81 protein-coding genes (1 of these 81 only partly in view) are annotated in these 98,003 nt (G+C 61.8%); 39 read left to right on the top strand and 42 right to left on the bottom strand.

All coding sequences use genetic code 11. The features are described from left to right. Window positions 1-31: 31 nt before the first annotated feature. Window positions 32-1,258 carry a hypothetical protein gene (locus HY896_10555; GenBank protein MBI5576787.1) on the top strand — a complete coding sequence of 409 codons (1,227 nt, stop codon included), beginning with the start codon at window positions 32-34 and terminating at the stop codon, window positions 1,256-1,258. A gap of 108 nt (window positions 1,259-1,366) precedes the next feature. Here the strand turns inward: HY896_10555 and HY896_10550 are convergent, their stop codons facing one another. Next, window positions 1,367-1,858, bottom strand: coding sequence for an SHOCT domain-containing protein (locus tag HY896_10550; GenBank protein MBI5576786.1), 492 nt, complete (start codon window positions 1,856-1,858; stop codon window positions 1,367-1,369). A gap of 717 nt (window positions 1,859-2,575) precedes the next feature. Between HY896_10550 and HY896_10545 the strand changes: the two genes are divergently transcribed. The 16 genes from HY896_10545 to gspD all read left to right on the top strand — a co-directional run bounded on the left by HY896_10545 (window position 2,576) and on the right by gspD (window position 25,002). Then, complete coding sequence (locus tag HY896_10545) at window positions 2,576-7,864, top strand: right-handed parallel beta-helix repeat-containing protein (GenBank protein ID MBI5576785.1); 5,289 nt, start codon at window positions 2,576-2,578, stop codon at window positions 7,862-7,864. A 66-nt stretch (window positions 7,865-7,930) separates the two neighbouring features. After that, window positions 7,931-9,265: a multicopper oxidase domain-containing protein gene (locus HY896_10540; protein ID MBI5576784.1), complete on the top strand. Its 1,335-nt coding sequence runs from the start codon at window positions 7,931-7,933 to the stop codon at window positions 9,263-9,265. A gap of 26 nt (window positions 9,266-9,291) precedes the next feature. Continuing rightward, the gene (locus HY896_10535) at window positions 9,292-10,644 is read left to right on the top strand and encodes a multicopper oxidase domain-containing protein (protein MBI5576783.1); all 1,353 of its coding nucleotides are present in this window, start codon (window positions 9,292-9,294) and stop codon (window positions 10,642-10,644) included. A gap of 18 nt (window positions 10,645-10,662) precedes the next feature. Next, window positions 10,663-12,339 carry a multicopper oxidase domain-containing protein gene (locus HY896_10530; protein MBI5576782.1) on the top strand — a complete coding sequence of 559 codons (1,677 nt, stop codon included), beginning with the start codon at window positions 10,663-10,665 and terminating at the stop codon, window positions 12,337-12,339. A gap of 16 nt (window positions 12,340-12,355) precedes the next feature. Beyond that, window positions 12,356-12,805: a hypothetical protein gene (locus HY896_10525; GenBank protein ID MBI5576781.1), complete on the top strand. Its 450-nt coding sequence runs from the start codon at window positions 12,356-12,358 to the stop codon at window positions 12,803-12,805. 16 nt (window positions 12,806-12,821) lie between these two features. Then, on the top strand, window positions 12,822-14,105 hold the full coding sequence (locus HY896_10520) for a hypothetical protein (protein MBI5576780.1): 1,284 nt from the start codon (window positions 12,822-12,824) through the stop codon (window positions 14,103-14,105). A gap of 165 nt (window positions 14,106-14,270) precedes the next feature. After that, window positions 14,271-15,962, top strand: a complete 1,692-nt coding sequence (gspE, locus tag HY896_10515) for a type II secretion system ATPase GspE (protein MBI5576779.1) — start codon at window positions 14,271-14,273, stop codon at window positions 15,960-15,962. Then, window positions 15,959-17,224: a type II secretion system F family protein gene (locus HY896_10510; GenBank protein ID MBI5576778.1), complete on the top strand. Its 1,266-nt coding sequence runs from the start codon at window positions 15,959-15,961 to the stop codon at window positions 17,222-17,224. Before gspE ends, HY896_10510 begins: the two co-directional genes overlap by 4 nt. Continuing rightward, window positions 17,221-17,682, top strand: coding sequence for a prepilin-type N-terminal cleavage/methylation domain-containing protein (locus HY896_10505; GenBank protein ID MBI5576777.1), 462 nt, complete (start codon window positions 17,221-17,223; stop codon window positions 17,680-17,682). The genes HY896_10510 and HY896_10505 overlap by 4 nt, the downstream gene beginning before the upstream one ends. Then, window positions 17,679-18,164 (top strand): prepilin-type N-terminal cleavage/methylation domain-containing protein, encoded by a 486-nt coding sequence (locus HY896_10500; protein ID MBI5576776.1) that lies wholly within the window; start codon window positions 17,679-17,681, stop codon window positions 18,162-18,164. Before HY896_10505 ends, HY896_10500 begins: the two co-directional genes overlap by 4 nt. Beyond that, entirely contained in the window at window positions 18,157-18,801 is a 645-nt protein-coding gene (locus HY896_10495) for a prepilin-type N-terminal cleavage/methylation domain-containing protein (GenBank protein MBI5576775.1), read from the top strand. The genes HY896_10500 and HY896_10495 overlap by 8 nt, the downstream gene beginning before the upstream one ends. Further along, window positions 18,798-19,712, top strand: a complete 915-nt coding sequence (locus HY896_10490) for a general secretion pathway protein GspK (GenBank protein MBI5576774.1) — start codon at window positions 18,798-18,800, stop codon at window positions 19,710-19,712. The genes HY896_10495 and HY896_10490 overlap by 4 nt, the downstream gene beginning before the upstream one ends. Before the next feature lie 3 nt (window positions 19,713-19,715). Beyond that, the gene (locus HY896_10485) at window positions 19,716-21,170 is read left to right on the top strand and encodes a PilN domain-containing protein (GenBank protein ID MBI5576773.1); all 1,455 of its coding nucleotides are present in this window, start codon (window positions 19,716-19,718) and stop codon (window positions 21,168-21,170) included. Beyond that, complete coding sequence (locus tag HY896_10480; GenBank protein ID MBI5576772.1) at window positions 21,167-21,796, top strand: hypothetical protein; 630 nt, start codon at window positions 21,167-21,169, stop codon at window positions 21,794-21,796. The genes HY896_10485 and HY896_10480 overlap by 4 nt, the downstream gene beginning before the upstream one ends. Continuing rightward, the gene (locus HY896_10475) at window positions 21,793-22,554 is read left to right on the top strand and encodes a hypothetical protein (protein MBI5576771.1); all 762 of its coding nucleotides are present in this window, start codon (window positions 21,793-21,795) and stop codon (window positions 22,552-22,554) included. The genes HY896_10480 and HY896_10475 overlap by 4 nt, the downstream gene beginning before the upstream one ends. 21 nt (window positions 22,555-22,575) lie before the next feature. Continuing rightward, a complete protein-coding gene (gene gspD / locus HY896_10470; protein ID MBI5576770.1) occupies window positions 22,576-25,002 on the top strand; it encodes a type II secretion system secretin GspD in 2,427 nt (808 codons plus the stop codon). Between the two features lie 247 nt (window positions 25,003-25,249). On the opposite strand, the gene HY896_10465 is transcribed toward gspD, so the two are convergent. The 11 genes from HY896_10465 to HY896_10415 form a co-directional block, all read right to left on the bottom strand. Continuing rightward, entirely contained in the window at window positions 25,250-26,719 is a 1,470-nt protein-coding gene (locus tag HY896_10465) for a TolC family protein (protein MBI5576769.1), read from the bottom strand. A gap of 172 nt (window positions 26,720-26,891) precedes the next feature. Continuing rightward, window positions 26,892-28,178: a cytochrome c gene (locus HY896_10460; GenBank protein ID MBI5576768.1), complete on the bottom strand. Its 1,287-nt coding sequence runs from the start codon at window positions 28,176-28,178 to the stop codon at window positions 26,892-26,894. A 456-nt stretch (window positions 28,179-28,634) separates the two neighbouring features. Beyond that, complete coding sequence (locus HY896_10455; protein ID MBI5576767.1) at window positions 28,635-29,030, bottom strand: Ig-like domain-containing protein; 396 nt, start codon at window positions 29,028-29,030, stop codon at window positions 28,635-28,637. A 29-nt stretch (window positions 29,031-29,059) separates the two neighbouring features. After that, window positions 29,060-31,336, bottom strand: a complete 2,277-nt coding sequence (locus tag HY896_10450) for a cadherin-like domain-containing protein (GenBank protein ID MBI5576766.1) — start codon at window positions 31,334-31,336, stop codon at window positions 29,060-29,062. An 18-nt stretch (window positions 31,337-31,354) separates the two neighbouring features. Next, a complete protein-coding gene (locus tag HY896_10445) occupies window positions 31,355-32,752 on the bottom strand; it encodes a multicopper oxidase domain-containing protein (protein MBI5576765.1) in 1,398 nt (465 codons plus the stop codon). Window positions 32,753-32,767: 15 nt separating this feature from the next. Beyond that, on the bottom strand, window positions 32,768-33,931 hold the full coding sequence (locus tag HY896_10440) for a multicopper oxidase domain-containing protein (GenBank protein MBI5576764.1): 1,164 nt from the start codon (window positions 33,929-33,931) through the stop codon (window positions 32,768-32,770). 18 nt (window positions 33,932-33,949) lie between these two features. Next, window positions 33,950-39,283 (bottom strand): hypothetical protein, encoded by a 5,334-nt coding sequence (locus HY896_10435; GenBank protein ID MBI5576763.1) that lies wholly within the window; start codon window positions 39,281-39,283, stop codon window positions 33,950-33,952. Next, window positions 39,280-39,714, bottom strand: coding sequence for a response regulator (locus tag HY896_10430; GenBank protein MBI5576762.1), 435 nt, complete (start codon window positions 39,712-39,714; stop codon window positions 39,280-39,282). The genes HY896_10435 and HY896_10430 overlap by 4 nt, the downstream gene beginning before the upstream one ends. 211 nt (window positions 39,715-39,925) lie before the next feature. Further along, a complete protein-coding gene (locus HY896_10425) occupies window positions 39,926-41,377 on the bottom strand; it encodes a sigma-54-dependent Fis family transcriptional regulator (protein MBI5576761.1) in 1,452 nt (483 codons plus the stop codon). Beyond that, a complete protein-coding gene (locus HY896_10420; GenBank protein MBI5576760.1) occupies window positions 41,377-42,864 on the bottom strand; it encodes a PAS domain S-box protein in 1,488 nt (495 codons plus the stop codon). Before HY896_10420 ends, HY896_10425 begins: the two co-directional genes overlap by 1 nt. Before the next feature lie 304 nt (window positions 42,865-43,168). After that, the gene (locus HY896_10415; GenBank protein MBI5576759.1) at window positions 43,169-43,540 is read right to left on the bottom strand and encodes a nitroreductase; all 372 of its coding nucleotides are present in this window, start codon (window positions 43,538-43,540) and stop codon (window positions 43,169-43,171) included. A 156-nt stretch (window positions 43,541-43,696) separates the two neighbouring features. On the opposite strand from HY896_10415, the gene HY896_10410 reads away from it, so the two are divergent. From HY896_10410 to HY896_10395, 4 genes are all read left to right on the top strand, one after another. Continuing rightward, the gene (locus HY896_10410; protein ID MBI5576758.1) at window positions 43,697-44,032 is read left to right on the top strand and encodes a helix-turn-helix transcriptional regulator; all 336 of its coding nucleotides are present in this window, start codon (window positions 43,697-43,699) and stop codon (window positions 44,030-44,032) included. A gap of 18 nt (window positions 44,033-44,050) precedes the next feature. Next, window positions 44,051-45,196 (top strand): chromate efflux transporter, encoded by a 1,146-nt coding sequence (gene chrA / locus HY896_10405; GenBank protein ID MBI5576757.1) that lies wholly within the window; start codon window positions 44,051-44,053, stop codon window positions 45,194-45,196. A 558-nt stretch (window positions 45,197-45,754) separates the two neighbouring features. Beyond that, window positions 45,755-45,979, top strand: coding sequence for a type II toxin-antitoxin system Phd/YefM family antitoxin (locus tag HY896_10400; GenBank protein ID MBI5576756.1), 225 nt, complete (start codon window positions 45,755-45,757; stop codon window positions 45,977-45,979). Next, a complete protein-coding gene (locus tag HY896_10395) occupies window positions 45,966-46,391 on the top strand; it encodes a type II toxin-antitoxin system VapC family toxin (protein ID MBI5576755.1) in 426 nt (141 codons plus the stop codon). The genes HY896_10400 and HY896_10395 overlap by 14 nt, the downstream gene beginning before the upstream one ends. Window positions 46,392-46,456: 65 nt before the next feature. Here HY896_10395 and nifA read toward each other — a convergent pair whose 3' ends face one another. Genes nifA through HY896_10380 form a run of 3 tightly spaced genes read right to left on the bottom strand, consistent with a single transcriptional unit; the run spans window position 46,457 to window position 49,838 of the window. Further along, entirely contained in the window at window positions 46,457-48,112 is a 1,656-nt protein-coding gene (gene nifA / locus HY896_10390) for a nif-specific transcriptional activator NifA (GenBank protein MBI5576754.1), read from the bottom strand. Then, window positions 48,109-49,044 carry an ADP-ribosyl-[dinitrogen reductase] hydrolase gene (gene draG, locus HY896_10385; protein MBI5576753.1) on the bottom strand — a complete coding sequence of 312 codons (936 nt, stop codon included), beginning with the start codon at window positions 49,042-49,044 and terminating at the stop codon, window positions 48,109-48,111. Before draG ends, nifA begins: the two co-directional genes overlap by 4 nt. Next, the gene (locus HY896_10380; GenBank protein ID MBI5576752.1) at window positions 49,041-49,838 is read right to left on the bottom strand and encodes an NAD(+)--dinitrogen-reductase ADP-D-ribosyltransferase; all 798 of its coding nucleotides are present in this window, start codon (window positions 49,836-49,838) and stop codon (window positions 49,041-49,043) included. Before HY896_10380 ends, draG begins: the two co-directional genes overlap by 4 nt. 278 nt (window positions 49,839-50,116) lie before the next feature. Here HY896_10380 and nifH point away from each other — a divergent pair, with 278 nt between their 5' ends. The 10 genes from nifH (at window position 50,117) to HY896_10330 (ending at window position 61,960) form a co-directional block, all read left to right on the top strand. Beyond that, window positions 50,117-50,986, top strand: a complete 870-nt coding sequence (nifH, locus tag HY896_10375) for a nitrogenase iron protein (protein MBI5576751.1) — start codon at window positions 50,117-50,119, stop codon at window positions 50,984-50,986. Between the two features lie 58 nt (window positions 50,987-51,044). Continuing rightward, the gene (gene nifD, locus HY896_10370; GenBank protein ID MBI5576750.1) at window positions 51,045-52,490 is read left to right on the top strand and encodes a nitrogenase molybdenum-iron protein alpha chain; all 1,446 of its coding nucleotides are present in this window, start codon (window positions 51,045-51,047) and stop codon (window positions 52,488-52,490) included. 15 nt (window positions 52,491-52,505) lie between these two features. After that, complete coding sequence (gene nifK / locus HY896_10365; GenBank protein MBI5576749.1) at window positions 52,506-53,975, top strand: nitrogenase molybdenum-iron protein subunit beta; 1,470 nt, start codon at window positions 52,506-52,508, stop codon at window positions 53,973-53,975. A 33-nt stretch (window positions 53,976-54,008) separates the two neighbouring features. Further along, window positions 54,009-56,768 carry a bifunctional nitrogenase iron-molybdenum cofactor biosynthesis protein NifEN gene (locus HY896_10360; GenBank protein MBI5576748.1) on the top strand — a complete coding sequence of 920 codons (2,760 nt, stop codon included), beginning with the start codon at window positions 54,009-54,011 and terminating at the stop codon, window positions 56,766-56,768. Window positions 56,769-56,786: 18 nt separating this feature from the next. Continuing rightward, window positions 56,787-57,173: a nitrogen fixation protein NifX gene (nifX, locus tag HY896_10355; protein ID MBI5576747.1), complete on the top strand. Its 387-nt coding sequence runs from the start codon at window positions 56,787-56,789 to the stop codon at window positions 57,171-57,173. Window positions 57,174-57,218: 45 nt separating this feature from the next. Then, window positions 57,219-57,482 carry a ferredoxin III, nif-specific gene (gene fdxB, locus HY896_10350; protein ID MBI5576746.1) on the top strand — a complete coding sequence of 88 codons (264 nt, stop codon included), beginning with the start codon at window positions 57,219-57,221 and terminating at the stop codon, window positions 57,480-57,482. Next, window positions 57,479-58,744, top strand: coding sequence for a radical SAM protein (locus HY896_10345; protein MBI5576745.1), 1,266 nt, complete (start codon window positions 57,479-57,481; stop codon window positions 58,742-58,744). Before fdxB ends, HY896_10345 begins: the two co-directional genes overlap by 4 nt. Next, window positions 58,741-59,943, top strand: coding sequence for a hypothetical protein (locus HY896_10340; protein MBI5576744.1), 1,203 nt, complete (start codon window positions 58,741-58,743; stop codon window positions 59,941-59,943). Before HY896_10345 ends, HY896_10340 begins: the two co-directional genes overlap by 4 nt. Beyond that, window positions 59,924-61,066 carry a homocitrate synthase gene (gene nifV / locus HY896_10335; protein MBI5576743.1) on the top strand — a complete coding sequence of 381 codons (1,143 nt, stop codon included), beginning with the start codon at window positions 59,924-59,926 and terminating at the stop codon, window positions 61,064-61,066. The genes HY896_10340 and nifV overlap by 20 nt, the downstream gene beginning before the upstream one ends. 282 nt (window positions 61,067-61,348) lie before the next feature. Beyond that, entirely contained in the window at window positions 61,349-61,960 is a 612-nt protein-coding gene (locus HY896_10330; protein MBI5576742.1) for a glycine cleavage system protein H, read from the top strand. 35 nt (window positions 61,961-61,995) lie between these two features. Here HY896_10330 and HY896_10325 read toward each other — a convergent pair whose 3' ends face one another. The 8 genes from HY896_10325 to HY896_10290 all read right to left on the bottom strand — a co-directional run bounded on the left by HY896_10325 (window position 61,996) and on the right by HY896_10290 (window position 71,424). Beyond that, window positions 61,996-62,718, bottom strand: coding sequence for an ABC transporter ATP-binding protein (locus HY896_10325; protein MBI5576741.1), 723 nt, complete (start codon window positions 62,716-62,718; stop codon window positions 61,996-61,998). Next, window positions 62,715-63,485, bottom strand: coding sequence for an ABC transporter ATP-binding protein (locus HY896_10320; GenBank protein ID MBI5576740.1), 771 nt, complete (start codon window positions 63,483-63,485; stop codon window positions 62,715-62,717). Before HY896_10320 ends, HY896_10325 begins: the two co-directional genes overlap by 4 nt. Further along, window positions 63,466-64,353 (bottom strand): branched-chain amino acid ABC transporter permease, encoded by an 888-nt coding sequence (locus HY896_10315; protein ID MBI5576739.1) that lies wholly within the window; start codon window positions 64,351-64,353, stop codon window positions 63,466-63,468. The genes HY896_10320 and HY896_10315 overlap by 20 nt, the downstream gene beginning before the upstream one ends. Before the next feature lie 158 nt (window positions 64,354-64,511). Beyond that, window positions 64,512-65,387 carry a branched-chain amino acid ABC transporter permease gene (locus HY896_10310; GenBank protein ID MBI5576738.1) on the bottom strand — a complete coding sequence of 292 codons (876 nt, stop codon included), beginning with the start codon at window positions 65,385-65,387 and terminating at the stop codon, window positions 64,512-64,514. Between the two features lie 79 nt (window positions 65,388-65,466). Next, a complete protein-coding gene (locus HY896_10305; GenBank protein MBI5576737.1) occupies window positions 65,467-66,633 on the bottom strand; it encodes an ABC transporter substrate-binding protein in 1,167 nt (388 codons plus the stop codon). A 161-nt stretch (window positions 66,634-66,794) separates the two neighbouring features. Beyond that, entirely contained in the window at window positions 66,795-67,328 is a 534-nt protein-coding gene (locus HY896_10300) for a hypothetical protein (GenBank protein MBI5576736.1), read from the bottom strand. Between the two features lie 454 nt (window positions 67,329-67,782). Then, window positions 67,783-70,410 carry a response regulator gene (locus HY896_10295; protein ID MBI5576735.1) on the bottom strand — a complete coding sequence of 876 codons (2,628 nt, stop codon included), beginning with the start codon at window positions 70,408-70,410 and terminating at the stop codon, window positions 67,783-67,785. Between the two features lie 9 nt (window positions 70,411-70,419). Then, complete coding sequence (locus HY896_10290) at window positions 70,420-71,424, bottom strand: ABC transporter substrate-binding protein (protein MBI5576734.1); 1,005 nt, start codon at window positions 71,422-71,424, stop codon at window positions 70,420-70,422. Window positions 71,425-71,900: 476 nt separating this feature from the next. Here HY896_10290 and HY896_10285 point away from each other — a divergent pair, with 476 nt between their 5' ends. The 3 genes from HY896_10285 (at window position 71,901) to HY896_10275 (ending at window position 75,465) form a co-directional block, all read left to right on the top strand. After that, on the top strand, window positions 71,901-72,386 hold the full coding sequence (locus tag HY896_10285) for a DoxX family protein (GenBank protein ID MBI5576733.1): 486 nt from the start codon (window positions 71,901-71,903) through the stop codon (window positions 72,384-72,386). A 164-nt stretch (window positions 72,387-72,550) separates the two neighbouring features. After that, window positions 72,551-74,863, top strand: coding sequence for a PAS domain-containing protein (locus HY896_10280; protein MBI5576732.1), 2,313 nt, complete (start codon window positions 72,551-72,553; stop codon window positions 74,861-74,863). A 125-nt stretch (window positions 74,864-74,988) separates the two neighbouring features. Further along, window positions 74,989-75,465, top strand: a complete 477-nt coding sequence (locus HY896_10275; GenBank protein MBI5576731.1) for a hypothetical protein — start codon at window positions 74,989-74,991, stop codon at window positions 75,463-75,465. A gap of 34 nt (window positions 75,466-75,499) precedes the next feature. Here HY896_10275 and HY896_10270 read toward each other — a convergent pair whose 3' ends face one another. The 4 genes from HY896_10270 to HY896_10255 all read right to left on the bottom strand — a co-directional run bounded on the left by HY896_10270 (window position 75,500) and on the right by HY896_10255 (window position 78,752). Next, the gene (locus tag HY896_10270; protein ID MBI5576730.1) at window positions 75,500-76,624 is read right to left on the bottom strand and encodes a hypothetical protein; all 1,125 of its coding nucleotides are present in this window, start codon (window positions 76,622-76,624) and stop codon (window positions 75,500-75,502) included. Between the two features lie 10 nt (window positions 76,625-76,634). Beyond that, a complete protein-coding gene (locus tag HY896_10265; GenBank protein ID MBI5576729.1) occupies window positions 76,635-77,090 on the bottom strand; it encodes a TlpA family protein disulfide reductase in 456 nt (151 codons plus the stop codon). A 22-nt stretch (window positions 77,091-77,112) separates the two neighbouring features. After that, complete coding sequence (locus HY896_10260; protein MBI5576728.1) at window positions 77,113-77,820, bottom strand: sulfite exporter TauE/SafE family protein; 708 nt, start codon at window positions 77,818-77,820, stop codon at window positions 77,113-77,115. A gap of 98 nt (window positions 77,821-77,918) precedes the next feature. Further along, the gene (locus HY896_10255) at window positions 77,919-78,752 is read right to left on the bottom strand and encodes a DsbC family protein (GenBank protein MBI5576727.1); all 834 of its coding nucleotides are present in this window, start codon (window positions 78,750-78,752) and stop codon (window positions 77,919-77,921) included. Window positions 78,753-78,979: 227 nt separating this feature from the next. On the opposite strand from HY896_10255, the gene HY896_10250 reads away from it, so the two are divergent. From HY896_10250 to HY896_10240, 3 genes are all read left to right on the top strand, one after another. Beyond that, on the top strand, window positions 78,980-80,242 hold the full coding sequence (locus HY896_10250) for a hypothetical protein (GenBank protein MBI5576726.1): 1,263 nt from the start codon (window positions 78,980-78,982) through the stop codon (window positions 80,240-80,242). Next, window positions 80,242-80,712, top strand: coding sequence for a cytochrome C (locus tag HY896_10245; GenBank protein ID MBI5576725.1), 471 nt, complete (start codon window positions 80,242-80,244; stop codon window positions 80,710-80,712). The genes HY896_10250 and HY896_10245 overlap by 1 nt, the downstream gene beginning before the upstream one ends. A 61-nt stretch (window positions 80,713-80,773) precedes the next feature. Further along, on the top strand, window positions 80,774-81,367 hold the full coding sequence (locus HY896_10240; GenBank protein ID MBI5576724.1) for a hypothetical protein: 594 nt from the start codon (window positions 80,774-80,776) through the stop codon (window positions 81,365-81,367). 245 nt (window positions 81,368-81,612) lie between these two features. Here HY896_10240 and HY896_10235 read toward each other — a convergent pair whose 3' ends face one another. Together HY896_10235 and HY896_10230 are read right to left on the bottom strand one after the other, a co-directional pair. Further along, the gene (locus HY896_10235; GenBank protein MBI5576723.1) at window positions 81,613-82,920 is read right to left on the bottom strand and encodes a pyridoxal phosphate-dependent aminotransferase; all 1,308 of its coding nucleotides are present in this window, start codon (window positions 82,918-82,920) and stop codon (window positions 81,613-81,615) included. An 813-nt stretch (window positions 82,921-83,733) separates the two neighbouring features. Beyond that, entirely contained in the window at window positions 83,734-84,873 is a 1,140-nt protein-coding gene (locus HY896_10230) for a metallophosphoesterase (protein MBI5576722.1), read from the bottom strand. A 73-nt stretch (window positions 84,874-84,946) separates the two neighbouring features. On the opposite strand from HY896_10230, the gene HY896_10225 reads away from it, so the two are divergent. Continuing rightward, window positions 84,947-85,228: a zinc ribbon domain-containing protein gene (locus HY896_10225; protein ID MBI5576721.1), complete on the top strand. Its 282-nt coding sequence runs from the start codon at window positions 84,947-84,949 to the stop codon at window positions 85,226-85,228. Between the two features lie 43 nt (window positions 85,229-85,271). Here HY896_10225 and HY896_10220 read toward each other — a convergent pair whose 3' ends face one another. The 13 genes from HY896_10220 to HY896_10160 form a co-directional block, all read right to left on the bottom strand. Then, on the bottom strand, window positions 85,272-86,321 hold the full coding sequence (locus HY896_10220) for an aminotransferase class I/II-fold pyridoxal phosphate-dependent enzyme (GenBank protein MBI5576720.1): 1,050 nt from the start codon (window positions 86,319-86,321) through the stop codon (window positions 85,272-85,274). A 7-nt stretch (window positions 86,322-86,328) separates the two neighbouring features. Next, a complete protein-coding gene (locus tag HY896_10215) occupies window positions 86,329-87,060 on the bottom strand; it encodes a class II glutamine amidotransferase (protein MBI5576719.1) in 732 nt (243 codons plus the stop codon). A 101-nt stretch (window positions 87,061-87,161) separates the two neighbouring features. Further along, the gene (locus tag HY896_10210) at window positions 87,162-87,674 is read right to left on the bottom strand and encodes a cytochrome c (protein ID MBI5576718.1); all 513 of its coding nucleotides are present in this window, start codon (window positions 87,672-87,674) and stop codon (window positions 87,162-87,164) included. Beyond that, entirely contained in the window at window positions 87,674-88,207 is a 534-nt protein-coding gene (locus tag HY896_10205; protein MBI5576717.1) for a DUF3341 domain-containing protein, read from the bottom strand. The genes HY896_10210 and HY896_10205 overlap by 1 nt, the downstream gene beginning before the upstream one ends. Further along, window positions 88,204-89,589, bottom strand: a complete 1,386-nt coding sequence (gene nrfD / locus HY896_10200; protein ID MBI5576716.1) for a polysulfide reductase NrfD — start codon at window positions 89,587-89,589, stop codon at window positions 88,204-88,206. Before nrfD ends, HY896_10205 begins: the two co-directional genes overlap by 4 nt. Then, complete coding sequence (locus tag HY896_10195) at window positions 89,586-90,287, bottom strand: 4Fe-4S dicluster domain-containing protein (GenBank protein ID MBI5576715.1); 702 nt, start codon at window positions 90,285-90,287, stop codon at window positions 89,586-89,588. The genes nrfD and HY896_10195 overlap by 4 nt, the downstream gene beginning before the upstream one ends. A gap of 22 nt (window positions 90,288-90,309) precedes the next feature. Next, the gene (locus HY896_10190; GenBank protein ID MBI5576714.1) at window positions 90,310-92,499 is read right to left on the bottom strand and encodes a molybdopterin-dependent oxidoreductase; all 2,190 of its coding nucleotides are present in this window, start codon (window positions 92,497-92,499) and stop codon (window positions 90,310-90,312) included. Further along, entirely contained in the window at window positions 92,496-92,993 is a 498-nt protein-coding gene (locus tag HY896_10185; protein MBI5576713.1) for a cytochrome c3 family protein, read from the bottom strand. The genes HY896_10190 and HY896_10185 overlap by 4 nt, the downstream gene beginning before the upstream one ends. 381 nt (window positions 92,994-93,374) lie before the next feature. Further along, on the bottom strand, window positions 93,375-93,728 hold the full coding sequence (locus HY896_10180) for a cupin domain-containing protein (protein MBI5576712.1): 354 nt from the start codon (window positions 93,726-93,728) through the stop codon (window positions 93,375-93,377). 9 nt (window positions 93,729-93,737) lie between these two features. Beyond that, window positions 93,738-94,130 carry a hypothetical protein gene (locus tag HY896_10175; protein ID MBI5576711.1) on the bottom strand — a complete coding sequence of 131 codons (393 nt, stop codon included), beginning with the start codon at window positions 94,128-94,130 and terminating at the stop codon, window positions 93,738-93,740. A gap of 16 nt (window positions 94,131-94,146) precedes the next feature. Beyond that, complete coding sequence (locus HY896_10170) at window positions 94,147-95,091, bottom strand: DUF1858 domain-containing protein (protein ID MBI5576710.1); 945 nt, start codon at window positions 95,089-95,091, stop codon at window positions 94,147-94,149. 91 nt (window positions 95,092-95,182) lie between these two features. Then, complete coding sequence (locus tag HY896_10165; protein MBI5576709.1) at window positions 95,183-96,505, bottom strand: cbb3-type cytochrome c oxidase subunit I; 1,323 nt, start codon at window positions 96,503-96,505, stop codon at window positions 95,183-95,185. A gap of 10 nt (window positions 96,506-96,515) precedes the next feature. After that, entirely contained in the window at window positions 96,516-97,217 is a 702-nt protein-coding gene (locus HY896_10160) for a cytochrome c (protein MBI5576708.1), read from the bottom strand. 251 nt (window positions 97,218-97,468) lie between these two features. On the opposite strand from HY896_10160, the gene HY896_10155 reads away from it, so the two are divergent. Continuing rightward, window positions 97,469-98,003 carry the 5' portion of a carbonic anhydrase gene (locus HY896_10155; protein ID MBI5576707.1) on the top strand. It continues 119 nt past the right edge of the window, so 535 of the gene's 654 nt are visible here — the first part of the coding sequence; the start codon lies at window positions 97,469-97,471; its stop codon lies off the right edge, out of view.

The following is a 98,003-nucleotide window of genomic DNA, read 5'->3' as shown; positions in this document are numbered from 1 at the left end:
GAAAATGCCCGGTTCCATGCGCTCGAGGAGTATGCTTTTCGCAGGTTTTCTGTGTGCTTTCCTGCTCGCCGCCATCGCGGCTGTCCCGCAGGAAGCCGGTGCGACCCCCGCATTCGCAAGGCAGACGGGAATGGCATGCACTGCCTGCCACTTCCAGCACTATCCGGCGATCAACGCGTTCGGCCGCGCCTTCAAGGCGGGGGCGTTCACGATGAAAGGGGGGCAGGGGTTGATCGAAGGCGAGGCCCTTTCGCTCCCTGTCGTGCTGAACGCGTCGCTTGTCACGAAGATCCGGTACCAGAAGTCAAACGGGGATACGTCGGATACCGATTTCGGCCAGCTCCAGTTCCCGGATGAGGCGGCGCTTCTTATCGGCGGCCGCGCGGGCGAACATATCGGGTTCAACCTGGAAATGTCGACATTCGGCGAGGCGGACACGACAACGGGGGAATTCTCCCTGTTCAGCTCCTACAAGGCGCACTTCAACTGGAAGGTGGGCGAAGTGAACGCCGGCGCGGTGCTGTTCTCCACCGATGCTTTGGGTGTCGGGTACGGATTCGAGCTGCTTAACACGGGGCTGATGCGTGCACAGCGGATCGCGGAGGAGCGCAACGCCACTTCGGCGCCGCAGTTCGTCGGGCTCGGAGCGACCGCGGCTGAAGGCATAGCGCTGGTGGTGTCGCATCCGAAGTGGTTCGTAAACTACTCGCTCTGGACGCCGGACCACGGAAACGTGGCGATCAACGGATTCGCCAACTACCTGCGCGCCGCCGTCACGCCGCAGGTCATGGGCTGGGATTGCGGATTCGGGGGGGCTATATTCTTCGGCGAGGCATCGAAGAAGACAGGCGACCAGGACACCAAGGGATGGGTGCTCGACGCCCAGGCGCAGGGGATGGTGATTGGAAGGCCGCTCGGGATCTACCTGGCATACGCCAAGGCGGAACCCTCGGACACGAACATTTTCAATGCCAGCTCGGCATCCAACGCAAAGGACAAGGAAGCCTGGTCTATCCTGGCTGAATTCGGCATCATCCCCAACAAGTGGACCGTGTTCGCCGGTTTCCTGGACGGGGACCGCGGCGGCACGGCGGCGAAGACCGAGGACAGGGCGGTCACCGTCGGGACGACCTTCATGGTGGCGCAGAACGTGGAGTTGCAGCTTTCGAACGTCTCCTTCAGCGGAGACCGGTACGATCCGAAGCCCGCTTCGGGCGGCGACAACCGGACCACGCTCATGCTTTTCGCGGGATTCTAAAAAAGCGGGATTCAAAAGAACGGGATCATCGGGCTTCGGGAAGAACCCGCTCCTTCGGGAGCGGGTTCTTTTTTTAAAGGCCCATGGATCGCGGGGCGCTCGCGCGCTTCAGAGTTCGCCGAGGATCTTCGCGCGTATCTCCTTGTATTCATCTGCGGTGATCAATCCCTGGTCGCGCAGCTCGTTCAGCCGAAGAAGCCTCTCCCGTATCGCCGGCGGCGGCGCCGCCGGAGCGCCTGCGCGAGGTTTCACCAATTCAGACTGCCCGCAGTCGAGCTTCGCGTTGACGCCCTTCCGGATCACCTCGTTGGTCACACGCACCGTGTGATCCTTGCAACCTTCCTTCGATATGACAAGCGTCCCGTACGCATCCTGATTCTCCGGGGGGAACACCACGGGGAATACGTCCTGCTGCCGGATTACGAGGGGCGTCACGCCGATACGCTTCCCCGCTGCGGTTACCGCGGCTCCCGACGGGTCGGATGCCACGGAAATTTCGTTGGCGCGGTTCAAGACGGCGGTCCCGCCGCACCCCGCTGCGGCTGTGAAGGACAGGAAGAGCGCGCACCAAGCAATCCGTACGTACATTCTTCTCTCCATCTTCCGTTCTCCTGAAGAGGAATCTGCGTTTCCCCGCAAGTATACGCGAAAACGTACTGTGAAGTGATATTGCCGTATTCGGGAGCCGACAGGCAAAGTGGAAAAAATTCCAGGTTGAAAATTTTTCAGGACGAAAAATGGTTTTTTACGCGAAATTTTTTTCCCCTCGGGAAAATTTTCACGGCATGAAACATTCCTCCCGCGAGCATCATCTTGATCGGCATCATGAGTACGACAAGTTTCGACATGGGAGTGCCAAGGCACGGGCGATCGTTGACCGCAGGGAGCCGTCCGCCGATCGGCGACGGCGGGGACCCTCCGCGTCATGGGAAACCGGCGAGCGAAAGTTCATCGGGTAAGTCATCCCGTATCTCCCAACCATTCGGTCGCCCGCTTTTCCCTCGGGGAGGATTCATCACCTGGTTCCCCCCCCCGTTTAATCGCAAATTTTCCAGGCTTTCGGTTTTCGAAAAGATGCAAAGCGTATTAAAACGAGTCTTGAAACTGCTTTGACGCAAGTTGCATCGAAGTATAAAAAATGAGAGGGATTCATTAGCAGGTAATTAAACAATTATTTTCGCATCTGCGAATTCGATCCTTTAAGGCAGATTATCCAAAGATCCAGGGGAGAGGCCGTATCCAATGACGCTACAGGTGCATTTAAATCACTGTTTTAATATCTTGCATCAACTGCGGACCATTGTGAGGAGGTCGGAGATGATATCTAAGGCATGCATTCCCGGAAAAGTGCGCATCGGAATCTTCGCCGCGCTGCTTTCGGTGGCATTTCTGGCGCTTCTCCAGGCAACCGCACTGGGGTTCACGTTGAACGTCGTGGACGGAAACGGGACGCCGATTACGGTCGGATACCGGTGGCTGCTTGAGGATGACCCGACCCAGCCAGTGACGCCGGGAGTCGTTGACGACAATGCGGTCTCCGTGAACATCTATAACGGCTATGCCCCGGTGGTGGCCAAAGGCACTTCCGCCGACACATCTCCTCTCGGCAATCCGAACATTGTCGACCCGTCGAAGCGGTATGTCATCTCGGTCCTCCCGGATAATACATATTCCAATGGAGGGGCGAATGTTGCGGCGGGGGCGGGCACGGTCCGGGTCATCTGCCAGGCGCTTCCCCTTCCCACGGCCCAGATCTCGGTCCAGGTCTTCGAGGACAACGCTCCCTTGAACGGTGCCCCGGATCCGCCGGCGGAACGCGGACTGGAAGGGTTCAAGATCATCGTTTTCGAATACGCCGGGCAGGTGACCGTCGACGCCTTCGGCAACAACCTGGGGACGACGTACCAGTTCACGGACCTGAACGGAAACGGCGTCCACGATAACGGCGAGCCCTTTGTCCTCGACGCCGACGGAAACCCCATCGTCAACGTACAGGGCTCCGGAGTCTTCACCGACAACACCGGGAACGCCATCGTAAAGTACCTCGCTCCGGGAAAATACGGCGTCCGCGCCGTTCCCCCGGAACCCCTGAACACCCCTCCGCTGAACGAAGAATTATGGATCGGAACCTCGACGCTCGAAGGGACGCCCACGATCGACGCCTGGGTCAAGCCGAACGAGGAGCGCCTCTTCAACGAGGCAGGCTTCTTCTCCACGCACGTTTTCTATGGGTTCGTCCACCCCACCGACAATCTTGCATGGCGGCCTCTGGGCATGTACATGCCTTTCTTCCCGATAGACAACACGTTGTTTCCGGAACAGTACGGGACGATTTCGGGAAAGGTCGTGTCATTCCACACTACACGTCCGCCGATCATCCCGGACACCGCTCCGGGAGTCCCCATCCAGGAAGGCTGGATCGGAGTTACCAACCTGAACCGGGCGGACGAGCTTATTTACGCACAGCCGCTGGTAACGGACCCGTTGACGGGCGACTCCACGTTCACGCTTACGAACGTTCCCCCCGGGGCCTACCAGCTCGCTTTCTGGGACGCCCCGCGGGACGTGATCATCTCCTTCCGGACGGTCGTCGTCCCCCCGGCCACGCCGCTCGGGCCGGGAGGGGGGCCGAGTACGGTTGCGTTGGACAATGTCCCTGTCCCGATGTGGTTCGGAACGCTCAAGGGAAGCATATTCACCGACCTTAACCGGAACGGATACAGGGACGCGGGAGAAACGGGCATTGCGGGGTTGGCCATCAATCTCAGGTTCCGGGACGGGTCTATCTACCAGTCCACGGTCACGGACGACGCCGGGAATTACGAGCTCAAGGAAATTTTCCCCTTCTTCAAGTGGCTCGTGGTCGAGGTCGATTTCGCCGTTCTCGAGGCAACCGGCGCAACCGTGTACGTCGACCTCGGAGGGGAACTTCCCCGGGATCCCGCCCGTCCGAACACCTTCGAGCTGACTCCCCAGCCCCAGGCGGAGCCGTGCGCCGATGGTTCCACGGATTGCCGGACCGAACTCTCCACCTACACCGCACCGATACTGCTCGAAGCCATGATGGTCTACGCGGGGCAGGCGAACGTTATCGACTGGGGGAAAACGGACTATCCGCCGGGTAAAAACGGCGGGATCACCGGCGTCGTATTCTATTCGACGACCCGTGCCGAGGACGACGCGGCCCTGGGTGTAGGCGATCCCTGGGAGCCCGGCATCCCCCGGATCGTGCTCAACCTTTACGCCGACGCCAATGCGGACGGGGTGATCGACGATGTCAACGGCGACGGGGTCATAACCCGCGCGGACTCTGACAACTACCCCTTCGGCAATTTCCCCGGACCCGAAGACATCGATCGGAACGGCAACGGCATATTGGATTACGGCGACGCGATCAGCACCGTCACGGCGGACAGCTGGGACGACAATCCCATAACAGGATGCATCGCCGACAACGCGGCCCAAACATTCTTCCAACCGTACGGCGGGCGCTACAAGGATTGCGCCGAAATCTTCCCCTACTGGAACCAGGTGCGCCCCGGCGCCCTCTTCGACGGCGGATACGGATTCTTCTCCTACTTCCCAGGCGGGATCGATTCCGGAAGCACGGAAGTGGAAGGGCTTCCTGCGAGCACATACATAGTCGAGGTGGTGCCGCCTCCCGGCCAGTATGATCTCGTGAAAGAGGAAGACAAGAACGTCGATTTCGGCGATTCGATGACGCCGAGCACTCGCGCGCCGGAGCCTCCCAACCCGAGCACCGTTCCTCCATGCGTGGGCGAGCTTCACACCGTCCCCGCGGAACTGACCCTCTTCCCGGGAGTTCCCGCGCACTTCGCAGGCACAGATCGCCCCCTGTGCGATCTGAAGCAGGTTCGGCTGGCGGAAAGGACGAATGCCGCAGCGGACTTCCACCTCTTCACGGAAGTTCCCAAGTCCGGACGGTTCGTAGGCCTCGTGACGAACGACATCACGAACACCTTCGACCCGGCGAGCCCCCGGTTCGGCGACAAGCTCGCGCCGATGTTCCTCCCTGTCGGCCTGGAGGACTACCAGGGGAACGAGATCGCCCGTACCTACACCGACCAGTTTGGCGGGTTCAGCGTGTCGCTCCCGTCGACTTACCGGATAAACGCTCCTCTTCCGTCCGGGGTCTCGCCGAGCATGGTGACCGTTGCTCTCAACAGCCCCGGTCCGATCGAGTCTCCCCCCGGATCCGGGAATTTCATCAGGGATCCTTTCTATAACCCCGGCTACTCGGTCTTCCGGCTGACATTCGACATAATGCCGGGGAAGACGACTCACCTCGACACTCCCGTTCTTCCCATAGGAGCTTTCACGGCGAATACCGGTGTGCTCGACTGCGAGTTCCCCTCCGGCACCCCTGTTATTTCCCAGGTGGACGGGCCTGGCGGGGGGTCGTACGTCGACCGGGCCGGGCGTATTATCCGGCTGATTTCCGTACAGGACGTCTCCGTGGCCGGTAACGTGCGTGATTTCGGATTCGGCGACAACACGGGGATCGTTACCGTGACTCCGCCAGGCGGCTTCCCCATCCCGCTTGAAATCATCGCCTGGACCGACACGGTCATCACTGCGAGGGTGCCGGGCGGCATCTCTACGGGCCAGCTCATGGTGACCCGCGGAGACAACGGCAACTCCACGATCATGGGGATAACCCTCCATGTCGGAGGGAATGTCAGGCGCGTCTACCCCGGCCAGTCTATCCAGAAGGCGCTCGACGCCGCGGCGGCTGGAGACATCATCCTGGTCACCCCGGGAACGTACGATGAAAACCTCATCATGTGGAAACCCGTGAAGCTCCAGGGGTCCGGGGCATGGTCGACGGCGATCAACGGACAGAGCTTCGATCTCGACAAGCGGGCGGCCTGGGATGCCAAGGTCCAGAACCTCATCGACTCAGGCGCGATAGATCACATCGACACGCTTCCCAACGACCCGACCCAGGTCTTCAATTATCTCCAGGACCACGGCGCTGTGGTTTCCGTCTTCGCCAAGGACGGGGCGTTCACGGCGGCCGATCCGGCGAGGATCGACGGATTGCTTATCACCGGGGCGGCGGGGGAACAGGGCGGCGGCGGCGGGATCTTCGCCAACGCGTACGCGCATCACCTCCAGATCAGCAATAACAAGGTCCAGAGCAATCAGGGACAGAAGATCGGCGGCATCCGCATCGGCCACCCGTCGATTCCCGATCCGGCGGGCAATACGCCTCAAGGGCCCAATTACGTGAGCTACCGCAACGACAACGTCGTAATTCACCATAACCACGTCGACCAGAACGGCGGCGTCTTCGAGCCGGCGGCGGGAGGCGGTATCGGCCTGTTCAACGGCAGCGACGAATACAGGATCACGGAGAACTGGATCTGCGGGAACTTCTCGCTGGTCTACGGAGCAGGGATCTCCCACTTCGGGCTCAGCAACAACGGTCTCATCGAAAACAACAGGATCCTGTTCAACGAGGCGTTCGACGAGGGCGGCGGGATCATCGTCTCGGGCGAGCTCGTTCCAGTCGGAGCCGACCCGAACAGGCTGACTCCGGGATCCGGAAACGTCACGATAAACCGGAACCTCATCCAGGGGAACCTGGCGCAGGACGACGGCGCGGGCATCCGGCTCCTGCTCGTCAACGGCCAGGATGTGCTGAGAAACCCTGCCGACAACACGGCCTGGTACCGTGTGGACATTCTGAATAACATCATCGTCAATAACCTTTCCGGAGATTCGGGCGCCGGAATCTCGCTCGACGATGCGGCGAACGTGGCCATCGTCAACAACACGATCGCCTACAACGACTCGACGAGCACCTTCGAGGACGCCTTCGGCGCGGCATGTCTTCCCTTCCCGGCGGCGGCAGGGCTTTGCACACCGGGCGCAACGGGCGGCGGGCTTAACATCACTACGCCGCAGGCGGCGGGCATCAGCGCACTGGCGCACAGCTCACAGCTCCAGGCGGCTTTCGACCCCTCGCAGGCCCAGACGTTCGCGAACCCGATCCTTTACAACAACATCCTCTGGCATAACCGCTCCTTCTATTGGGATGCGACGCTCAACAACGGCTCCGGCGGGCTCCTCCCGGCCGTGGACAATGCGGGACTCGGCGGCTTCTACTGGAACGTCGGGGTGTTCGGCGGCATTGGCACCGAAAAGCTGGACGCCCGCAACTGCATCCTCGACGGGAACAGCGGCCCGACGGTGCTCAACCCGGCAGCGAACATGATCGTCTCCAGCGACAACAACGCGGCCTTCCCGCGCTTCGCGGACCCGTACTTCAACACCCCGTTCCCGTTGCCCGGGACTTTCGGATTCGTCACGGTCACCTTTACGCAGCCTGGTCAGACCAGCCTGGGATTGAAGGGCGACTACCATATAAATGGCCCGAATCCGCCGACCGACAACACGTACTCGCAGGCGATCGATGCGGGCGCGGCTTTGGGAACAATCCCGGCGGGAGCCCAGACGATCACGAACCTTGGAGTCGACATCGACGGCGAGGCGCGGCCGTTCGACGAACCGCTGGCGGCGGACAGCCCGTCGCCCGTGGACATCGGCGCGGACGAGTTCCGGCGGATCGTCCTGCCGTAAACGAATAAATCCCGGGGCGGCCTGTCCGCCCCGGCGCATACGGAAAACGCGGAAGGAGTGCTTACGATGAAACGGCGGAGATGGCAGGTTCCTCTCGGAATGGCCCTGGTCCTCCTCCTGGGGGCGATGCCGGCGCACGCGGTGGTGCGGTTCCAGTGTCCGGCAAACCTGTTGACGGACGGCGCGGGGCCGGGCGGCGTGCGGCTCGATCCGGCCACCGGGTTCCCGACCGGCGAGACGGACGATCCGAACGTCCTCTGCATCCACCTGACCGCGGGGGATGGGTGGGTCACCATGGCCGACAAGGTCAAGTACCCGAATCCCGACCCGGTCAACCTGCCTGCGGGCTCGGGCGGGTGGCCACAATACATCTTCGGATTTGCCAGCGCGACCGGTATCCCGGACAACGATGTAATGATGGCCGGAATGCTTGCGGACGTCTGGTCGGCGCCCACGCTCAAGGTGAGGGAGGGTCAGGACCTCTACCTGACGCTTACCAACGTCGGCATGATTCTGCGGCCGGACCTGTTCGACCCCCATTCGGTCCATTACCACGGCTTCCCGAACGCGGCCCCGATCTTCGACGGCGTGCCGGACGCATCGACCGTGGCCGTTCCCGGGGCAAGCTTCACCTACTTCTATCACCAGGTGGGTCCGCCTGACGGCGACAGCGCCGGCACGTACATGTGGCACTGCCACGTGGAGGCGACCGAGCACATGCAGATGGGGATGCTCGGAAACCTCTACGTCCTCCCGGCGCAGGACGGCAGCACAGTCGGGGGATGCGCTTCGCAGAAATACGTCTTCACGGATGGCGACGGATCGACGTGCTACGACGTCGATTACCCGCTCCAGATCGTTGGATTCGACCAGAACTTCCACGACAAACACATAGCCGTACAGCCGCTCCCGTTCGCCAGTATGAAGGACACCTACTCTATGTTCAACGGGCGCGGTTACCCGGACACGACGCTTGGCAGGGATGCGATTCCCGCCCCCGTCGACAGGGACGGAGTTCCCCTGAACCCGGACCCGTTCAACCCGGACGGAAAGCCTTCGCAGAGGATGAGCGCGCTGATCGAGGCGACGGCCGGGCAGAAGGTCCTTCTCCGGATCTCGAGCCTCTCTTCGACGTCTTTCCATAACATCGAGGTCCTGGGGATCCCGATGACCGTGGTCGGCAAGGACGCCAAGATCCTTCGGAGTTCCACGGGGACGAACATGTTCTATCAGACGAACTCGGTGAGCCTCGGAGGCGGGCAGACGGCCGACGCCATCCTGGACACGACGGGCATCGCTCCGGGCACCTACTTCATCTACGCACGTGAACTTGGCCACCTGAACAATTTCGAGGAGCGGTTCGGCGGAATGATGACCGAGATCCGCATATCCGCTCCATGAAGACCTTCGGCACGGGGAGGAACGCCATGCGCTGGACGCCAAGCAGGAAAATCGGGATGGGGGTTCTCTGTGTCCTTGCCTCGGCCCTCTTTTTCGCCGTCCCGGCCGGAGCGGAGATCCCGGGATTGACGGGGACCTCCTTCTCACTGGTCGCCGCGAGCGACTACATACAGAACGGCGACGGCAACAACCTGTTCTTCTGGGGCTACGCCGACGGAAACCCGCCCTCGGGGACCGTTTCGGTCCAGTACCCCGGCCCCACCCTGATCGTCAATGAGGGGGACACCGTCACCGTTACGCTCAGGAACTGGCTCCCCGATCCGGTTTCGCTTCTCTTCCCCGGGATGGACAGCGTTACCGCCACGCCCTCGGACAACAACGGTATCCGCGGGATCTTCACCTGGGAGGCGCCGCCGGGAGGACAGAGCACCGTCACCTACACCTTCGTGGCAGGCAGGCCGGGGACCTTCTACTACCAGAGCGGGACGAACATGGACAAGCAGTTAGAAATGGGGCTCTTCGGGGCGATCATCGTCCGGCCGGCGGTCTTCAACCCCGCCGCCCCGACGGCATACGGCGAATCCTCTTCCGCTTACACCGCGGGCCGGGAGTTCCTGTTCATCCTGAGCGAGATGGACGACCGGTACCACAACCAGGTGGAGAGGGGGGAAGAAATCGACACGACCACATTCTTCCCCGTCTACTGGTTCATCAACGGGCGCAACTCGCCCGATACCATGGGGGCGGCGGGCGCGTCCTATCTCCCCCACCAGCCGTATAATGCGCTGCCCATGATGCACCCGGGCGAGAAGTCTCTCATACGCCTCATATCGATGGGAAGGGACCAGCACCCCTTCCACCCGCATTCCAACCATACTCGCGTCATCGCATGGGACGCGATGCCCCTGACCAGCGATCCCGCCGATTTCGCCAACGTGGGCGCCGATCTCGGTGAGTTGGCCTTTACCGTGACGACGGTCCCGGGCCGGACGTCGGACTCGACATTCGAATGGACGGGCAAGGCCCTGGGCTGGGACGTCTACGGCGACCCGAACGATCCCTTGACGGCGCACGACTGCGCGCCGAACGCACAAGGGTTCGATCCGGTCACTTCCGAGTGGTGTGCGGACCACGGCAAGCCGTTTCCGGTCGGGATACCGGAACAGGATGACCTCTCGGCGGGAGATTTCTTCAGCGGCAGCCCGTTCCTGGGTCAGTTGGGCGCACTCCCGCCCGGGTTCGGGAAATTCAACACGAACGGCGCCTTCTTCCAGATCTGGCATTCGCACTCCGAGAAGGAAATGACCAACAACGACGTTTTCCCCGGCGGGATCATGACCTTCATGGTCATCATACCCCCCGGGGTGGACATCCCGTAGGAAGAGGAGGACGAATCGATGCGTACTCATGCGCTCAGAAAAATCGGGGTGGTCCTCCTGGCTGCGGCGTTCCTTGCGGCCACGGCGGGAGTCGCTTCCTCGGTGACCTATACCCTGCGGGTGGCGGCGGATAACGCCGTAATGCCGGACAATGCGGTCATCCCCGTCTGGAAGATCGCCAATGCGGGCACGGACAACGTCCTCGGGTTCCCCGGCCCCACGCTCGTCGGGACCGTGGGAGACGACCTGGTTGTCACTCTGATCAACGAGTTGCCTTCCGACAACACAGTCATCGGGACAGGGAACGGGATTTCTCTGGTCATCCCCGGACTCGGAATGCCGGTCGTGGAGAACCCTCCGGGAACGCCCCTTGCCCAGCAGGGGCCGGTTTTCGTCACCCCGGTCGTGGACAACGTCTCCCTGCCGCCGCGGGTCGTCTCCTTCACGCAGATGACGCCCGCCGACAACGGCACGCGTACTTACCGGTTCACGCTGTCGAAATCGGGGACGTTCCTCTATCAAAGCGGCGCCGACCCCTCCGTCCAGGTCCAGATGGGGATCTACGGCGCACTGATCGTGCGCCCTGCGGATCCGGCGCAGGCTTATCCGCCGACTGCCACGAACCCGAACACGACTTTCGATAACGAACTCGTGCTCCTCTACAGCGCGATCGACCCGTTCCTTCACAACGCGGTAGTCGATAATACTTACGGCACCGATGTCCTCCCCACCACGTTCGAATACGAGCCGAAGTATTTCCTTGTCAACGGGAAGCCGTATCAAAACCAGGTGGATCCTCTTGTCAATCATCATGACCCGCTGCCGATCGGACCTCCGGGCGGCAACGGGACCCTCCTCCGATTCCTGAACGCGGACCTGAATGCGCACGCTCCGTCTTTCATGAATACCTATGTATCGGTCATCGGCGAGGACGGAAACCTTCTCCCCTACCCGGGGAGGCACCATACCGTATTCCTTCCCCCGGGTAAGACCAAGGACGTCCTTTTGGTGCCTTCGGCCCCGGCGAAGAAAGTCCCGGTCGTCGACCGGCGGCTCTACGTGAACAATAACGGGGCATATCCCGGCGGCTATCTCACGTTCCTGGGGGTGCAGGGGGCCGACGTGACGGGACCGGTCACCGCGCCTGCTTCGTTCGATCCTTCCTCGGGTATATCCCCTGTTGTTCTCGCCGCGACGGCGGACGACAGCGCCACCGGCAACAGCAACGTCGTGGCGGCCGAGTGGATTTCGGATAAAACCGTTCGGGAGGGATATGGAAACCCGATGACGGGGACGTTCGGAACTGCCGCGGTAAGCGATCTTGCGGCGTACGTCCCGACCTCGGCGATCCCCGCCGACAACACCATCTGGATCCGCAGCCAGGATTCCGAGGGGAACTGGTCGCCCCCTGTTCCCGTTACATCGGCGGTGGTGGGCGCAACCACTCCTCTGGCGATCGTCAGCACCGACTTCGTCGGAGGAGAGCGCCTGATCGTGCGGGCGACCTCCGGCGCCGCCGCGGGCACGGACAGCATGACCGTCACGTGGCCTGGCGCCTCCGCACCCGTGCCGCTGGTCTATCGCTCGGGGCTCGACCTTTACGAGGCGGAAGTTATGCGGCTTCCGGCGAAGCCCGACACGGTGACGGTGACGGGCGCAGGCGGGTCCGCCACGGCCCCGGTTCCATTTCCGTAAGGAGGGGACACTGGAGATGTCATGGAAATATCGCATACACATCGCCGCAGCGGCGATAACCGCCGTCCTGGCCGTGGGTTGCGCGACTGCGCCGAAAGCTCCACCGGCCGCCGCGAAGGAAGCCCCGGCGCTCCGTGTAGAGGACCGGTCGGGAGTGGAACCCGTCAGTCTGCGGAGGACGGTTGCGGGACGGATGCTCGATTTCCGGTATCGGGTAATCGACCCGGAGAAGGCGGCTCCCTTGCTGTTGCGCGGTACGCCCGCCTACCTGGTTCACCATGCCACGGGAGCGAAACTGAACGTTCCGGAGACGAGAGTGGGCAGATTGCGGCAGAACACGCTGAGGCCGGAAACGGGCCGCACCTATTTCATATTGTTCAACGCCGCCGGGTACGAGGTTTCCCCGGGGGACAAGGTTACGGTGGTGATCGGAGAGCATCGGTTCGAGAATCTGACCGTCCAGTAAGGGAGAGGAGATAACCATGAGACGAGAAAGCATTGGCAAATGGAGCTGGTTTCTGGCGGCGGTCGTAATCTCCGCACTCGGCCTGGCCGGCTGCGGCGGCGGAGGAGGGGGCGGCGGCGGGACGTCCTTCTTCAGCGGCGTCACCAGGGTCGGCGGCAACAACAACAGCGGCGACCTCGGGATCGCTATGAGCCAGACCGGCCGCTTCGTCGCATTCTCGTCCCTTGCCTCCGACCTTACCGGCGCGGGGAACGACAACAATTCGAGTTACGACATCTTCGTCTACGACCGGCAGACGGCGGACATAACGGTCGCCAGCCGGATCAACGGGACCTTCAGCCTGAAGGTCTCGAACGCCGACGACTCGAGCTTCTTCCCCTCCATCAGTTCGAGCGGTCGCTTCGTCGCGTTCGAATCGAGGGCGGAGAACCTGGTGGGGGCGGGTGTCGACACAAACCTGAAATCCGACATCTTCGTCCAGGACAGGGACTTCAACACGACGACGCGCGTCAGCGTGGCCGCCTTGGGTCTGCCCACGCAGCCGGACGGAGACAGCAACAAGCCTTCCATCAGCGGAGACGGGAACTTCGTCGCGTTCCAGTCGCTGGCAACGAACCTCGTGGCGGGGGACACCAACGGGATCGCGGACGTGTTTCTGTATAACAGGGCTGCCGGCACGACGACACGCATCAGCGGCGCGGCCGGCGGCGCCCTCTTCGGCCACTGCGTAAGCGATAACGGGACGCGGGTGGCTTTCGAGTCTCCTCCCGGCGGTGCGCTGAGACAGATCTTCGTCTGGACTTCCCCCGGGCCCGCCGTGGCGATAACCGCGGGCAACGGTGACAGCCGGATCTCAGGGATCAGCGGAAACGGCCGGTTCGTAGTGTTCGATTCGGACGCCACGGACCTGGTGGCGGGTGATAACAATGCGGTAAGCGACGTCTTCGTTTACGACATGCTGACGGGAACGGCCGAGCGGGTTAGCGTGGCTACGGGCGGCGCGCAATCGAACGGGGCTTCCTTCGCCCTGGGGCACAAGGCGATAAGCGACGACGGCAACCGTATCATCTTCGAATCCGACGCGACGAACCTCGGCGGGACGGGCTCGCCCGGCTATTTCGTGCGCAACCGCGCGGCGGGCACGACGACCTTCCTTGCAGGCATTGCCGCCACCATGCAGTCCGCCGGGGCGGATATCAGCGGTGACGGCCTCGTCGCGGCTTTCGGCACCGACGATCCCGCCATCGCATCGGGGGACACCGGAGGCTTCTTCGACGTGTTCATCATTCCCGTTCCTTGAACGGGATCGGCACGGACAGGACAGGACGGGGCGGGGGGCCTTGGCTTCCCGCCCCGTTTTGCTGCCAGGGATGGCCGGGAGCGACGAGTCAGGTATAAACGGTCCCTGTTTTCCGGGGAGAAGCGGTACGGATTGGGATAAGATAAATGCGTGGCGGTGAAAAGGATGAATCGACGTTCCTTCCAGGAAATGCTCGTTTCCTCCCTTACCGTCCCGGAGGGGGAGCGGGAAACGCTGCTCGACCTTGCGCGGACGGCGGGCGCCGCTTTCCCGAAAGCTCTCCTGGCCCGGGGAATCCTCAACCCCGAGGCGCTTCGGCGCGCCTATGAAACCATCTGCGGCATCCCTCCTTTCCTCCGTGATGTCGATGGGATGCGGCAGGTTCCGCCGGACCTCCTGCCCCTGCCGTTCCTTCGCGCGAAACTGATCGTCCCGGTATCTCTCTCCGACGGAACGCTTACCGTGGCAATGTCGGACCCGCTGGACGTCGACACCCGGGAGGCGGTCGCCAAGGCAACGGGCCGCCGCGTCGAGGTCCAGGCCGGAACGGAGGAGGAGATCCGCGAGGCGATCGAGAAATTGTGCGGAGAGAGCGCCTCTTCGATGGAGCGGCTGGTCGAGCAGGTGGGAGAGGAGGGAGAGGAGCGCGCCGGCGGCGACGAGCGGGTCGAGCGGCTGATCGGCGCAGCCTCCGAGGCACCCATCATCCGCCTTGTGAACTTCATCCTCGCGCGGGGGATCGAGCGGGGAGCGAGCGATATCCACCTTGAGCCGTACGAAAAAACGTTGCGAGTCCGGTACCGCATCGACGGGATGCTGGAAGACGTCGAGGCGCCGCCCAAGCGGCTCCAGACGGCGATCCTGTCGCGGATAAAGATCATGGCACGGCTGAACATCGCCGAGAGCCGCCTGCCGCAGGACGGACGGGTGAAGCTCCGTATCGGCGGGCAGGAGATCGACTTCCGCGTGTCCACAGTCCCCACACTGTTCGGCGAGAGCGTCGTAATCCGGATCCTGGACCAGTCCTCCGTCCCGCTGAACCTGGGCCGCCTGGGATTCCCGGAGGATACGCTTGAACGCTTCAGGCGTATGGCGGGCGTTCCGCACGGGATGATCCTGGTGACCGGTCCCACGGGAAGCGGAAAGACGACGACGCTTTACGGCGCCCTGCAGGAGATCAAGAGCGCCGCGCGGAAGATCATCACCATCGAGGACCCGGTCGAGTACCAGATCTCCGGCGTGAACCAGATCCAGGTAAAGCCCCAGATCGGGCTGACGTTCGCCTCGGGCCTTCGGTCCATCGTCCGGCAGGACCCCGACGTGATCCTGGTGGGGGAGATCCGCGACCGGGAGACCGCCGAGATCGCCATCCACTCCGCGCTCACCGGGCATCTTGTGCTTTCCACCCTGCATACGAATGACGCAGCCGGCGCCGTAACGCGCCTGCTGGAGATGGGCGTGGAGGAGTACCTGCTTCCTTCATCGCTCGTCGGGGTGCTTGCCCAACGGCTCGTTCGGACGATCTGCGAACGGTGTTCATCGCCGAGAGCGATCTCGGCCGCGTTCCGCGAGGAGGTCCTGCGGGAGACGGGATTCGCGCCCGACGGCGACCTGCGCATCGGTGCGGGATGCGACGCCTGCGGCGGCACCGGCTATCGCGGACGGATGGGGATCTTCGAGCTGCTACCCTTCGACGAGGAGATAAAGGACCTGATCCTGGCCCGTGCCGACGCCGGAGCGATCCGGGAACGCGCAGTCGCGCGCGGGATGACGCTTCTCAGGGAAGACGGCTGGGAGAAAACCCGGCGCGGGATCACCACGATCGAGGAAGTGCTCCGGGTGACGCGCGGCGGTTGATCCGGCGCGGGTCCGCGGGAATAACGGGGGTCATCAAGATGGCGGTGTTCGGATACCGGGCTGCCGACCGCACGGGTCGCGTCTCCGAAGGGATGGTCGAGGCGGCCGAAGAACGGGTTGCCGCGGAACAGCTTCGGGAAAAGGGTTTCCAGCCGATCCGGGTGTGGCCCGCTACGCCTGCTGCCGCGAAATCATCGGCGGAGGCCCCGGCAGCGATCCGGTGGAGAGGAGGGAAACGCGACCTCCTTCCGTTCCTCCAGGGCTTGCGGACGCTGCTGGTCGCCGGTGTCCCGGTGGACAGGGCGTTGGAAATGCTCTCGGACCTGTATCGCGGCAGGCCGATGGGAGCGGCGGCGGCGGAGATCCTCAGGGATGTCCGCGCGGGAAGTTCCCTGGCCGACGCGATGAGGCGGGCGCCCGGCGCTCCCTTCGACCGCTTCACGGTCCAGATGGTCAACGCCGGGGCGGCCACGGGACGCATGGAAGAAGCGCTGGACCAGGTCTGCCTCTTCCTTGCGAGGTCCAGGGAATTCCGGTCCAACCTGATCGGATCGCTTCTTTACCCGTCCATCCTTCTCGGCGCTTCGGTCCTCTCCGTCATTCTTCTCCTGATATTCGTCGTTCCCCGATTCGTCGCGGTCTTTGCGGCCTCCCGTGTGGCTCTCCCCATGCCGACGCAAATCCTTCTTTCCACGAGCACGTTCCTGAAAGAGCAGGGACTGCTGCTTCTTATCGCGGGCGCGTTCGCCTGGTTCCTGGTTTCCGCGGCATTGCGCCGCCCCGAGGTCCGGCGGGACTGGGACCGGGCGAAGCTGCGCCTGCCGGGAATGGGAGGGATCCTCACGGCGATGGAAACTTCGCGGATCATGCGTTCGCTTTCTTCCCTGCTCACGGGGGGCGTTCCCATCCTCTCCGCCTTCCTGATAGCGAAGGAAGTAAGTGGCAATACCGCAGTCCGAGACGGGATGGAAGCCGCGCGTCTCCGCGTGCAGGGAGGCGCGAAGGTCGCCCGTTCGCTTTCGGAGACGACCCCGATACCGGAAATGGCTCTCCAGATGATCGCCGTCGGGGAGGAAACCGGACGGCTCGAGGAGATGCTCGCATCCGTCGCCGACGCCTTCGAGGACACCGCGAAACGGGGGCTCCAGCGGTTTCTCGTCCTTCTCGAGCCCGCGGTGATCCTCGGAATGGGGATCCTTGTGGGATTCATCGTCTTCTCCATGTTTCTTGCGATATTCCGGCTGAACGAGGTTCCGTTTTGACGGCACGGGGAAAATACATCGGAAGGGGAGGATTTTCCCTACTCGAGCTGATCCTCGTGATCGCGATCATGGGAATGCTCGCGGCCCTGGTTCTCCCGTCCCTGCCGGGGGCCGTCGAATCCGCCCGGCTTCGGGGGAGCGCGGGAGAAGTGCGCGCCGCGCTCAACCTTGCGCGGACGCAGGCGGTATCGGAGGCCCGGGGGCGTTCCGTGGCCCTGGACCTGGGGAAAGGCGAGTACGGCATCGACGGAGACGAGCGGAGATGGACGCTGCCGGAAGGCATCCGGCTGGCGACCGTCCGGTTCGGGGACGCGATTGCGGAACGCGGAGTCGTCCGCGTACGTTTCCGCCCTGACGGAAGCGCCGACGAGGCGGAGGTGGCGGTCTCCTCCCCGGGCGGAGGAATAGTGCGCATTCTGGTGGACCCCCTGACCGGGATGGTCGGGGAGGGCACATGATCGCGAAGCGCGAACCGGGGCTTGCCCTCCGAAGCGCGAAGCGCGACTGGGGGCCTGCCCTCCGAAGCGCGAAGCGCGGCTGGGAGCCTGCCCTCCGAAGCGCGAAGCGCGAAGGAGGGTTTACGCTCCTTGAAGTGATCGTAGCCCTTGCGATTCTTGCCGCGGGACTGCTGGGGCTGATCGAGTTGCTGTCGGGCTCCTTGCGCCTGGCGGGGGGCGCGAGGGACTCGAATGCCGCATCGCTGTACGCCTCCCAGCGGCTGGAGGAGGCGATGCTCGCTCCTTCGCCCGCGGAGGGTGAGGAAACCGGGCTCTTCGGGGAAAAGTACCGCTGGACCGCCCGAACGTCCTTCCTGCCGGAGGAGGAGGGACGCCCGTACCGGCCGGTGCATGTCCAGGTGACGGTACGATGGGACGATGGAGGCAGGGATCGCGCGGTCAGCGTCTCCGCCACCAGGTGGGAAAGGAAACGCGATGGATAGCGGCGCGAAGCGCGTAGGAGGGTTCACCCTCCTTGAGATGGTCGTGTCCCTGTCGATCATTGCCGCGATCGCGGCTTTCCTTGCCGTTGCGTTTCGGCTGGCGGGGCATTCGATTTCGCGCGGAGGGGAGGAGGCCGCCGCAATGGCGAGACTGCGCGCTGGAACGGAGGTATTGGAGCGGGCGGTACGGTCCGCGGATCCGTTGGCGGTTCTCCCCTCGGAGGGTATCTCCGTATCCTATTTCCGGGGGGAAAGGGGAAAAATCCGGTTTCTCTCCGCGGCGGCTCCTTCATCCATTTCCGGCGGCGGTTTCCGGCTGCTCTGTTTTTTTGGAAGAGATTCCTCGCGAAATGCATCCGGATTGATGTTATCCGAGGGATCGCCTTTGCGGGCGGAGGGTGTTGAGCCATGGGAAGGGAACGAACGGCCGCGTGTTCTGCTCTCCGAAGCCTCCGAAATTGCCTTCGGGTACTCGCCTGGACCTACGGAAGAAGGCAAGTGGGAATGGGTGGAAACGTGGGACAGCAAGGAGAAAAAGGTCCTGCCGGCAGCCGTCAGGGTGGAATTCGTCACCCCGTCGGAGAGCGGTCCCCGGAAAACCGCGCTGGTCATCCCCCTCCCGGCGGGAGGTGCATGATGCGCGGCTCGCGTGGAATCGCGCAGCTCGTCGTCCTGTGGGCCATGCTTCTGCTGGGGATAATGGCGATGTCCTTCTCGTTCGCGATGCGGACCGAGGCTCTTGCCGCACGCAACGGTGTCGATTCCGCACGGGCCTACTACCAGGCTCGCACCGGGGTAAATCGCGCGATCTTCCAACTCTCCGTTTCTCCCATCGACAACGCCCTCAGGGAACCGCTGAAAGGAGAGGAGGATGACGCCTCCTACGAAACGCGCATCGCCTCCGAAAGCGGAAAGATCGACGTCAATTTCGTTACCGAGACGGTGTTGAAAGATGTCTTGAGAAACGGTGGGCTGTCCACGGAAGACGCGGAACGGGTAGGAGATTCAATCCTGGACTGGAGAGATGCGGACGATATGCCGCGTCCGAACGGAGCGGAGGATGCCCATTATGCGTCCCTGCCCGCACCCGTCAAGATCCGCAACGGCAAATTCGTGAGCGTGGACGAGCTTCTTTCGGTCAACGGCGTGACGCCGGATCTTTTCGTCCGGCTTCTGTCGAAAGCGTTCACCGTTCACGGCGCTTCCCCGTCGGTTGATATCAACTCGGCGCCCGCCGCGCTGCTGCGGGTGCTCCCGGGCTTCACTCGCCGTGCGGCCGATGCCGTCGTGTCGAGGCGCGAGGAGAATCCCTTCCGGTCTCCGGCGGAGGTGGCGGAATATCTTGCGGATGCGGGAGTGCCGCCCGCGGCGGCTGCGATATTTACAACTTCTCCGCAGGGACGGGTATATACGATCACTTCCGTGGGGAAGGCCGGCGGAAAGACCGCAAGAGGCGTGGAGTGCCGGGTGGAAGTCTCCGGGGCGGGAACGAAAACCGTGAAAATACTCCGGTGGATGGACTTCCTCTCGCTGGAAGAGGTGGTGTGACCGATGAACCTCTTCCGAACGGTCGTGGGCATCGACCCCTCGGGGAAGCGCCTGGCGTTGTCGGCAGTCCGGTATGGAGTCGGCCGTCCCTCGGTGGCCGTCCCTCCTGTGGCTGTCGAACTTCGCGGCGACAGGGAGCAGATCCGGATGGCGGAAGCCGAGAGCGTCCTTGCCGATTTCGTGGCGCGCAACGGCCTCGCCGGTTGCGAGGCCAGGCTGGCCATCCCTGCCGAAAAGGTTTTCCTCGCCAGGATTCCCTTCCCGCCATTGAAGAGCAAAGACCTTCGCCCTGCGCTCTCTCTGGAGTTGGACAGGATCTTCCCGGTCCCCGCATCCCGGCTGAAATTCAACTGGCGCCGCCTGGACGGCGCCGCGGGCCGAAAGGATGTCCGGCTGGTCCTCGTCGCGGCCTCTTCGGAGTATATCGAACGATGGGAGGAGCTTGTTTCCCGTGCGGGGCTTTCCCTCGGCGCGGCCGTTCCGTCGGGATGGGCGATGTCGGAAACCTGCCGATGGGCCGGGGAGCAGGCGGTGAGCGACGGGAAACTTTGCGCGGTCCTGAGGGAAATGGACGGAGGCGTTGAATGCACGGCGATTGCCGGCGGAGAGCCGTTCTTCTCCGCGGTGAGAGCCTGTCCTCCGGAGGGTTCCCCCGTGGAAGCGTTGAACCTGCTCTCCGAGTCGCTGATAGATGCGCCCGATTCGGTCACCGAGGCGGAAGCGAGCGTGTACGCGCCATCCTGGTGGATTCGCGAAGGTCGTTTTCCGCAGGCAGGAACGGAACGCGCAAATCCGGTCGAGGGTTTCGAGAACAGGATGTCAGCGGCGATGGCGTTGCCGGGGGAGGACGCGGCGGATCCGGCGCGTTTCTGGCGGGTGCTGGGCGCTTTGGGCGCTGCGCTTTGCGAAAAGGGCCCGGATCTTCTTTCCCCGGATAAGGAAGGCGAAAGGCTTCGCACGACGGCCCGTACCGCCACGATCGCGCTCGCCGCGGCCGCCCTTCTCCTGGCGCTTTCCTGGCCTGCATCCGTTGCCGTGCGCACGAAGCAGGCAGTCGACCGGCTCGACGCCGAAATAGCATCCCTTCGTCCCGAAGTGGCGCGGGTGGAGGAGACGCTTGCCATCCTCGGCGACCTGGAGGGGCGGATCGCATACCTCAAGGAGGCGAGAGCGGGCCGAGAGGAGCAGATCCTCGTCCTGCGGCAATTGACGGAACGCCTGCCTCAGGGCACATGGCTGACCGGCCTGCGCATGGAGGACCTGAAGGTCGAGCTTGACGGGCTTTCCCCTTCCGCGAACGAAATCTTTCCGGCTCTCGCACGGGACGGGCAGTTCCGAAAGGTGGAATTCGCATCGCCGATCACCCGGCAGGCGGACAACCTCGAACGGTTCCAGATCCGGGCGGAATTCTCGCCCGTCCCGCCGGAAACTCCGGCCGAAGCAAGGAAAAAACCGTGAGCGCCGTCGCGCGTATCAAGGCGAGGATTCGCGCCCTCTCCCAGAGAGAGCGGCTCCTCCTGCTCCTTGGAGTCGGGTTCGTCCTCGTATTCGCAGTGATCCGGATCGGAGTGTATCCGGCGGTCGATTCCTACAAAAGAGCCAGGTCAGCCGTTCCGCAGCGCATGGGGACTCTCGCTCGTTACCGCCTCGCGGCGGCGGGAGAGGGGACGATCGACCTTGCGTTGGCCGATGCGGCCGTGCGGCTCGAGGAACTCGAGGAGGGGCTTTTGCCGGGAGACAGCCCCGCCGCTTCCGCTTCCGCGCTCCAGGGTATGATCAAACCCTGGCTGGAACGCCCCGACACGCGCGTCACTTCCGTACGTACGCTCGCCCCCGTGCAGCGGGGATCATACGCCGAAGTGGCGGTCCAGATCGATTTCCAGACGACGACGGAGGGGCTGGCGCGTATGCTTGCCGAAGCGGCGCGGCATCCCAAGATCCTTCGCGTGAAGAAATTATCCGTCCATTCAGGATACTACGGCGCAACCACGGCGAACCGGAAGGAAAACCTGGTTACTTCGGTCGTTGTGGCCGGAATCGCAGGCTCCGATGCCGAAGCGAAAGCGGAAAGGCCGGGAGAATGAAGCGGCCGGGATTCCTCATGATCGCGCTGGCGCTTGCCGCGCTCTTCTTCGGCTGGCGGACATACCGCGCCTGGACCGGGCCGGCTTACGGGATTCCGCCGCCGCCCTCAGCCCCCGCCGTTCCCCCGATCGGCATATCCCCGGAGGATCCCCCGCAGGCGGTGGAACTGTCCGCTCCCGTGGCGTACATCACGGCAAGGCCGGTCTTCCGGCCGGACCGGCGGCCGTTCCAGGAAAACGCCTCGATCGTTCCCGCGCGCAACTACGATCAAGAACTATCCCGATTCACGCTCCTGGGAGTTCTTCTTCTCGGGGACATGAAGAAGGCCGTGGTTACCGGCAAGTCTCCCGGACGGCCTGAGCGGTACGAACTCAGCCCCGGGGAAACGCTGCCCGGATTCGTGGTGAAGGAGATCCAGCAGGACGGAGTGCTTCTGGAGGCCGACGGGAAGGAGTTCCTGCTGCCCCTGTACGCCGGAGCCCCGAAGGTCCAGGGAACGGGCGGCCTTCGGACCGATCTCCCGTCGACGCAGGCGTCTCCCGCCTCCGCAGGGCAGACGCGCCCGCCGCCGGCTCCAATCAGGGCGGACTCGGTATCTGCGCCCGCTCGCACGGGGTCGGCCGGTGCGGTCCCGGCAAAGACGCAGGCTCCCGCATCCGTTGCGCCGCCCGGCCTTACGGGGAGCCCGGCCGAGGCATTTCAGCAAAGACCGTACAGGGGCAGGGTCCGGCCGACTTACGTGCCCGGGCAGCGATAACTTCTTGTGGGGGAGAACGGCATGATACCTCGTATCCTTGCGATTCTTGCTTTGCTGGCTATTGCCGTGTCCGTGGGGGCGGTAGAGATCGGTCCCCTTCCCCACCGGACGCTCGACCTGATCGAGCAGAAGCCGCCCGTTCCGCCGCCGCCTCCTTCCAACGGCAATGAGGCGGGAAAAACGGCAACGAACGGAACGCCGGCGCCTCCGGCCGACGCGGCGGCGCCCCCGCCCGCGGCGGAAGGGCTGCCCGCGGTTTCCACAACTTCGCCCCCTCCCGCCGGATCGACGCTCGTCGAGGAACCGGTTGTTCCTTCCGAAACCGCCGAGCAGGCTCCGCCGGAGGAAACACCCGCTCCTGCGGCTCCGAAAACGGCCGAACCCGCGCCGCCGGAAGAGACCCCGGCTCCGGCCGAACCAAGGACCGCCGAGCCTGCCCCGGCAGCGCCTGCGCCCGCGGCGGAAGCCCCCGTCGCTCCCCCTCGTGTCCCGGCTCGACCCATGCCGGTTCCGCGCCCGCTCGCCTTGCCGCAGCGGCCTGTTCCCGCGGCCGCGGGCGGAGGGTTCCTGGTCAAGTTCAACAACGCCGACGTCTACGAAGTGATCCATACGCTCGGACGGATTGCGGGGATCAACTACATCATCGACCCCAGGGTACGTGGCGTCGTCAACGTACACACGCAGGGGACGGTGAAGAAGGACGACGCTCTCGAGATCCTGTTCTCCATTTTGCGCGTAAACGGCGCCACGGCGGTCAGGGAGGGGAACGTCTACCACATCGTCCCGATGAACGAAGCGAAAATGGAACCGCTGATCGAAGGCGCGAAGGAGGATCCGTTTTCTCCCAACCGGCCCACGATGCGGGCCTTCCCGCTGCAATACATCGCCGCGGCGGAAATGGCGAAGGTGATCCGCCCGTTCCTGTCCGCGGGGGGTGACGCCACGGAAGTGCCGCGGGCGAACATGCTGCTTGTGACCGACACGGCCGGCAACATGGACAAGCATGTCAGGCTCGTGGAACTGTTCGACGCGGACGCGTTCAAGTCCGCGGGAGTCAGGATGTTTCCTCTTAAATTCCTGGACCCCGACGAAATGGCAAAAAGCCTGGATGCCATCTTCGGCGCCCTCGATTTCGGTGCGAAGGGCGGACGCCCGTCCGGGATAAACTTCGTTCCGCTTGTGCGCCTGAACTCCCTGCTCGTGGTGAGCGCCTCGCCCAGGACGATGGACGAGGTGGAGCGCTGGATCAAGGAGCTCGACCGTGAACCGTCCAGCACATCACGCGCGGTGCACCTGTACCGGGTCCGGCACGGCAAGGTAAAGGACATCGTGGCCATCCTGGAGAAGCTCTACCCGTCGCGCGCGACGGGGCTTCCGTCGAAGCCCACGGAATTCAAGCCGCAGTTCGCCGAACCGGTCAAGCCGACGATCCTGACCGCCCCGCCTCCCGCGCAGCAGGCCGCGGCGCCGAAACCCGCCGCGCACACCCCCGAAAAGAAGGAGGGAGAAGGGTACGACATCATCGCGGACGAGACGACCAACTCGCTCATAATCCGCGGTAGCGCTTCGGAGTACGCCGCCATACTCGAGACCTTGAAGGCGATCGACGTCTACCCGCGCCAGGTTCTTCTCGAAGTGCTGATTGGGGAGGTGCAGCTCGACGACACCCTCAAGCTGGGTGTCGACTGGACGTATATCCGCCAGTTCGGCGATTACAGGCACAACGTCTCCATGGCGACATCGGCGGCGGCATTCACGTCGGGCCTGCGATACATGGTGGACAGGACCGACCGCCTGACGGCCGCCTTCCGGTCGCTGGCCAACGACGGCAAGGTTTCCATCCTTTCCTCCCCGAGCGTGATCGCCGCCAACGGCAGGAAATCGAAGATCCAGGTCGCGGACTCAGTCCCCGTCACAACGGCGTCGATCGTCGCCAACTCCAATCCCCCGGTCACCACGCAGACCGTGGAGTATCGTGACGTCGGCGTCATCCTGTCTTTTACCCCGTACATCAACGACCAGGGGATCGTTACGCTCGAGATCGAGCAGGAGGTAAGCGAAGTCAGCAGCACGGAGTCCACCGGAACGACGAACCCAAGCTTCTTCAAGCGGAACATCCAGACGACGCTCGTCGCCACGCAGGACCGGAGCATCGTCCTCGGCGGACTGGTCAAGGAGCGGCAGGCGCGGAACCGGGAGGGTCTCCCGTTCTTCTACAAAATCCCGATCATCGGCTGGATATTCGGCGCCCGCTCGGACACGATGACCCGGAACGAACTGCTCGTCTTCATTACCCCGCGGGTCATCTCCAGCGTGGAGGAAGGGACGCAGCTCAGCCGCGACTTCGAGGAGCGCGTCCTGGAGCTCAAGCAGCGTTTCGGCGAGACGAAGGGAATCCGCTACGAGCGCAAGGAACCGCCGAAGGAGCCCCCCGCGGAGAAAAAATAATCCGCGTTAAGAATAAGTAGACCGAATCATAATTTCAGGGGTGCAATGCAAGCGGGCGAGCCGCCGAGACGGGGTGCCCCTCGCGGGGGCGTCGAGCGACGAAGCGGGAGCCAGGGATGGCGGAGCAAGGAGCTCGCGAGCTGCAGCCTGGCCATGGAGGGCCGGGCAAAGCGTCCCCTGCGAGGGGTACCCCGCGAGGCGTGCCGAGCCCGCTTGGAGCATCCAACTCCGGCTACCCGTCTCGTCCTTATCGCGCGACGTCGACGTGCACTCCCAGCCGATCGAGCAGCACGCCCGTATCGCGCCACATTTTAGCGACCCCGTTGGCGAATCCCTCGGCGGCTTCCAACTGGGCCGTCTCGGCCAACGCGAGATCGTTTTCGGCGTTGATCAGTTCCTGGACCGTCGACGCGCGGGCACGCACGTTCTTTCTGTATTCCTCCCTTCGCAGTTCGCCGGTTTGCCGTGCCTTGTCCGTAACCTGCATCTGCAATCGCGCCGAAATGAGCGCCCGCAGGTCCGTCTCCACTTCATTCCGGATCTTGAGCGCAAGCGCCTCGATCTGGTTTCGCACCTGCATCGTCCTTATCCTGCTCTTTATGTAATCGTTTTTCGCCGCATCGTTGCCGATGGGGTAAACGAACTGAAGCCCCGCCGACCACCAGGTTCCCGGGTGGTCTCCGATCCGTTCGTAGCTGTTTCCCAGGCTGTCCCCGGTCCCGTTCAGCCCGCCTCCGCCGGTCAGATTCAGTTCCGGCAGCTTCTGGCGCCTCGATACGCGCTCTTCGAGCTCGCTCGCCTTCAACGTCAGCCGTAGTTGCTTCAGGTCGGGGCGGTTCTCGAGCGCCGCCTTCACCGCCTGGTCCTCCGTTTCCGGCGGCTCGGCCCTGGAGGGAGGGTCGATGGGGATTATCCGGATGTTCGGTTCCATGCCGATCAGGTACCGCAAGCCTGCCTCCGTGTCCCTTGAATTCCGCTCCGCGTCCACGAGTTCCTTGCGTCTTTGTGCGACCGCGTATTCCGCGTTTGCGATTTCCACCCTGTGGAGGGGCCCCGGCTTCGGCCTCTTGCTCAACTCGTCCAGCAGATCCTGGGCCGATTTCAAGGCCGCCGTTTTCGATTCCACTATTCGGCGAAGCGTATACAAATGGTTGTACGAGGAATAAGCCGCGAGGACCGTATCGGCGGCGGCAAGGCGGAACCGTTCAAGGTTTTCCCGGTACGTGTTGGATGCGAGGGTGATATTCAGCTCGAATGTATCCTTGCCCGCGTTTTTCAGGAGCGGCTGGGTAAGCGTGAGCCCCACCGTAGACTGCCAGTCGTTCGATATCGTCCCGGGTATATCGGTGCCGATGGACGTATAGCCCGCCTGGGTCGATGCGGCGATGTTTCCTCCCGTGGGAAGGTTCTGCGACAGGCTGGCGACGGCAGTCCCGTACCTGGAGTCGAAGAAGGGATCTCCAGTACTGGACAGAACTCCTCCTGTGCCCGAAACGCTGAAGACGGGGTTGTAGACCCCGCGGCTCCGCGCGACGTCCGTCCTGGCCATCGAGATGGTATGGGATTCGATTTGCAGGTCGAGGTTTTTCAGGATCGCCATCCTTATCGCGTTGTCCATGGTTATAGCCGCATCCTGCGGGGCATCCTGGCCGTAGATGCTCACCGCGGTAAGAAAGGTGATGCCGAAAGCCAGAGCCCGGAACGTCATTGTTTTCATGATTGGGATACAAAGCCTCCCTTCGATTTCCGTAATCCCCCGGCTTCGATGCCGCGAAGCGCCATTTTGTCTTATGGAATTTAAGAACAAAAAACCCCCGCCCTGGAAAGGCGGGGGTTTAAGGTGGAACGGAGCCCTCCCCGGGGGGAGGGCTCACTGGTCGGAATTGGTATTAGTACAGTGAAATGGCGGTGATTTGGGCGCTGGTGAGATTGCTCAGGAAGCCCATCCCGCCGGTGTTGTTGTTGATGGCGTTCTGGGTGGACGTGGCCGACTTCCCGCGCTTCGAGGTGCCATGGCAACTGGAGCAGTACTGGGTGTACAGCGCGCCTCCGTCAATGGTCGACGTTGCGGAGTTGACTACGGTTACCGCCACGGAGGCAGTCCTGGTGACACCGCCGTAGCTGTAGCTGGCGCCGATGGTGGCCGCCTGGTTCGCTGTCACCTGCGGTGCGGAGAAGACGCCCGAGGTGCTGATAGCGCCAAGGTTCGCGCTCCAGGCCGGAGAAACGGAGGTCTTCGTCCCGTCGCTCCAGGAAGCCGTGGCCATGTACGCCGCCGTGGCGCCCTCGTTCACCGAGGAAGATCCGCTGATCGTAATGCCGCTGAGCGTTTTCGTAACGACAACCGAACCATTGACGACGGTTACCGACACAGAGGCCGTCTTGGTAACTCCGCCGACGCTGTAGCTGGCGCCGATGGTCGCCGTTTGGTTCGCTGTCACCTGCGGGGCGGAGAAAACGCCCGAGGTGCTGATAGAGCCGAGGTTCGCGCTCCAGGTCGGAGAAACGGAGGTCTTCGTCCCGTCGCTCCAGGAAGCCGTGGCCGTGTACGCCGCCGTGGCGCCCTCGTTCACCGAGGAAGATCCGCTGACCGTGATGCCGCTGAGCGTTTTCGTAACGACGACCGAACCGTTGACGACGGTGACCGACACGGAGGCCGTCTTTGTCACCCCGCCGGAGCTGTAGCTTGCGTTGATTGTCGCCGTCTGGTTCGCGGACACCTGCGGTGCTGAGAAGAATCCCGATGCGCTGATCGTCCCCATGTTCGCGCTCCATGTAGGAGAAACGGAGGTCTTCGTCCCGTTGCTCCATGAAGCAGCCGCCGTGAATGTCGCCGTCGCGCCCTCGTTCACCGAGGAAGAACCGCTGATCGTGATTCCGCTAAGCGTCACGATCGGGGTCGGTGCAGGTCCCGGTGCGGGAGTGGTCCCAGGGCCAGGTTTACCGGACCCCTGATGCGCCTTCTGCTTTTCTCTTTCAAGACGCGCCCTTTCTCTCTCTCTTTCCCTGCGGGCCCGTTCCTTCTCCTTTTCCCTTTCCCTGCGTTCCTTCTCCCTCTGCTGCTCCATCTTCTGCTGAATGGATGAGCCGTTTTCGGCGTTAACTACAGGAACCGCCGGTGTCTGTGCAATGCCGAGCGCAAGCAATATAGCTGCAATTTTCAAAGTTTTCTTCATTACTGATACTCCCTTTTCTTTTTTTGAATCCGTTACTTCCTGTTCTTGTACGATCGAACTTCCACTTCCATTTTCGGACACCATGGTGACCGACGTTACCTCCTTTCGCTTTGCTCTAGATCCTTGCCGCCTGAAGCACCCAAGGATTCCCATAATCCGTTTAATGAGAAAAACCGTATGGTTTTTCCTTGTTCCGTAATTTACGAATTATGTGGTTGAGAATCTGTAGGTGTAACCATTATCAGCAAGCCCCATGCCAACAGGGCGGGCGTCGTAACTTGCTGATTTGGCGGAATGTGAATATTCAGCCGGACAGGAGAGGATTTCGATAATGAATTCTTAATATCAATTATGAAATTTAAATTCCCGGGGGGAGAAGTTTGGAAAATGCGGAAAGTGCGAATTCTGCAATCGGATCTAGACGGAACCGGTAAATACGCCTCGCCGCCGCACGCATTACTTGACGGTTATCGTCACTTTTGCGGGCGCGGAAACCGCTCCTTCACCGTCCTTCACGGTGTAGCGGAAGAAGTCCATGCCCCGAAATTTCCTCTTCGGGGCGTATGTAACCACGCCCGTCTCGCTGACTGCCACCCTCCCGCCGGCGATCGGCCTTGAAACGATCGTAACCGTTGCCCGGTCGAGTTTGCCGGCCGGGGTCGTGCCGGGATCGGGGTCGTAATCGTTGGCGAGCACATCGATGGCGATCGAAGTGTTGCGGCGCACCGTAGCCGAATCGGGTACGGCCACAGGGGGGTTGTTCGGCTCGGCCAGGGCTGTGGGGCAAAACGAAGGCGCAATAGCAGTAAGGCAGAGCAGAATGAAGAAGCCGGGCACCTTCCTGTTTACCATGGAAGATGCCCGGCATTTCATCGTACGGTTCACGGACCTATGTAATTCAATCGCCGCGACACGAAATCGTCGAAGTACACGGTCCCTCTCGTGCCCGTGTCGATTCCCGACAGCGGTCCGAGCCGCGCGGACTCGATTCTCAGCGTATCGCTGTCGATGCCCGTCGAAGAGGTCTTTTGCACGCCGTCGATCCAGAAAGTCAGGTAGCCGTTGTTCGCTCCCGCGGCCGTTGACGCCGCCCAGTCGAACTCGAAGACGACGGGGGAATCCGGGACGGTCTGCCATGCGCCGTTTTTGTACCCCCCGGCGTCGGTCCGCGATACGGCGCGAACATGATAGATGCCGGCGAACCTGGCGAACTCGATCCGCACCACGTCGACTCCCGTGTTGTTATTGCCGCTGCGGGCGGTCATGATGAAGAAAGCGTTGCCGTTGGTCATCGGGACGCTGTTGGGATCGAACCGGAAACGCGCCCTGTAGCGCGTCTCGTTGGCCGGCGTGTTGCTCATAACCCACATGCCGGTATTGTCGTCGATAGTGGCCGCCATGCCGAACCCGCCGGTCAGCGCCGCTGCGGCGGTCACGTTAAGGTCGTTCTGGCCGCCCGGATCCTGCTCCGCGTTCCAGGCCGAGAAGTTGCCGGACTCGAAACCGTCGGCAAAGATCAGGTCCGATGCCGGCTCCGGGTTCACGGTGATCGTAAAGATCTGCGGCGCGCTGGTGTCCACTCCGCCGTTCGCCGTGCCGCCGTTGTCCTGCGCCTGCGCAGTAACCGTGGCGGATCCGCTTGCGCCGGCGGCGGGCGTGTAGGTAAGCGTCCCCGCCGGAGAGACCGCAGGCTGCGCCGAGAACAGCGCGTTATTGTTGTTGGATACGAGGAAACTCACCGTCTGGGCCGATTCGTTGGCCGGGCCGGAAGAAATGCCTGTGGCCCAGTTGGGAACCGACTGCGCTCCCGCGGGCTGGGTCACCGCCTGGTTCGGACCCGCGGTGAAGCCCGGCGCATCGTTGACTGAGTTCACGGTTATGGAAACCGTCGCTTCGTTGGATGTGCTTTGTCCATCGTTGACCGTGAACCGGAAACTGTCCGGCCCGAAGTAATTCGCGTTCGGCGTGTAGGAGAGATTCGGCGCCGCGCCGGACAGCGTGCCGTTTGCAGGGCCTGAACCCGCCACAAGCGCATAGGTGAGGGGGTTTCCGTCACCGTCGGAGCCGGTCAGCGTTATGGGAGTGGCCGTATCTTCATTCGTATTGACGATCTGGCTGTTCGCCGCGGGAGGGGTATTGGATGATGCGGCCCCCGCCTGGAGGTAGGCGAGCATGACGGATCCGGGAATCCCGTCCGTCGCCTGGCGGGTGCTGTCGAACAACGGGAAAGCGCCGTCGGCGGGAGGGTTCCAGAGGGCGTCGACGGTCTTCCCGGCCGGGAGCAGCACGGAGTACTGCTCTTTCGGATACGGGTAGAGGTTGCCGTCTTCGGCGATCAACTTCATGTATCCGCCGTTGTGGAGTGTGGGTATATGCGTCCTGAGGCCGGCGTTCAGGAACCGCAAGAGTGTAGTCTGGCCGGAACTCCCGGCGTTCAGCGCCGCCTGGCCTTCCTGGAACGGCAGGCCGTCGATCAGGAAGTAGTTGGCCTTATAGTCGATGGTGCTGGTCATCGTGCAGGGAGGATTGGAACAACTGCTTCCGTACTTGCCGCCTGCCACGGCTTCATGCAGCGCCTTGTCGATCTCGCTGTAGAGCAGGACCACCTCGTTGTCGAATGGCACGCCCGGATATGCGAGACCAACGGCCGGGTAGACATTCAAGGCGCCGTAGAGACCCATCTGGACCTGGATCTGCGGCTGGGTTCCGCTTTCGTATAGATGCGTCCCCGGCTTGAGGCCGGTCCATGTGTACTGGCTGGTGCCTCCACTGGGTCCTGCCGTGCCGGTGAACGAAGTCGCCCTCTGTCTTCCCTGCGCGTCAGGCGGCGCAAATACCGGGGCAAGGACAGCCTTTTGGCCTGCGATGACGATCGAGGCAGGCTCGTCGAGGCAGTTCCGCAGGTTTACGGTCAGGGTATCCGGCAGGGTTACGGACAGCGCCGGCCCTGGAACCCAGCCGGCCGTTTCGTCGCAGGCCTGCCCCGTATCCGCGGCGAACCCCCACATGTTGACGACCGCTCCGTCCGGCATGGCCGTGGTGAACTTCTTCGCGACCAGGTCGACCGTCACCGCAAAGGAGGGGGCCGCCAGCAGGAGAACCGCGATCCCTGCGAGAATCGATATCCCTCTTCTCTTTTCAACGTTCGCTGAAATCATCGCGCATCCCTCCTTTCACTAATCCAGCGGAACGGATTGGGGCAGGATCGCCATCATGGTCAACATGCCGCCGGGGAAAACTCCGTAGTTGAGAAGCTCTTTTTCATTGTGGCTGTGCCACATGAAGATATATGCTCCGTATCCGTTGAAATTCTGCTGGCCGACCGGAAGCGCCAGGGGATCTTCCGTCCTCCCGAGGTACGGGCTCGCGCTGAAGAACGGCCCCATGGTCAGATCCAGGGAGTTCGGCAGCGTGACGGGGATCTCATTGCCGTGGTCGGCGCACCATTCCTTCGTTGCCGGATCCTGCGAACCGAAGTAGGCATCGTTCGGGTTGCTTGCGCGCAGCGCTTGAGCCTGCGCGACCGTCATGCCGTTGCACGGGTGCTCGTGGCCGGCGTCGGCGCCGTAGATGTCCCATCCCATCCCCTTCCCGGTCCATTCGAAGATGGAATCCGTAGTCTGGCCGGGAGAGGACAGTATCGTAAAGATTTCGGTGCTCAGGTCCGGTCCGGCCCCCGGAGCGCTCTCCAGCATGCGGCCGTCCTTCGCGATCACCCGTGCATGGTTCCCGTGAAGATGGAACGGATGGGAGCCCCGTCCGATCCCGACGACCCGCAGAAGCACCCTGTCCCCGGGGTGCATCACCGCCATGGCTCCGTATGGCTGCGTCGGGTACAGCCCGGTCCCCGGGGAGTTGCTCATAGACATGGTGTCGACCGCGGTCCGGCCGTTGATGAAATAGTAGTTGGGGTAAGGACTTGAAAGGAAATCGAACCATCCCAGCGCGTCGGGGCCCAGGAACTCGACCACGTCGTGGATCCGGGAATCCATCTCGCTCAGGATGAAAAGATACTCCCGGTCATAGGCGGAGTCCGCATGGCCGTAAGCGGTAGGCGCGGCGGGGTTGAAACCGGCGGGCCGGACGATGATCGCTCCGGCCATCCCCATCTCCTCCTGGATTTCGGTCAGGGTGCCGCTGTGGTACAGGAAGGTCCCGGGTCTCGCCGGGGTGAAGGTGTACATTACGGTTCCGCCGGGTACGGCTTCGCGGGTCAAACGGCCGGCCGTCCCCCCGCTTGACGACACCTGCTGGCCCGGAATAACGATGGAGGCGTTTCCGGCCGATGCCGGCAGCGCGTTCGTCAACGTTATCGTCACCGCGACACCCTGGTCGACTATCAATGTCGGGCCCGGGTACTGGGCCCTGCCGGAGCCGTCGTCATAACCCCAGATCAGGACGGAGCCCCCGTCCGCCGTGCTGATGAAGTCCTCCCTGGCCGTCAGGTTGAACGCCGTTCCGGTGATGCCGTCTACGACGGCTTCGGCGCCGGGCCCGTTCACGGACAGCAATACAATCGCAATGGCGATCGACAGGAAGGATTTCATCCTGCGCATATTCGCTGTTCTTCTCATGCCGCGCCTCCTTCTTCAGTTGATCCGGATTTCGGTCATCATCCCGCCGAAATCCTCCTGGTCGTTGCTCAGGAAATTCAGGTTGGTCGTATAAAGGAAATATCTCGTTCCCGGCGCGGTGTCCGGCGGGATATCGAGGATCGCGTCCGCCGTCTCTCCGGAGCCGAGCAGTATCGAATTGGTGACGTAGGAAAGGTCCTTGCCGTCCGGCCCGCGCAGCAGCCTTGCGTCGCGGCCGACGATCCTCATCGGGATGCCGAGAGCGGCCAGGGTGAAGTCATGGTGCACGCTCAGGCTGGAGAGGCGAAGGAGCACCTTTTGCCCGGGCGAGGCGTTTATAAGGGAACTCACCCGCTGGGACTCCTTTCCCCCGTTTTCCGCGGGGGGAGGAAGCGGATTCGGGTTGACGGTGTCCGGATAGCCTCTTCCGTTCATCACCGGATAAGTGACGCGCAACGTGTGGAACGGAAGGGGTTGAACGGCGATATGCTGCTCATGGAAATACCCGTCGAACCCGCTTACCTGGATAGGATATTCCACGTCGTAGCCCGTGGAGCCGTCGCCGTCGTTGTAAGCGAACATCGTGCAGGGCGCCCCCCCGTCGCAAGTGCCGAGCGGCGTGCCGTTCTGCCTCGGGCGCACGTAAAGGTTCGACAGCATGCCCATTTCCATATGCTCGGTCGCCTCCACGTGGCAGTGGTACATGTAGGTGCCGGGCTCGACGACGTTGTAGAAATAGGTCAGGGTGGACCCCATGTTGATTCCTATGGTGCCATGGGGCTCTCCATCGAAGATGTTCGAGGCATTCGGGAATCCGTGCCAGTGGAGCGAATGCGGGTCGAAAAGGTCCGGGCGCATCATCATGCCGACGTTCGTAAGGTTGAGGAAAAACCGGTCCCCTTCGTCCAAGGAAATCGTCGGCCCGGTGAATTCCGCTGCCAGCATGCCGTCGATGAGCGGATCGGCGCTGGCGGTGATGTCGCCGAACCCGAACGTGTACAGGACCTTGCCGTCCGCCATCGTGACGAACCCGTCGCCCGAGGACAGGTGCATGCATTTGTCTTTCGGGTTGCCCGGGTCGCCGCACTGGACGAGGACCGCGGCTCCTGAATTTCCTCCTCCAGCCAGGAGAAGGAACCCTGCAAGGAAAGGAGCTATGCGCATTCCGATCTTCTTCATTTCGTCACCTCCTTGGGCCTATGGCAATATGCTTCCCTGAGCCGCAACCGGGGGCACTTCATCCGCGCCCCTGTCCGGACCCGACACGGAGGGACGGTTGCCTCCGTCGAAATCCTTCCCGAGCTCGGGATACATGTTCCAGAGAAGCGTCTGCGTCCCCGGGACATACCGGGTTCCGGGGACATGCGACGCCGGACTCGATGGATTGATGTGGTAGTTTCCGTAGGGAGTCGTGCCGTTCGTATTCATCAGGGTATGCGGCCCGAAGGAAACCCGGAGGAAGTTCCCGCCCTCGTCGAATATGGCGGGCAGTTCGCCCAGGCCGATATTGAAGTACGACAGGAGGAAATTCGGGTTTGCACCCGGCCCGCCGAGGTTGTTCGGACTGTAGCCGTTGAGGGTCGTAAGAATCCCGTACATCGGATTCAACAGGTCGGCGGCTCCCGTATCGAGCACACCCAGGTCCTGGTAGTTCCAGGGGGCGGTTGCCGGCTGGAGGGACCAGTCGAGGGTGGCCGGATTCTGAACGGCCGTGAATGACCGGTTCTGCCAGAGAATGTTGTTCAACAACTGCGGGTTGGAGAAAAGCCCCGCCTGCGCCGAAGCGGACGCCAGCACGTTGCTGTGTGCGCGCGACGCGATGCCGGCCGGCTGCGGAGTGGATGCGGCGGGCGGCGGGGCGGTGAAGGCCGCACGCGCGGTCGCGGTGCTGTCGTTTCTGGCGACCGTGTTGTTGATGATGTTGCTCCTGGCCGCGTCCTGAAGCGATATGGCGCCTGCCAGGCCCGTGACGTTGTTCACGACCATGTTGTTGAAGATATTGAGGGTGTGCCAGCCGTCCGGAGTGCCGGGGGCATCGGCAACGTCTTTTCCGTTGACCTGGTAGGCGGCGATTCCGGCGCCGTCGCCGGCGCCCGCCCCGTTGCCGAGGATCAGGTTGGAGTCGACCGTCACCGTTCCCGAGCCGTCGGTCAGGACGGCGGGCGCGAGCGCGGTAAGGCCGCCGACGAAGATGCCGCCGCCTCGCCCTTCCGCCTGGTTGCTCCACGCTTCGTTGAATATGATCGCGTTGCGGGCGATCAGGCCGTCTTCGCTCAGGCCGTGGTGCCCGATGCCGCCGCCGCCGTCGCCGAGGGTGATGTTTCCGCAGATCCAGTTCTCGGTCACCTTGTAGCCGTCTGAACCGGAGCCGAGCATCACTCCGCCCGCACCCAGGTTCGTGCCGCCGTTCCGCGCCACCTGGTTGTGGTGGATGCGTATTCCGTCATTGAACGCTCCCTGGTAGCGGCGCGTCGGGTCCGTGGGGTCGGTGCAGGGGGGGGTGTCGCAGGAAACGAGATCGACGTGCCCGATCCTGATTCCGCCGCTGCTGACTCCCATATTGTTGGAGATCCTGTTGTTGCCGATCGAAAGATTGTGGGCGTATCCGTTGACGATGATGCCGCCGCCGTTGACGGAGCCGATGATGTTGAATCCGTCGATCCGGGAGGATCCCGGGATGAATCCGTTAGACGGGGAGCCGGGTTGGGTGTCGTCTTTCGCAAGCACCATGACGCCCGGACTTTCAAGAAGCACATTGGCGCCGAGGGCGCCCATCCCGAGGACGGGAAGGATACCCGGAGAGCCGGCTTCCTGGCTGGGGAGCAGGCTGAATTCGCCGGCGTCCAGCAGGGCCTTTACCTTCTCACGCCAGATCTGCACTTTTTCTATGGGGAACATGATTGCGTTGATGGTCGTGGACCCGGCGCCCCATCCCTGGAGCCGTACCGGTTTCCACATAGCCACCATCTCCATGTAATTCCCCGGTCCCACGAGTATCAATTCGCCGGGAGAGGCGGCGTCGACAGCCGACTGGATCGTCGGATAAGCAGCCGTGGGAACGCGCATCGGTTGCCCGGCGCCGAGCGCCACCGTCAGGGTCACGCCGTTCTCCGTCGATTTTCCGTTGCTGCGCGAAACCGCAAGCTGGTACTCGCCCGACGGCACGTCGTTCGGAAGCCTGGCCCTTATCACCCTGTTGGTCCACTGGGTAATGGTGAGGTTCAGGATGGTACCGTTGACGTCGATGGTCGCCTTGCCCGCCGCCGTCCCGAAACCGTGGTCCCTGTTTATCGTTTTGTTCAGGTTGGTGGGCGAGCAATTCGACTCGGGTCCCGGGCAGTAGAACGGATTGGGAACTGCCACCGTGCCGTCAGATACGATGAGGATTTCCTGCTTGTCCTGGCTGTTCGCCGGGTTCGCCGTTACATAAGGCCCGCCTCCGGCGCCCGGAACGTTGACGGCGTGGATCGTCGGGGTCTGGTTGGGAAGATCGCAGTCAAGAGGGGCCTGGGTAGGTCCCACATAGGCGGCCGTGGGGAGCACCGGCAGGTCCAGGTACGTCGTGGATCCCGGCATGAACTGGAATGTGTAGCAGAACTGGCCGTAAGACTTGTTGAAACTGGGATCCAGGATGAATTCGTCCTCTTCGCCCCCCGGGACGTACGCCGGATTCGGCATCATCGCGTCGTTCATGCACGTCGTGATCATCTGCGGCGTCATGCCGCTCGGCAAGGGGGTGTTCGCCGTATAGGTCGAGGGGAGAAGGCCGTTGAACTTGCCGAACTCGTCGGCGTAGATGCGCGAGAGCTCCCTGCCCGTCCAATCCCGGATGGAAATCGGAATCCATGGCGGGGAGTACTTTTCCCCGGCGTTAGGCGACGATGCACGTGAGTCGTTCGTGATGTCGTCGGTGGTCAACCCGGTGAACTGTCCCGCGATCGGAGCCTTCGTGAACAGGAAGAAATTGGCGGCCGCATTCTCACCGTCCTGGAGAACCACGTATTTCCTGTCGCACAGCTTTCGGGCCTGTCCGGAGAAAGCCGTTGGAACGCCGGGAAACAGGCTCAATTGTTCCGGCACGAAATGGCGGTCCCCCACGCACTGCGGAGCCCCGAGGGGGACGAACGGATTGAAGGGCGGCGGCGGCGCGCCAGTGTCCGCGAGCGGAGGAATGAAGTCGGCGGCGGGCTGCGGCATGTAGTTGTCGCCGAAGTCGACGTTCTTGTCTTCTTCTTTCACTATCTCATAGCCCGGAGGAGGGACCGCTTCGACGATATAAACGCCGCTGGGAAGGGATTTGGGATCGCCGGTGACAGCGGTGCCGAAAGCGTACCCACCGTCGAAGAGCCCGGGCCGGACCTGGTTCCAGTTTCTCAAGCCGTCGAAGCAGTCGGAGGGGTTGCCCTGGAAGGAGAACGACGGACCCCTGCATTCGGTGGGGATGTTCTCGTCCCAGCTATCGGTCCAGGTCGCCTGTACGGCATCGCCGAGATCGAAAACGCCGTTGCCGTTGCGATCCACATCCTCCGGACCCGGCACACCCGTGTAGCCGGGGTATGCCGTGTCACCCTTGCCCGTCCACTGGAACGGGTAATTGTCGATGTCGGCAAGGTCGATGGTTCCGTTGCCGTTCGAGTCTACGATGGTCCCGGCAAGGAAATTTCCCGTGTAAAGGTTGACCTGAACGCCTGCGATGCCCGGCTCCCAGGGTTCCCCGAAGCCGTACACCGGGTCGTCCTCGGCGCGCGTGACCGAATAGTGGACGATCCCGGTGATTCCGCCGTTCTCGTCCGTCCCGTAGGGGCTCTTACCCCATTCGAATACGCTTGTGGAACCAACAAACCCCTGGAAGGCTTCGAGGAGCACAGGCCCGGTTTCGATGCGGGTCTTTCCGCCGTCGGCCTGGATCTGCGGGGTTACCTGTCCGCCCCAGGACCATGGCTCCAAGGGGTCGATCGGTCCGCCGTCGTCCACGGTTACCCGGACGCCGGTAGCTTTGTACCTGAGAAAATCCACCTCGGAAACTTGCCAGTTGAAGAAGGGGAAGATCTCGTTGAAGGAAGCAAAACCCATCTCATCGGTCAAAAACGACTGATACATCGTACCGTCACGCCAGCGGAGGTTGACGGCCTGCTCCAGCATGCCCATCGTCTCCTCGGGATCCCGGACGCCGTTGCCGTTTTCGTCGAGATACACGTAGTGCTCCTGCCGCGTGAACCAGTGGATGACGGGGATCTTGCCGAGATTCACGTCGGCGTTTCCTACGACCACCGTCGAGAAGTTGATGATGATGTCCAGGAAGTCGTCCCAGACCACGAGCTGGTACGTGCCGGGCTTTATCGCAGGCACGGTAAAGGTCCCGTCTTCGTTGGTGCGCGCGACGTAGATCCCCTTCCCGGTAGCGGAGTCGTTCAGCCCGATCCAGGGGGTCGTATGCTTGAACGGCGCGCCCGGGTTGGAGGAAATCCCCGGAGGCCGCCCCAGGTGGTCGTTGACGATCTGCCCCGTGACGGTTTGCATTCCGGCATATGCCGGGTCGAGGGGCGTCTGCTTCGCGAAACTCATGATGATATGAGGCGTCGGGGGGCCGAACTCAAGAAGGTAGGGAGGCTCGTTCGGCTTGACCCAGGCGTCGATCACCCTCGAACCTTCGATCGTGGTCGTCTGGATGTACGGAGCGGGCGGCACCGCGACAATGCTGTATTTTCCCGGCGCAATGTACTTGAAGCTGGCCATCCCGTTGGAATCGGAGAGAACGAACCCCAACCCTTCCGCCACGACGTTGGGGACGCCGTCCCCGTCGCTGTCGACGAGCTGCCCGTTCGCATCGAGCTCATAGGTCGTCCCCAGCGCCATTCCGAAGGCGTCCGTGAGCATCGGTCCGCCGGAGATGCCGTAGCGGCCGCCCGTGTCCACCAGGTAGAAGGCGACGTTAGGGAAGGGATTCTCCGCCGGGACATCCGGGAATCCGTTGATCGGGTAGTTGTCCTCGGTGGCGAAGATGTTGACCTGCGCCATGGGGAAGGGGAGCTTGTTAACATAAACCTTCACGCTTGCCTGGCCAGGAGCAATGGACGTCCCGCTGTTGCTGAAGCTTCCGGCTTCAAGCGGGAGCACCGAAACGTAGTACCGCTTGGCGGGGTCCAGCACCACCGATTCCAGCCCGCTGCCGGCCTTGCATTGCGGGTTGCTCGGCCCTGCGGCAGGGTCGACGCATCCCGAGGCGATCACCGGCATGTAGCTTTTATGGAAGCTGACCGCCAATTGGTTGGTCGAGCTGTCCCCGGGACGGACCGGATACGTCGCGTCCTCCTGCAGGGTCCAGTAATACCTGCCGACGGATGTAGGGGGAGGAGGCGGCGTTCCCGCAGGAGATCCCGCCGGGTTGCGGTTTACCCCTACCACTTCCAAAGTCGCCGCCCCGGAGGGAGAGATATGCAGGACGATCATTCCGACAAGCAGGACGGGCAATATCGCCCCTATCCATGCCGCCCGTTTTTCCCGAATGCAGCTACGCTTCACGGTTCTCATAGTTCAACCTCCTTTTCCGTTTGCTGGAGAAACCTCCCGACGAGTCCGATCAGGTCCGGCGGTTGGAACGGTTTTTGGATATACCCCATACACCCGTCATTTCCGAATTCCGAAATCAGGACGGTGTCGCTCACGCCTGTCACGACAAGCACGGGAATTTCGATCTCCCGGCGTTTCATTTCTGCGATCAGATCCAGCCCCGACATTCCCGGCATCACTATGTCCGTGAGAAGAAGCGAATACCGCCTGCCTCCGTTGTGAGCGTCGATCATCATTTTCAACGCATCAGCTCCGCTTCCCGCGACGGTTACGTCGTAGCCCGCCCCACGCAAGGCCACGGTCGCGGAGTACAGGAAATCCGGTTCGTCGTCCACCAGCAGGATGTGTTTCCGGCGCTCCGGGCACTTTTCTTCTCCGTTCGGCTCCCTCATGGAGAACCCCTTGGTATCAAGAGTAGTGCCAATTCGTCGCGGAGTAATTTTCGGACGGAATATCAGGTACTTCCGTGAAATTACCGGGAGATTGCGGTCGCAGGAGGGCTGCGACGGTTCGCCGGACGGGCGGTTCGCCGAATCGATAGAATGTTTTAGTTATTCAAGCTTTGGAGGGCAAAAAGGAATCGTCCGGGGTGCGACGGAAGTTTCACCCCTTGTGCCTTGAACCTTCTGATCTTTCCATTCTCACAAGCCGTTTGTTCAACGCCTGGCGGGAAATTCCAAGAAGCGACGCAGCGACCCCCTGGTTGTTCCCGGATCTTTCGAGGGCTTCCGCGATAAGGTATCGCTCCGTGTCCTTCAATGTGGGAAAACGCTCCGGGATCGGAAAAGGCACGTTACCGTTTCCCGGCACCGGTAACGGGCTGGAACCGGCGTGCGCCCGCTCCTCCTCTATTTTTTTACGGAAGCTTTCGATCGAAAGGACGCCTGTCGTGTGCTGCGCCACGGCGTTGGCGACCATCGTTTTCAGCTCGCGGACGTTTCCGGGGAACGAATAGGTAGACAGCAGAAGGAAAAGTTCCTGCGGAATCGAGGGCGCCCTTTTCCGCATCGTCGAAGCGGAATCCTTGAGAAAAAGGCCGACAAGGAGGGGAAGGTCTTCGGGCCGTTCGCGCAGCGTCGGGATGTGAATGTGATGGGCGGCCAGGCGATAGTAAAGGTCCTTGCGGTACGTACCCTCCACCATGCGCGCCTTCAGATCCTTGTCGGTGGCGCAGATGATCCTGGCATCGGACCGCTTCTGGACGTCCGATCCGAGCGGATAGTAGGTTCTCTGCTCGAGGAGACGAAGGAGCTTGACCTGCGAGGAGACTTTCATGTCGCCCACTTCGTCGAGGAACAGCGTTCCGCCCGCTGCGCAGGCGATCAGCCCTTCCCTCGCCTGATCGGCGCCGGTGTAGGCGCCTTTCTTGTGGCCGAACAGGGTGTCCGAAAACATCGTGTCGTCGAGTCCGGCAGCGTTGACCGGGACGAACGCACCCTTGCAGCCGCTCCGGTCGTGTACCGCCTTGGCGATCAGCTCCTTTCCCACCCCCGTTTCGCCGGTAACGAGCACGGGCTGGCCGGACGGAGCGATGGCTTCGACGTACCGGAAGATCGCCCGCATCTTACCGCTTCGCGTGAGGATTTCAGCAAATGCCGCCTCATCCTCCAACCGGGAGGAAAGAAGGCTTTTTTTCAGCGAAGAGACCTCCTGCCTGAGACCATGAAGCTCGAGCGCCCGGGAAACGCTCGAGACAAACCGGCTGCTTTCCATCGGCTTGACCAGGTAATCGAAGGCGCCGCCCTTCATGCAGGTTACCGCCACATCGACCTCGCACTGGGCGGTCGACACGATAACGGGAATGTGCGGGAACTCCGCCTTGATTTTTTCGAGGATCTCCGTTCCGCCGATATGCGGCATGGTGAGATCGAGCACGACGATGGATGCTTCCCGTTCCGACAGGAAAGGGAGAACGTGCCTGCTGTCGTTGATCGTTTCGACAGGTGAGATCCCGGATGAACGGAGCGTCACCTGGGAGGAAAGCAGAAACGCCGGGTCGTCGTCCACGAGCAGGACGGGTCGGCAAAGTGAACTCCGCGTGTCATCCGGTTCCATCATCTGAGAATCCGCACCTCCGACTTCCGGCATTGGTGTTCGAGCGATTCCGGCGCAGCCGGGAGGATAATGCGGGCGGCGGTCCCCTTGCCCGCCTCGGAACGGTATTCGATGGTTCCGCCGTGCTCCTTGATGATGGAAAAGGATATGGAGAGGCCCAAACCCAGGCCCCCTTCCTCCGACCTCGTGGAGAAGAACGGCTCGGAAAGACGCTTTATCACATCTTCGGACATCCCTTCACCTTCGTCCTCGACGCAGATCCCGGTTTTCCCCTCGCGGCGGTCGAAGGAGGTCGAGATGCGTATCGCGCGGTTTTTGTCCCGCAACGCCTGCAGCGAGTTCATGATCAGGTTGACGACGACCTGTTCCAGCTGCTGGGAGCATCCCTGGACCGCCGGATCGGACTCGTCGTAAGAGACGCGGAAATTCCGGCACTTTTTCGTTATTTCGTGGTTCAGTATCGCGGCGGCGTTTTTCACGACGTCGTTTGCGCTGACCCGGCAATCCTGTTTCCGGGTATCCTGTCGCGCGAACTCCTTCAGCGTCCCCACGATGTTGCGGATCCTTGCGGACCCGCCCGAGATTCCGTCGACCAGCTTGGGAACGATCTCCCTCATTTCGGAAAAGGGGAGACCGCCCAGGAGGAAATCGCCGTTTTCCTGGTGGAACTTCTCGAGGACAGGCTCGGCGTCCCGCCAGGCCTTGCCTATCATGGGCGCGTTGAACATTATCAGGTTGTTCGGATTGTTGATCTCGTGCGCCACGCCTGAGACGATTGTTCCGAGCGCCGCCATCCTGCTGGCGTGAATCAACTGCGCCTGTCGAGTGATGGCCTCGTTTTCCATCCGGATTCTCTCCGTGACGTCGCGGAACGTGCAGTAGCTGATGCTGCCGCCCTCCAGCAGTCGGATGGACTTCCCGCGGACCGACACGATGATATTTTCCCCGTCCCTGCGGATGTGCCGGACCCTGTCAAGGACGAGCCGCCGATGTTCGTCTATGCCCGATATCCGTTTCTCTAATTCCGGCAGCTCGACCGGTACGACGAACAGGGAGGGTCCCTTCACTGTCATTTCCTGCCGGGTATATCCATATAGAGCTTCAGCAGCGGGATTTGCATCCTGGATTCGGGCGGTCCCCGGCTCGAAAAGCAGGATGGGTTCTTCATTCTGCTCGAACATCTGCCTGAAGTGTTCCACGATGCGGATGCGTTCCCGGATCGATCCAAGCTCGATTTCCTGCCGCCGGATGACGCCCACCCAGTATTCGCTGATTTTATAAAGCAGCAAGGCGGATGCGAGGAGGTAAAGGATGTCCTTGAGCGCTGCAAGACCGCCGAGCAGGTAATGTTCGCACAGGAGCCATGTCACCCCGACAACGGCGTATACGAGAGCGATCTTCCAGGGAACGCTTCGGCTCCTGAGGAGCGCCGATATATTTTCGGATATCCGTCTCACGAATGTCCGGATGCGGAGTGCGGTCTCCATCGAGCGCGTTTTCCTCTAAAAACGGTTCTGCATGTTCTTTAATCGCTCCTCACGCGGCGGATACGGCCATGTCTACTGCGTTGCCCTCGGTCGCGGCGCCCTGTAGCCATACCCGTCTCCACCGCCTCGCTACGAACCCTGGTGAGAAATGCGGGTTAAGGACTCTCGGGCAGGTTTTGCCTGCATTACCGGTGACACGAAATTGTTAACAGCATATATTCCTGATTAACGGGAAATGCAAATTTCAATTGTTATGATTCACGGTTCCTGAAAACGTTTCAGGGGCTTTTGGCGGGAAAAGGCGCTATTCCGGGGGATGCGTGGCTTCGCGCGCCAAGCGTTTGGCTTCCGCGATTTCTTCCTCGGTTACGATGGAATCACGGATACGATTGAACATCGGGTTTATGAGGTCGTTCACCCGCCGCGCAACGTACGATTTCTCCTTCAGCGATTCCTTCATGAAGCGAATGCACCCGTAACAGCTTTCGGTTCGAACCCGAAAGTTTCGCGGGTCGATCCGGTGCCACCGTGACAAAACCCGCATCCCAAGCAGCAGCGGTTCACGCAACACGCGAAACCACCGGACACGCTCGTAGCACAACGCGACGAGCATGATCGTGCACGTGTTGCAGACCGCGTACTGCCGGTCGTTCGACGCGGGGGCTGGGCCGGTCATTCGATCCCTTTCCTTGATCGATCGAAATCGTCTCATAGGTATTTCCGTAGAACCTGGTATTTCCGCGCATTACCAGCCATATCTAATGGTTGGTCCGGCAAATCATTATATCTCGTCGGATTGACGATATTACGATAATCGTCTACGATATTCATCATGAAGCAGGAAATGAAGACGATCACGCGGGAAATATTATTCAGCTTCTGGAAAGTTCACATCCTGCATCACGCCGGGAAGGAACCGGTCGTAGGGCAGTGGATGCTACAGGAGTTGCGCCGGCATGGCTACGAGGTCAGCCCGGGGACAATGTACCCGATGCTTCGCCGGATGGAACGCAACGGCTGGCTGCGTTGCGTGACGGCCGCCAAGGGGGGCCTCCACGCCCGGAAAAGCTACTACCTGACCGACAAGGGGCGTGATGTCCTCGATATCATCCTGTCGCAGCTCGAGGAACTTCGAGGCGAAGTCTCGCGCGGGAAAAGGAAAAGATGAAAAAGGGGGGGCAGTCCTTTGGCAGCCCGTTTCCCGCCGGGAAGACTGGCGGAAGTGGCCGGATACTTCCTGCGGCTCGGCATCACCGCCTTCGGCGGTCCCGCGGCGCACATATCCATGATGCATGCGGAGGTCGTCAATCGAAGGAAATGGCTGGATAACCAGCGCTTCCTCGACCTGCTCGGCGCCACGAACCTCATCCCGGGGCCGAATTCCACGGAAATGGCGATTCATCTCGGCTTCCTGCGCGCGGGATGGGCGGGCCTGATACTCGGAGGCCTCTGCTTCATTCTGCCCGCTGTTCTCGTCGTGACGGCACTTGCATGGGCTTATGTACGCTTCGGTTCCATTCCCGAAATCGGTTCGGCCCTGTACGGCATAAAGCCCGTCATCATCGCCATAATTGCAAAGGCGCTTTGGGACCTTGGGCGAAAAGCGGTCAAAGGCCCGCTGACGGCTGCAGTCGGGATTGCCGTACTTGTGCTCTATTTCCTCGGTGCCAACGAGATCGTCTTGCTGTTCGCCGGAGGGTTCGCCGTACTGTTCGCCGCGAGCATCCGCCGGATGGGAAAGGGTGACGTAGCGGGTTTCTTTGCGCTTTTCGCCGGATCGGGTTTGCCCGCTCTCGGTGTCGTGCCGTTCAGCCTGCCGGTGTTGTTCCTTGTGTTTCTGAAAATAGGGGCCGTTTTGTACGGCAGCGGCTACGTCCTGCTCGCTTTCCTGCGCGCCGATTTCGTCGTCCGCCTCGGTTGGCTCACCGACCGGCAGTTACTCGACGCAGTTGCCATCGGCCAGGTGACGCCCGGACCTGTCTTCACGACGGCAACGTTCATCGGTTACCTGCTCGGAGGCATGCCGGGGGCGCTGCTTGCGACCCTCGGCATCTTTCTGCCTTCCTTTATTTTCGTCGCCGCTTCTTTTCCTTTCGTTCAACGGTTGCGGGGGTCGGCCACGGCGGGGCGGTTTCTGGACGGCGTCAACGTCGCCTCGCTGGGCCTCATGGCCGCGGTGACCTGGCAGTTGGGCCGCGCCTCGTTTGTGGACCCGCAGTCAGTCGCGATCGGGCTCGTTTCGGCGGTCCTTCTCATCCGGTACGAAGTCAATGCGACATGGCTGGTGCTCGGTGGGGCGGCCGCCGGTCTTGTCCATATGCTCCTGCAATAACCCGCTTCAACTCTTACCAGCGTCCGTACCCACGCCAATGCCGGTGGCCATACTGATCATGGTGCCTGTAATAATGCCTGTCGTAATTCCGGTAATGATGTCCGCCCCAGCCTGAACGATAATGGTGGCGATCGCCCGACCAATGGCCGTATGGGGCGTGGCCGTCCCGCCACCCGTACGTCGCCCGGAAATCGTATGGGTAGTAGTAAGGAACGCTGTAACTTAAGCTGAAACCGAAGCTGCTCCCGGCGGACGCGTCCGCGGCCGAAAAAACCGACAGAATGACCGCAAACACTGGCGCCGCTATCAACTGCTTGATATTAGGCATATATTTTGTTCCTCCGTACTTTTCTTCCGTCGCCTGTTAGGCAGTGATGCTATGGCGACATATTATTAAACCCGTATCCCCGCGCAGTGTTCCCTCCACGCCTCGCGATGATCTCCGGTTGAAAATGCCGGCCGGGGGCGGGGCCGGCAAAAGGCCGAAGCCGGATTGACGCGTCGATTCCTGGATGGTAATATGACCATGGTTATGTGACCATTCATGAGGGATATTCGATGAAGATCTCCGCGGGACAATTCAAGGCGAAGTGCCTGAAGCTGATGGACGAGGTAAAGTCCCGTCACGGGGAAGTTGTAATAACCAAGCGGGGAAAGCCGGTCGCGAGGCTCGTTCCTTACGAGGAGACGCCGGTTGAAATCCACGGTTTCATGAAGAACACGATCACGATAGTCGGAGACGTCATCTCACCCTTGGGCGAGAAGTGGGATGCCGAAAACTGAACGTGTCCTGCTCCTCGATACTCACGTGTGGCTCTGGCTCATGAGCGGGGAAGGGGACATGAAGCCTTCCGGCGTCAGGGTCATGGAAGAAGCGGCATCTCAAGGACTTGTACGAATATCCGCCATCTCGGTGTGGGAAGTGGCGATGCTCGAAGCGAAGGGCCGGATCCGCCTGTCCAAAGACTGCATGGCGTGGGTCAATGAGGCGTTGGGCGCGCCGGGAATCGCATTGGTCCCCCTGGCGCCGGAAATCGCCGTGGAGAGCAGTCGTCTGCCGGGGACATTCCACGGCGATCCGGCCGACCGTATTATCGTCGCCACCGCCCGCCGGGAAGGGGCGATCCTGCTGACCCGGGACAAGAGGATACTTGCCTACGGGAAGGCGAAGCACCTGTCGGTAATGGCGGTCTGACGGTCGATTTCACGCCGGGCCACCGACGACCCGGTGTAATGTCTGTTCCGTGATTTCCGCCCCCATTACCGTGCCTGTTCCAACCCGTACTTCCTTATCTTGTAACCGATCTGTCTGGCTGTGATCCCCAGGAGCGTGGCGGCGCGGGCATGGATGCCTCCGCATTTCCGCAGCGCATCGGCGATTAGCTGGCGCTCGGCCTCCGCGATGCTGGAGCGGTTCCGGATACTCCGCGGGAAAGAAGATATTTGCGGAGCCAGTCCCTCGCGAGGAAGCGGGTCCGGCGTAAAATACGGGGTCGATGACAAGGATTGGGGAGCAAGCGCGGAGAAGGATACGGCGGCATGCCCGTTGCGCAGGGAGAGGGGAAGGTCCTCCGTCGATGCCTCGTCGCTCCGGGCCATGACCACGATGTGCTCTATGGTGTGCTGTAGTTCCCGAATGTTTCCGGGCCATGCGTGGGAGAGCAGCGTGTTGACCACCTTGCGGCCGAGCCGCACCTGTTTCTTGTTCTCGGCGTTGAATCTGCCGAGGAAGAACTCGATCAACGGAGGGATGTCCTCCTTTCGCTCCCTCAGCGCCGGGAGGAACAGGGGGATTACGTTCAGGCGGTAATAGAGGTCCTCGCGGAACGTCCCCTTGCGCACCGCTTCCTCCAGGTCCCTGTTCGTGGCGCCGATGAGGCGCACGTCCACCGTGATCGTCTCCGTCCCGCCGATCCGCTCGAACTGCCGTTCCTGCAATACCCGCAGGAGTTTCATCTGGAACGTTAACGGTATGTCGCCGACCTCGTCGAGGAAGAGCGTCCCGCTGTCCGCCAGTTCGAACCGCCCCTTCTTCTCGCCGGTCGCGCCGGTGAAGGCCCCTTTTTCGTGGCCGAACAGTTCCGATTCGAGGAGCGTCTCCGGCAGCGCCGCGCAGTTGAGCTTTATGAAAGGACCGCGGCTGCGGGGACTATTGTAATGGATCGCCCGCGCGATCAGCTCCTTCCCCGTTCCGCTCTCTCCCCGCAGGAGCACGGTGGCGGTGCTCCTGCTCACGCGGTCGACCTGGCCGAAGATCTCCTGCATGCGGTCGCTGGTGCCGATGATGTTGTCGAACTGGTACCTTCCTTTGAGTTCGGCCTTGAGATCGGCGTTTTCGTCGAGAAGGCGCTGCTTCTCATCGCGCACCATTTCGCTGATCCGCACCGCCTGCGCGAGGCTGCCGGCGACGATTGTCAGAAAGCGGACGTCGTTGTCGAACGAGAGCCGGTCGGGGAATACCCTGTCAACGCTCAAGACCCCGACCACCTCGCCCCGCACCTTGACGGGAACGCAGATGAAGGCGATCTCCTGCCGCTCCAGCAGCCGCGTGCGCGACCCGGTCCGGTTCAGGAACAGCGGTTCGCTTCCGAGGCTCGGGACGACGACAGGGCTCCCGGTGGAAAACACGCTCCCCACGATTCCTTCGCCGACACGGTATTTCCCCCGCTGGATTTCTTCGGGAGTCATGCCGTGGGCCGCGACTATCGACGACCCTTTTTTACCCGGGTCGCGCATGAGGAACGTTCCGCGTTCCATGCCGAGGATCTGGGAAAGGAGCTTCAGCACCCGCGCGCAGGTGACCTTCAGGTCCAGCGACTCGGTGAGGACCTTGCTGATTTCGTACAGGGCGGTAAGCTCCAGCACCTGCTGCCGCAGGTCGCGGGGAAAAAGCGAGGCGGATCCTTTCTCGTTCATGCCGGCAACCTCCCTTCTTGATGTTCGTCGGGGAATCTTTCGGATCGCGTCCATGAGGGGGAGAGCCGGACCAGCCATTCCGCCAGCCCCTCCACCTCCGCGCGGACGGCGCTGTCGAGCCTCCTGCGCCATGCGGCCGGGATGGCATCGGGCCCGTAATAAGCCCCGGCGATGGACCCTGCAATCGCTCCCGTCGTATCGGCGTCTCCTCCACGGTTGACCACCCGCACAAGGCACTCCTCGAAACCGTCGGCCGCGAAGAAGTCGTGAAAAACGGTCTGAAGGGTGTGGGCCACGTATCCCGAGGCTTCCCCGCGGTAGGGCTCGAAAGCGAACGCGGTATGGGACAGTGCGAGTTCCTCGGCGATCGCCCGGAGGCGTTGAAGCGGGGCGCCAAGTACCGCCTCCTGGATCATTCGCCCGACCGCGATGCAGGCGGCGTCCGAAAGAGGATGGTTATGGGTTATGCGCGCCTGCTCCACGGCGCAACGGGCGAGCGTTTCTCCGTCCCCCAGCGTGAGGAGGGCCACCGGGGTCATTCGCATGACGGCCCCGTTTCCGGCGTCCCACTCGTTGCAAGGCGCCGATAGACGTCCTTTAAGCATGTAATCGCGTATCCCGCGCCGGCAGGCGGCTCCCACGTCCACAGGTTTGCTCCTCAACCACATGGCGAAATTGTCGGCGATCCCTCTTAAGTCCCATCCGCCGGCGCGAACCAAAGCCCGCGCGATGCATAGCGACATCTCCGTGTCGTCCGTCACCATTCCGGGCTTGAGTCTGAGCCAGCCGCCGCCGACGATCGTCCGGTGCACGCCGTACCGGTCCCGTATCTCTCCCGGGACCATGAACTCGGTGGTTGCCCCCAGGGCGTCCCCGACCGCCAGGCCGAGGAACGCCGCCCTTCCGCGCTTAAGGAGATCGCCGTGCGTCATGACGTACGCACCCGAACTTCGTATTCCCCGCCGATGACGATGACTTCCTCTTCCCCTTTAAGCCGCAGCAGGGGCAGCAGGTCCGCGCGGAAGAAAATCTTTTGCGCGGGGACAATCGCTTCGAGAACCCGGCTTCCGAATTCCCAGGCGCGTTCGAAATCGCGCGTGAACGAGTTGAGGTTGTTGAGGAGCAAAATGCACCGGTCCTTCGAGAGATTTTCAAGGACGCGGTGTTCGGAAAAATCGTGCACGCCGCGAAAAAGGGTGAACGAAAAGGAATCCGGGTTCCGGCGCGCAAGCTCGTACTGCGTAAACTCATAAAGGACATCGAGCTGGGCCTGTATCGAATTCGTTCGCGCCATACCGTTCATCCGATCGATCGTGTAGCGGGAATACGCATCCGAGTGGATGTCGTCGATCGGCTCCCTGTGGAACGTCGGCGGGATGCCGAAACGGCTCTCCACCCACCCTTTAAGCACCGCTCCCTCCATGGAATTGGCGTCGAACATCCAGCCGCGAAGGAACCGGAGGTAGCTGTTCCTCAGGCTCCTTCGTCCCAGCTCCGATTCCTCCCCCTTCCACTGGTGAAGCTGGAACGCCACGTCCATGTAGTCGTGAAATGCCGCTCCTCGCAGCGCGGGATCTTCCTGCGCGTCGAGGCGCAGGAAGAGCTGCCGGTGCGCCCCACGCACTCCCTGGATCACGATCGGCCGCGGGTTTTCGTTGAAGCCCCGCGATGCGATCGCCCAGGAAGGCAGATTGCAAAGGTTCATCGTCAGCCGCGGACGTTTCATGGGTTCATCAGGACAGCAAAAGCCGGACCGGATCGGAAAATGCCCGCAGGACCGCGAGATTCGGGCACAGGGGAGGGGCCACGGCATTCCGCGGCGCGCTGTTTCCGACAATATTGTCGACCCCGGAGACCTTATCGTCGCCGTTTTTGTTGCGGTCCCGCCCCGGGCGGGAGGGCGGAAATCTTTTTCTCCGGTGAAAACATGGGGTTGAAAATTTCTCCCGCGGCTGGCACCGCGTTTGCCATGCATGCTGGCCAGATCAATCGGAGGTGCGCACCATGAGACAGATCGCGATTTACGGGAAAGGCGGCATCGGCAAGTCGACGACAACCCAGAACACAGTGGCCGGGCTCGCCGCACTGGGAAAGAAGTGCATGATCGTCGGCTGCGACCCGAAGGCCGACTCCACGCGCCTCATCCTTCATGCGAAGGCCCAGCAGACGGTCATGGACCTCGTGCGCGAACGCGGGACCGTGGAAGACCTCGAACTGGACGACGTCCTGAAGATCGGGTACGGCGGCATCCGGTGCGTGGAGTCCGGCGGCCCCGAGCCCGGCGTCGGCTGCGCCGGCCGCGGCGTCATCACCGCAATCAACTTCCTGGAGGAAAACGGAGCGTACGTCCCCGGGCTCGATTTCGTTTTCTACGACGTTCTCGGCGACGTCGTCTGCGGCGGGTTCGCCATGCCCATCCGCGAGAACAAGGCGGAAGAGATCTACATAGTCGTCTCCGGCGAAATGATGGCCATGTACGCGGCCAACAATATCGCCAAGGGGATACTCAAGTATTCGATGTCCGGAAAGGTCCGCCTGGGGGGACTCATCTGCAACTCCCGCAACACGGACCGCGAGGCCGACCTGATCGAGGCGCTGTCAAGGCGCCTGGGCACTCAGATGATCCATTTCGTTCCGCGGGACAACCAGGTGCAGCGCGCGGAGCTGCGGAGAATGACGGTGATCGAATACTCATCGAGCCATGGGCAGGCCGACGAGTACCGGGAGCTCGCCCGCAAAATAGACGAAAACAGGAACCTGGTCGTCCCCACGCCGCTGCAGATGGAGGAGCTGGAGGACCTGCTGATGGAATTCGGCGTTATCGAGGACGACGACGAGTCGATCATCGGCGTCGCAGAAGGGACCGCGACCTGAGCCGACCCGCGGGCCAGGGACATGTATGTCGTCCCCAATCTCTTGAAGGAGTCCACCGATGACGCACCCCGTCAAGAAAGTGGAAGGCATAACGAGGGAATCGACCCTTGAGATGATCGACCGGGCGCTTGTGGCCTATCCCGAGAAGGGGAGGAAGAAGCGCGCTCCGCACCTGGCGCCCAACGACCCGTCCTCGTGCGGCGCCTGCGTGAAATCGAACCGGAAGACCGTCCCGGGCGTAATGAGCGCGCGCGGCTGCGCCTACGCCGGCGCCAAGGGAGTGGTCTGGGGGCCGATCCGCGACATGCTCCACGTATCGCACGGACCGGTGGGCTGCGGATGGTACTCCTGGGGGACCCGCCGCAACCTCATGAGCGGCAGGAACGGCGTCACCAACTTCGCCATGCAGTTCACCTCGGATTTCCAGGAGAAGGACATCGTGTACGGAGGGGACAAGAAGCTGGCGGTGCTTCTGCGGGAAGCCCGCGAGCTCTTCCCGCTCGCCAAGGGGATCTCGGTCCTTTCCGAGTGCCCGGTCGGACTGATCGGCGACGACATCAACTCGGTCGCCAGGATAATGAGCAAGGAACTGGATCTCCCCGTCATCCCGTGCAACTGCGAAGGCTTCCGTGGGGTTTCACAGTCCCTCGGCCACCACATCTCCAACGACACCATACGGGACTTCGTCATAGAGACGCGCGAGTTCACCGAGCCGCAGACCCCTTACGACGTGGCGCTGATCGGCGACTACAACATCGGCGGAGACGTCTGGTCGGTGAAACCGCTGCTCGAAGAAATCGGCCTGAACGTAAAGGCCACCTGGACCGGCGACGGCGAAATCGAGCGGATCGCCGCCACGCACAGGGTGAAACTCAACATCATCCACTGTTACCGCTCGATGAACTACATGAGCCGTGTCATGGAGGAGAAGTACGGCATCCCGTGGATCGAGCTGAATTTCTTCGGGCCGACGAAGATCCGGGAAAGCCTGCGCAAGCTGGCGGAGCGTTTCGACGACAGGATCAAGGAGAACGTGGAGACGGCGATCGCGAAGTACGATCCGCAGATGCAGGCGGTGATCGACGAATACCGGCCGCGGCTCGAAGGCAGGAAGGTGATGCTGTACGTGGGGGGCTTGCGCCCCCGCCACACGGTGGGCGCATACGAGGACCTGGGGATGATCGTCGTCGGTTCCGGGTACGAGTTCGCCCACTCCGACGATTACGAGCGGACCTCCCCGGAGATGCCCGACGCCACGGTCATCTACGACGACGCCTCCGAATACGAGCTCGAACGGTTCGTCGACGAGCTGAAACCGGACCTGGTGGCAAGCGGCATAAAGGAGAAGTACGTCTTCCAGAAAATGGGGCTCCCTTTCCGGCAGATGCACAGCTGGGACTATTCGGGCCCGTATCACGCTTACAAGGGTTTCCCGATCTTCGCGCGGGACATCGACATGGCGATCAACAGCCCGACCTGGGGCTTTGTCAAGTCGCCGTTCTGAGGAAGGAGCGAAAGCATGGCGAACAATCTCGGACTGGAAGTGAAGCCGGTTACCCCGATCCCGGCGGAAGAGGAGCTACGGGTCTCCGAATGGATAAATACGGAAGAGTACCGGGAGAAGAACTTCGCCCGCCAGGCGCTGGTGATCAATCCCGCCCACACCTGCCAGCCGCTGGGAGCGGAGCTGGCGGCCCACGGGTTCGCGGGATGCCTCCCCTTCGTGCACGGATCCCAGGGGTGCGCCTCCTACTACCGCTCGACGCTCAACCGCCACTTCCGCGAGCCCGCCCCGGCCGTCTGCAGCGCCATGAGCGAGGACGGAGCGGTGTTCGGCGGGCAGAACAACCTCCACGAGGGGCTGGAGAATGCCTTCGCGCTATACAAGCCGAAGATGATCGCCGTGTTCACTTCCTGCATGCCGGAGATCATCGGCGACGACCTGACCGCGTTCATCAGGAACGCGAGGCAAAAGGGGCACATCCCCCAGGATTTTCCCGTAGCCTACGCCAACACGCCGAGCTTCAACGGATCCCATATCCACGGCTACGACGCGATGCTTCTTTCCATCCTCCAGAACCTGACCGCCGGAAAGGCGGTGGAGGGGCGCTGCACGGGGAAGATCAACTTCATCGCCGGCTTCGACGCCAATACCGGGAACTACCGTGAGTACAAACGGATCTTCCAGGCAATGGGGATCCCGTGCGCTTTCCTTGCGGACATATCCGAGACCTTCGACTCTCCGCTCGACGGCACTTATCGGCTATACCCCGGCGGGACCGGGCTGGAGGAGGCGGGCGACTCGATCAACGGAAAGGCGACTTTGACCGTCGCTCCGTACGCCACCGCGAAGACGTTTGCCTGGATCAGGGAAAATTACCCGGGAAGCCACGCCGCATTGCCGATGCCGATGGGGATCGCAAGGACAGACGCGCTCCTGATGAAGCTCTCCGAGCTGTTCGGCAGGCCGGTCCCCGATTCGCTCAAGGCGGAGCGGGGCCGCGCGGTGGACGCGATGACCGACTCCCACCAGTACATCCACGGGAAGAAGTTCGCTCTTTACGGAGACCCGGACCATCTCACCGGATACGTTTCCTTCCTGCTGGAGATGGGGGCGGTGCCGTACCACATCCTGTGCAGCAAGGGATCGAAGAAGCTGGGGAAGGAGATACAGGCGCTCCTTGACGCTTCGCCGTACGGCAAGGCGGGAAAGATCTACATGAACAGGGACCTGTGGCACCTGCGGAGTCTCCTTATGACCGATCCGGTCGATGCCCTGATCGGCGACACCCACGGAAAGTTCGCCGCCCGGGACGCGGGGATCCCTTTGTTCCGGTTCGGCTTCCCGATTTTCGACCGGGTGAACCGGCACCGGTTTCCGCTGATCGGCTACCAGGGGGTCATCAACATGGTCACCGAGATCTGCAACAAGTTCATCGATATTACGGACGAGACCTGCGACGAGCGTCATTTCGAAATGATGCGGTAACGCGAAGAAAAAAAGGGGACGAGGGAAGATACCGTGGCGCGGCCCGACTATTACGACCCGAAGGAGTGCGCGGAACTTGAAAAGGGCGCACCCAGGTTCTGCAGGAAATCGGAACCGGGGGAGGGGACGGAACGGAGCTGCGCCTACGACGGGGCGAGAGTGGTCCTGATGCCGATCACGGATGCGATTCACCTGGTCCACGGCCCGATCGCCTGCGCGGGCAATTCCTGGGACAACCGGGGGGCGCGCTCGTCGGGCTCCCGGCTCTACAGGCGCGGCTTCACCACCGAGATGCTCGAAAACGACGTCGTCTTCGGCGGGGAGAAAAAGCTTCACCGGGCGATCCTCGACCTGGCAGCGCGGTACCGCGGACAGGCGAAGGCGATCTTCGTTTACGCGACCTGCGTCACCGCCATGACCGGGGACGACGTGGAAGCGGTCTGCAAGGCGGCGTCGGAGAAGATCCCTGTTCCCGTGATCCCGGTCAACACTCCGGGGTTTATCGGCGACAAGAACATAGGGAACCGGCTCGCGGGAGAGATCCTTCTCAAATACGTAATAGGGACGGCGGAGCCTCCGGCGACCACCGGCTACGACATCAACCTGATCGGCGAGTACAACATCGCGGGCGACCTCTGGGGGATCCAGCCCCTTTTCCAAAGGCTCGGAATCAACATACTCTCCTGCTTCAGCGGCGATGCGAAGTTCGAGGATCTTCGCTACGCCCACCGTGCGAGGCTCAACGTGGTCGTCTGCTCCAAGAGCCTCACCAACCTGGCCAGGAAAATGAAGCAACGGTACGGAATGCCGTACCTCGAGGAGTCTTTCTACGGCACGACCGATACTGCCAAGGCGATGAGGGAAATCGCACGGGAGCTGGACAACGCCGCAGGAAGCCCCGGCTCGATGCTTCTGCAGGAGAGGGCGGAGCGGCTCATCCGGCAGGAAGAGGCTCTCTGCCGCTTGCGGATCGCCCCCTTCCGCGCCCGTCTCGCAGGGAAGCGCGCGGTGCTCTTCACCGGCGGCGTGAAGACCTGGTCCATGGTCAACGCCCTGCGGGAGTTGGGTGTGGAGGTCCTCGCAGCCGGAACGCAGAACTCGACGCTCGACGACTTCCGCCGGATGAAGGACTTGATGCACAAGGACGCCCGGATCATTGACGATACGTCCACGGCGGGACTCCTGGCGATCATGCGGGAGAAGATGCCCGACCTGATCGTAGCGGGCGGCAAGACCAAGTTTCTGGCGCTAAAGACCAGGACCCCGTTCCTCGACATCAATCACGGAAGGGCCTGGCCGTACGCCGGATACGAAGGCATGGTCACCTTCGCGAAGCAGCTCGACCTGACGGTCAACAATCCGATCTGGCCGGTCCTTTCGGCAGGGGCGCCGTGGGAAAAAGGCGGCGGCCGGGTGGAGACCGATGCATCGAAGGCGGCCGGTCATGCCCGTGCGCTGCTTGCAGAGGACCTGTCCGCATCGCGGGTCACGATCCCGGCCAAGGCTGCGACGGTCAATCCCCAGAAAAATTCGCCGGCCCTGGGAGCGACCCTGGCGTACCTGGGGATAGACGGGATGCTCGGGCTCCTGCACGGTGCGCAGGGGTGCTCCACTTTCATCCGCCTTCAGCTCTCGCGCCACTTCAAGGAATCGATCGCCCTCAACTCGACCGCGATGAGTGAAGACACCGCCATTTTCGGGGGCTGGGAGAACCTGAAAAAAGGGCTTCGCCGGGCGATCGAGAAATTCCATCCGGCAGTGGTGGGCGTGATGACCTCGGGGCTTACCGAGACGATGGGGGACGACGTGCGGAGCGCCATCGTCCACTTCCGCCGCGAGAACCCTGAAATCGCATCGATCCCGATCGTCTGTGCCCGCACGCCGGACTACTGCGGCTCGATGCAGGAAGGTTTTGCGGCGGCTGTCGAGTCCATCGTCGGCACCCTCGCGAAGGGGGGGGAGCCGGTCCGGGGGCAGGTGACCCTGCTGCCGGGGGGCCATCTGACTCCGGCGGACGTCGAGGAGATCAAGGAGCTGATCGAGTCCTTCGGGCTGACCGTCCTGGCCGTGCCGGACATCTCCCGCTCCCTCGACGGCCACATCGATGACGAAGCGTCGCCCCTTTCAACCGGCGGCATTTCCGTGGATGGGATAGGGATGGCCGGGCGCAGCGTCGCCACGCTGTTCGTGGGCGATTCCCTTGCCCAGGCGGCTCTGATGCTTGGAAAAAACTTCGGCATTCCGGCGTACGGGTTCACTTCCGTGACGGGTATTGCCGAGACGGACCGCCTCATGTCCGTACTGTCGGCCATAAGCGGTCGGCCTGTTCCGGAGAAGCAGCGCCGCTGGCGCAGCCGCCTCATGGACGCGATGGCGGACAGCCATTATCAGTTCGGGGCGAAGAAGGCTGTCATCGCGCTCGAAGCCGACGCGCTGAAGGGGATGGTCCGTTTCCTCGCCGGAATGGGATGCGAAATCCGGGCGGCGATATCCGCCACCCGTACCCGGGGGCTCGACGACCTTCCTTGCGACAGGGTATTCGTCGGCGACCTCGAGGACCTGGAGGAAGCGGGCGGTGGGACGGACCTGCTTGTGGCGAACTCGAACGGCAGGCAGGCGGCGGAAAAGCTGGGAATCAAGGCGCACCTGCGGGCCGGTTTGCCGGTTTTCGACCGGCTCGGCGCCCATATGAAGATGTGGACGGGATACCGGGGGACGATGAACCTTCTATTCGAGGCGGCGAACCTGCTCCAGGCAAACGCGGCCGAGGCGCTGAAACTGGCGCACAACTGAAATGGTGAGGTGAACGCCATGAGAGTTGCATTCACGAGCACAACCGGCGAACGGATCGACGAGCACTTCGGAGCGGCGCGGTCGTTCCACGTGTGGGAAGTGGGGCCCGATGAGGCGAAGTTCCTCGAGGAGGTGAGTCCGGGCGGCGGCGGCGACGAGGAGGACAGGATCGCGGCCCGCGCCGACGCGATCGCCGGATGCGCCATCGTCTATACATTGCAGATCGGAGGTCCGGCGGCGGCCAGGCTCGTCGCCCGCAGGATACACCCGATGAAAACCGGGGGTGCGCTGCCCGTCGCGGAAGCGGTCGCGAGGCTCCAGGAGGTGCTGAAAGGGAGCCCGCCGCCGTGGCTCAGGAAGGCCATGAACGCGGTGAATGCACAAAAGTTTGCGGAAGAAGAATGAACGAGGCGGCGCCCGGCGAACAGAATAAAAGACGGAGGGATAAAGATGGCTTACATCACCGGATTGACTCGGGACAAGCGGGAATGGACACCGCACTTCATCAAGTCCATCGATGAAGAGATGTGCATCGGCTGCGGCCGGTGCTTCAAGATCTGCGCTTACGGCGTCCTGGGATGCAAGGAAGCGGACGAGGACGATTCGGCCAAAATGTTCATGACGGTCGAAAACCCGGGCAACTGCATCGGCTGCCGGGCCTGCGGCCGGACCTGCTCCAAGAAAGCGTTCTCGTTCGAACCGGTGCCGATGTGACCGACCTCGCTTCCGCGGAGCACCCCTGCTTTTCCGCCGGCGCAGCGCACCGGTTCAGCCGCCTCCATCTCCCGGTGGCGCCGAAGTGCAACATCCGGTGCGCCTATTGCAACCGGAAGTATGACTGCGTGAACGAGAGCCGGCCGGGGGTGACAAGCGCCGTCCTCACGCCCGAAGAGGCGCTGGAACGGTTCCGCAGAATGAAAGCGGCATTCCCGAACCTGCGCGTCGTCGGGATCGCCGGTCCGGGCGATGCCCTGGCGAACCCGGAGGAAACCTTCGGGACGCTGGGACTCATAAGGAAAGAGGACCGCGATATCGAGTTCTGCCTTTCCACAAACGGCGTCGGGATTCCCCGGCATCTATCCGGGATGCTCGAAGCGGGGCTTCGATATGTAACGGTCACGATCAACTCCCGCCGCGCGGAAACGGCGCGGATGCTCTATTCATGGGCGGACGACGGAGAGATCAGGCATTCGGGCATCGACGCGGCGCTGTTCGTCCTGGCCCGGCAGGAGGAGGCGCTCGATGCGCTCCGGGGGACGGGAATACACGTAAAGGTCAACATCGTCTACATCCCCGGCGTGAACGACGCGGAGGCAGGGGGTATCGTCCGGTTCGCGAGGGAAAAGGGAGCGGAGATCGCCAACATCATGCCGTTCATCCCGACGCCCGGCACCTTTTTCGGGAATTTCCCCATGGTGAGCCGCGAGGCGCTGTCGATCGTTCGGGAGAAAATGTCCGGGATACTTCCCCAGATGCGACATTGCGCCCAGTGCCGCGCCGACGCCGTGGGGAACGTTCTCGACGAACGCCCCCTCTTCGTGGAAAACGGAACGGTGCGGGAGCTCCCTCACCGCGCAGTCGCATCCGGCGGGGAGCGGGATAGCCGGGGCGAGTCCCTGCGGTTCGCGGTCGCTTCCCGAAGCGGCTTTCTCGTGGACCTCCACTTCGGTCACGCGGACGAGTTCCTGATCTACGACGCCGAGGGGTCCGCGATCCGCTTCATGGAGCGCCGGAAAGTGGACAAGTACTGCGCGTCAAGGTTTGCCTGCGACGACCCCGGGGAACGGATGGAACGGGTTCTCGCGAGCCTTTCCGGGTGCCACGCCGTCCTTTCCGTGCGGATCGGGGACGAGCCGCGCAGGGTGCTGGCTTCATACGGAATCCATGCGGCGATGACGTGCAACAGGATCGAGGACGCCGTCCGGGAAAATTACGAGACGCTGCTGCGGCGTCGCAGCGAAGGCGCAGTCGTATGAAAGACGCTTTACGCCGCAACGTCCAGGAATTTTCGGGCTCGCTTGGCGACCTCGGGACGTTTCTGCCCCTGGCGGTCTCCCTGATTGCCGTTTGCGGGCTCGATGCGGCGCCGGTATTTTTTTCGGCGGGGCTGTTCTACGTCGCCGCGAGCCTGTCCTTCAGGCTTCCCATGCCTGTTCAGCCGCTGAAGGCCACTTCCGCCGTCGCTATCGCCATCGGCGCCGCTCCGCAGGAAATCGCCGCCACTGCCCTCTTCATGGGCGCGATCTTCATTTCCATCGCTGTGTTCCGGCTCGACCGACCGCTGAAAGCGCTCTTCCCGCGTCCGGTAGTCCGTGGGATCCAGCTCGGTTTGGGCATACTGCTGGTCAAGGGCGGATGGAATCTCCTTGGGAAGGACCTTTGGACTCCTTCATTCGAGGCAGCAGGATTGACGATCCCGGCGGGCGCGATCGTCGCAGCCGTCACGGCGGTCCTTCTTCTCCTTTCGGCGCGGGATCGCAGGTTCCCGTCTGCGCTGGCGGCTGTCCTGCTCGGGGTTCTGTGCGGCTTGTGGTGGGCTGCACCGGGGACGTTGTCTTCCCTTTCGGCCGGTTTCTCGCTGCCCGGATTTTCGATCCCGTCATCGGCGGACCTGGACACCGTGCTTTTCACGCTCCTCCTGCCTCAGATTCCCCTGACCTTCGCCAACTCGATCGTCGCTACGGCCGCTACCTGCCGCACCTGCTTCGGAAAATCGGCCGAAAAGGTCACGGAGCGGCGCCTCTCGGCGTCCCTGGGAGCCGCGAACCTGTTCTCGGGGCTTGCGGGAGGGCTTCCCATGTGCCACGGCTCCGGCGGCGTGACGGCCCATTACCGTTTCGGCGCGCGCACCGGCCGGGCGGGGCTTTTCATCGGTTCGATCCTGCTGCTGCTCGGAGCGTTCTTCGGGAACTCCATATCGTCCCTGTGCTCGCTGGTTCCGGCGGCGGTCCTCGGCATGTTTCTGCTCTACGTGGGGATAGAGCATGGCAGGCTCATCCGGGACATCCTCCATCTGCCGCGCGAGACGGGTGTCGCCGTTTCCATCGGCTTGATAACCCTGGCGACCGGCAATTTAAGCATCGCTTTCGGCGCAGGGATCGCTCTGGAATTCGGCTTGCGGACGCTGTGGCCCGCACCGGGGGAAGAGGAATTGCATGTACAAGGTAATTGTTAACGACGCCACGCTCCGCGACGGGGAACAGGCGGCCGGGGTAGCCTTCTCACGGGCTGAGAAGGTGCGGATCGCCCGGATGCTGGATGAAATGGGCGTGCCGGAGATCGAGGCGGGATCCCCCGCTTCCGGAGAGGAGGAAAGGCAGGCGATCAGGGAGATCGCGTCTTCAGGGCTTTCCGCCAGGATCTCGGTTTGGTGCCGTGCCCTTCCACAGGATATCGAAGCAGCCGCAACGTGCGGTGTATCTTTCGTGTTCGTTTCCCTTCCGGTATCCGACCTTCACCTTCGCATGAAGCTCCGGATAAACGGGGATGAGGCGCTGAAACGGGCCGCCGAAGCGGTCCGTTACGCAAGAAGGGCCGGCCTTGCCGTGGCGGCCGGGGCCGAGGACGCCTCGCGGGCCGATTTCGGTTTCCTCGTCCGGTTCGCCGAGACGGTCCGCAAGGCGGGCGCCGAACGGCTGCGATATTGCGACACCGTGGGGGTGCTGGATCCGTTTCGCACGTGCGACGCGGTGCGCAGGCTTAAGGAGGCCACGGGGATGGAGATAGAGATACATACCCACGACGACCTCGGGATGGCGACCGCGAACGCCCTTGCGGGCATCCGGGGAGGGGCGCGATACGTCACCGTGACCGCGAACGGCCTTGGGGAGCGGGCGGGGAACGCGTCGCTCGAAGAAGTGGTGATGGCATTGAAAAAAGTGGAGGGGATCGATGCGGGTATCCGCACCGAACTGTTCTTCGATCTGTGCCGCTACGTGGCCCGCGCCTCCGGCAGGGCGGTTCCCGCGGGGAAGGCAATAGTGGGGGAGAACGCTTTCCGCCACGAGTCGGGGATCCACGTCGACGGTGTGATCAAGGATCCTTCCACCTATGAGCCTTTCCCGCCGGAGGAGGTGGGCGCCACGAGGCGCCTCGTGCTCGGCAAGCACTCCGGCACCGCTGCAGTCCGCTTCCGGTTGCATGAGCTGGGCATCGACATCGGCCTGGACGAAGCGCGTAAAATACTTCCTTTGATTCGGCGCAGGGTACTTTCGACCCGTCGCCCCGTCGCGGAGGGGGAACTACGGGATATATTCCAGGGTTGCATGGAACGAAAAATTCCAGTCGTTATTTCATGATGGCGCAGGTTTTTTTTATGGAGAAAAACAAGTGTTGAAAAATTCATCTTGCCGGTGAATTTCTCAACACCCTATCCCATCAAAAACCTGTAGAAAAATTAAAAAGCCGGATACCGTGTAGATATATTCAACAGTTTGAGCGTCTAACCGATTCCCGCGATCCATTCCTGATAGCCAACATTCCCCATTTATTTCAATGATATTAATGTCGCCGCCGGGGCGGATCCACCGTTGGCACGAACGATGCTCCAATGGAAGTCAGCAAAACAAGGAGGTGACGTCATGACAATCCTGCTCATGATCCTTGGCATCGCTGCGTTCCTGGTCATCGACCTGGCGCTTGAAGGCAAAAGGAAGCGGGAAGCGGCCGAAAACGCACTTTTCCACCGCGGCCATACCTGGGCGTACCTGGAGGACACGGGCCTGGCGCGGGTCGGGATCGATGACTTCGCCCGCCAGTTCATGGGGACGATCGACCGGATCGAGCTGCCCGAACTCCACAGGGAGGTCCGGCAGGGAGATACGCTGTTCACCGTAGTTTCCGGAGATCGAAAGGTAGATTTCATCTCTCCGATCGACGGAGAGGTGGCCGATGTCCGGCGCGATGCGGCGCGGGCGGCCATGACCAGGGACAACCCTTACAGGAAGGGATACCTCGTCACAATGTATCCCACCGCCATGGCGAGCAACATGGACGAACTTAAGAACGCGGCCGAGGCGCCTTCCTGGATCGAGCGCGAGCTTGCGCGCCTGTACGAGTTCGTCGGCGCGTACCTGGCCCGCCCGGTCGGCGTCGGCGGCACCCTTCCCGACGGCGGCGCATACGTCCCCGGCATCGCGGCGAAGGTCGAGAAACCGGTATTCAAGGAAATCGTGCGGAACTTCCTGAGGTAGGGACGCCGACGCTTACCGCAGGTATGCAGAGTGGGCTATCCCGTCCCGCCGAGGTATGCTTCACGGACCTTCGGGTTGCCGAGCAGCTCCCTGCCGGTTCCCTCCAGGGTGACGGCGCCCGTTTCGAGAAGGTAGCCCCGCGCGGCCGTCTGGAGCGCCATGTTGGCGTTCTGCTCGACCAGCAGGATCGTCGTTCCTCCCCGGTTGATCTCCACGAGCGTGTCGAAGATGTCGCGCACCAGCATCGGCGAAAGCCCCATCGAAGGCTCGTCCAGCAGCAGGAGCCGTCCACGGGTCATCAGCGCCCGCGCAACGGCAAGCATCTGCTGCTCGCCTCCGGAGAGCGTCCCGCCAAGCTGCCGCCTGCGCGCTGCGAGGCGCGGGAACCGGGAGAAGATCCGCTCGAAATCCCGCGCGACCTCCTCCCTGTCCTTCCGCTGCCACGTAGCAAGCACAAGGTTTTCCATCACGGTCAGGTTGCCGAAGATCCCGCGCCCCTCGGGGACCTGGACGATCCCACGTGCGACGATCCCCTGGGCGGATACGCCGCGAAGGTCTTCCCCATCGAAGAAGACGCCCCCTTCGTACCGGACTATCCCGGAAAGCGCCCGCAGCGTGGAAGACTTGCCCGCTCCGTTCCCTCCGATCAGCGTGACGATTTCCCGCTCGTGGACATCGAACGAAACGCCCCGGACGGCCTGGATGTTGCCGTAGGAAACGGAAAGATTCCGCACGGAAAGGAGAGGCGTGGCCGTCATGGCTTCGTCTCGTCGCCCAGGTATGCTTCAAGCACGCGCGGGTGTTTCTGGATCTCCTTCGGAGTTCCCTCGGCAATAGTGGCGCCGAAATCGAGCACGACTATCCGCTCGCAGATCCCCATCACGAGCGGCATCTGGTGCTCGATGAGCAGGATCGTCAGGTCGAATTCCTTCCGTATCCATCGGATGAAATCCATGAGCAAAAGGATCTCGTTCGGGTTCATCCCGGCCGCCGGCTCGTCGAGCAGCAGCAGGCGGGGGCCGGTCGCCAGCGCGCGGGCTATCTCCAGGCGGCGCTGCAGACCGTAAGGAAGGTTTTTCGCCTGCACGTCCGCCCACTCGCGCAAGCCGAACGCATCCAGCAGCACCATCGCCCTTCTTGCGATTCGCTCCTCTTCCCGTGAGAACCGCCCGAACCGGAACAGCCCCTCGACGGCGCCGTACTCCACCTGGGCGTAGAAGGCGGTGCGGACGTTGTCCAGCACGGTAAGGTCGCGGAAGAGCCGGATGTTCTGGAACGTCCGAGCGATTCCCATCGCGGTGATCCGGTTCGGGAGTTTTCCGGTTATCTCCTTTCCTTCGAACAGGATGCTTCCTTCCGATGGGGGATGGACTCCCGTAATCAGGTTGAACACGGTAGTCTTTCCCGCTCCGTTCGGACCGATGAGGCCGACCAGCTCGCCCCGCTCGAGCGAGAGGCGGAAATCGGACAAGGCCGTCAGGCCTCCGAAACGATGGGTGAGCCGCTCAGCCTTGAGTAGATGCATCGGCCCCCCTTCCCGCCCGTATCCTCGCGACGGAGGCGGCCCATTCACGGGCGGGCACGAACCATCGGAACTCCCTCAGCCCCATGATTCCCCGCGGGCGGAAGATCATGAGCAGCACGAGCATCAGCGGCATCAGGACCATCCGCCAGATTTCGAGAGGACGGAGAAGCTCCAGCAAGACCGTGTAGATCGTCGCCCCGAGTATCGAGCCCGCGATCGACCCGATGCCGCCGAGGTAGACCATGATGAGGACGTCGGTGGATTTCAGGATGTCGAACATCCTGGGGTTGATGAACTGTATCAGGTGCGCGAAGAGCCCGCCCGCCACTCCCGCGAAGAATGCGGAAACGACGAACGCCAGCAGTTTGACACGCCGGGTGTCGACGCCCATCAGCTCCCCGGCGGTCTCGTCCTCGCGTATGGAAAGGACCCCCCTGCCGTGATTGGAATAGACGAAGTTCCGGATCACCCAGATCGCCGAGACCGTCCAGAAGAAGATCCACGGCAACGTGGTCATCCTCTGGATGCCCAGGACCCCCCGCGGGCCGCCGACAGCGTCGATGTTTTCAAGTACCGATTTCACGATCATGTTGAAAGCCAGCGTGACGATGGCGAGATAATCTCCCCTCGTCCGGAACGAGGGGACCGCCACCAACAGCCCGATCAGCGCCGCGCCCGCCCCTCCGGCGAAGACCGCCAGCGGAAACAGCCATTCCGACAAGCCGGGGGGAAACGAAAAGATCGTCAGCATGGATGAAAGGTAGGCCCCTGCCGCCATGAAGCCCGCATGGCCGACCGAGAACTCACCCATGTAACCGTTTACCAGGTTGAGGCTCGCAGCCAGGATGACGTTGATGCCGACGTACATGAGGATAAGCTGCACGTACTGGTCCAGCAGCCCGAAGCGCGGGATTGCGAACGAGAGAAGGAAACCAAGGAAAAGGCAGACGCGCGCCGCCCGCCGGCTGTCCGCGAGGCCCCGGACGATGCCCCGGAATCTTCCTTGTCCGCTTGCGCTCTCCACCGTCAAACCTTCTGCGGCCTGGGCTTGCCCAGTATTCCATACGGCCTGCCCACCAGCAGCACCAGCAACAGTGAAAACGAAACGAAATCCCGGAAGGTCGACGGGAAGTAGGCCGCCACGAGAACTTCGACCGCCCCGAGGAGGAACCCGCCCAGCATCGCACCGTGGATGCTGCCGATGCCTCCGACCACGGCGGAGATGAACGCCTTCCAACCGACCATGATGCCCATGTACGGGTCGATGACCGGGTAGGCCAGGCCGTACATGACGCCCGCGGCTCCGCCCAGGCCCGCCCCGATGGCGAACGTGGCTGAAATTATCCCGTCCACCGGCAGGCCCATGAGGGCGGCATTGGCCCTGTCCCAGGAAATCGCCCGCATTGCCATCCCCGTCATCGTCCGGTTCACATAGAGATCCAGCAGCACCATGAGGAAGATCGAGAGGACGATGATGATCGCCTGGAGAGAAGAGACGGAAACACCCCCCACCGTCCAGATGTGCGTGGGAAGAAGCGGCGCGATGTGCTTGGGATACGGATTGAGCGCCAGCGTGAAGTTCTCGAGGAAGAGCCCCACACCGAGCGCCGTGATGATGGGGGAAACCCGGGGGGCGTTGCGGAGCGGTTTATACGCGAGGCGCTCTATCACCGCGCCGAGCATCGCCGCGCCCGCCATGGACAAAAGCAGGGTCGGCACGAACGGGAGGCCGAGGGTGACTCCCGCGAGGAAGCAGAGGAAGGCGCCGATCATGAAGAGGTCGCCGTGGGCGAAATTGATCATGGTGAGGATGCCGTAGACCATCGTGTAGCCGAGCGCGATGAGGGCGTAGATGCTCCCCAGCTGGAGAGCGTTGAGCAACTGCTGAAGAAGATAGTTCATGCGGCGTGCGGGCTGCGGGCGTTATCGATGCAGGGAAGGCGCGCCGCTTAAGAGAATCGGCGCGCCCGTCCCGAATCCGTCAGGGATTCGCGTTTGCAAACCAGGCAAACTTTCCGTCCTTGATCTTGAGGATAACGGCGCTCTTGATCGGGTCGCCGGACCCTTCCTTGAACTGCATGTTCCCCGTCACGCCCTCGTAACCGGGGATCTTCGCAAGTGCGTCGCGGACGGCCTGCCGGTCCGTTTTCCCCGCGCTTTTGACCGCCTGGATAAGCAGCCCGAATGCGTCATACGTGAGGGCTGCGACGTCGTCCGGCGTGGTGTTGTACTTCGCCTTGTACGCCTGGATGAATTTCGTGGCGGCGGGGGTGGCGGCGTCGGCCGCGTAATGGGTGCTGAAGTAGTAGCCCTCTACATCCTTGCCTGCCAGCTTGACAAGCTCCTCGCTTCCCCACGAATCGCTGCCGATGAACGGGACCTTGATCCCGAGGCGATGGGCCTGCTGTACCTGAAGCGGGACCTCGCTGTAATAGTTGGGAAGGAACACGACCTCCGGTCCGGCTTTCTTTATCTTGGTCAGCTGCGCGGAGAAGTCCTTGTCGTTAGTCGTGTACGTCTCGAAGGCGACCACCTTGCCGCCCTTTTCCTCGAACGCCGATTTGAATATTTCCGCGATACCCTTGTTGTACTCCGAGGCGACGTCGTAAAGGACGGCGGCCTTCTTCGCCTTCAGGTTTTCCAGCGCGAACCGCGCCACGACGCGGCCCTGGAAAGGATCCGTGAAGCATGCGCGGAAGATGTACTTCTTGGAAGCGCCCGTCCTTGCGTCCAGCGTCGTCTTCGGCGTCGTCGACCAGGGAGTAATCAACACCACCTTGGAGCTTTCGGCGATTTCCGACGCCGGGACCGCGTACCTGCTGGCGTTGGGTCCGACGATCGCAACGACGTCGTTCTGAGTGATAAGTTTCTGCGCGGCCGAGACGGACTGTTCGGCCTTTCCCGCGTTGTCCTCGATGAAGAGCTTGATCTTGTATTTCTTGCCGCCCAGGTCGAGACCGCCGGCATCGTTTATTTCCCTGGCGGCCAGTTCCGCGGCGTTTCTGCACGACGCCCCGACCGCGGGAATGTCTCCGGTAAGTTCCGCGATCACTCCGACCTTGACGGTCGGCCCCGAAGTATCGGCGCAGCCCGAAAATACCATGGCGACAGCCAAAGAAAGCGCAAAAAGCAAAGCCGTCTTCTTCATGCCATCCCTCCCCCCGAAGTTATCGGTAATGCTTCGAACCCGGTTAAAACGTCTGAATTCAATAAATTATCCGTTGGTGGCGGACTGCACAAGGGGAAAATCGACAGGCGATGATCTTGGCATTGTCGGGGGAGGAAAAGCCATCTTAAGGCGGTTGAGATTCAGCGGGCGGATTTTTTCCCTTCGAACGCGTCGATCCGTAGCAGCACAAGGTCCCCCAACTTTTCCGTTGAAATCAGGAAACGGATTTTACGGACGCCTTCCGGCGTGGCGCAATCGGCAAATGCGCGAACCTGGTAATGGTTCTGCGATGTGAGATACGTGTCGGTTACCGTTGCGCGGACGGTGCAGATGCGGCAGTGAACCGATTTTCCGCACCCGCCCGGCAGCCGCGAATTGATGCACTCGATCGCATCGCCCCACCGGCGTCCGTCGACGTGCCGATGGTCTATGCCCAGGTTTTTGCAGGCGGCGTGGTTGCCGGTGACGATTCCCGCATCGCTGTTCAGCAGCAGGATCGGGATGTTCAACCTGTCGAGGTATTCCTGGAGGGAGCAGGACTCCTGCCTTGTAAACAGATCTTCCCTGCAGCCCCGGCAAAAACAGTGGGTGATGATTTCATCCGCCGTTTTGTCTACAGGGGCTAAAGGACTTCCGCACCATGCGCAATCGCCGTTCACGTTACGGCCGCCCATAATTTCGTCTTATCGACAACTATACCCCTTTGATTTCAATATGCAAATCACGATTTTATCGAATGTGTAACCTATCTGTAACCTGATGGTGCATATGCTTCCTTTCAAGATGGAGGATGTGTGTGCTCAGCGGTCTTCCTGACTTAAAGTGTTAAAGGCTTGCCTCGTTCATCCGATGATATGAAGGGGGAAACACGCATTGCGGGGTTATACGGTGAATTGTTGGGAATTCAGGAAATGCGGAAGGGAAGCCGGGGGGGCAAGGGCCGGCGATTTGGGAGTCTGTCCGGCATACCCGAACAACGGCAGGCTCTGCGCGAGGGTGGCAGGCACTCTTTGCGGAGGCGTCGTCCAGGGAACTTTCGCGAAGAAACTCGGAAACTGCATGAAGTGCGAATTTTACGCCAGCCCGCATTATCTCAAGGGGCGGAATATCCCCATATAGGACCGGTCATCACCCCAGTACGGTCTTCAGCTTCGCCATGAGGCGTTTTGGCGAGATCGGTTTCTGAAGGAAACTCGTTCGGTCGTCGAAAATCTCCTGTTTCAGTATCGTGCTGTTCGTGTATCCCGACGTGTAGATCACCAGGATATCCGGCCGTTCTTTCCTGATGATTCCCGCCAGTTCGATCCCGTTCATCTCCGGCATGATGATGTCGGTGATCAGGAGGTCGATCGTCCCCTTGACGGACCTGCTTGATTCGAGCGCTTCCACGCCGTCGCCGGCTTCGAGGAGATTGAACCCCAGCGGCTGGAGCGTGCTTACGATCAATTTCCGTATGGACGGCTCGTCGTCGACCACCAGGATCGTTTCGGAACCCGTAAGCCGGATTTCGAATTCGCCTGGCGCCGCATCCTCCCCGGCTTCGCCCGTGGAGGGGATATAGATTTTGAACGTAGTCCCGACGTTCGGCTCGCTGTAAACGCCTATGCTCCCGTCGTGCTGCTTCACGATCCCGTAGATCGTGGACAAACCGAGCCCCGTCCCTTTTTCCCCCTTGGTCGTGAAGAACGGCTCGAAAATGTTTTCCAGCACATCGCGGCTCATGCCCATCCCCGTGTCCGTCACGGAAAGCATCGCATACGAACCCGGCGCGACTCCCTCGCGGGCCTTCGCGTATTCCTCGTCCAGCTCGACGTTTTCGGTTTCGATGATCAGCCGTCCGCCGTCCGGCATCGCGTCCCTGGCGTTCACCGCAAGGTTCATCAGCACCTGCTCGATCTGGCCGGCGTCCGCCTTCACGTTTTCGAGGGAAGGGTTCAGGTTGATTTCGAGATGGATATCCTCGCCGATCACGCGATGAAGGAGCTTCGTCATGTTTTCCACGATGGAGTTGAGGCTCACCGCTTTCAGTTCGAGGATCTGTTTCCGGCTGAAGGCAAGGAGCTGCCTCGTGAGCGTTGCGGCTTTCTCCCCGGCGTTGTTGATCGTCCGGATCTTTTCACGTGCGGGGTGGTTGGGGGCAAGTTCCTCAAGCGCCATTTCGCTGTAGCCGATGATGGCCGACAACAGGTTGTTGAAGTCGTGGGCGATGCCTCCCGCGAGCTGGCCGACCGCCTCCATCTTCTGCGCCTGCAGGAATTGCTTCTCCAGCTTTTTCTTGTTCGTTATATCCAGCGTGTATTCGATGACCTGGGCGACGTTCCCCTGCCCGTCGAAGATCGGGTAGCCGTACACCTCGTAATATTTCGGCTTTTCGGTGGAATTGTGGTGGTAATGCTCCAGTACCACCGGCCTCCGGTTGTTCGTCACCTCCCGTATCGTGCAGGGATGGTCGTCCCCTTCGCACGGGGAATCCCGGTGATGGGTCATTTTGTAACATTTCGTTTGTTCCGTGAGCTCGCCGAAGTGGGCGGCGGTGTTCGCCATGACGATGGTGTGGCGCATCGCGTCGATCACGTAAAACGGATGCGTGAGGGAGTTCATGACGTTTTTCAGGAGATCGTGCTGCTGCGTGATCCGCTCGTCCGCCTGTCGCAGTTCGGCCATCTGGCGCTTGAGAGTGTTGATCGTTTCGATCAGCCTTGAAGTCATGACTCCGAACGCTTTCGAGAGCGCGCCGATTTCGTCGTCCCTTTCGATCGTGACGGATTGCGAATAATCGCCCTTGCCGATAGCCTTGGCGATTCCCGACAGGGATTCGAGCGGACTGATGATCTGGCGGACGAGGGCGACGCCGACCGCGATCGCGCCCGCCAGCGTCGCGGCGAGGAAGATCAGTATGGCGACCAGGGAGCGGGCGGCGTATTTTCCCGCTTCGGCGATCGGCAGCTCGGTTACGATGCGGAATTCCTGGCCTCCGACCCGCATGGTATCGTACGCAAGCAGGGATTTCGTCCCCTGTATCCCATTGTGTATGCCGGACCGTTCGGCCCTTTTCAGGTAGGTTCCCCTTAAGACCACGGAAAGATTCGGATGAACGACCACCCTTCCGTCTTCCGCAACGACGTAGGCGATTCCCGTCTCTCCGATTTTCAGGTCTTCCAGTACCTCGATCATGAATTTCAGGTTGATCGCCGCTACGAGAACGCCCTTTACCTGCGCGCTCCGGACATCCACGATAGGCACGCCGAGATTCATGCGGGGCTCGCCGGTCCGCTCGTCGAAGAACACGGGGCTGTAATGGACTTCCCGGCCCTTCGACGGCTTCGCGAATTCTTCGGCTTTCGACCTGTCGCCGAGCTCGGCGTCCGCCACCACCCGATCCCGCGAAACGTGCGCCAGCTCCCTCCCGCGGTTGTCGAGAAGCACGATCTCATGGAAAATGTCCCTGCGGTATTTATCGTTTGCGGAAAAGAGAAGCTTCGAAATCATGAGTCGCTGCTGTTTGCGCTCCGCTTCCATCACACGGGTGATCCTGGTGAAGGAGATCAGTAGTGATTCGAGCCCGTGGATATGGGTTTGCAGTTCGTGGGCGGCCATCTTCGTCAGCTTCGCCTGCATTTCCTCGGCTTCCTGAAGCTGCATTTCGAGGTTTTGCCATAAAAGGAACCCGCCGAGAAGCAATACGGGTAAGATGGAAAGCCCGATGAAGGTGATGGTCAGGCGCTTCCTGATGCTGTTCCTCATGAGGTGAGTCACGCGCCGTCCTTAACGAATGATGTAGTCGGCCTGCTGCAGTACGTCGTCCGGGATTTTTACTCCAAGCGCATTTGCGCTCTTCAGGTTGATACCGAGGTAGAAATCCGAAGTTTCCACCGGCAGGTCGCGGGGAGAAGCCCCTTTAAGGATTCCGTGCGCCAGCCTGGCGGCCTGCATCCCGGTCCGGTCGTCGAGAGGTCCGTAGGAAAAAACCACGCCTCCGTCGAAGTTCACATGCCCCGCCGAGATGACGGGGATGTTCCGCTTTTTCGCGGAATCGAGAATAGTCTCCATGTTGGAGCCGATTAGCCAGGAATGAAGTATGAAAACGGCTCCGGCGTCCGCGGGCATCGCGGAGAGCGACTTCCGCAATTTTTCCAGGGTGTCGACCTCCGAAACGGTCACCTTGAGGCCTGCGTGAGCGGCGGCTTTTTTGAGATCTTCGAGGCTATGGCGCGCAGCCCCCGTGTCGAAGCAGACGGGGACGAAGATATTCCTCGCACGGGGGGAAATCGCGAGCAGCCAATCCAGCGCCTTGCGGGTGCTTCCGGTCAGCTGCACGCCTGTAATGTTGCCGCCGTGCTTTACCATGCTTTCCACCACGCCGGATTCGATCGCGTCGTACATGACGAAGACGATCGGGATTTTCGTTCCTTCGACGGCTTTCTTGGCCAGTTTCGCGGCGGGCGTCGTCATGGTGAAAATCAGGTCGGCTTTCTTCGCGACCATATCCTTCGCCGCGGCCTCGATCTCCTTATGGTCTCTCTTTTCGAATTTGATGTAGGTGACGTTCTTCCCCTCGATGTATCCGAATGCGGGCATATTGCGCAGAAATCCTTGCGCGCCTTCCGTTTCTTCCGGGTTGGGATTGATATAGCCGATCAGGTAACCGTTTTTCGCCTGAGGCTTGCATGAGGAAACAATGGTGAGGACGAACAGCAGATTGACAACAATTAGCAAAAGCGGCGGGAGAACACTCTTCCATGCGTTCATCGGAGGATACCCGCGTATCATGTGGGCCTCTGATGGGAAATTGGATCGTTACAGGAGTTGTTTATAATCAATTTGCGCGTAAAAGTATACCCATAAATAACTATTTTAAAAATCCACAATATATTATTTTCATTCGCTTTTTTGCTCAAGATAAATCGGGGGAACATCAAGGCGAACCGGGTCTTTCTGTCAGCGCAGATCTGGACCGTTCGAAGGTTTAACCCGCTTTTCTCACCACGCTTCTGCTGCTGCGGCGGATACGGGCATGTCTACTGCGTTGCGCTCGGTCGGGCTCCTCGACGTAGTGTAAACTACGCCTGCGGTGCCCTCGGTCGCGACGCCTTGTAGCCATACCCGTCTCCACCGCCTCGCGACGAACCGTGGTGAGAAAAGCGGGTTAAAGGATTTCCATCCTCATGTGACATGAGCCTTGCCTTGCGGTATCCGCATCATAAGAGCCTGGAAACGTAAACTTCGAAATCCGTGAGGGAGCCGTTATGGAAGAGAAAAGGGATGACATCGCGAGCTCGATCGGTCTGCTGGTCCTGCGGGTCGGCATCGGCGCATTCATGCTCACGCATGGCTTGGGGAAACTGCAGATGCTGCTCGCCGGCCAATTCGACAAGTTCGCCGATCCCATCGGGCTGGGGAAGGGGATTAGCCTGGCGCTTATGACGTTCGCGGAGTTCTTTTGCGCCCTGTCCGTTATATTTGGATTCGCGACCCGTTTTGCCGCAGTGCCCTTGATATTCGGGATGACGGTTGCCGCGGCCGTCGTCCACAGCAACGATCCCTGGACAATGGGGGAAGGGGCCAGGTTGTTCATGACGGGCGCCTCGAAGTCCTGGGCTGCCAAGGAACCCGCGCTCCTGTACCTAATTCCGTTCCTCTCGCTGGTTTTTACAGGTGCGGGCAGGTTTTCCATCGACGAATTTATCCGGCAGCGCCGGCAGGAGCGATCGAAACGTTCGGGATATCAATAACATAGCCCTATTTTTAACAGCCGATAGAGCGTTAACGGTACCGACATTCTTTCCTGCCATTCAAAGTAAATAATTCCCTGAATTTTTCCGAAAGGATACGTGGTTCTTGAAGTCGGCCGCAATCGGCCGGTATTTCGGGCATAGCTACCGTGGGGGCTAAACGCTTGAAACGGCGCGAGATGTTCGTGAGGATATTGGTCATAATCGCCGGCGTTGAAGTAGTCGTCATGTTCCTGCTCGGTGCTCTTGAACTGCCGGAAGGGAACGCGAAGAATTTCATCGACGCCTTCACTCTTTCGGTTCTGAGCGCTCCGCTTCTCTATTATTCCGTGATCCGCCCCGTGACGCATAGGCTGTCCGAACAGTCCGCCCTTGCGCGGAAGGCCCTGGAGCAGGAGCTTGCCCTCAAGGCTTACGCGGAAAAACTCGAATTGAAGGAGGCCGCCGATGCGCAGTCACGGCTTCAGGCGCAACGGATGGAATTGCTCGGCAAGTTTCACGCGGGGGCCATCGAGGAAGCGGACCTGGACGTGATCCTTTCGGATACGGCGAAAGACATCTGCCGGGTCCTCGACGTTCCGTGTTGCGCGATCAGGATCTTCGGAAATCCCGACAGGATAGCCGAACATTGCGGACCGGGGACAAAGCCCGTCTCCTCCTCGCTTGCACTTTCCCGGATCCCCGACGCGTGCATTGCGGACTTCGAGGCGGGGAAATACAAGGTTTCCGACGGGACCAACCTGTCTCCTTGCTGCTCCGGCAGTGATGGTTGTCCTGACGAAACCGGCATGGGCGCGCATCTCGAAGTTCCCCTGCTCCATTCCGAAGGATTGGCTGGAATCCTGTTCCTTGGGACAGGGGGGAAGAGGGAGTGGACTGCGGAGGAAATCGCGACTGCGGAGGCGATTGCAGGGGGGATCGCTGCTGCGGTCCGGCACGACACGGTATTCCGGAACCAGAAGGAGATGGCAGGCCGCCTGATGTCGTTGATGAACAATGTGCCCGGCATCGTTTATCGCGGATACCAGGACTGGAGCGTCGGATTCATGGGCGCGGAGGTCGAACGGGTCACCGGATATACAGCCGAGGAATTCACCGGCGGCTCCGTCAAGTGGAAGGAATTGATGCATCCGGACGACCTTCCTGGGATAAAGATAGCGTTCCGGAAAGCGGTCGCGGAAAGAAAGGGCGTATTGCGCGTGGAGTACAGGCTGCGCCACCGGGATGGAACCTATCGAATGTTGGCCGACCGGCGTCAGAACACTTACGACTCAAAGGGAGAATTCCTTTACGTCGACGGCCTTCTGCTGGACATAACGGAAGTTTCGTTGCTGGAGAAGCAGGCTCGCACCGCCCAGAGGATGGAGGCCGTCGGTACGCTGGCGGGCGGCGTCGCGCACGATTTCAACAACGCGTTGACCGGCATCTTCGGGTTCGGGGAACTGCTGCGGATGAAGCTTTCCGGGGACAAGCGCGCGGAAGCGGACCTGGATGAGATGCTGCAATGCGCCGTGCGGGCATCGACGCTCACGAGGCAGCTTCTTACGTTCGCGCGCCGGCAGGCCATCGCGCCGGTCAATCTGAGCATGAACAGCGTGATAACGGATCTGATGAAGCTCATCGAGAACACGGCGGGGGAAAGGATCGTTACGAAGTTCCGGCTGGAAGAAGACCTGCCTGCCGTACGGGCCGACCGCGGGCAGCTCGAGCAGGTCCTCATGAACCTTTGCCTGAACGCCAGGGACGCCATGCCGGACGGCGGGGCGCTCGTGGTGGAAACCTCGGCCGCCGTCCTCGACGAGGAACATGTCTACCGGCACCCGTACATGAAATCCGGAAGATATGCAGTCCTCACGGTCACGGACACGGGAATCGGCATGAACGAATCGACCCGTGAAAAGATTTTCGAGCCGTTCTTCACGACGAAGGGCTCCGACAAGGGAACGGGGCTCGGGCTTGCCATGGTCCATGGGATCGTAAAGAGGCACGAAGGGTACATCCATGTGTACAGCGAACCGGGAAAAGGGACGACGTTCCGGGTCCACCTTCCGGCCATCGACGGACCTCCCGAAGCGAGTATCGCCCGCAGCCGGGAGGTCGTCCGGGGGGGGGACGAGACGATCCTTGTGGCAGACGACGACGATTCGGTGCGGAACCTGGCGGAACTGGCGCTCGGAGAGCAAGGCTACAGCGTGATTGCCGCCCGGAACGGCGAGGAAGCAGTCGAAATCTTCCGGAGAGGGAACGGCATCGCGCTTGTCCTGCTCGACGTGGGCATGCCGAGGCTGGACGGAAAGGAAGCCCTGGCCGTCATGCGGGAGATGTCCCCCGGCATCAAGGCGATACTGATGAGCGGCCACGATTTCGGCGAAAACCGCCCGAGCGAAGGATCGGGAAGGAACGTCGCTCGCCTCCCGAAGCCCTTCGGCTGCACGGAGCTTGCGAAGAAGGTGCGGGAAGTCCTCGACGGGAATTGAACCCGCATAAATCGAACTCGCTTGACTCGAACGGCAGAAACCTTCACTATTTGATTGGCTCTGCGGCACGGATCCCCGGCAACAAAACCAATATCAGGTAATTTACGCATTCGAGGAGGGCATGCATGAACCGAAAGGTCGTGTTCGTGGTCTTCTGCCTGTTTTTTGCGCTGGCGGCGGCAGTATTCGCGGCCGACGGGGACGATACCGCCCCCGCGAAAAACGATTCGGCTCCATCCGGCGGCCCCTCGTATTTCGAAGGCGTCTGGGCCGGGAAGTGGCCGGGTTATCGGAGCACCAACCTGGACCAGGACTTATCCATAACGATCGTCAAGGGAAAACGGGAGGGTGTCTTCGTCGTCACATACGAATTTGGAACGGTGAATTACATGAGCGGCCCAGTCGCCGGCGGCTCCTTTAAAACGAGGGGCAGGGAGGAGGGGGACAAGTTCTTCTTCGGATGGACGAACAAGCAGGGCAGAAAGTTCGAGGTGACGCTTCAGAAATACAAGGAGAACACGGTTAAGGCAAGGATCGACAGGTTGGGCACTATAACCTCCGCGGAAAGGCCTTACACCGAATCTTTCCTGGACCGCAAGTAGCGGGCGATCCCGCCCCTGATGAGCCGGGTTAACGCTACGGGAACTGCCTGAGCACTTCCTTCCCCTGGAAAACGATTTCGAGACGCACCGTGAAGGCGTCGGTCGGGCGATATTTTCCGTCGGGCTGCCGGGGCCAGGACATTTCGGGCTCGAGTTCGTAAAAAAGCCAGGGTCTCAGGAAGTTCCGCCGGTAGCGGGCCAGGATCCGGTAGGTTTCCACTTGAGCGTCAGGGTCGGTAACACCGAAGACTCCTCCCGAAAGGGTGACGGCGCTGCGGGGGGTAAGCGCCCGTAGCAGGGACAGCTCCGTTCCCCATTCCAGCCCTCTTGTTTCCTGCGCCAATGTGCCTGCGTTGGACCATCGCAGGAGCGTAGTCGGAGTCAGCTGCCGTTCAAGATCTATTTCCGTGGTTTCGCCTAACTTCTCCGTGTTTTTCCAGAAGAGGGTTTCCCCTAACCGGAAGAGGGTCAATTCCCCGAGTTTGCGTGTGTACTGCAGCCGGGTCCGGGCGAAGGTTTCGAAAGGCCGCTTCACGCGGACCCCCGCTCCCGCGAAGATATCCAGGGCGGGCGTGCGGAAGAAACCGTACCGGAGCTCCGTGTTGACTATGCGGGTATTCGGCAGCGTGCGATCGAACCCGGGGTTGCCGGGGTCCTCCGGCAGTCTCGCCGCCGCGGGCTCGGCCTCGCTCTCGCCGGTCACCACCAGGCGCAATCTCTTGTTGATCTTCGGAAGGGTGAACCCCGCCCGGACGTTCGTCCGGTACTTCACGTGATTTCCTTCCTCGAACCGAAGGGAGTTCTGCCATCGGATAAGATACTCGGGCAGCCGCACGTTCTCCGTCTTGACGCTTCCGAAAAAGTTGTCGAACCGGACGACGCGGTCGAGGATGCTGCGCTCGATGCTGGAGTGCCTCTCGTCGACCGTTCTCATGAATATCCCTGAAACATTGTCCATCGCCGGAGCGGTATTGTCGGCGAATGGTGTGACATTGTCGTTTGCAGGCGCGGTGTCGTCGGCGGGCATACGCCACTCGCCTTCCGGGTTCGGAGCTGCGTCTTCCGCCGCCGAAATTGCGGGAATCGCGGGCAACAGGAATATCAGCGCCGCGAGAGCGAGGCGCCGGAACGGCTTCGTCATTCCGCGGCGGATAAGCATTTATCTCCTCTTAGATGCGTCTTTCGATGTCCGGAGGGAGTTCGTTGTCGAAATAGACTATCCTTCCATTGCGGTCGAGGAGAACGTAAGTGGGGATCCCGCGCACCCCGTACAGGCGGGCTACCTTGCCGTCGCGGTCGAGCAGCACGGTGTAAGAGACGTTTTTTTTCCGGATGAAGCCCTTCACCTTTTCGGCGCTCTCCATGAAATCGACTGCCAGTATTTCCAGCCTGCCGGACAGGCGCATGTGCATGTCGTTTATCGAAGGCGCCGCTTCGTTGCAGTGCGGGCACCAGGTCGCCCAGAAAACGAGCAGGACCGGCTTTTTCCCCGCGAATTGTCCAAGCGATACGGTCCCTCCGGCGGCGGACTTGAGCGTGAAGGCCGGCCCGTCGGCCGCGACGGCGAACGGCACGAATGCAGCGAGAACCGAGGCCGCCGTCATCGCCGCAATGAACCGTTTCATCGGCCGTGTCCCATCCCTTTACTTAAACGAGCATTCTGCCGGCCTGTACAAGGAAATATTCCCCGGCCAGTATCATAACGACTCCGAAACCTCTCTTTACCGCACCGAGCCATTTCCCCGAGCGGGGAAGACCGGCGATAAGGCTTGAGAACGTTCCCAGCAGCACGAGCACGGAACCCATGCCGAGGGCGAACACGAAGAGGAGCGATAATCCTTGCAAAACGTTCTGCCGGGAGCCGACGAAGAGAAGGAGGCCTCCCAGGACGGGAGCGGTGCATGGGCCGACGACCAGTCCGGACGCCATGCCGAACGAAAGGGCGCCGAGCACGCCGCCCGAACGGCGGGCGGCGGAAGCGCTCGGCGCGAAGGAGGGCAAGGGGATCCGGATGATATCGAAGAGAGACAGGCCGAAAAGGAGGCACAGGTTTCCCACGACCAGGTGTGAAAGGGGGCTGGAGGCCGATTCTCCGAATACCCTGCCCGTCAGCGCGGCCGCCCCGCCGAGGGCGGCATAGGTGACGGCCATCCCCGCCACGTAGGCGAGACTCAGGATGAATCCCCTTGCGCGCGATCCGCCGCTCCGGCTCCCGATATATCCAACCGTGATGGGGATGACAGGGTAAATGCAGGGGGTAAAACTTACCAGAAGGCCTCCCGCGAACACGGCAGCGTAGGCGAGCGGCGACCCCGTCGTCAGGTAAGACGGCAGGGAAGTTATAAGATTCTGCATGATTCCGGTTCCGGTGGTTTTGTCGGACGCATAATTTGTCGCTCACCGGATTAGACGCTCGATACCCTCCGTGCGCTCCGTAATAGTGAAAAACCGGTCTATTTCTTCCCTTTTTTGCCCTCCTTCGCAGGGGCGCTCGCCGCCTTGGGCTTATCATCGGAAAGCAGCTTGAGCAGCGCGTCGGCGGGGCGGTATCCGCTTACGACGGTTCCGTCCGGAAAGACCATCGCAGGCGTCCCGCGGATCTTCAGTTTCTCCGCGAGTTTGAAGGATTCCTCGACCGCGTCTGTCTTGCAGTCGCCAGGCGCAAGCTTTTTCCCGGCGTAGGCGTCTTCCAGCATGGAGAGGGATTTCGAGCAGATGACCGCCTTTGCCTTTTCGGCCGAAGCGGGGTTGTTGTTCCTTGAATAAAGCTTGATGAAGAACGCGACATCCTTGTCTTTTTCCGCGACGGTCTTCATTTCATGGTGCAGCTTGCCGCAAAAGTGGCAGTCCGGATCGCTGAACACGATCACCTTCTTTTTCGCTTCCGGATTGCCCAGGACGAGCGTTTCCCCCAAAGGTATCACGGCCGGATCCACCTTTACGGCGTTAAGGGTCGCGAATCTTGCTCCCGATATGTCCTCCCGGGTGCTGATCCTCACCACCTGTCCGCTGAAAAGGAAGCCCTTCGAATAATCGATGAATATGGGGAATTTCTTCCCCTGTTTCTCGATGTCGACCATCCACAGGCCCTTCACCGGGCTATCTTCCACATTCAGCACGTTGTCCACCAGGGGACCGAGGATTCCGGAAGCTTCCTTCGGGGTCAGGGTATGGCAATCCCTGCAATCACCCATTCCGCATCCTTCCTTTTGAAACGCCGAAGCGCCGGACGCGCATAAAAGCAGGAATGCCGAAATCCCCAGGGCAAGCGCAGCAAGCCGTTTCATGGGGTGCCTCCAGGAAAAAATTTCATTCCTCTTGATTTTACACGCAATTCGTTCCCCCCCGGGATTTTTTCATGAAACCGGATCGACCGATCTTCATCAAACGCACATACGCAAAGGGCGGGATGCCGAGGCAGGCGTTTCATTCCCGCTTCCATCATCGCGTTTTCGGCTGCCGTTCAATGGCCGCCAAAATATAGAACATTCAGACATTCGATCGGGGGATCGCGATGTTGTATGCCCTTCTCTTTGCGGCATTACTGCTCCCGGTAACATCAGACGCGGCGGACTTCTCCCTCTCCTCGAAGACGTATCTTCTGTTCTACGAACGGGAGACGCCCGGCGCACCCACGCAGAATTTCGCGCCCCTGTACGAGTACCTCTCCGCCGACGCGGGGAACCTTGGAGGAGGTCCCTTTTCCTTCCATTTCTACGGCTGGGGGCGGCAGGACTTGCGGGACGAAACGGGCAGCGGCAAGACGACGGGCGAGCTGGGCAGCGCCTACCTGCAGTACCTCCATCCGACGGGAAACGGAGAGGTGCGCCTCGGCCGGTTCTTCCTTACCGAAGGCGCGGCGATGGAAACGATGGACGGGATCTTCCTCAAGACGAGGACGCAGTCCGGGATCGGCGCTTCCGCTTTCGGCGGCGTACCGGCCGAAGCGACCATCACCTCTACGGAAACGGGCGATTCGATCTTCGGCGGAAGAATATTCTACATCCGGCCGGGACTGGCGGAGATCGGGGTGAGCTATCTCCATGAAAAGGGGGAGTTCCAGCGGATGGACCGCAAGGAAATCGGCGGGGATCTCTGGCTGCGCCCCGTCCGCCCTGTCGAGCTGATCGGCCGCGCCACCTATAACGAGGCCACGAGCGCGATGGCGTACCAGCGCTACCTCTTGCGTTTGATGCCGTTGCCGTCCGTGGACATATCAGGGGGGTACGAGTCGTACAAGTACAGGGATTACTTCCAGGCGGCGCTCAACCCCGCGTTCCTCGCCCCCGCGATCGACAACAACGACCGGGCGCGGATTATCTTCGCCGCCGTCGACTGGGAGTTCGTGAAGAACGCCACGGTTACGCTGGGAGGGAAGAAGATCGGGCACGATCTCGCGGATCCGGGCGACGCCACTCGAATCGAGGCCGGCGTTAAACGCACCTTCAACGACCATAAGGATTCGGCTGGCGTGTCCGCCGCGTGGGTTACGGCGGACCGGGATGAAAACGAATACCGGGAATTCCGGGGGTTCGGCACTTATTCCCCCGCGAAGTGGCGGTTTTCGATCGACGCCCTGACCCATCGGTACAAGCAGGCGATCGACGGCACGAAACGCGCCTACCAGGTGCTGGGATCCGCCGGGTACCGGTTGTTCGACATCCTTCATCTTTCGGGGGATCTCATGTACACGAAGAGCCCGAGGTTCAAGGAAGACTACGCGGGGCTGATCCGGCTATCGCTTTCCTACGGGACCGTAACGGGAGGGAAGAAATGATGCGGCCTGCTATCCGGGGAATCGTCATGGCGGTGGCGGCGCTCGTCCTGATCGCAGGATGCTCCGCGGTTTCCAAAACGCCTTCCGTTCCTGCGAAACACCCCGAAGAACTCACGGGGTGGACGAAGGTGGACTGCCTTGAATGCCATTCCGACATTTCCACTGGCGCGCTGAAGCCTTACGCCTCCTTCCGGCACACGACGGCGTTCGTGAAGCAGCACGGGCTGTACTCCAGGCAGGGGCAGAACCTCTGCGCCTCATGCCACGGAGCCTCGTTCTGCCAGGCGTGCCATTCCAGGAAAGAGGAAATCTACCCGAGCACCCGGATGGGGGATCGCCCCGATCTGACCCTGCCGCACCGGGGAGATTACATCGCTCTCCACCCGCTGGATGGGAGGGTGGACCCGGGATCCTGCTTCCGGTGCCACGGGAACAAGAACGACGCCAGGTGCCGGCCGTGTCATCGGTAGAGCCGACGGAAGGCATCGTGAAGCGGGCGGGAGGGAACGCAATGCGGGAGGATGAACGAAAATGACGGGGATGCGGAAAATCCGGCCTTCATGGCCTTGCCTGTTGCTTCTTCTCGCAGGAGTCGTTGCCGTGGGCTGCTCGACGGGCAACGGCACCTCCGGCTTGAATCTCATCGCTCCGGACGGCAACCATCCGGCGGGCTTTGTCTCCACCCATCCTTCGCTGGTCCTGTCGTCCTCCGATACGAGCCTTTGCCGGCCGTGCCACGGCGAGGGGCTGGACGGGGGGATCGCGAAGGTATCCTGCTTCTCCAACACGCTCAACGGCGTAGCCTGCCATCACTCTTCCCCCACTTGGGGGAGTCCGACGGAGCACGGCGCCTCGGCGAAACGGGCGCCGGGACAATCGAGTTTCATCGTGTGCCGGATCTGCCACGGGAACGATTTCACGGGAGGGGGCTCCACCGTTTCCTGCTTTCCGTGCCACGGTGTGAGCGCCCCGCATCCCGCTGCTCCCTGGCGCGGCACGTCGCCGGCGGTCACACACACGGATACGGACCCGGTGAACGCGGTCGTCTGCTTCGACTGCCACGCTTCGGGAGGGGCTCCCGCGGGAACGCCGCCCGGATGCTTCAACGGCACCCTGTGCCATTGAGCGGCGGCCCGCCCGCCAGGCATCCGGTTTACGGCGTCCCTAGCCCGCATTTCTCACCACGCTTCTGCTGCGGCGGCGGATACGGGCGACGTCCATGGATGGACAAGTGCCGCGGGAGCCATGGATGGCGGGAGCGGCCATGTCTACTGCGTTGCGCTCGGTCGGGCTCCTCGACGTAGTGTCAACTACGCCTGCGGTGCCCTCGGTCGCGACGCCTTGTATCCATACCCGTCTCCACCGCCTCGCTACGAACCATGGTGAGAAATGCGGGCTAGGATCGCCCTCAGGCCGTCGATCAGGCGGTCGATTCCCGCTTCGGCGGTTTCGGGCGTGAGGGATCCGTAGGCGATCCGCAGGCAGCATCCTTCTTCGATACCGAAAGTCCGGCCGGGGATGGCCGCGACCTTGTGATCGCGGACCAGCCGTTCAGCCAGCGATAGATCGTCCATCGAAGTATTCACCTTCGCCAGGAAGTAGAAGGCACCCCGGGACTCGGGAACCGCAAGCAGTTCCGGAACCTCTTCAAGCCGCTCACGGACCCGCCGCCGGATCTTGCCTATGACTTCGAGATGGCTTTCGCAATATCCCCGCCCGATTCGAAGCGCTTCCAGCGCGGCAGCCTGGGAGACGGCGGGAGCGCACACGATGATCGTGTCCTGTATCTTGATCAGGTCGTCGAAAATATGCTCCGGCGCGACAAGGAACCCGATGCGCCAGCTCGCCATGCCGTACGCCTTGGAAAGGCTGTAAATGGATATCGTGTGGCCGTCCCCTCCCGGCGAGCCGGGGGAGAAATGCTCCGCGCCGTCGTAGGTGAAGTATTCATACGCTTCGTCGCTGATGTGGTAGATACCGCGCCGTTCGCAGAAACGGTTGATCTCCGAGAGAACTTCCCTCGAATAGACCACGCCTGCGGGGTTGTTCGGCGAGACGGTCACGACTGCGCGCGTCCTTGGCGTGACGGCGGCCTCGATCGCGCCGAGACGGGGCAGGTAATTCGCGTCCGTCTGCACGCATACGGGCACGCAGCCGGCCAGCGCAACCGCCATTTCGTGGTTGAAGTAATAGGGAGCGAGAAGCACGACCTCGTCGCCGGGATCGCAGACCGCGAGCACGGCGTTCGCGAAGGCCTGGTTGGCCCCCGCAGTGACGATGATCCTGCGCTCGAAGGGTGCGTCGATCCCGTTTTCCCTGAGGAGTTTCTCCTGGAACGCCTCTCGCAGTTCGGGAATTCCGGCGTCCGGCTTGTAGGAATGGCCGCCGGGAGATTCCAGGAAACGCGCGGCGGCCCGCAACGCCTCCGGCGGAGGGCCGTAATAGGCAACGCCCTGCCCCAGCGATATGGTCCCGGGGGTCTCGGCGATCCAGCCCGCCACCGTGGGGATGATGGGGAGCTGGACGTTCCTTGCGCGAATCGACGAGGAAACGGGTCTCACGGAGCGATCACCCGCCGTTCGAATTCCATCGTTTCCAGGTTCCCGTAAACCACCGTAAGCCCCGCCGTCGACTGTCCCGGCTGGATCACCGTCGTGCGCCCGACGGAGGCCTTCCATATGCCGCTCTCCTCGGGCGATTCGTGGATGTGGCCGTGCAGCGAGAGGAGCGGCTGCAGCTTTTCGAGGAACGAAAGCGTCGCCGCGGAGCCCACCCGGGCGCCGCCGCGGCAGACGTCGAGCGACAGCCCCGAGGGCGGGCCGTGGATCACGTAGACGGCGCGCGCGGGGTCCGCCGGAAGAGGAAGGGATGCAAGTTCATCTTCGATCGTAGGCAGCGCCCGCGCGTATGCCGGCCAGTCGGGGATTTCCTTCCATCCGTCCGGAAGGGAGAGAATCCCGGAGCCGAACTGCGGCGGGAAGGCGGAATCGCGCGTGTCCATCCGCGCCCGGTCCTTCAGCCGGAACGGGAAATCGGTCACGTAATTCATCCCGATGAATTCATGCCCGCCGACGGGGACGTGGCGTTCCGCCAGGTTGCCGGCGAGGGGATATTTCGCGCAAACCGCGTCGAACAGCGGGTCGTGGACGCGCAGGTCGTCGTTCGCGGTCAGCCCCAGGTGGAGTATGCCGGCCGCCTGGTATTGCGCGAAGTGGGGATCGAGGAATTCCCGCAGGAATCGCGCCTGCTCTTCGTGCAACCGGCCGTGCGGGAACATGTCCCCTCCGTTGATGACGAGGAACGCCCCCGCTTCCCTCGCCAGCGCCAGCGTCCGCTCGTATTTCCAGCGGCTCCCGTGCAGGTCCGTCACGAAGAGGAAGGTTTTCATCCCCCGATTATACCCGCCGCCCGTGCGTTCCGTTTCCATATACGGCAGCGTGCCGCCATCGCCGCGTGCCGAGCCCGCTGTCGGATATCGGATGTGATGCGTCTCATCGGGGCTCGATGTCGATGACCGTCACCTCGGGAGGGGAGAGGAATCGCATCGGCGGACCCCACGTGCCCGTCCCGGGGCTCGTGTAGAGGATTGCGCCGCCGTCTCCCGGATGATACGGACCGTAAAGCAGCGGGAACCAGAACCGGACGAGGATACGGAAGGGGAAGATCTGCCCGTTGTGCGTGTGGCCGGAGAGCTGGAGGTCGGCCCCCCTGCGCGCCGCGGGCGTCAGGGTCGGCCGATGCTTGAGCAGGATCGTGAAAAGCGGAGAGGTCGCGTTACCGAGAATCTCCTCCTCCGTGCGCCCATGAGCCTGGCCGAACCGGCTGCCCACCGTGTCGTCCACCCCCGCGATCCGAAGGACATTCCCGACCGTCACCGCTTCCCCCCGCAGGACGGTGAACCCGGCCCGCCGGGTGAAGTCGAGCGCCGCCCCGGCTCCCGCGAAGAACTCGTGGTTTCCGGTCACGGCGTACTTGCCCAGCGGCGCGGGAATTTCCCTGAAGATTTCCGAAAGCCCGTCGAGATGGTTGATCCGGCCGTCGACGAGGTCGCCCGTCGAAACGAGGATGTCCGGTGCGGACCGCCGGACCGCGTCCGCGACGTCGGCGGCTTTCCGGTGCCGTACCATCAGCCCCAGGTGGATGTCGGATATCTGCGCTACCCGGATGCGCGCCGTTCCCGCGGGCAATTTGTCCGTGGCGACCCGGAAATGCTTCAAGCGGATATGGGAAGCCTCGACGAAGGAATAGGCGGCAAGGGCGATGGACAGTCCCGCCAACGCCAGGAACGCGGGTTTTCCGTACGTCACGAGCGGCCGGGCTCCCTTTCCCGATAACGCGGTCAGGATGCGCGCCACGAGGTTCGCCGCGTCAAGGGCCAGGTTCGTCCAGGTGAAGAAGAATAGAAGCCCCATCCAGACGTAGGCGATCCATGAAGCGGCCCTGGAGGCGCCTTCCATTCCGCGCACCCCGAAGGCATATACGACCAGGGGGCCGCCGGCAAGCGCGGCGAGCGGCGGGATCGCAGCTAGCGTGGTCCTCCACCCGAAGCCGAGCGCCGCATGAGCCTTATGGAGCGCATACGCGTGGGTTCCGCCGTAAATCAGGAAGAAAGCGATCAGGAAAAGGGACAAGGGGTAACGCCTCCTCTATCCGCCTATAATATGAGATAATTCCACACCGATATATAGACACCGGAGGAGCGGCGTGCCGACATACGAATACAAATGCAAGGAATGCGGAGAGTTCGAGAAAGTCCAGAAGATGTCGGATCCTCCGCTCAAGAAGTGCCCGACGTGCGGGGGTAAGGTGGAGCGGCTGATCGCTGGGGGCGGCGGATTCGTGCTCAAGGGATCCAACTGGCCTTCCAAGATGGCGTCCTCGGGAGAAAGCCCGAAGAAAAAAGCGGACCGTTTCATGAAGCAGACGGTCGGCGAGGTCGCGGAAGACATCGCGAAGCACTCCCCGCCCCCCGGGAAATATCACTAGCCCGTATCCGCCGCCGCAGCAGAAGCGTGGTGAGAAATGCGGACTAGATTTTAGGTTTGCCGAAGACTTCCCGGAACGCCCGCAGGACGCGGGCGATCTCCTTCTTGCCTATACCGAGGTGGGTGACCGCCCGGAACAGCGGGAACATACGGTCGTCCACGAGTACTCCGGTCGGGGCTATAGCCTCCCGGAAGTTAGGCCGTCCGTCCGAAGGGGTCCGCCAGCGGAACAGCACGATATTGGTGGGAACCGGCGCGTTTATGACCTCGACGCCGGGGATATCTTCGAGCCCCTTCGCCAGGGTGCGAGCGTTTTCGTGGTCTTCCGCGAGCCGGTCGATGTGGTGGCGCAAGGCATATATCCCGCCGGCCGCCACGATTCCCGCCTGCCGCATCCCGCCTCCAACGCGCAGGCTGGTCTTGCGCGCCTCCTCGAGAAAATCCCGCGGTCCCGCCAGCACCGATCCGACCGGCGCCCCTAACCCCTTGGAGAGGCAGAACATGATGGAACTCGCGGCCTTGCCGTAGGATGCCGGAGAGATGCCCGTCGCCACCGTGGCGTTGAAGATGCGGGAGCCGTCGACGTGCAGGGGCAGGGAATGTTTCGCGCACAGGGAGCGGATCCGCTTGAATTCCGCCAGGGGATACACCGTTCCGCCACCTGCGTTGTGGGTGTTTTCCACCGTCACCATTCGTACCTTCGACTCTGCCCGCGCGGGCGTCGCGGCGATAGCGGCGTCCACCTCCTGCGCGGTGAATATCCCGCCCGGCGCATCGATCCCGAGTATGGCGACGGAAGCCATGTGTGAAACGGCGGGACCCTCGCGCCCGGCGATGTGCGACGCGGAGGATGCCACGATCACGTCTCCCGGTCGGGTCCATGTGGCGACGGCGCAAAGGTTCCCCATCGTTCCCGACGGGACGAATATGGCCGCTTCCTTTCCGAAGAGCGACGCGGAGATCTCCTCAAGCTCGCGGACGGTCGGGTCCTCCCCGCGCCGGGAGTCACCGACCTTCGCGCGCGCCATCGCCTTCCGCATCCCGGGCGTCGGGAGAGTTACGGTATCCGAGCGCAGGTCGAGAAGTTCCTGCATCGAAGCCTCAGGAAATCACGTCAAGGGAGACGGAACCGGAGGGCAGTCCGCCCATGTCCACCAGTTCCCCGTTTCCCAATAGACGCCAGTCCTGTCCATCGTCGAGCGGCTGGCTTGCGGCTACGACGCTTCCGGGCGAGGTACGCACATAAAGCGTGTAGTAGTCCTCGTTCCTCCGGTAGCGACGCAGGGCGAACAGAGATCCTCCCGTTGCGATAAACAGGTTGGCAGCGGAATAATCGCCGACGAGTGCGGGGTCGTTGAGCATCTTTTCGATCGTCTCTTTCAGTTTAGGGAACGTCCGATCCTTCCAGAGCGCGCAAAGCCGTTCCAGAAATATCAACGTATCGCTTACGTTCCTGCGGTCCGCTTCATCGCCGAGCGTTCCGTAGAACGTCCCGTTGTGCGCCAAAGCCACTCCGTCGGCGAAGAAGGGATGGGAGTTGGCCGCGTTCACCGTTGCTGTGTTGGAAGCGTACCTTACGTGGCCTATGAAACGGTCGGACCGCGCGCGGACTTCCTCAAACGCCGGGTCGCCCCACGCCGAATTCCCGCTGCGCCGGACGTCGATCCCGCCGCTGTTGCGGAAGGCGATCCCCCAACCGTTCGGATGGTTTCCCCCCGGCCTCTTCTCCCAGCCCTCGACGAGGTTGCCGCACCGCGCCAAATCCGACAGTTTTCCGAGGAATGGCGACACGTCCACCGGATCGGAGGAAGCGAAAGCGATCATCCTGCACATCGTAATCACCTCACGGGAAATTGATGAGAAAGCCGCTCCTGGCGATTCGCCGGGTTCCTATATTCGAATTTTATCACGCAACGCCCGGCGGGAAATGCGGGCTACTTCAAAGTGCGCAAGTAGGCGACGATGTGCCACCGCTCGGATGGAGACAGGTCCGCCCGGTAGGCTGGCATCCCTCCGTACCCGGAGGATATGACGGCGAAGAGTTCGCCGTCGGAATGGCGGGCGCCGCGGGAACCGGGACGAAGGTCGGCGGGAGTGGGGACGTATTTCTTCCCCACGGGGCCGTCACCGGCTCCCGAGATTCCGTGGCAGGGAACGCAGTGGATCCCGAACAGCTCCTTCCCCTGGAGAAGCGCCCATTCGGTCGGTTCGACCGGGTTCTTCAGTTCCCTCGCTTCCGCCATCGACGGGATCTGCTCCCTTCCCTTCGTCGGGATGGAGTCTTTCGGCGGAAGTCGTACCGGATCTTCCTGCGGCTTGAAGGCGGGGTTGTCCCACATGTTCCGGTCGATCTTCTCGCATCCGAAAAGGAGAACCGCTGCAATCGCAAAAACTAAAAGGAGCGCGATCCGAAGGAGGGCGTACAGCGAGGGTGTTCGGTCGGACATCACAGTTCCCCTTCCTCTGTCCGGATCGAAGTGCCGCCGCGCTCCATCAGCGCATCGGCTGCCCGCCGGGCCTGGTCGCCCGGTTCGACGGCGGCGCACACGGCGATCCTGCCGTCGTGGATACGCGGATCGTACACCTTCTTCCTGCGGATCCTCGCCAGCCCGATCGACACGAATGCCGCCACGAGCGTGGAAAGAAGCGCCCCGAGCATGGCCATTTCGTAAGTGACGATGATCGTCGGCGGGACCGTGGCGATCGGCTTCCCGGCCGTTATCATGGGATATACAAGGTACGAGTAAAGTGTGAGCCCCGCGCCGAAGACGGCTCCGACGAACCAGAAGAGCACCACGATCCATGGGAACCGGATGGGGCGGGGGTCATGTACGACGGCGCCGTCGGGCAGCGCCACAGACGAGATGGTCGTAACGCGGTCCGCAGGAAGAGGCAACGCGAGCAGCGAACGGGCCCCGGCCGCGGCTCCCTCGACGCTGTCGAAAAGTCCGATGACGACCATCCTGCCTTCTCCGCTCATTTCCCTTCCCCTTCGTCCTCTTCGGCCACCGACGGTACGACGGCACCGCCTACGGCTCTGTCGGTCGTTCTGAAGAGGTGCTCCTTTATGTCGCTTATCGCCATGACGGGGAAAAGCTTGGCGAAGATCACGTACAGGAGCGAGAACAGCGTGATCGATCCCACGATGAAGGAGATTTCCACCCACGTGGGGAAGTAGTTGAGCCATATGGAGGGGTCGTTTCGCCGCGCGAGGGACGGGACCACGATGAGCGCACGCTCCGCGAGCATGCCGACGTTGACGACGAGGGAGACGGCAAGGATTGCGGGCACCGATCTCCGCACCTTCGAAAGGCAGAGCGCGGGCAGCGGAATGAGGAAATTGCACGTCAGCATCAGGATGAATAGCGGGAGGAAATGGCCGCCGTATGAGCTTATGAGCGCCCAGTCCTCGGGGAGCCGGCTGTACCAGGTGGTCAGGAATTCGGCGAAGTAGAAATACCCCCAGACGAGCGTCATCGTAAGGAGCAGCTTGCCGAGGTTGTCGAAGTGGCGCTCCGTGAGGAAGTTTTCCAGCCGGAAGACCCTGCGCAGGAACGCCATCACCGTGATGACCCCCGCGATCCCCGAGTAGATCGCACCCGCCACGAAGTACGGGGCGAAGATGGTGCTGTGCCAGCCCGGGACCATGGCCATGGCGAAGTCCCAGCTCACGATGGAGTGGACCGAGACGGCGACCGGAATGATGAGCACCGCGAACAGGGTCGATGCGACGTGGTAGCGGCGCCACTCGGAGTGCGTCCCACGGAAGCCCGCGGCCAGGATCGTGTACAGCTTCTTCCGCCACCCGGTGGAAAAGTCCCGGGCTACGGCAAGGTCCGGGATCATCCCGAAATAAAGGAAGAGGATGCTCCCAGTGAGATACGTGCCGATGGCCACCATGTCCCAAAGCAGGGGGGACCGGAAGTTCGGCCAGAGCAACCGATCGTTGGGATAGGGGATCATGTAGTAGAAGCGCCAGTTCCGGCCCAGGTGCATGAGGGGGAAGAGGCCCCCCACCATCAACGCGAAGACCGTCATCGCCTCCGCGCCGCGAAGCACCGGCGCACGCCATCCGGCCCTGGTTATCCGCAGGATCGCCGAGATCAGCGTTCCCGAGTGGGACAACCCGATCCAGAAGACGAAGAGGATGATCATCGTCCCCCACATGACGGGCCGGGAGAGGCCGGTGACCCCGATGCCCGTAGCCATCATGTAGAAGAAGACCCCTGCAGCGCCCGCGGTGACCGCGAACAGGATCCCCGCCGCCCTGTACCACGCCTTCGTGGTGACGAGGTTGGAACGGGACAACTCCTCGTAGAGTTTCCCTTCCCCCTGCCTGGCGAGGTGATTCCTTTCGTTCATCGCCCGGGCCCTTTTTGCTTCTTGAGATACACCGTACTCGGCTCCGTCCCCAGGTGCTCCATAAGCTTGAACAGCCGCGTGTCCTTGACGGTCCGGGAGATCTCGCTCTCCGGATCCAGCAGGTCCCCGAAGATTATCGCCCCGGGCGGGCAGGTCTGCGCGCAGGCAGGCATGACCTCGCCGTCCCTTATCTTCCGTCCTTCTTTAATGGCCGTTTCCTTGCCCCGCCTTATCCGCTGGATGCAATAGGTGCATTTTTCCATCACGCCGCGCGAGCGGACCGAAAGGTCCGGGTTCAGCTGCTCGTCGAGCGGCTTTTCCCATTTTGCGGGCCACCAGTTGAAGACGCGCACCGAGTAGGGGCAGTTGTTCGCGCAATACCTCGTCCCGATGCAGCGGTTGTAGACCATCGCGTTCAGGTGGTCGTCCTCGTCGTGGTAGGTGGCGTACACCGGGCACACGATTTCGCATGGGGCCTTCTCGCAGTGCATGCAGGGGGTCGGCACGAAGATCGCGCGCGTTTCCTCCCCTTCCTTTTTCCAGAAACGGGACACGCGGAGCCACTGCATGAGGCGGCCCTTCCCGGCCTCCTCCTCGCCCGCGGTCGGGGTGTTGTTCTCGGCGACGCAGGCGACGACGCAGGCGCCGCAGCCGGTGCAGCGGTCCATGTCGATCGCCATCGCCCACTTGTGCTTCATCGTGCGTTTCCTTCCGCCCGCATCACAGGATGTTCTCGTACTTCCACTGGCCTTCGACGTTGACGGTACGGACCAGTTTCCCCTTGATCCTCGCCTTCGCGATGGAGACCCGCGTCGATTGCCGCGCGTGGGACTTCGCCCCGGCCGTATCCTTCACGGGAAGGAGAGAGAACGGGTTCCCCCCACGGCCCGCCGCGTTCCTTCCGTATCTTGTGTGCCCCTGTCCCAGCGGCATGGCGGCCGTTCCCTTCGCGACCGCCGGATGAAGAACGGCGAACGCTTCCATTGAACCGAAGGGGGACGTCACGACGACGCCGTCGCCGTCCGCTATCCCCAGCGATTCGGCGGTCTTCGGATGCACTTCCACCCAGTTGCGCCAGACGGCGGTGCTGATGGGGTCGGGCATCTCCTGCAGCCACGACAGGTTCGCCCCGCGGCCGTCGGAGAGGGCGATGGAGGGGTAGACGTGAAGAACGAGCGGGTAGCGCGCCGCATCGCCCTCGTATGACGCCTCGATAGCTTTGGGAAGAGGAGGATTTCCAGCCCGCTTCGCAGTGCGTGAAAGCGATCCCTTCCGGGAGAAGATCCCTCCTTCCCTGCGGGCGTTCTCAAGATTAACGCCCATCCCGGTATAGCCTTGTTCCAGGCATTCCCGGAAATTCTTCCATGGAAGGGCCGCCGCCACCGGGCCGCCGAGCTCTTTAGCCGCCGCGATCAGGATGTCGGGCATGGGACGGGCGTCCCGGAACGGCTCTATGACCGGCTGGAGCAGGCCGACGGCGTCTCCCGAATGCCCCGCGGGCGCGATATCGTCTCCCCATTCTTCGAGATACGTGGGAACGGGAAGGACGAGGTCGGAGAGTGAGGAGGTTTCGTCCAGGAACGAGGAGAACGACACGACCAGCGGAACGGAGAGAAGCGATTCGGGAAACTTGAGCCCCGCCGGGAGCGTGAACGCCGGATTGGTCTCCCCCGAGAGCAGCGCCACTTGGAAGGCGCCGCCCCGCATCTTTTCCAGGGTGTTGCGAACGGATGCGAATCCGCTTTCGGGGAGAGGCGCGAGCGTGGATGCATCTGCGCCGGCCCGCGGAAACGCCGAACGCCGGTCCGGGAAGGATAGTCCTCCCGGCTTGCCGAGGTTGCCGGCCAGGACGTTCAGGAGCGCGGCGGCCGAAAAGTGGAACGTACCGTTCGTGCATCCGGCGGCGCCATCCCCTGCTATCGCGAGACCGGGCTGGTTACCTGCGAACTCCCGGGCGACGGCCTCGATGTCGGAAGGCCGAAGGCCGGTTTTCTCCCCCACGGTTTCGGGAGTCATCTGCCGGAGACCCGCCGTCCACAGGGAGGAGGCGGCGGGAGAGGGCGTGAGCTTCTCACGCACCATCACGTGCGCGATTCCCAGCGCGGCGAAACCTTCCGTTCCGGGCGCGATCGGCAGGAAGACATCCGCGTTCGCGGCCGTCATCGACAAGCGGGGGCCGAAATGGACGAATTTCCCCCTTACCGTGGGGCGCTCCTGCCGCATCCTGCCGTAGGCGCGGCCGTAATGTACAGGAGAGAGCCACGTTTCGAGAAAATCACCGCTGAAGGAGAGGAGATAACGGGCGTTGGCGATGTCGTATTCGGGAATGTCGCGGATGCCGAAAACATCCTCGTTCGCCGCAAGGAGCGCGTCGTGTCCGAAGGGATCCCACGCCACGGGAGCGGGGGCGCCGAACGCGCGCAGGAATCGGTGGACGACGAGGTTCCGGTGGCCCCTCATCGGCTCCGCCAGCATCAGCAGCGAGCCCGGTGCCTCGGCACGGATTTTTTTCAGGCCGGTCATCAATATGGAAAGCGCATCTTCCCAGGAAGTCTCGGTGAACTTTCCCGATCCCCGCGGCCCCGACAGTTTCAGCGGACGCCCGAGCCGTTCAGGGTGATAAAGCGCCTGGAGGCCCGCCTGCCCCCGAGCGCAGAGTTTCCCGCTGTTTACCGGGTGGAGCGGGTTACCCTCTATCTTCTTTGCGCGCCCTTCCGAGACCCGAACCACGATGCCGCACCCGGCGGGGCACTGGCGGCATACCGAGGCATACCAAAGAGATTCGCCCAGCGTGTAATTTTCCGGCGGGATGACGAAGGGGACGAGCTTCTTCGGCAGGTTGTCGCATCCTCCGAAGAGGGCCGCGAAGGCCGTCGCGCCGCCGAGTTTGAGGAAATCTCTCCTTTTCATATGTGGCACGTCCAGCAGTCGATGGAGACGCCGCGCTTTTTATGGCAATCCATGCACCAGCCCATCGTGAACTCCCGCTTCTGGACCGCCCCGTCGGCCCGGTCCATCCCGGGGTGGCAGGTAAGGCAGGGCACGCCCGCGTTGACCATCCGCATGTGCGGGAAGTAGACGTAATCGGGAAGTTCCGTCACCCGGTTCCAGTAGATCGGCTTTTTCTCTCTCCAGTACTGCGCGATCTTCTTTATTTCCGGGCGGTCCGTCGCGATAACCCGGTGGCAGGACATGCACTTCTCCACTGGAGGGATCCTCGCGGAGGCGGATTTGTTTGCGGAAGAGTGGCAGAACCGGCAATCGATTTTGTTGTCGGTTACGTGGATCCTGTGGCTGTACGCGACAGGCTGCGGGGTCTCCGCGAACGAGGCAACCGACGCGGCGATCAGTGCGAAGGCGAAAAGGGAAGCTGCGATGACGGCCTGCGGGCTTGGTCGTTGCATCGGGCCCCTTTCGGTTCCATGAATGCCCTTGCCCCGTAAGCGCTCGTTTTACATAATAAATCCAGCTCGGTCAAGCGGGGCTGGCCCCAAAATGCGGGCGGGCATCGTTATGATGCAAAAAAACCGTTTTCGTCACAAAGAAAATCCGTATTCGCCCAAGGGTGTCCTCACACGGGACCCGCGAAAACAGGGACGGTCCTGATGTCTCCTTTTGGTTTACACGCCCCTGCTGAATAACCAGTTTCCGTATTCGCCCAAGGGTGTCGTCACACAGGACCCGCGAAAACAGGGACGGTCCTGATGTCTCCTTTTGGTTTACACGCCCCTGCTGAATAACCAGTTTCCGTATTCGCCCAAGGGTGTCCTCACACAGGACCGTCCCTATCGGAGGCAGAATTTCGCCGCCGGGATGATGCAGAGGAATTCGAAATGCGAATCGCCCGAGTTCGCGAAGGAGTGCTCCTCGTCGGGGGCCACGTAGACGAAACTACCCGGGGAAACCGCCTCTTCTCCCCCCTTTTTCAACGCTTTTCCGGTTCCCGAAAGGACGAATACCTCATGTTCCCAGGGATGGGTATGGTACGGAGTGCTGCCGCCCGGTCCGAGCGAAAAGTGACGCATCGCGAAGTTCGGGGCTCCCACGTTGTCGCCCATCAGCACCCGGATGGAAACGTTCTTCGCGCCGGGATCGGTTACGGCTTTACCTTCCACTTCTTCCCAACGGGATACGTGCATGGAGCCTCCTTATGGTAAATATTTGCGGCAGGCTTCGATGTTGACGACGTGGTCTTCCCGCATGCCGGCGAAGAAGTCCTTCTCGCCGGGCGTCATCTCTTCGGCGGGAATCTCGTCGATCTTCCGAACGACCCAGGCCTGCCCCTTGACGAGCAGCGCGAGCCGCTCGGAATCCCCCGGAAGGGCGAGGACCTTTTCGGCGAAGGCCCCGACCTTCTGCCGGGGGGTCGATCCCCGCGATTCGATGAGCCGGTAAAGGCCCGCGCAGAACTTCCCCTCGTCGTTCCGCAATTTTATCAGAAAGTCCCTCATTTCCCCCGGAGGGGCCTTCTCCGCCATCGCCCCCAGGCAGGCGACTCCCGCCCTCTCGGCTTCCAGCAGTTCCTGCATCCGCTCTATCATCTTCCCCCCCCCCTCATCAGAATCCCGCGGCACGGTTCAGCTCGGACAAAAGCTGCTTTTCGCTCACGTTGTGCATCATCGCGCTCTGCTTGACGCTCTCGGTCGCCTGTCCCGGGCAGGAGAAGCATCCTTCACCGTAGTACTTCCTGAATACGTTCGTCGTTTCCGGGTAGACGTCCAGGATTTCGCCCAGGATGTTTTCGGTGCCGATCGGATCTCCCCTCCTGAGCCCGCCTTTGCGCGGCCTGGCTGAAGTTCCCGGGCCGGCGGCCGCCGCTTTCGGCGCTTCTCCTCCAGCGGCCGAGATCAACATGGCGACCATCGGCTCAAGGTCGACGTTGTGCCGCTGGCAAGCCATGCGCAGCGTGATCGGTATTTGTTTAACCTGCTCCCGGTGCTCGGGGTTCCCAAGGGAGGCGAATCCGTTCGCCACGAACACGCCCACCGTGTCGGGCCACCGGGTCAGAATCTCTCCGACCCGCATGTCCGGGTCAATGTCCACACGCGGTTGCGGCTCGGGAGCGGTTTCCCCCGCCGCGGCCGGCGGTGCATCCTCTACCTCCTCCGCTTCCCCCGTTTCCGCGGGCGCAAGCAGCATCGTCGCCCCGAGGTTCGCGACGAACAATGCGACACCTGCGACCGAGAGTACGGCGAACAGCACGAACGCCGCCGACGGCATCGAAGGATAAGCGGCCACCATCCCGATCAGGCCGATGTTGGAGATGTAGAAGTGCGCCTTGACCCAGGACGGGTACCGGAGCGCACGCCCGTTGAACCGGGGAAGGATGAAGTAGCCGACGCCGTAGATCATCATGGACATGAAGCCGAGCAGGTTGAAATGCACGTGCGTGAACCGGACCCACCCTGCCGGCTCCGCAGAACCCATCCAGATTCCCAGCACGGAAGCCAGGAAAAAGTAGACCAGCGATGCGATGACGAATCCCTTGGTGTATCGATCCATGTTTCCTCCGTTTGCGTCAGATGCAAAGTGCGATCGAGGCGCTCCCCGCGGTTACTTCCCGGGCACCCGGGGAGCTCCTCATTTTTCCATTCTAAGCCTTCGCAGGCCGCAGGGTGAGCAGGTCGGCGACCGTCGTCAAAAGCCCGGCAAGGAACGAGATGCCGCAGAAGAAGACGACCCCCATCCAAAGCCGCATGTAGGACTGCGCCGTCATGTATCCCATCCCCATGACCCGTTCCACGTAGCTCTGCAGCACTCCCGCCACGCCGAAGAAGAGCCCCATGAGCATCATCGCGATGCACATGATCCAGAAGCCGTACTTGCCGCGGGAATCGTCGTACACCTCGATTCCTTTCAACTTCGGCATCGCGAAGTAGAAGGTCGTGAGGTTGAGAAGGGCATAGGCGCCGAAGAAAGCCAGGTGGCCGTGCGACACGGTGACCTGCGATCCGTGCGTATAGTAGTTGATCTGCGGCAGCGTGTGCAGGAACCCCCAGACGCCCGCGCCGATCATGTGATAGATCGCGCATCCCACCGCGTAGGTCCAGGTCAAGGGGTTAACGATCTTCGCCTGCCGCTTCTTGACGTGATGCATCGTGTCGATGACCATCAGCAGGATTGGGAGAGGCTCCAGCGCCGAGAATATCCCCCCGATCCACAGCCAGTACCGCGGGGCGCCGATCCAGTAGTAATGATGCCCCGTCCCGGCGATCCCGGTGAAGAGGAAGAGGCCGATCTCGACGTAGAGCCACTTCTCCACGACCTCCCGCTCCACGCCGGTGAGCTTCATCAGGATGAAGGCCATGATGGCGCCGGTGACCAGCTCCCACGCCCCCTCCACCCACAGGTGGATGACCCACCACCAGTAGTACCAGTCGATCACTTCGTTTTTATAGAAGGGGATCCCGAACAGGTAGAGAAGCGCGAGGAAGATGAGGCCGCCGAGCAGCGTCCCCTGGATCACGGTCCATTTCCCCGCCTTCAACATCGTCATGCCGACGTTGAACAGGAAGATGAGCGCACCCACCACCACGACGAAGTCGAGCGGGCGCGGGATCTCCAGCAGCGGCCGCCCCTGTGTCCATCCGAAGAGGAAGCCGACGAGCGCCACGACGCCCGTCGCGAGCAGGGCGAACAACTGGAAGTATGCGAGCTTTTCGGAATAGATTTCGGACCTGGTCTCCTCCGGGACGATGTAATACGTGCCCCCCATGAATCCAAGGAGCATCCAGAGGACGAGGAGGTTGGTGTGCATCGCGCGCGCCGTCGAGAAGGGGAAGACGTCCACGACGGACTGCGGTACTGTCCAGGTGTAGCTGTACGCCAGGTACAGCCCGAGGAAGATCTGGAGCACGAACAGCGGCAGCGCCGCGGCGAAGTACCAGTAGGCGATTTTCTGGGATTTGTATTCCATCTTCCCCTCCTTATTTCAGGCTCGAAAGGAATTTCGCCACTTCATCGATCTCGCGTTCGGTAAGATCCTTCTGCGGCGGCATTTTCGCGTTCGGGTTGACGCTTTTCGGGTCGCGTACGTAATGCTCGATCTGCTCCGCGGACAGCGACCGGCCGATCGTGTCCAGGGGCGGGGCGAACGTACCTCCCGTCCCGCGCAGCGAGTGGCAGTTCATGCACCCCTTCGACTGGAAGACCGCCGCGCCGGGCGACACCCCGACCGACGCGACCATCACCTGCTCGCCGCGTGAAAGGCGCTTTTTACTGTCCTGCGGCGGCCAGTCGTTGTTGTTGACCTCGCCCACCCAACGGAAGAAGGCGACCATGTCCTCGATTTCGGCGTCGGAGGCGTGTACGTCGGGCATCTTCCGCCATGAGTTGGCGAACGCCGCCTGCGGATTCCTGATCCGGAACCGGATCCCGTCGTCGCCGACGCGCCGGGACACCCGCGTCAGGTCGGGGGCGTAATACGCGCCGAACCCGAGGATCGTGTGGCAGTCGTTGCAGTTGTACTTTTCGAAGGCTCTTTTCCCGGCCACCACGCGGTCGTCTATCTTGTCCGCGTGAGAAAGGGCGACCACCTGCCGGTGCGTGTCCCACGTAAGCGCAAGAAAAAGCACCGCCGACGAAAGGGTGCCCAACAGGAAAATCCAGAAGGCTGTCTTCTTCGTCATCCCTGAACCTCCTTATCCCCTGAATGTGAATCTCCGGTTTTCACCCGCATTTACCGTTGTTTCCGGCTTCGATGCGCCCGGGAAACATTTTGTTTTTTTAATATTTCACCGCCAGAATAGTGCGGCGGGAAGGTGGTCCGCCTTGATATACGTCAAGCGGCTGCCGGAAACCGCAATTACCGTTTGAAAGACGCTTAAATCGTTTAATATGTCGGGATACGGGAAACACACCCCACCCGGAGGCCGACGCCATGGAAAAGTTGATCGCGGGGGTCCACAGGTTCCAGAAACATTACCGGAGCGAGCACTGGGAGCTGTTCAACCGCCTGGCCGAGCACGGGCAGAGTCCCGACGCGCTGTTCATCACCTGCTGCGACTCGAGGGTGGACCCCGTGGTGATCACCCAGGGGAAACCCGGCGACCTCTTCATATTCAAAAACGTGGGGAATTTCGTGCCGCCGTACACGGAGAACCCTCCCGACGGCACCGGTGTGGCGGCAGCGGTCGAGTACGCCGTAAAACATCTTCACGTCCGGGACATCATCGTTTGCGGCCACTCGGACTGCGGGGCGATGAAAGCGCTGTACAAGGAGAGATCGCACTACGCCGAAACCCCGCACATCCTGTACTGGCTTCGGCACGGTGACCGTACGATCGAAGTGGTCGCGAAGAACTACCCCAACCGGTCATCGGAGGAGCGACTGGCGATAACCTCCGAAGAGAACGTGCTCGTACAGGTGGAGAATCTCCGCACATATCCCGTGGTCCGAAAGGCCGTTCAGGATG

The organism is Deltaproteobacteria bacterium (genome assembly GCA_016218975.1).
Classification (GTDB): domain Bacteria; phylum Desulfobacterota; class Deferrimicrobia; order Deferrimicrobiales; family Deferrimicrobiaceae; genus JAENIX01.
The sequence above is the reverse complement of the archived record's forward strand: the minus strand, read 5'-3'. Positions and strand labels throughout refer to the sequence as shown.

What these genes read in the sequence shown, in the direction of transcription:
- HY896_10555 (MBI5576787.1), top strand. Translation starts at nt 32, where the DNA reads ATGCTTTTCGCAGGTTTTCTGTGTGCTTTCCTGCTCGCCGCCATCGCG.
- HY896_10550 (MBI5576786.1), bottom strand. Translation starts at nt 1,858, where the DNA reads ATGGAGAGAAGAATGTACGTACGGATTGCTTGGTGCGCGCTCTTCCTG.
- HY896_10545 (MBI5576785.1), top strand. Translation starts at nt 2,576, where the DNA reads ATGATATCTAAGGCATGCATTCCCGGAAAAGTGCGCATCGGAATCTTC.
- HY896_10540 (MBI5576784.1), top strand. Translation starts at nt 7,931, where the DNA reads ATGAAACGGCGGAGATGGCAGGTTCCTCTCGGAATGGCCCTGGTCCTC.
- HY896_10535 (MBI5576783.1), top strand. Translation starts at nt 9,292, where the DNA reads ATGCGCTGGACGCCAAGCAGGAAAATCGGGATGGGGGTTCTCTGTGTC.
- HY896_10530 (MBI5576782.1), top strand. Translation starts at nt 10,663, where the DNA reads ATGCGTACTCATGCGCTCAGAAAAATCGGGGTGGTCCTCCTGGCTGCG.
- HY896_10525 (MBI5576781.1), top strand. Translation starts at nt 12,356, where the DNA reads ATGTCATGGAAATATCGCATACACATCGCCGCAGCGGCGATAACCGCC.
- HY896_10520 (MBI5576780.1), top strand. Translation starts at nt 12,822, where the DNA reads ATGAGACGAGAAAGCATTGGCAAATGGAGCTGGTTTCTGGCGGCGGTC.
- gspE (MBI5576779.1), top strand. Translation starts at nt 14,271, where the DNA reads ATGAATCGACGTTCCTTCCAGGAAATGCTCGTTTCCTCCCTTACCGTC.
- HY896_10500 (MBI5576776.1), top strand. Translation starts at nt 17,679, where the DNA reads ATGATCGCGAAGCGCGAACCGGGGCTTGCCCTCCGAAGCGCGAAGCGC.
- HY896_10495 (MBI5576775.1), top strand. Translation starts at nt 18,157, where the DNA reads ATGGATAGCGGCGCGAAGCGCGTAGGAGGGTTCACCCTCCTTGAGATG.
- HY896_10490 (MBI5576774.1), top strand. Translation starts at nt 18,798, where the DNA reads ATGATGCGCGGCTCGCGTGGAATCGCGCAGCTCGTCGTCCTGTGGGCC.
- HY896_10485 (MBI5576773.1), top strand. Translation starts at nt 19,716, where the DNA reads ATGAACCTCTTCCGAACGGTCGTGGGCATCGACCCCTCGGGGAAGCGC.
- HY896_10475 (MBI5576771.1), top strand. Translation starts at nt 21,793, where the DNA reads ATGAAGCGGCCGGGATTCCTCATGATCGCGCTGGCGCTTGCCGCGCTC.
- gspD (MBI5576770.1), top strand. Translation starts at nt 22,576, where the DNA reads ATGATACCTCGTATCCTTGCGATTCTTGCTTTGCTGGCTATTGCCGTG.
- HY896_10465 (MBI5576769.1), bottom strand. Translation starts at nt 26,719, where the DNA reads ATGAAAACAATGACGTTCCGGGCTCTGGCTTTCGGCATCACCTTTCTT.
- HY896_10460 (MBI5576768.1), bottom strand. Translation starts at nt 28,178, where the DNA reads ATGAAGAAAACTTTGAAAATTGCAGCTATATTGCTTGCGCTCGGCATT.
- HY896_10455 (MBI5576767.1), bottom strand. Translation starts at nt 29,030, where the DNA reads ATGGTAAACAGGAAGGTGCCCGGCTTCTTCATTCTGCTCTGCCTTACT.
- HY896_10450 (MBI5576766.1), bottom strand. Translation starts at nt 31,336, where the DNA reads ATGATTTCAGCGAACGTTGAAAAGAGAAGAGGGATATCGATTCTCGCA.
- HY896_10445 (MBI5576765.1), bottom strand. Translation starts at nt 32,752, where the DNA reads ATGAGAAGAACAGCGAATATGCGCAGGATGAAATCCTTCCTGTCGATC.
- HY896_10440 (MBI5576764.1), bottom strand. Translation starts at nt 33,931, where the DNA reads ATGAAGAAGATCGGAATGCGCATAGCTCCTTTCCTTGCAGGGTTCCTT.
- HY896_10435 (MBI5576763.1), bottom strand. Translation starts at nt 39,283, where the DNA reads ATGAGAACCGTGAAGCGTAGCTGCATTCGGGAAAAACGGGCGGCATGG.
- HY896_10430 (MBI5576762.1), bottom strand. Translation starts at nt 39,714, where the DNA reads ATGAGGGAGCCGAACGGAGAAGAAAAGTGCCCGGAGCGCCGGAAACAC.
- HY896_10425 (MBI5576761.1), bottom strand. Translation starts at nt 41,377, where the DNA reads ATGGAACCGGATGACACGCGGAGTTCACTTTGCCGACCCGTCCTGCTC.
- HY896_10420 (MBI5576760.1), bottom strand. Translation starts at nt 42,864, where the DNA reads ATGGAGACCGCACTCCGCATCCGGACATTCGTGAGACGGATATCCGAA.
- HY896_10415 (MBI5576759.1), bottom strand. Translation starts at nt 43,540, where the DNA reads ATGACCGGCCCAGCCCCCGCGTCGAACGACCGGCAGTACGCGGTCTGC.
- HY896_10410 (MBI5576758.1), top strand. Translation starts at nt 43,697, where the DNA reads ATGAAGCAGGAAATGAAGACGATCACGCGGGAAATATTATTCAGCTTC.
- HY896_10400 (MBI5576756.1), top strand. Translation starts at nt 45,755, where the DNA reads ATGAAGATCTCCGCGGGACAATTCAAGGCGAAGTGCCTGAAGCTGATG.
- HY896_10395 (MBI5576755.1), top strand. Translation starts at nt 45,966, where the DNA reads ATGCCGAAAACTGAACGTGTCCTGCTCCTCGATACTCACGTGTGGCTC.
- nifA (MBI5576754.1), bottom strand. Translation starts at nt 48,112, where the DNA reads ATGAACGAGAAAGGATCCGCCTCGCTTTTTCCCCGCGACCTGCGGCAG.
- draG (MBI5576753.1), bottom strand. Translation starts at nt 49,044, where the DNA reads ATGACGCACGGCGATCTCCTTAAGCGCGGAAGGGCGGCGTTCCTCGGC.
- HY896_10380 (MBI5576752.1), bottom strand. Translation starts at nt 49,838, where the DNA reads ATGAAACGTCCGCGGCTGACGATGAACCTTTGCAATCTGCCTTCCTGG.
- nifH (MBI5576751.1), top strand. Translation starts at nt 50,117, where the DNA reads ATGAGACAGATCGCGATTTACGGGAAAGGCGGCATCGGCAAGTCGACG.
- nifD (MBI5576750.1), top strand. Translation starts at nt 51,045, where the DNA reads ATGACGCACCCCGTCAAGAAAGTGGAAGGCATAACGAGGGAATCGACC.
- nifK (MBI5576749.1), top strand. Translation starts at nt 52,506, where the DNA reads ATGGCGAACAATCTCGGACTGGAAGTGAAGCCGGTTACCCCGATCCCG.
- nifX (MBI5576747.1), top strand. Translation starts at nt 56,787, where the DNA reads ATGAGAGTTGCATTCACGAGCACAACCGGCGAACGGATCGACGAGCAC.
- fdxB (MBI5576746.1), top strand. Translation starts at nt 57,219, where the DNA reads ATGGCTTACATCACCGGATTGACTCGGGACAAGCGGGAATGGACACCG.
- HY896_10340 (MBI5576744.1), top strand. Translation starts at nt 58,741, where the DNA reads ATGAAAGACGCTTTACGCCGCAACGTCCAGGAATTTTCGGGCTCGCTT.
- nifV (MBI5576743.1), top strand. Translation starts at nt 59,924, where the DNA reads ATGTACAAGGTAATTGTTAACGACGCCACGCTCCGCGACGGGGAACAG.
- HY896_10330 (MBI5576742.1), top strand. Translation starts at nt 61,349, where the DNA reads ATGACAATCCTGCTCATGATCCTTGGCATCGCTGCGTTCCTGGTCATC.
- HY896_10325 (MBI5576741.1), bottom strand. Translation starts at nt 62,718, where the DNA reads ATGACGGCCACGCCTCTCCTTTCCGTGCGGAATCTTTCCGTTTCCTAC.
- HY896_10320 (MBI5576740.1), bottom strand. Translation starts at nt 63,485, where the DNA reads ATGCATCTACTCAAGGCTGAGCGGCTCACCCATCGTTTCGGAGGCCTG.
- HY896_10315 (MBI5576739.1), bottom strand. Translation starts at nt 64,353, where the DNA reads ATGTACGTCGGCATCAACGTCATCCTGGCTGCGAGCCTCAACCTGGTA.
- HY896_10310 (MBI5576738.1), bottom strand. Translation starts at nt 65,387, where the DNA reads ATGAACTATCTTCTTCAGCAGTTGCTCAACGCTCTCCAGCTGGGGAGC.
- HY896_10305 (MBI5576737.1), bottom strand. Translation starts at nt 66,633, where the DNA reads ATGAAGAAGACGGCTTTGCTTTTTGCGCTTTCTTTGGCTGTCGCCATG.
- HY896_10300 (MBI5576736.1), bottom strand. Translation starts at nt 67,328, where the DNA reads ATGGGCGGCCGTAACGTGAACGGCGATTGCGCATGGTGCGGAAGTCCT.
- HY896_10290 (MBI5576734.1), bottom strand. Translation starts at nt 71,424, where the DNA reads ATGATACGCGGGTATCCTCCGATGAACGCATGGAAGAGTGTTCTCCCG.
- HY896_10285 (MBI5576733.1), top strand. Translation starts at nt 71,901, where the DNA reads ATGGAAGAGAAAAGGGATGACATCGCGAGCTCGATCGGTCTGCTGGTC.
- HY896_10275 (MBI5576731.1), top strand. Translation starts at nt 74,989, where the DNA reads ATGAACCGAAAGGTCGTGTTCGTGGTCTTCTGCCTGTTTTTTGCGCTG.
- HY896_10270 (MBI5576730.1), bottom strand. Translation starts at nt 76,624, where the DNA reads ATGCTTATCCGCCGCGGAATGACGAAGCCGTTCCGGCGCCTCGCTCTC.
- HY896_10265 (MBI5576729.1), bottom strand. Translation starts at nt 77,090, where the DNA reads ATGAAACGGTTCATTGCGGCGATGACGGCGGCCTCGGTTCTCGCTGCA.
- HY896_10260 (MBI5576728.1), bottom strand. Translation starts at nt 77,820, where the DNA reads ATGCAGAATCTTATAACTTCCCTGCCGTCTTACCTGACGACGGGGTCG.
- HY896_10255 (MBI5576727.1), bottom strand. Translation starts at nt 78,752, where the DNA reads ATGAAACGGCTTGCTGCGCTTGCCCTGGGGATTTCGGCATTCCTGCTT.
- HY896_10250 (MBI5576726.1), top strand. Translation starts at nt 78,980, where the DNA reads ATGTTGTATGCCCTTCTCTTTGCGGCATTACTGCTCCCGGTAACATCA.
- HY896_10245 (MBI5576725.1), top strand. Translation starts at nt 80,242, where the DNA reads ATGCGGCCTGCTATCCGGGGAATCGTCATGGCGGTGGCGGCGCTCGTC.
- HY896_10240 (MBI5576724.1), top strand. Translation starts at nt 80,774, where the DNA reads ATGACGGGGATGCGGAAAATCCGGCCTTCATGGCCTTGCCTGTTGCTT.
- HY896_10235 (MBI5576723.1), bottom strand. Translation starts at nt 82,920, where the DNA reads ATGGAAGGCCTCCGTCGGGCGCACGACGGTGATCCAGCCGGGACAGTC.
- HY896_10220 (MBI5576720.1), bottom strand. Translation starts at nt 86,321, where the DNA reads ATGCAGGAACTTCTCGACCTGCGCTCGGATACCGTAACTCTCCCGACG.
- HY896_10215 (MBI5576719.1), bottom strand. Translation starts at nt 87,060, where the DNA reads ATGTGCAGGATGATCGCTTTCGCTTCCTCCGATCCGGTGGACGTGTCG.
- HY896_10210 (MBI5576718.1), bottom strand. Translation starts at nt 87,674, where the DNA reads ATGTCCGACCGAACACCCTCGCTGTACGCCCTCCTTCGGATCGCGCTC.
- HY896_10205 (MBI5576717.1), bottom strand. Translation starts at nt 88,207, where the DNA reads ATGAGCGGAGAAGGCAGGATGGTCGTCATCGGACTTTTCGACAGCGTC.
- nrfD (MBI5576716.1), bottom strand. Translation starts at nt 89,589, where the DNA reads ATGAACGAAAGGAATCACCTCGCCAGGCAGGGGGAAGGGAAACTCTAC.
- HY896_10195 (MBI5576715.1), bottom strand. Translation starts at nt 90,287, where the DNA reads ATGAAGCACAAGTGGGCGATGGCGATCGACATGGACCGCTGCACCGGC.
- HY896_10190 (MBI5576714.1), bottom strand. Translation starts at nt 92,499, where the DNA reads ATGAAAAGGAGAGATTTCCTCAAACTCGGCGGCGCGACGGCCTTCGCG.
- HY896_10185 (MBI5576713.1), bottom strand. Translation starts at nt 92,993, where the DNA reads ATGCAACGACCAAGCCCGCAGGCCGTCATCGCAGCTTCCCTTTTCGCC.
- HY896_10180 (MBI5576712.1), bottom strand. Translation starts at nt 93,728, where the DNA reads ATGCACGTATCCCGTTGGGAAGAAGTGGAAGGTAAAGCCGTAACCGAT.
- HY896_10175 (MBI5576711.1), bottom strand. Translation starts at nt 94,130, where the DNA reads ATGATAGAGCGGATGCAGGAACTGCTGGAAGCCGAGAGGGCGGGAGTC.
- HY896_10170 (MBI5576710.1), bottom strand. Translation starts at nt 95,091, where the DNA reads ATGGATCGATACACCAAGGGATTCGTCATCGCATCGCTGGTCTACTTT.
- HY896_10165 (MBI5576709.1), bottom strand. Translation starts at nt 96,505, where the DNA reads ATGGAATACAAATCCCAGAAAATCGCCTACTGGTACTTCGCCGCGGCG.
- HY896_10160 (MBI5576708.1), bottom strand. Translation starts at nt 97,217, where the DNA reads ATGACGAAGAAGACAGCCTTCTGGATTTTCCTGTTGGGCACCCTTTCG.